This is a genomic window from Rhizobium sp. FKY42, from assembly GCF_005222835.1.
Lineage (GTDB): Bacteria > Pseudomonadota > Alphaproteobacteria > Rhizobiales > Rhizobiaceae > Neorhizobium.
Window position 1 is genome coordinate 57,672 of sequence record NZ_STGA01000003.1, and the last position, 82,158, is coordinate 139,829.

An 82,158-nucleotide genomic window follows, 5' to 3' on the forward strand; every position below is an offset into this window, starting at 1 on the left:
TCCGAAGGAGTTGGGTGGTCCGGGCGGCGAGGGTGCCAACCCCGAAAAGCTGTTTGCTCTGGGTTACTCTGCATGCTTCCTGGGTGCCCTGCGCGTCGGCGCGCAACAATTGAAGACCAAGGTTCCGGAGGGTTCGACGGTGAATGCAACTGTGGGAATTGGCCCGCGCTCTGAAGGCGGCTTTGGCGTCACGGCTGAACTGGACGTCTATCTGCCAGGACTGGCTGAAGATGAAGCCCAGAAGCTCATTGAAGTCACGCACGGCATCTGCCCTTACTCCAACGCCATCAAAGCGAGTGTGGACGTGCCGACAAAGGTACGCACCTGAACACCCTGGAATTGATATCACATTGGAGGGCCGGTCATCGCGGGATGCCCGGCCTTCCTTGTTTCAGGCGCGTTTGATAAGAAAGCTAAGCCGTTTCTATCGCGTTTGCGGCTTTAACCGACGGTATCAAGACAAGGCCGCATTCGCCCGCACACTACCATGGATTTGCTTCCGAATTCGTGCGTCAGGCGGCTTCGGAGTGACGAAGATGAGGTAAATTACCACCTCGCCACTGTCGATCATAAAGGATGTCTCGACAACGAGCCGTTCCCGCGCCAAAAGCAAGGCCCGACCGTGGTCGCAAGCCCCGGTCGCCATAACAAACTGTGTCTGAAGGAAAATGAGCCGATGAATTTCGTCCTGACCGTAACCTGCCCCACCGCCCGCGGTATCGTGGCCGCGCTTTCGGGTTATCTGGCGGAAAAGGGTTGCAACATCGTGGATTCATCGCAGTTCGATGACTTCGATACCGGGCGCTTCTTCATGCGCATCTCCTTCATCTCGGAAGAGGGCATCTTGCGGGAGGCGCTGCTGGAAGGGTTGACGCCGATTGCGAAAAAGTTCTCCATGCAGGCCGACATTCACGATTCAGCCGAGCGCATGAAAGTGCTGCTGATGGTCTCGCGTTTCGGTCACTGCCTGAACGATCTTCTCTATCGCTGGAAGATTGGCGCGCTGCCAATCGATATCGTTGGCGTGGTCTCGAACCACTTTGACTACCAGAAAGTCGTTGTGAATCACGACATTCCCTTTCATCACATCAAGGTGACGAAAGAAAACAAGCCGCAGGCCGAAGCGCAACTGATGGACCTGGTGGAGCAGACGGGCACGGAGCTTGTCGTACTGGCCCGCTACATGCAGGTTTTGTCTGATGATCTTTGCAAGAAGATGTCGGGCCGCATCATCAACATCCATCATTCCTTTCTGCCGAGCTTCAAGGGAGCCAACCCTTACAAGCAAGCCTATCAGCGCGGCGTAAAGCTGATCGGAGCAACGGCGCATTACGTGACCGCCGATCTCGACGAAGGCCCGATCATCGAGCAGGACACTGTTCGCGTGACGCATGCGCAGTCTCCGGAAGACTACGTGTCGCTGGGTCGTGATGTCGAAGCACAGGTGCTGGCGCGCGCCATCCACGCGCATATTCACCACCGCACCTTCATCAACGGCAATCGCACCATCGTGTTTCCACCGAGCCCCGGATCTTACGCTTCCGAGCGAATGGGGTGATAAAAAACGCCCCGTTCGACATCGGCGAGTGGGGCGGTATTTCCTGTTGTATTTCATGGGTTTCTACGGCTGAAAACGCGCGATCTCGGATCCGCTTTGCAGGTAATCCCCCTGCTTGGCGGTGAAGTTCAAGACGCCGCTGCGTTTCGCCAGAACCTGCGTTTCCATCTTCATCGCTTCCATGACCGCGATCAGATCGCCCTTTTGGACTGTGGCGCCATCCCCAACCTTGAAGCTTTGCAGCGTGCCGGAAATCGGCGTGACGATAGCCAGGGGATCGATGGTATCCGCGAGGAAGGCGGCTTTTGGGGAGCTACCGGCCGAAAGTCCCGCCAATCCGCCGAGCAGCGCCTGCGGGATGCCCAGCATCACGCGCTTGCCGTCAATCTCTACGGCGGTGCGGACCAGACCCTCCGTTGTCGCGGGCTCAGGTCTTGCGGCTTGTTCCAGGCGATCGGCGAAATCCGTCTCGATCCACCGTGTGTGAACCCTGAAGCCATCTTTCCCGACGAAATCGTCTTCTTTCAGCACCGCCCGGTGGAAGGGCAGCACAGTCGAGACCCCTTCAATCACGAACTCATCCAGTGCGCGCCGAGCACGCGCGATAGCCTGTTCGCGCGTTGCCCCGGTGACAATCAGTTTTGAGGTCAGCGAGTCGAAAGTTCCGGGCACGGTCGAGCCGGAAACGACACCAGTATCCAGTCGAACGCCTGGTCCAGAAGGCCCCTCGAAACGGGTGATCGTGCCCGGCGTTGGTAAAAATCCACGCCCTGGATCCTCAGCATTGATGCGAAATTCGATGGAGTGTCCACGTGGTACAGGCATTTCGGTCACTTCAAGCGGCTTGCCTTCGGCGATCCGGAACTGTTCAATCACGAGGTCGATACCCGCCGTCTCCTCCGTCACCGGATGCTCGACCTGAAGACGCGTATTGACTTCCAGAAACGAAATTGTTCCGTCGACGCCAAGAAGGAACTCGACCGTTCCTGCACCCGAGTAGCCAGCCGCAGCGCAAATGCGCTTTGCAGCATCATGGATGCTATGCCGTTGCAGATCGGTGAGGAAAGGAGCCGGAGCCTCTTCCACGAGTTTCTGGTTGCGGCGCTGGAGCGAACAATCACGTGTTCCAACGACCAGAACATTGCCGTGCTTGTCAGCGATCACCTGTGCCTCGATATGCCGTGGCCGATCCAGAAAACGTTCGAGGAAGCACTCGCCACGACCGAAAGCAGCCTTGGCTTCGCGGACAGCTGACTCGAAGGCCTCTGCCACGTCCTCCATCTTCCACACAACCTTCATGCCTCGCCCACCGCCGCCGTGAGCAGCCTTGATTGCCAGCGGCAACCCGTGCGCGCGGGCGAAAGCCAGGACTTCCGCTGCTGTTTCCACGGGACCATCGCTGCCCGCGACAAGCGGTGCGCCGACCGAGAGAGCAATGCGTCGTGCCTCTACCTTGTCGCCAAGCGCTTCTATGACGTTCGGGTCCGGCCCGATCCAGGTCAGTCCGGCATCCATCACGGCTTGGGCAAATTCCGCGCGTTCCGAAAGGAAACCGTAGCCGGGATGCACGGCATCTGCGCCGGAGCGTTGCGCGATCTCGATCAACTTGGCGATGTCGAGATAGGTGTCTGTCGGGCGTGCGCCGCCAAGCCCATAGGCCTCGTCGGCCAGACGAACAAACAATGCATCGACATCCGGATCGGCATAAACCGCAACTGATTTCAAGCCGTAATCCCGGCAGGCGCGGATGACGCGAACGGCGATCTCGCCACGATTTGCAATCAGAACCTTCTTCATGGATGTTCCCTCTTGTTCTTCTTATCGGTCTGCTGGTCAGCGAGCAGCCGGTTCAATCTCGTTGAATTGGGTGATGGGGCGAAAGCGCACCTTCGCATTCACGGGCATCTGACCGGCGAGGTCGAGGTGATATTCGGCGACCGTTGCGATGACCGGATAGCCGCCTGTCAGCGGGTGGTCTGCAAGAAACAGAACAGGCTGTCCGCTGTGCGGCACCTGAATGGCGCCTGTCGCCGTGCCTTCGCTCGGAAGTTCACGGGAATCGATGCGTTCAAGCGGGATGTCTCCGGCAAGACGAACGCCAACGCGGTTGGATTGCGGCGTTACCGTCCAGCTCTGGTTGAAGAGCGTTTCGACACCCTTTTGCGTGAACCAGTCGGTACGAGGCCCCATGACGACGTCGAGCACAACCTCTTCACCGGCGACGGTGTGTTTAAACGCTGGCTGCTCTTCAAGGCTGACTGGCAGAAGCCGCTCAACAACGCCGCCAATGCCGACCACACTTCCTGCAACAAGCGCTTCCGGCCCGACGACCGCAAGCGTATCGGTCGCGGCACTCCCGAGAACCATGGCGGCGTCGATACCGCCTCGGAAGGATAGGTAGCTGCGGGCGCCGCTGGCGGCAAAGCCGAGACGGACTTTGTCGCCTGATTCCAACGAAATTGGCTGATAGGTTTCGGCAGATATTGAGGTGCCGTCGCGTGCTTCGATCTGAAGGGGGCAAGGGGCACCCGTCAAGGCCATCACGGTTCGGCCGGTGATTTCGAAGCAGAAGCCACCCAAGGTTATTTCGAGGCAGGGCGTGTTCAGCGGATTGCCGACAATGCGGTTCGCTGTTTTGAACGCGCCCTGGTCGAGGGCGCCCGAGGAAGACACGCCCTGACCTGTCTGGCCGAAGCGACCGAGATCCTGAACGAGTGCAGGCATGGGCGCTTCCAGAACCTTGAGTGCAACACCTTCCGTGACATCCCGTGCTGGTGCCTGCATGACCTGCGGAGTTGGCGGCAGATGGTAGCTGGCGGGCGCATGCGCCAGATCGATGAAGCGCACCTGATAGCCCGGCTGGAACAGAGCGGGCGGGTTGCGATCGAGGTCCCACATCTTCGCTGGGGTTGTGCCGATGATCTGCCAGCCGCCGGGACTGTTTTGCGGATAGACGCCGGAGAATTCTCCAGCAAGCGCCACGGAACCGGCGGGTATGCGGGTGCGTGGGCTTTTTCTGCGCGGCACATACAGCTTGGGATCGCCATTGACCAGATAGCCAAAACCAGGGGCGAAGCCACAAAAGGCAACGGTGAAGATGCTTTCCGTATGACGCCGGATGACCTCCTCCATCGATAGTCCTGTCAGTGCCGCCACGTCGGCCAGATCCTCGCCATCGTAATGGACAGGGATCTCCACGCTTTGGTCGGACGCAGATATAGCCTTCGAGACATCGTGTTCGGCAATGATCGCAACCAGTTCAGGCGCGGTGATTACCTCTGGCTGAAAGCGCACCATGACCGTCCGTGCGGCAGGCACCATCTCCACAATGCCGTCGACCGGATCGGCCTGCAGGGACGCGAAGAGTGCCAGTGTCTCATCCAGATTTTGCAGTTCCACCAAAAGGGTGGTGAGGCTGACGGGCAGGAAGCGCATGGAACCTCACGCGTGGTAAGCGGAATCGGGGATATCGGTCATGAACATATGGCCAGGTGCATGGGTGATGGCAAACGGAACACCGGACGCCATGACCGCCACTTGCGGTGTTACGCCAGAAGTCCAGAAAACGGGAACCTCACCCGGTTCGATCCGGACAGGATAACCAAAATCAGGTCTGTAGATATCGGAAATCCCTAGGGCCTCCGGCTGGCCCACGGGAACCGGCGAACCGTGCACAGAAGGGAAATGCCCGGAAATGGTGGCGGCATCCGATACGCGATTTGCCCGGATCGGTCGCATCGAGACGGCCATATTGCCGTGCAGACGGCCCGCCGGCTGGCATGGCTTATTCGTGAGATACATCGGCACGTTCGACTTGTCGGTGATATGCCGGATCTCGATACCCGCGTCGGCCATGAGCGTTTCGAATGTGAAGCTGCACCCGCTAAGGAAGTTCACGAGATCTGGATGTTCGGCCCAGGCAGCGGATGCGTCCACATGCGGCAGATGTTCGAAAGAAATCATATCTTCCTCCCGGAAAAATGGGGTCAGACAAAGCAGCGAATGGTGATGCCATCGGCTTCCAAGGTCTGGCGGACGGCTTGCGCAATAGCAACGGCGCCGGGGCTGTCGCCGTGAACGCAGATGGAGTGAGCCTCGATTTTGATAATCGTGCCATCAATAGCTTCCAGCGTGCCTTCGCGCGCCAATCGCAGCATGCGTTGGCCGATGATGCTGGTGTCGTGCAGAACGGAACCGGCTTCACGACGAGATACAAGCTCTCCGCCGGGCGTATAGGCGCGGTCTGCGAAGGCTTCTGCCACGGTCTTCAGGCCCGCCTTCTCCGCCAGTTGGAGGATTGGCGTTCCTGCCAGTCCCATCAGTACGAGATTTGGATCGATTTCCCGAATACCGTCGATGACGGCTTGGCCCTGCTTCGCGTCGTGAGCGATGCGATTGTAGAGCGCTCCGTGTGGCTTGACATAGGCCACTTTGCTACCGGCTGCTGCGGCGATACCTTGTAGTGCGCCGATCTGGTAGATCACGTCGGCTGTCAGTTCCACACTTGTGGCATCCATATCGCGGCGGCCGAAGCCGACGCGATCCGGATAGGAAACGTGGGCGCCGATGACGACACCTCGCTCCACAGCGGCCTTTACCGTCTGGCGGATGCCGAGCGGATCGCCCGCATGAAAGCCGCAGGCGATGTTTGCGCTGGAAACGATGGACAGCATGGCCGTGTCATCGCCCATTTTCCATGCGCCGTAGCTTTCGCCGAGGTCACTGTTGAGATCGATGGAAGTCATGGTTTCCTCTCCCTTGTTCTGTCTTGTTTCAGCCGAGCAACGCGAAGATCGGGCCTATGGATTTGTAGCCCATATACCAAGTCAGCGCACAGATCAGCACGCCGAGCACAAGCAGCCAGCGTGGATAGCGGTAGCCACCCATCAGGCCGGATCGGGCCCATGTCGCATAGATGAAGATGGAAGGGCCGATTGGGAGGATCAGGCCGTTCAATCCGCCGACAAAGACGAGCATTTGCGCAGGAGGCGTCGTGATGATGACGTAGAAGAATAGCGAGATGGCGATGAAGATGATCGTCGCAATGTCACGCGCGCGGTCGGTAATGTCTTTCTGGAAGACCGTGATGAAGGAGACCGATGTATAGGCCGCGCCGATGACCGAGGTAATGTCGCCAAACCAGAGGACCGCGCCAAAGATGCGGAGGCCGACTTCGCCTGCCGCAGCCTGGAATGCTGGCGCTGCAGGGTTGGCGCCCTTGCCGGAGACATCGATCGCGACGCCCGCCGATACCACGCCGAGAATGGCGAGGAAGAGGACGTAGCGCATGATGCCTGTCACAGCGATGCCGGAGAGTGCTGAGCGACGTGATTTGCCAGATGCAGGATCGGCAGATGCTACTGCAGTTGGCTGTTCCATGGTTCCCACTTTTATTTGAATGAGAGCGGCCTCAATCGATCCCTGACCGCTCTCCTGATGCTAAGGGCTATTTCGTTTTACAAATTCGCCAATATTGTTCAACAATATTTCTTTAATAGCCGCACATAACATAATTAGTAAATATTGTTCGGCACGATTATTTTGGGTGCAATGCGAGTTAATTGCTACCCAGCAGAGCAAGTCATTGGATAAGCACCGAAACAAAAGCGGGGCGGAGATTGCTCTCCGCCCCGCTTGCTTCTCTAATAGGCGCTACCTAGTGTGTGAGCGCCGCTGTCGAGGGCGCGGATTCTTCATCATTGGTCGGTTTCTTGACCCGGAACCAGACGATGTAGAGGGCTGGGAGGAACAGGAGGGTAAGGACCGTACCGACAATGATACCCCCCATCATCGCATAGGCCATTGGTCCCCAGAAAATCTCCCGTGCGATCGGAATGAGCGCCAAGCTGGCGGCCGCGGCGGTCAGCATGATAGGTCGCATCCGGTGTTCCGATGCCTCAATGACCGCATCCCAGGCATGGCGTCCTGCCGTGCGGAGCGTCTCGATTTCAACCACCAGAATAACCGAGTTTCGGATTAGAATGCCGATCAGGGCAAGAACTCCGAGGATGGCGACGAAGCCGAGCGGTGCACCGCTTGGCAGCAGCGCTGCGACAACACCGATGAGGCCGAGAGGGGCAACGATGACGACCATGAACAGGCGTTGGAAGCTCTGCAACTGGAACATGAGGATGGTCGCCATGGTCAGCAGCATAAGCGGCACGACTGCGGCAATCGGCGCCTGACTTTTTGCACTGCTTTCAACCGACCCACCCGTTTCGAGCTTGTAGCCGATAGGCAACTTTTCCGCGAACTCCTTCAGTGCCGGCTTCAGCGAGGCGTTCACTGTTGCCGGCAGCGTCTTGTCGGCAATTGCCGCCGCCACTGTAATCGTGGGGAGGCGATCGCGGCGCCAGATCACCGGTTGCTCGAGTTCGTAGCGGAAGTTTGCAATCGAAGCGAGTGGAACCGATTGGCCATTATTGCCTGGCAACTGCAGGTTCCGCAGGGTCTCGATGGAACGGCGCTCATCTTCGGTCGCACGGCCCACAACATCAATCAGGTAGATGCCATCGCGGATCTGCGTGATGGTTGATCCGTTGGTAATGTTGTTAAGCGCGGTTGCGATGTCGGAAGACGTGACCCCAAGCTGCCGGGCCTTGTCCTGCAGCACATCTACCTTGACCGTACGCGAGGGCTCGTTCCAGTTGAACACTACGCGGCCGAGGCGTGGATCCTGGCCAACCAACCCTGCCAATTCCCCAGCAAGGATACGGACTTGCTGCGGATCCGGTCCACTGACGCGATATTGGATAGGACGACCGACCGGGGGTCCGAGTTCCATTTCCTTGAACAGAATGTCCGTGCCAGGGTAGTCAGTCTCAACAGCCTTCTGCAACTTGGCCTTCAGGTGTTGACGAGCTTCGATACTCTTCGTGACGATGACCATCTGCCCGAAATAGGCGGTTGATGGTTGCACATCAAAGGAAAGAACGAAACGCTTTGCACCCTGCCCAACATAGGATGTCCAGTGAAGAATGTCCTCGTCCTTGGCCAGATACTCTGCCTCGAACTTGTCCATATCGGCTTTCGTCTGGGCAAGCGTGTAGTTATGCCGCGAATTCCAGTCGACAATTAGCTCGGGACGATCGGACGACGGGAAGAACTGCTGCTGCACGAAGCCCATGCCGTACACGGACGCTCCGAACATCGCGACTGTGACGAGGATGGTGATCTTCGGAAAGTTGACGCAGAGATGCAGGATCTTCGAGAAGATGCGCGCCAGCAGGCTCTTGTGCTCCTCATGTTTCTTCATCGTTTTCGGGAGTATGACGACACCGAGCAAGGGTGCGAACAGAACCGCCACAATCCAGGACACGATTAGCGAAACGGCAATGACAACGAAGAGCGTATAGGTGAATTCACCTGCCGCACTATCATTCAGACCGACCGGGATGAAGCTGGCAACGGTGACCAGTGTGCCCGTCAGCATTGGGAAGGCAGTGGATGTATAGACAGCGGTCGCCGCCTTGGCGAGCGTTTCGCCTGCTTCCAGCTTTGACACCATCATTTCGATCGCAATCATCGCGTCATCGACAAGAAGCCCCAGCGCGATGATCAACGCGCCCAGCGAAATGCGTTGCAGCGAGATCCCGAGATATTCCATGAACACGAAGGTAATGGCCAGCACCAGCGGAATCGAAACCGCAACGACCAAGCCTGCGCGCATGCCAAGGCTGAGGAAGCTGACCACCAGAACGATAGCGATTGCTTCGAAGAGAGCCTTCGTAAACCCGCCAACGGCTTCTTCGACGACGACCGCCTGATCGGCCACGTGATGGACGCCGATGCCAACCGGCAGATCAGCAATGACGCGATCCATGGTTTTCGACAGGGCTTCACCGAATTTCAACAGATTGGCGCCTGTTTTCATGCCAATGGCGAGACCAATGGCCGGCTGACCGTTGTAGCGGAACAGTGGCTGCGCCGGATCGGAATAGCTGCGCGTGATTTTCGCCACATCGCTCAGGCGGAAAAATCGATCGTTGACACGCAGGTTGATGTTTCGAATGGCGTCTTCGGTCGCAAATTGACCGGAGACCCTGATATTGATGTTTTCGGAGCCTGTGCGCATCGTGCCAGAGGCAACCACCGCATTTTGTTGTTGCAGCGTATCGATGATCTGGCTCTGCGTAATGCCGAGCGCTGCCATCTGTCTCGTCGAGAACTCCAGATAGACGACTTCATCCTGAGCGCCGATCAGATCGACTTTGCCAACGTTCGGAACGCTAAGAATCTCTGTGCGCGCCGCTTCCAGATAGTCCCGCAATTGACGCTGGGTCAGTCCATCTGACGTGAACGCATAGATGTTGCCGTATACGTCGCCGAAGCTGTCAATGAAGCTGGGGCCCTTGACGCCCTGCGGCAGGGTTGACGAGATGTCGTTGATCATATTGCGGACCTTCACCCAGGTCGGCTTCACATCTGCCGCTTTGGTGTTCTCGCGCAAGTTCACATAAATGGTCGTCTGACCCGGTGTACTGATGCTCTTCGTGTAATCGAGGTTGTCGAGTTCCTGCAGCTTCTTTTCGATACGATCGGTAACCTGGCTGGTCATTTCGGTCACAGAAGCGCCGGGCCACTGCGCCTGGATCAGCATTGTCTTGATCGTGAAGTCTGGATCTTCTTCGCGTCCAAGGTTGATGTAGGACAGCACTCCTGCAACCGCGGAAAGGATCATGAAGTACCAGACGAGCGACTTGTGCTGAAGTGCCCATTCGGAAAGATTGAATTTCTTGTTCATTGAGGCAACTCTTCAGCAAAACGAACGGGTTGGTTATCGGCCAGCGAATTGACACCTGCGGTCACCACACGCTCACCTTCTTTGAGACCCTGTGTAATATTCACTCCGTCTGCCGTTGACGGCTCAACGGCAACAGTACGGCGAACGACTTTCTTCTCTTGTGGGTCAATGACCCAGATGAAGCTCGCGCCATCCTTCTTGCCAATGGCCGTGGACGGCAGCCATAGCGCGGCCTTGATCTGCGTCATCGGCGTTGCCGTTACCGTGCTGCCCAGGCGGTAACTTGTCGGCGTCGCTTCCAGGGCAATCTTTGTGCGACGTGTGCGCGTCGCGGCATCGGCCTGGGGGGCAGCCTCCCTAACAGTTCCCTTGATCTTCAACTCAGGATTTGCCTGCAGGGATACGATAAAGGGACTGCCGATTTTCGTCAGTTCGCCATAACTTTCCGGTACATCGATGACGGCGTCCTTGGCATCAAGACGAGAAATCGTGGCAACCGTCTGGCCTGCGGCCACAACCTGCCCGACTTCCGCCGAAAGCGAGGATACAACACCATCTGTCTGGGCAATGAGCGTGGCATAGCCTAATTGTTCCTGCGCCTTGGTCAGATCGGCCTCAAGCTGCAGAACCGAGGCATCGGAGGCGGCGAGAGACTGAACAGCCTCTTCTACGCGTTCCTTTGTGGTCGCATTGGTCGCAAGAAGCGTGCTCTGACGCTGCTCATTGGCGCGCGCAAGATCTCGTTTGGCTCGCGAGGAAGCAAGATCGGCCTCTGCTTTGGTGACGGCAAGCTGAAGTGCGTTTGCATCCAGCTTCGCGAGTTCCTGTCCCTTTTGGACCATATCGCCAATATTGATGTTACGCGCAACGATCCGACCAAGAACCTGAAAACCGAGATCAGTACTTTGTCTGGCTTCCACTGTGCCGGTAAAGCCGGCACTGGTGACTTCGCGTGGCTTCGCGACCGTGTAAAGAACCGGACGCGCCGGTGGCGGTGGCTCTTTCTCTTCGGTGCAGCCTGCCAGTGCCAGGCTTGCCGCAAGAAGGGAGAAGGAAATACCGATTTTCATCGTGCGACTCCGGCTTCAAATGAAACTTTCTGGCGCTCCCGCAGGAACTGCGCGCCTTCGACCACGATCAGCTCTCCGGGCTTCAACCCGCTTGCGAGAACAACCTTCGATGAGTCGTAACGCTGGATTTCGATGGGCTTCAACTGGCTTGTCTTCTTTTCGGGATCAATGGTCCAGACAGCCGGTTGACCGCCTTTCGACACAAGCGCCTGCCAGGGAATATCAATCCGTTCCCGACGCTCCATGTCGACATTGGCCACGATGGGTGCTCCGAGTGACATGGCGGCCGGAGGATTTTCGATTGCGAGCTTCACACGGACCGTGCCGAGCGATCGATCAATGGCCGGGCTGATTTCACGAACTGAGGCCTTTGCCTTGATCGAAGGATCGGAAAGCAGAGCGACTTCAAGGGAAAGCGGCTGCCTGTCATCGCTGAGCGCGGACTCCTGAACGTTGAACACCGCATCGCGAGCACCATCATGCGCTAGCGTGAAAACTGATGTCGAAGGCTGTACGACCTGGCCGACCTCGACATTACGAACCGTGATCGTTCCGTCAGCATCCGCCCGCAACTCGGTTTGCTTCAGGGTGTCGTTTGCCGATTCGAGACGAGCCTTGGCGGCTTCCAGATCGTTTTGGGCGGATTGATATTGCTGGGTAGCGCTATCAAGATCCTGCTGCGAGAGGGCCCCGGTCTGCGTCAAGGCCTTGCGGCGTGCGAGAACGGAGCTGGCCATCCGTAATGTTGCTTCTTGGGAAGCAACTGAGGCTTTCGCGGATTCGAGATCAGCGGCCTGCTCGGTTGAATCGAGCCGTGCCAGCACATCGCCAGCCTTCACACGATCACCGACGTTTGCGTATCGCGATATAACACGCCCACTAACCTTAAAGGACAATTCGCTTTCAATGCGTGCCTTCACGTCGCCCGTGCCGCTTGCACGAATAACATCTGGTGCGAGTGTCACCGATTGGACCCGGACGTGTGCCAAATACGGTTCGCGTGCTCTGTCTTGCTCGTCGCACGACGCAAGAACCACGCCAAGAAGGGCCAAGATAGCGACCGGAAGGGATCTTTTTCCATCCTTCGGGGCTTTGGGTGGAGGAGGGGACGTTGCCGTCATAGTTGATCCTGATTACAAACAGGGTTGAAATAATTCATCATCTGTTGAATATATGTCTTACGGGCATGGGAGTTGTCAAGATGGAAGCAGGAACGAAACCGCAGCAATTGCAAAAGGCCAGGGCAGGGCGAGGCCGACCCCGTAAGGGCGCCGAACCCGGTACCGACACGTTGTTGGACTCCGCGCTCAAGAGTTTTGCTGAAAATGGTTTCGAAAATACATCGCTCAGAACTATAGCAATGATAGCGGATGTAGATGTCGCACTTATTTCATATCGCTACGGTTCGAAATTCGGTCTCTGGTCCGCTGTTGTTTCCTCTATCGCCGAAGAATCGGTGCAAAGCATCGACAGATTCATTGCGGATTCTCTAACGCTTCCAGCCAAGCAACGAGTTGAGTACGTCGCGGAACAACTCGTGGAAATGATTGTTTCGAAGCCGCATTTTGCACGGCTGATGATAGGGGAAGTTGCTGGAACTCCTAATCTGGAGCGGCAGAGCTTTATCGCGGAAAAGCTCGGTAATCCTATTCATACCAAGCTGAGGAATTTTCTGGATGAACACAGTAAGGACGCAAAGCTGATAGATGGCGATCTTGCGGTTTTTGCTTCCATTTCACTTCTCGGCCATTTGTCGACAACGCAGTTTTTCTTGTCGGAGATGGTCGGCATCAAGTACTCCGAGAGGGAGCTTAAGTCACAAATGACGAGGATTGTGACGGGCCTTCTCACCCGATGAACCGTGTGCGGGTATCTCAGAATAATGAGCCTGGCTTCACGGTTTGTCCCGCTGTAGCTGTCTCCAGTTCCCTTTTGAACGGTGCACCCGACCATCGAGAGAAGATCAGATAGATGATCGGCGTTGTGTAAAGGGTCAGCGCCTGCGACACAATCAGGCCTCCGATGATCGTAATACCGAGCGGACGGTGAAGGTCGGCACCCGGGCCGCTTGCGAGGATCAACGGAAGCGCGCCCATGAAGGCCGCAAGGGTTGTCATCATGATGGGGCGAAACCGCTTGAGGCAAGCTTCATGAATGGCCTCAGCTGGCGTCATGCCAAGACGGCGTTCTGCATCGAGGGCAAAATCGACCAGCATTATGCCATTCTTCTTCACGATCCCGATAAGAAGAATAATGCCGATGAATGCGACAAGAGTCAGTTCCGTACCGCTGACCCACAGTGCCAGCAGAGCGCCGAGCCCGGCAGATGGCAGCGTTGAGATAATCGTCAGAGGGTGGACGAGGCTCTCATAGAGAATGCCCAGCACGATATAAACGGCTAGTAGCGCAGCGAAAATGAGAAGCGGCTGGTTGCTGGCGGAATCGCTGGCATTGGCGGCGTCGCCCGCAAATTCAGCATGAAGCGTATCGGGCAGATGCATATCCGCGACTGCGGCCTTGATAGCGTCGTTTGCCTGCGAGAGCGTTGTTTCAGGCCCGACATTGTAGGAGATCGTGACGGAGGGGAACTGATCCTCATGGTTCACGCCTATGGGTGCCAGTGTCCGCTCGACCTTGGCAAATGCGCTGAGAGGCACCTGAGTGCCGCCTGTCGCCGGAACATAGATTTTCAGGATATGCTCCGGGTCTTTCGCGAATTCCGGATAGGCCTCCAGGATGACGCGGTACTGGTTCCGCTCGCCATAGATCACTGTCACCTGTCTCTGCGCGAAGGCATTGTTCAGGGCCGTATCGACGGCGCTCATGCGTATGCCAAGCCGTGAAGCGGCCGTCCGATCAACCACCACATTCGCCTGTAGTCCATTGGGTTGCCGGTCGCTATTGACATCCGTCAGCAGCGATTCCTGCCTCAGCCTTGCCAAGATCCGTGGCGCCCAGGTGATAAGCTCTGCGTAATCAGCGCTCCAGAGCGTAAACTGGAATTCTGAATCTGAAGAACGGGCACCGATACGGATATCACTTGGCGAATGAAAGGAGGTATCGAGGCCGGGAATGACCGCCGTTGCCCGGCGCAGACGCTCGACAACCACATCGGTCGGATCTCGCTCCGCCCGCGGTTTCAACGAGATTTGCATTTGCCCGCGATTGGCGGTTCCGAGAAAGCCACCGCCGACACTTGCGCCTATGTTCTTGACAGCTGGATCCTTTTCGACGATCGCGAGCGCGCGCCGTTGAAGTTCGACCATGGCTGGATACGAGATGTCGCTGGCCGCTTGGCTGTTGCCCATCACGAAACCGGTATCGTCCCTTGGAATAAAACCCTTGGGAACCTTTGCGTAGAGATAGCCTGTCATCGCAATGCAGGCGGCAGTCGTGAAGATTGCGAGGAAGCGATGGTGCAACAGACCGCTGAGAGTTCTGTCGTAGAAGACGATCATGCCATCCATGGCGCCCTCGACCAATCGGTCGAACCAGTTCGCCCGTGCCTCCAAGCCATGCGCCTTCAGCTTGTGGCCGCAGATCATCGGCGTCAATGTGAGCGAGACGATGGTCGAAACGAGGATCGTGAAGGCCAGGGTCAGGGAGAAGGTCAGGAAGAATTTTCCGACAACACCGCCCATGAAGAACAGTGGAATGAAGGCGGCCATCAGCGATACACTGATCGCAATCACGGTGAAGCCGATCTGGCTTGCGCCTTCGAGCGCCGCTTCCAGCGGCGTTATGCCCTTTTCGAGATTTGCATAGACATTCTCGATCATGACGATGGCATCATCGACCACGAAGCCGCTGGCAACGGCCAGGGCCATCAAGGATAGATTGTCTATCGAAAGGCCCGTAAGCCACATGGCGGCAAAGGCCCCGGCAAAGGACAAGGGCACCGTAATGCCCGCCGCGAATGTCGGGACCAGTCTCCGGAGAAAAACGAAAACAACGGCCATGACGAGGCTGATAGTTGCAAAGAGCGTGAACTGCATGTCCTTCACGCTTGCATTGATAGTCGTCGTGCGGTCGTTCAAGACATCGATTTCGATACCGGCAGGGATCAACTGTTTCAACTCAGGGAACAGTGCGCGCACAGCATCGACAGTTGCCACCACATTGGCGTCCGTTGCCTTGGTGATATTCAGAAGAATGGCTGGCTTGCCGTTGAACCACGCATCGGACCGACGATTGCGCACGCCCGGTTCTACGCTGGCGATATCCGAAAGCCGGGTCGCGGTTCCATCACCAGACCGAATGATCAGGTCTCCGTAATCTTCCGGCTTGGTGAGTTGAGCGTTGAGAGAGAGCGCATAGAATGCATTCGGTCCATCAATGGCACCCACAGGAGCGAGGGCATTTCCATTGACGATGGCATTGCGCACGTCGTTTGCGGAAAGCCCGATGGCTGCCAGCCGGTCCGGGTCAAGCCGCACGCGGACCGCCGGTTGATCCGCGCCGCTGACATTGACGTCGCCCACACCCTCCACCTGGGAGATGCGCTGCACGACGACCGTATCCGCAGCATCGAAAATGGCACTTGCGGGAAGGGTGGATGAGGTGAGCGCCAGTGTGAGTATGGGTGCTGCGGCAGGGTTTGCCTTGCGCATCGACGGCAGGTTCGGCATGTCGCTCGGCAAATCGGCCACGGCAGCATTGATAGCCGCCTGCACATCCTGTGCGGCGCTATCGACGTTGCGGGAAATGTCGAACTGCAAGAAAATGTTCGTCGTGCCCAGCCCGCTGGTCGATGTCAGCTCCGTCAATCCGGCAATCGCACCGAGGTGCCGCTCAAGCGGTGCCGCCACGCTTGATGCCATGCTTTCCGGATCGGCTCCCGGACGGCTGGCTGACACACGAATCGTGGGCAGATCCACCGCTGGCAGACTGGAAACTGGCAGAAAGCGATAGGCCACAATGCCCATTATCATCAGGCCAATCGCCAGAAGCGTGGTGCCGACTGGACGCCTGATGAAGGGGGCGGACAGGTTCATGCCGTTTCCCCAGCGTTGCGTACTTCAGGTGTTTTGCTTGGCTGTTCCGACTTGCGGATCCGCAGTCGATCCAGCGCAAGATAGATGACTGGTGTCGTATAGAGCGTCAGCAACTGGCTGAGCAGCAGGCCGCCGATGATAGAAATGCCGAGCGGAATGCGCAGTTCCGCGCCGGAGCCTTGTGCCAGTGCAAGCGGAAGGGCGCCAAAGAGGGCCGCCAGCGTCGTCATCATGATGGGGCGAAAACGAAGGCTCGCCGCCTTGATGATGGCTTCACGCGGAGAGAGCTCGTCCTCCCGTTCCGCACTGAGCGCAAAGTCGATCATCATGATCGCATTCTTCTTTACGATGCCCATCAAGAGAACGATGCCGATCAGCGCGATGATCGAGAGATCCTGCCCGAATGCCATAAGCGCCAACAGCGCACCCACACCGGCCGAAGGAAGGGTTGAGAGGATCGTGATCGGGTGGATGGCGCTCTCGTAAAGCAGGCCGAGAACGATGTAGATTGTGATGATAGCCGCCAGTATCAGCCAGGGTTCACCCGCGAGGGATCGATCGAACTCTTCCGTATCGCCGCTGTAATGGCGCTGGATAGAGGCTGGAAGGCCAATCTCGGTTTCGGCGCTTTTGATCGCGGCCACGGCGTTTGACAAGGAAGCCCCTCGTGCCAGATCGAAGCTCAGGGTTACTGCGGGAAACTGTTCGCTGCGGCTGATGACCAGCGGAGCCGTGGTGAAGCGTACCGTGGCGATCGCGCCAAGCGGTATCATCGTGCCATTGGCGCCCGCCACATAAAGCTGATCCAGGGCGTTGGGGTTGCCCTGAAAGCGCTCTGCTGCCTCCAGAATAACGCGATACTGGTTGGCCTGACCATAAATCGTGCTGATCTGGCGCTGCCCGAAGGCGTCGTAGAGCGTATCGCTGATGGCCTGCATGGATACGCCAAGCCTAGCCGCCGTTTCCCGGTTGACCTGAATGGCGAGCCGCCCGCCGCCAAGCTCGACTTCGGAGGTGACATCAATCAGGAGCGGATCCTGCTGGAGGCGACGCGCGAGCCTTTCCGCCCAGTCTGCGACAGTCGCCGCGTTCGTGCCGGTCAGCGTGTATTGATAGGGCGCGCGGCTGGCCCGTGTACTGATTGAAATATCGCGAACGCTCTGGAAGGTCGCATGAATTCCGGGAATTCCGGCAACGCGCTCCCGCAGTCGATCAATCAGGTCGGTCGAGGATATATCCCTTTCGTCCTGTGGCTTCAGAACGATGCGGTAGCTTGCGGTATTCAGCGTCAGGTTCGTCGCGCTCGTGCCGATGACTGCAACCACGCTTTCAACCGCGGGATCCTGTCGCAAGCGGTCGCCGATCACCTGTTGCGTCGTCTTCATCGCGTCGAAGGAACTCGTCGGCTCCGTTTCAACGACAGCGGTTATCATGCCCGTATCCTGAACCGGCAGGAACCCCTTCGGGATGATCAGATAGAGAAAAACGGTAACGCCGAGCGTGAGCACCGTCAGGCCCAGCATCAGCCAGCCGCGATTGACTGCCCAGACAACGCTTCTATGGTAGCCTCGATTGACCCAGTCCATGAAGTGATCACTGATACCCAGAATTCCGGTGCTTCTGGCTTTCGGCGCCCGCAGAATGCGCGCGCACATCATCGGCGTGAGGGTTAGAGAAATAATGGCAGACACGACCACAGCTATGGTGAGCGTCAGCGCAAATTCCCGGAACATGCGCCCGACAATTCCTGTCATGAACAGCAGCGGAATGAAAACCGCGATCAGCGAAGCGGTCAGCGATATGATGGTGAAGCCGATTTCACCAGCACCTTTCAGTGCTGCCTTCATCGGATGTTCGCCCTCTTCGATGTGACGGGCGATGTTCTCGATCATGACAATGGCGTCGTCGACGACGAAGCCGGTTCCGATCGTCAGCGCCATCAGCGAAAGGTTGTCGAGGCTGAACCCGGCAAACCACATGATGCCGAACGTTGCGATGAGCGATAGCGGCAGGGCGACCCCGGCAATGATGGTAGCCGTGAGAGTTCGCAGGAACAGAAAGACGACGAGGATAACCAGCGCGATGGACAGCACCAAAGTCCACTGCACATCGTGAATGGAAGCCCGGATCGTCTCCGTTCGGTCGTTGACGATATCAAGCGCGACGCCAGCCGGTAGTGTCGCCTTCAGCCGGGGAAGTTGTGAGCGCACATCCTCTACCGTCTGTATGACATTCGCTCCTGGTTGGCGCATGACATCGACGATAACGGCTGCACGGCCGTTATACCATGCGCCGACACGGCTGTTCTCCAGCCCTTCCACGACATCCGCTACATCCTTCAGACGGACCGGCGCATTGTTCTTGTAGGCTATGATGGACTGTCGATAGACCTCGGGTTCGTGGATCTGGTCATTTGCAGAGAGCGTGAAAGACTGAAACGTGCCGTCCACGGCACCTTTCGCTCCCGAGACATTGGCATTGGTGATGGCTGTGCGCAGGTCCTCCAACGAAAGACCGTATGAGGCAAGCCGCGTCAGGTCTGCCTGAATGCGGATGGCTGGCCGTACCCCGCCCTCGACGCGCACATCACCCACGCCCGAGACTTCGCTCAGGCGTTGCGACATGATCGTATCGGTGAAATCGCTAAGGTCACGGATGGGATAGGTATCCGAATGCAAGGCCAGCGTGATGATCGGTGTGTCTGCCGGATTGACCTTGGCGTAGGTCGGTGGGTAGGGCAGCGTCTTGGGCAGGCTGCCGGCTGCCGCATTGATGGCAGCCTGCACATCCTGAGCCGCTCCATCGATGTCTCGATCAAGATTAAACTGCAGCGTGATCTGACTGATGCCAAAAGCGCTCGAGGACGTCATTGCCGCCACGGACGGGATTTGCCCCAGCGGCCGCTCCAGCGGCGCGGTTACCAGGGCCGTCATGGTGTCCGGATCGGCTCCAGGCAACTGTGTCGTCACCCGGATCGTTGGAAAATCCACCTGGGGCAGGGGTGCGACCGGAAGCGAGAAAAATCCTAGCAGTCCACCTAGCAAAGTGGCAATTCCGAGAAGGGAGGTTGCGACGGGTCGCGAGATGAAGGGCGTGGAAATACTCATCGCGATGCATCAGCCGACTTCTGGCCGTCAGCCTTCGGTGCCCCAGGATGGGCACCATCTTTTGGAGGCACCGCGCCGCCATCGCCCGAAGGCTTTTCTGAAGGCGCTTCCGTGCCTTTGTTGGCATTTCCATTTTCGGGGTGAGGCGGAGCTGAACCCGGTTGACCGGAATGCTCTCCTGCAGGAGGGTTGTTCTGGCCGTTGTTTCGGTTTCCGCCGCCCTTGCGACGCTGTGCGCGATTTTCATCCGAAAGCGGGACGACCATCTTGGCAGGATCCGCATCTTCAGGCGTCGAAACCTTGACCTGCGCGCCGTCCTGCAATCGCGCAAAGCCGGTTGTCACAACGCGCTCCCCCGCTTTAAGGCCATCGCTGATCACCGCGATCCGGTCATCCTGCATCTGCACCGAGACCGCCTGCATTCGGACCTTGTCGTCGCTCTCGACAACATAGGAATAGGTGCCACCCGGCCCTCGTTGCACGGCTGCGGATGGAACGGTCAACCGGTCTTTTCGCGTTTCGACCAGAAGGCGCGCATTGACGAATGCTCCCGGCCACAGCGAAAGATTCTCATTGGGAAAGTCCGCGCGCAGCTTGACCGTGCCTGTTGTGGCATCGACCTGATTGTCGACGACGGTCAGGCGCCCTTGTCCAAGCACGGTTTTGCCGTCATCCGCAAATGCATCAACACTCAGAGGGGCTTTGGAGCTTGCTGCGTTTACGCGGGCCAGTTCCTGCTGCGGCACGGAAAACACGACGGTGATCGGTCGAATTTGCGACAGTGTGACGATCCCGCTGGAATCACCACTGGAAACGATGTTGCCGACGTCGACATTGCGAATACCGGTCCGTCCGTCGATGGGTGCGCGTATGGTGGTGTAATCCAGTTGAACCTGCGCGGCCTCGATCGATGCCTGGTCTGATTGGACCTGAGCTTTGTACTGCGCCACCAGCGCCCGCTGGTTATCGACCTGTTGCTGGGTCGCCGCCGAATTTCCTGCGAGACGTTGAACGCGTTCGTATTCCACGACCGCATTGTCCAACAACGCCCCATCCTGGGCCTTCTTGGCGATAGCCTGATCGAGCTGTGCCCTGTAAAGCGCGTCATCCAGGCGGGCAATAATCTCGCCCTTCTTGATGTCCTGGCCTTCCTGAAAGCGGATCTCGGTGATGCGTCCGCTGACTTGTGCGCGCACGACGACAGAATTAGCGGGTCTTACCGTCCCCACGCCCGTGGCGTATATCGGCACATCGGCAAGTTTGGCTGGCGTTGCCACGACGGGAATGGACCGATCCCGGCCTCCTTCCCGCTCTTTCTTTTCTTTCCCAAGCCAAGACGAGGCCACCGATTTCATGTCGGGGTGCTGAACGGCGTAGGCAAGTCCTGCTCCAGCAAGCGCAAGGCCGAGCAGAACCACTTTTGTTACTGACTTCATCGATCAACCGTTCATGTCGTGTTGGCATAGTCTGCAGCATCCGAAGGTTCGAAAACCGCTCGAAGCTGTCTGACATCATCGTGATAACCCAATCACAACTTCGAGAAAATGCCACTTACAAGAACGTAATGAACCGACTTTTTCAGGTCCGTCTCTGCATCCCCAAAGATCAATCCAAAAGTTTGGCCTCCAGCGATGCCCGAATGAATGCCTCTCGTGCAAGATCCTGCGCCATTTGACGGTTGACTGCTGCCAGGCAGCTGGTTCGTGCACTTCGGTAATGACGCCCGCGCCGTGGCGGCCAACGAAACATCAGTTTCTCCAAAGCTTCTGCCGGGCCATGAACCGCTTCCGGAGATCCATCGTTAAGACGGACCCAAACTGGCGTCAGCCATCGCGGAGCGTTACGACCGTCTACCACTTCATTCGTCATCAAGCCTATCTCCCTGTCGCTCAGAGAAACGCCGAATGTAAACAATGGGTTCCAGCCGGTTATGCATCTAGCCTGCTGTCCCGGCGATAGTTACCATACGCTTAATGTCGAGAACTGACCAATCAAGGCTGTTTCACAAATCCGGCACGGTGCAGCCGCTTATGCGCTGGCTTGTCTGGAGTGCGCGTCTTTCATCTAAGTTTATCTCACATTAAGTTTATCACTATTAGTCTTTATAGTATTAGAGATGTCTATCTGTGCCCGCCCGCGTCATGATGTCGTGGAAAGAGTGTCCCTGCATCTATGCATCCTACTCGAGGCATTCATGTTCGCCTTCTTTTCCCGTTCCATCGCAGCGAAGCTCCTGTTCGTCACTGGAATATCGATCGGCCTTGTTCTCATCCTCGCCAATCTCGCTCTGATCTCGCAGACAGGAGACCGCGTGCAGGCATCGACGATGGAGCAATCCAATGCCGAAGCGATAGCGCATGAAGGAAAATCGCTCGAAAGATCGCTCAGCAGGTGATGCAGATCAACGGGCCGATCCGTCAAATCTCCGTTTCGGCCAGTAAGCAAGCGTCTGGCCTCAAGGAGGTCAATATGGCGGTCAATCAGATGGATCAGGTAACTCAGCAAAACGCTGCCATGGTCGAAGAAACAACTGCAGCCAGTATGGCCTTGCTCGGTGAGTCCAATACCCTCAAAAATCTGGTTGCCCGTTTTCGGGTTGCGGGAGTCAAGTCCGCCGCTCTGAGAGCAACGGGTGAAACAATGCGCGCTGCCACGAACACCCGCAAGACGGGCACCCTGCCGGTGCGCCAGCCAATGGTGCGTAAGGCTGCAGTCGCTGGAACTCAGTCTTTGACGGTCGCCTCTGAAAATTGGAGCAAATTCTAAATCCGGACAACCTTTGACGAACGTTTATGATTTTCGCCGGGTCGCAGGTAGAATTGCGATCCGGCTTTCAATACTTGCGTGTACTGAACCAGTGTAATGAAGCCAGCGTCGATGCCCAATCGTTGAGGTGGATGAATTGTCGTCCGTTTCAAGGAACCATTCCTGTCTTCGGTGATTGATGCTGCAATAGCCTGCGGTATGTACCAAATGATTGAGAAGGTAGTGAAAACGTCGTGAGCAAATCCTTCTCCGTGACTTCGGCAGAAATGCTGGCGAAGATGAATGATGAGCTTCAGGCTGCGGATTCCAGATTGATCGGGAATGCGGCCTTGCTGGCAGCCGTGCTAAATTGGCTGCGGTGACTGCATCAAGATCCTGGATCTCGAGGGACGTCTTCAATTCATGAGTGATGGCGGCAAGCGGGCGATGGAGGTCGAGGACTTTGGAGCCTTCCAAGGCTGCCCTTGGCCGGATTTCTGGGCTGGAGACGGTAACGTCGCCGCACGTCAGGCTGTTGAAACGGTTGCATCCGGGCAGCCGGCACAATTCTTCGGTGACGCAAAGACCGCGAAAGGAACGCCCAAGTTCTGGGAAGTCCAGGTCATTCCGGTGTTTGGTGAGGATGGATATCCCACCCATCTCCTATCCATCTCAAAAGATATCACTGAAGTTACCGACGCTTTGCGCCGCAACGAATTGCTCGCCCAGGAACTTCAGCATCGCATCAAGAATACACTCGCCATGGTCGCAGCAGTGGCCTCGTAGACCTTGAAAGGCGAGGATATCAGCGACCGCAGGATGGCGTTCCTGACGAGGATTCAGGCTTTATCGAAAGCCAATGAAATCATAACCGCGAAAACATGGCAGAATGCGCCGATGCGGGCCGTGATCGAGAAGGCTCTGGAACCGCATCTGCCAAGGCCGGAGCGATGCTCCATTCAGGGTGACGACCTTGATCTGACGGCCAAGCAGGCGCTCTCACTTGCTTTGTCTGTGCATGAACTGGCTACAAATGCCACCAAGTACGGTGCTTTGTCCGGCGAAGAAGGTACGGTGGATATCGAATGGCGCATCGATGACCATCGCATTCCCAGCGAACGGTTGCTGTTCGAGTGGCGCGAAAGTGGTGGTCCGCCGGTTACCGAACCCAGTTCACGTGGCTTCGGATCCAAGCTTGTCATGCGCGCTCTCGCATCGGATTTCCAAGGCAAAGTTACGCTTGATTATCTGCCCACGGGTGTGGTTTGCAGAATGGTCGCGCCGGCGCCAACTGTCGCCTTATGATGCTTGCCAAGGGTGCAGGGTCCATGATTGCTGCGTCTCAGGCGAAAGCTTTTCTTTGCGATTTGAACGTAATTTCCAGCTGGTTTTTGGACTGATGGGCCCTTTTCAGGAAGCCATGGAAACCTGAGAAAAAGATCCGGAGAAACCGTTCTGTTTCAAGTTCAGCCGTGCTTGGCGCTTGTTTAAAACATTGCGCGCCCAAGGCTGCATAAAGATCAAGCCTGCTCTGGCTGATTGTTTCGAAAGCCAGTTGCGAGGCTTGCCGTAGGCAGTACCAATCAAGAATAATGTCGATCAGTGGAATGTCACCAAGATCTGCTTCCGGCAAGTTTATCGTTTCCGCCAGATAACGCAGGAGGTCTGGCTGATCAATCGCCGGCCCGAGAACGCTACATGCGCTGCGAAAGTCTTGGTCTGTAAGGTTCTGCACGACGGCTCGAGGCCATTCCTTCTTGAAATAGCGATGCTGGATGAGCGAGCGAAGGTGAGCGACGAGAAACGTCCGGTAATCATTTGCTGCAAAGGCTCTATCTTCAGTCTCACCCTTACGTTTTGCCTCAAGTTTATAAGCGGCCGAAATGGCTTGCTCGACGGGCATATCGTTGAGGGAAATAGTGTCAACCATGATACCCTTTTCGGTCAACGCGACTGTCTTGAGGGCGGGCGGGAAGGCCACGAGAGAAGGGACTGCAATATTGCGAAGTTCGCCATGTTCCATGGCGGCACTTGTTACGCCCTCTACATGGAGATGGCCGCTGAAATGGACTTCCACGCCGCATTGTATGAGCTTCGCGGCAACAGCTGGTTGGGGTGTTCTGCGAACGACGTTGGTTTCGCCGAACAGGGCTGCTTCAGCGGCGCTCGTACCGTCGAATGGATCCAGCACCGGATAATGTGAAAAGGCAAGCAGTGTCTTCCCGGAAGCTTCAGCCCTGGCCGCAACACTTGCGATCCAGTCGATCAGAAACGGCTTGCATCGCAAAAGCGCATTCCATCCGGCTGCAGTGCTATCGATGAAGGCGGCTTCCTCCTCCCGTGCAAAGCTTCCGTTCCGCGGCTCGAAGATGTTGGCATCGATCATCAACAGCCAAAGGCCGGGTTCCGGTTCGACCAGATAGGACGCATCCACGAGCGAGTAAACGTTCTTGCCGTCCGGTGATGCGATCTCATATCGCCGGTCATCATCCCGGTCGGATAATCCGAAGGGCGTTTCCCAATGAAGATAAGAGGGTTGGCGATAATAGCCGAACTCGCGCATTGGCTGGAGCCCGACAGGGTAACCTTCGCAATACATGTTGTCGCTGACGATGACATCGCTACCCGTCAGGGCCTTGTCGCTGGTAATCAGGACCCCGGATCCATCGGCACTGATAAATTGCTTCGTCTGATGACGCCCGGCTGGTCCGAAAATGTCGTGATTTCCTGGTAGTGCGTAGAACTTCAGGCCATACTCTTTTTCGTAGCCCAGCAGTATTGCACGCAGCCGCTGCATGGTGGACCGTTGCCCGTCATCGGAATAGTCGCCGAGCAGCACAACGTGCCGGATTCCCCGCTCTATGACTGCCTTCAATGCCGCGTGGAGCGCTGGCGCGCTCTCGTTGAAAACGCGCGTTGACTGGCGTGTTTCGGACCATGTGCGCAGAGCCATGCGCTGGCCATCTATTGTTATCCCGGGAAAACCAAAGTCTGCGTCAAGATCATGGAAGTGGATATCGGCGATAACAGCAATGGTATTGTGATGAGGCATGGCGACAAGCTTATACTGTGTACTGAAATTCAGTCGGACCTATTCTTCGCCGATGAGACCGTCGAAGACTTCCATCATGGCATCGACAATGGCCTGACCCAGGGCGTTTGCCGTTTCGCCGACCTTTTCATCCGTGCCGTCGCGAGCCGCAAGCGCGAGGTCCGCTCCCTGATCTGCGACGATAGCCTTCGCCCGCTCGATTGCCCATTGGGCAAAGTCGCTGCGGCTGCTGATGGTCATTTCGTCGTCGTGCTGATCTGTCATTCTCGCGACTTTCTCCAGAGGAATATCGGCTAACTACGCGCAATCGCCGTGAATGACAACGAGGCGCAAGGACGATGGGCTGTATCCGCGAAAATCGTGCAGGCTCAACTCAGATAAGTTCGGGGAGGGCGGCCCAGAATGCGTCGAAACATTGTGGAGAAGGCAGCAATATTCTCGTAGCCGGCGTCCAGCGCGACGGTGGTGACACTCTGGCCTTCGGCCAGGCGGGGAAGGGAGGCGAAGACACAGGCCTGCTGACGCCACTGCGTAAAACTGATGCCTGTTTCTTCACGGAAACGGCGGGTGAAGGTGCGCCGGCTCGTCTTCAGTTCTCTGGCCCAATCGTCGATACTGGTGGCTGCGGTTGGCGCGCTTAAAAAACGGCGACATAGCTTGGCCAAGCCCGCATGGTTGGGAAAGGGAAGTCCCAGCGGCCGTTCTGGAAACTGCTCGAATTCGTCCAGCAGAAGGTCCGTGACAAGGCTGAGGCGATGATAGCGCTCAGGCCTTTTCTCGACATCGACGAGTTCGCCGATGAGGTTCTGAGCCAGAGGCGTGACTTCCACGACACGCGGATGGGCCGGACTCCCTTCCGGCAAATCCCAATAGATCGATTGCATGTGTACTTCGCTGATCATCTCCGCCGAGTGTCGGTAATTCGATGGAATGACCAGCGCATGCCCTGGCGGGATCATCCATCGCCTGCCGTCGGTATTGACCAGCACGATACCCTTGCGCGCAAACCATAACTGAGTGCGGCCGTGTGAGTGTACCGGCACCTCAAAGCCTGCCGGATAAACGCGTTCAAGCGCGATCAGCTTCTCATTCGCCTGCTCTATCCAGGCAAGGCTACGGCTGTGGTCCTGATAATCCGGTTCATCGCCCGACATTTGATCGACAATACGCATTTGGCCCATTCGCGAAATAAATAGACCGAAACACAAATGCGGGCCATCGGCAAGCTCGGTAAACCAACCTTTGCGCTGTTTCGACGCAACCAAGACATGAAATCCAAAAAGGACAGAGGAACTGGCATGGCGAGCATAGCTGCCACAGGAGGCACGGCAGAGAAGACTGCTGTTTCCATCATCTTCGCGGCAAGTTTTTGCCACATGCTCAATGATATCATGCAGTCACTGCTGACATCGCTCTATCCTCTCCTCAAGGCCAATTACGCGCTCGACTTCGTGCAGATCGGCCTTCTGACCTTTGCATTTCAGGTCACCGCTTCACTATTACAGCCAGCCGTTGGCGTTATTACCGACCGTTGGCCCATGCCCTTTTCTCTGCCGACAGCCATGCTGTCCACCTGCGCGGGTCTTATCACCCTTGCCTTTGCCCATCACTTCGTCGTGCTGGTCATCGGCGCTTGTCTCATCGGTATTGGATCGGCGATTTTTCACCCGGAGGCATCTCGTGTCGCGAGATTGGCGTCGGGTGGTCGTCACGGACTGGCTCAATCCATGTTTCAGGTGGGCGGAAATACAGGCACGGCCATCGGACCTCTTCTCGCCGCCTTCATCGTCATCCCCTATGGACAGTCGGTCCTGAGCTGGTTCTCTCTAATTGCGCTGCTTGGCTTTTGTGTCTTGTCGGGCGTCAGCGTCTGGTACATGCGCCATCGCCGCAGTAACGCGGGCCGCGCAACGCCAAGCCGCACCCTGCCGCTGCAACGTTCGCATGTGGCCTGGACACTTGCGATCCTGATCATCCTGACCGCCACCAAGAACGCCTATCTCGCCAGTATTTCGAGCTATTTCACATTCTATGCGATCCACAAGTTCAACGTCAGCGTTCAGGATGCGCAACTCATGCTCTTTCTGTTCCTAGGCGCGTCGGCGGCGGGTGTTTTCGTTGGTGGTCCGATCGGCGATCGTTTCGGTTCCCGAAGCGTGATCTGGTTCTCTATTCTCGGGGTCATTCCATTTGCGCTGCTGCTGCCCTATGCCGATCTGTTTTGGACGTCGGTGTTGTTAATTCTGATCGGGTTCATTTTCTCCTCTGCGTTTTCGGCAATCGTTGTCTTCGCGCAGGAACTGGTGCCAGGTCGCGTGGGATTGATCGCCGGACTGTTCTTTGGCTTTGCCTTCGGCTTCGGGGGGATCGGAGCTGCGGTGCTCGGCGTGTTTGCCGACCGGCAGGGCATCGAGTTCGTCTATAGCCTCTGCTCGTTCATGCCGCTCCTTGGACTGCTCACCGTCTTGCTGCCTCGGCTTCCGAGCGAGCGACGCGCCTGATAACGAAGATTGGCGAAGCCGGGAAGGCTTCGCTAGTAACTCTCAATCGTCCGATTGCAAGCGCACAAATTTAAAGCACTTGATCGTCTGAGGGCTTCGCTAGGGCTTCGTTGTTCGGCTTTGGCCGTCGCTAACGGCAGAATTTTAAACCTCTTGCATGGCATGTAAATTGCATACACTTTCGGTAATTATAGCAGCCCTGTGCCGGAGGTTTGAATGCTGCCGACTATCCTCGATCTCGAAGCCTTGAGAGCGGCCTATGCCTCTGGTCTGACGCCCCTGCAGATGATCGATGAAATCATCGCGCGCCGAGAGGCATCCGAGGATCCGGCAATCTTCATCACGCAAACCCCTCCACATCAGTTGCTTGCTGCGGCAAGAGAATTGATACAGCGAGCACCGGAGCCAAACAGCCTGCCGCTTTGGGGCGTGCCCTTTGCAGTCAAGGACAATATCGATGTGGCGGGACTCCCCACCACGGCCGGATGCCCGGCCTTCGCCTACGAGCCCGGTACGGACGCCACGGTTGTCGCGCGCCTGAAGGCCGCAGGTGCTCTGGTGATTGGGAAGACAAACCTTGATCAGTTTGCAACCGGATTGAACGGAACCCGCTCGCCCTATGGCGCGCCACGCTCCGTATTCAATCGCGATTATGTTTCAGGTGGTTCGTCTTCCGGGTCGGCCGTTGCGGTTGGTGCTGGACTGGTAAGTTTCTCGCTTGGAACCGATACTGCGGGTTCCGGTCGCGTTCCGGCAGCCTTCAATAACCTCGTGGGCATCAAGCCAACTCCAGGTCTCGTTCCGAATGTGGGCGTGGTGCCAGCCTGCCGCAGCGTTGACGTCGTGACGATCTTTGCAGCGACCGTCGGGGATGGTGTCGCTATCCGAAAAGTCATGGAGGGCTATGATGCGGGAGATCCATATTCCCGCAAGGCAACTTCGGCAACGCTTCCGCACCATGGTCTGCGCATTGGTGTGCTTGATATCTCGGAGCGCGAGTTCTTCGAGAACAATGAGGTGGAAGCTCTCTATGACGCTGCCATCGAAAGGGCACAGTCGCTCGGCGCGACGATCGTGCCCTTTGACTACGCCCCATTCCGTCAGGCAGCGGAACTGCTTTACAACGGGCCATGGGTGGCGGAGCGTCTGGCGGCGGTCAAGGATTTCCTTGCGACGAATGCGCAGGATTTCGACCCGACCGTAAGACAGATTATCGAAGGCGCTAAAGCCTATGATGCCGTCGCGGCTTTTGAGGGGCAATATAAGCTTGGCCACCTGCGTCAGAGGGCTGACGCGGAATGGTTAAAGGTGGACATATTGATGCTGCCGACCTCGCCGACCACCTACACAGTGGATGCGATGATGGCTGATCCCATCGTCAAGAACAGCCACTTCGGCCGCTACACCAATTTTGCCAATCTCTTCGGATACGCAGCGATCGCTGTGCCCGGAGGTTTCGGTGCAACCGGCCTGCCGAACGGTGTTACCCTTTTCGGCCCCGCCTTTTCCGATGATGCCTTGGCACCTTTCGCGGATGCGCTGCATCGTGCTTGCGCCCCCGGCATGGGTAAGGACCGAAGTGCCGTCTTGCCGCAAGCATCAATGGTGACAGAACCTGATGACGGGTTTGTTCCTATCCTCGTGGTTGGAGCCCATCTCACGGGTATGCCGCTGAATCACGAACTGACCGGCCCAGGCGGGCGCTTGATCAAACGCTGCCGGACGGCTGCCGACTACCGGCTTTACGTGTTGCCGAACACAACACCTCCGAAGCCGGGGCTCATCCGAGAGCCGGGTTTTTCCGGACCAGGACTGGAGGTGGAAGTCTGGAAGGTGAGTCCCCAGGCGTTCGGGCGTTTTGTCCAAAACATTCCGGCGCCGCTTGGTATCGGAAAGGTCACGCTTGACGATGGCTCACAGGTGTCTGGCTTTCTGTGCGAGCCTTATGCGCTTGAGGAAGCCAAAGAGATCACGGCACTTGGTGGTTGGCGGGCTTACATCGCGAGCGTCAGGCAGAACGGTTGAGGTCGAGAAAGCGCGGGGCAAGCAAAATTCATTTGCTGTGCCGACGCGGGTGTCTCTTTCTCGAGAAGCAGTGCAGATGTTGGCTGCTCACCTTGGCGCACGCCACAAAATCTACGCATTCAGGCTGCTGTCAGCTTCGGTTATCAGTGCTGGTCATTGAAACTGGTCGAACCTTTTGGATCAGAACCGACAACGAAAGAGCCGGAGCCTATGATGTTCAAACGCCCAATCCTGGGAAGCATCCCGCTGAGCATCATCGTCTCGGTCTATATTCTGTTGCTCCTGAACCGAACATTCTGGGCAAAGACATTTGATATCATGGCCGGGCAGAACCTGGCCATCGCAGCCTTTGCCGTTGGTATCACCTTTGCATTTGTCGCTTTGTTCGTCAGCTTCTCGGTCAAGTATCTGATGAAGCCGCTGCTGATCGTGTTCATCTGGACGGCTGCTTCGTCCGCCTGGTTCATGGAACAGTTTGGCGTCATCATTGACGACGATATGATCAGAAATGCAGCGGAGACCAACACTGCAGAAGCCAGCCATCTCATCACCGCAGGTTTCATGCTGCACATGTGTCTCTACGCGCTGTTGCCCAGTCTGTTGATCGCTTGGGTGAAGATCCGCCATCAGAACTTTTTCAGCAAAGTCGTGCGCAACCTGGCTGTTATCATTCCATCCCTGATCATATTCGCCGTTGCCGGGCTTTCCCATGCGGGGATCTACAGTTTTGCGCGGCGCCAGAACCACGATTGGTTCGAGATGCTGAATCCTATTTTCCCGATGATTAACGCCGTGACCTATGTGCGCAAGGCTACTGCCGAAAAGAACATTGTCGTAAAGCCGCTTGGCCGTGATGCGAAGGTGGCAGATGCACTCAAAGCTGCACAGAGAAAGCCACGTGTAACGATTGTCGTCGTCGGTGAAACAGCGCGTGCCTCCAGCTTCCAGCTCGGTGGTTACGAACGCCCGACGAATCCTGAGCTTTCAAAGCGGGACATTTTTTACTTTACCAAAGCCACGAGCTGCGGAACGGCGACCGCCATCTCTGTCCCTTGCATGTTTTCGAACCTGGGTCAGAACGGTTACGCGCATGCGAAAGCTCTTGCGCAAGAAAACCTGATGGATGTCCTGGTCCATGCAGGCGTGCGGACCGAGTGGCTGGATAACAATACTGGCAGCAAGGGTGTGGCTGATCGTATCCCCTACAGCGATCTCTTCAACTCTAACGACGCCCGCTTCTGTAACGGCGGCGAATGCTGGGATGACATACTCCTGGATCGTCTCGACGGCTGGCTAAAAACTGTCAACGGAGATGCGGTCCTGGTCATGCATCAGCTGGGCAGCCACGGTCCGGCCTACTACGCCCGCTATCCGGACGCGTTCAAGATCTTCCGGCCCGATTGCCGCTCTTCGGAATTCTCTAAATGCCATCGTGATGAGATCATCAACGCCTATGACAACACCATCGTTTACACGGACCATGTCCTTGCGAGCATCATCGACAAGCTGAGCGCGCAGCAGGGCCGCATCTCCCCGTCCATGATCTATATGTCGGATCACGGGGAATCGCTGGGTGAAAAGGGGCTGTTCCTCCACGGTGCGCCGTGGCTCGTCGCGCCTGAACAACAGACACATATTCCTTTTCTTCTATGGCTGGGAGAGGAAGCGAGGCGGGGGATCGAGTCGGAATGCATTGATAAGCTGGAAAAAGAGCCCGTCTCGCACGACAATCTCTTTCATACAGTGCTGGGCTTGATGCATGTGGAAACCAAGGTAAAAGATCCAAAGCTCGACATTTACGGTTCCTGCAAGGCATCGAATGCAAAATCCTGATGAGATTCCGCGCAAGGTAACGGGCATAAAGCATCTTTTCGCGGCACAGCGATATTCCGTTTCAGGTGCCAGAAGGTTGTGGCAAGAAGCGGCATTCCGTCACGAATGCCTCGCAATGCTGGCGTCCCTTGTCTTCTTCGTCGCTATAGGCGCCGGCGTTGAGCGCTTTTTGATTCTCATCGGCGTTTTCCTGATCGTCATTGCGCTGGAAGCGCTCAATACAGCCATCGAAGAGATCATCGACCGTATCTCGCCCGAATTTTCAGCCACCGGGCGTCATGCGAAGGATCTCGGCTCATTTGCCGTTTTCTGCGGGCTTCTCGCCTGGGGAATTTTGATGCTGGATACAACGGTTCGAACGATTTTTAGCTAACTGGAAATTGCTATGGTCATTCTGTCGATGCCGGACACCGCATTGTCGGCAAAGGCTAGTGCTCGATCTTTGTATCGAGGATCTCGAGGCTCTTCGGATTGAAGAAGGCGGCAACCTTCTCCCCTTCTGCATTGATTGCGAAAGCTTCGTAGCAACCATCTTCGCTTCGGATGGATCTGACTTTCCAACCATCGCTTTCCAGCTTTGCTTGCAGAACCTTGCGTGGTTGCCAATCGGCAATCGGTACGTTGCACCGTTCGCTTGCAACGGCCGCCGTCCCGACGGCCCAGGTTACAATTGCAACAGCGACGAGACGTTTCATGTGATCTGCTCCAGCCATTATTCATTTGTGACGCTGCATTCTTCAGCTGACATCCACCTGAAAACAGGAGAAATTCGTCACGGAATCGCAACGCGGGCAATTTCAGTTCGGCGACAGTTTGATAAGACAGTTGCGTGGTCGAAATGGAGACAAGTTCCCTTGCGTATTCTGCTTGTAGAAGACGATGCAACACTGGCGGATGCGGTGCGCACACACGTCACCCGGCACAACCATGCAGTGGATCTGGCGGAAGACAAGGAGAGTGCGCTTGCCTGTCTGGCTGGCGTTGATTACGCGCTGGTTCTACTCGATCTTCGCCTGCCGGATGGAAGCGGCCTTGATATTCTCAAGCACATCCGGCTGAAAAAGCAGATGATACCGGTGATCGTTCTGACCGCGCATGACCAGGTATCGGACCGGATCGCAGGGTTGAATGCAGGTGCTGACGACTATCTGGTCAAGCCCTTCGACCTGGATGAACTGGAAGCTCGGATCCATGCGGTTTCCAGGCGATACGGCGCCAGTCAGACGCCGATGGTCGAACTGGCCAGCTTTAAGGTCTATCCGTCCGAACATCGCATTGAAGGAAAAACCGGTGAGCGCCTTTCTCTTTCCGCGCGCGAATGGGCGGTGCTCGAATGTCTTCTTGCGCGACGCAATTCCATCGTATCGAAGTCCCAGATCGAAGAAGCGCTCTATGCTTTCGGTGCGGAAATCGAAAGCAACACGGTGGAGGTTTATGTGAGCCGTCTCCGGCGCAAACTAGGTAAGGAGATTGTCGAAACAGTTCGTGGTATCGGCTACCGGGTGGCTGAATGAGTGCGTCGAGGCCACGCAGCATTGCACGCGAACTGCGCATTTCGCTCGGATTGACCCTATTGGCTTTCTGGCTGCTGGCTGCAGGACTTGCCTTCTCCGTCATGCAGGAGGAAATGGGCGAGGTCTTCGACAGTGCTCTTCAGGAGACAGCAGAACGACTGGCACCTCTCGTCATCGATGACCTCTACACTCGAGAGGATACCAGCGCTCCCCGGAAGTTGACAGCGCTGCGCGAAAACGTGCCGGATGAGTATTTGACCTATCAGGTTCGGGATGGCTCCGGTCGCGTGCTGCTGCATTCGCATAATGTCAGCGCCGATCCTTACGATGCACCGCTGGTGGAAGGCTTCTGGAGTGGCGGCGAAAAACGTATATTCACGGTTGCTGCCGTCAGTGGCAGCATCTTCGTGCAAGTCGCAGATTCGCTCGAGCATCGGCGGGAGGCTTCGATTGAGGGCGGTACGGCACTGCTGCTGCCGCTCCTCCTGCTCCTGCCAGCGAGTCTGATCGCCGTCAGCTGGTTCGTTCGTCGAAACGTCAGCGAGGTGGATCGTTTGAAGCGCGTTATCGGACTGCGCGACAGCGGTAATCTTGCGCCCATCGATCTCAAGGATCTTCCCATCGAGCTCGAACCGTTCCAGCAGTCCGTCAACCTTCTGATCAAGCGGGTGGACGATGCACTGGAAGCAGAACGCTCCTTGACCGCCAACAGCGCCCACGAGTTGCGGACACCCATTGCAGGAGCACTTGCACAAAGCCAGCTTCTGCTTTCCGAGCTTGAGGATGGCCAGACCCGGGATCGGGCCAGACAGGTTGATGCGGCGCTGAGGAAGCTCTCGGTGCTGACGGAAAAGCTGCTGCAGCTTGCGCGTGCCGATGCGGGCATCGGTAAGTCTGCGGTCAGTTCGGATCTGTCGACGATCCTCGACATCGTGATGGAAGAATTCTTGCGCAACAGCCAAAGCGGCTCCGTTCTTCATTACCATCGTCCTGACAAAATGGTTCTCTCTCGCGAAGTAGATCCGGACGCCTTTGCCATTGCTGCCCGTAATCTGGTCGAAAATGCTCTTTCCTATCGGTCGCCTGACACGGATGTTGACATTTACCTGCAACCGGATGGCTTGCGCGTATCGAACCTCACGTCGCCCAAGACCTTGCTTCCAGTAGAAAAGCTGCGACAGCGATTTGTACGCGGCCATTCTCTTCATCCCGGCTCGGGTCTCGGGCTTGCCATCGTGGAACGGCTGGCAACCCAGATGGGCGCCCGACTTGAACTGACTGTCACGCCGCTTGCGCCCGACCAGTCTCGTTTCGATGCTAGCATCGTATTTCCCGGCCCGTGATTCTGTCTCACAGTTGTTTTCCCGCGAAATGACCGTGAACGGGATTGCGCTGCGCATAAAAACAGTCTTAGGCTTTATTGTGATGGTCTCGGTTGCCCCATGAAGCAACCGGTGAAAAGGGAATGTGGTGATGCAACGCAAGTTGCCAATGCCACGGCTGCCCCCGCAACTGTAGGCGAAGAGCGACATCCGTTATCCACTGGCGTCAGGGCCGGGAAGGGGGGTGAAGCTGCGAATCGCAAGCCAGGAGACCTGCCATCGAAGACGGACATTCGTCCGAGTATGACACACCAATCGACCGCGCGGTGGGCGCGGGGAGGCAGATATGCATATTGAACCGGGCGTCGTTGACGGCGCAAAAATCGTGCTCAGCTACGCGACAGCTTTGGCCGCGCTGGGACTGACAGCCAAAATGGCAACAGACAGTGTTCGTCGGGATGGCGGCGTCGCGTCATTCGCTTTGCGCAGCGCCATTACAACTGTTCTCGTCTTCGGCTTTTTCGAGGTCCTGCCGCATCATCCGGTCGGCATTTCGGAAGTTCACCTCATTCTTGGGTCGACCCTGTTCCTGATGTTCGGCGCAGGTGCTGCGTCCATCGGGCTTGCTGCCGGCCTCCTCATCCAGGGCCTGTTCTTCTCGCCGTTCGATCTTCCTCAGTATGGCATGAACGTGACTACATTGCTGGTTCCGCTATGGGCTATCAGCCAGCTCGCGGCCAAACTTATTCCGGCACGCACGGCCTATGTTGATGTGACCTATCGTCAGGCATTCACCCTGTCTACCGCCTATCAGGGTGGTATTGTTGCTTGGGTGGCCTTCTGGGCGCTCTATGGCCACGGGTTCACGGTCGAAAATCTTGTGAGCATCGGAAGTTTCGGCGTGGCCTATATGAGCGTTATCCTCATTGAGCCGTTGGTCGATCTGGCAGTGCTTGCAGCGGCGAAATCCTTGCGCAAATACAGCGAGGGCCCGATTTTCAGCCGTCGTCTGCATCAGGCGGCGTGACGCTGTGATCTTTTGGCCGGCGGCCTGATTTCAGGCCGCCGATCTTCAAGAGGTTATGGAACGTCGCGGTCTTCCGCCGCAGAATAGAGTTCGAACCAGTCTTCCCGCGATAGCTTGACTTTCATCGCATCGCCAATCTGGCGAATGCGTGCGATATTGTTCGTACCCATGACGGGCAGAATACTTGCCGGATGTGCGAGCAGCCACGCGATGGCAACGGCGGTGCGATCCACGCCTTGTTCGGCTGCGATGCGATCCAGCGTCCTGCCGAGGTCGGTATCATTTGCGAAAAGGCGACCACCACCGAGAGGTGACCATGCCATTGCCCGGACCTTGTCGCGTGTCATCGAACTCAGATCACCGTTCGTGAATGGGTCGCGCGCCAAAAGGCTCAGTTCGATCTGGTTGATCACCAGTTTCGTCTGCATGCGCGATTGCAGCGTTGCGAGATCCCAGGGGCGGAAATTCGAAACGCCAACGGCCCTAACTTTGCCGGACGAGACGGCGGCATCGAGAGCGCCGCCGGTTTCCGTAAAATCCATGAACGGATCGGGACGGTGGATCAGCAAAAGATCGATGTGATCCGTGCCCAGGAGACGCAGAGATCTGTCTACGGACGCGCTGATGTGCTGTGCTGAGGTATTATAATGCTTCAGCCTTGCCCCGGCGTAATCTCCCGTGGGTGCGACAATGCCGCATTTTGTAACAATTTCGATCTTGTCTCGAAGCCCGGTGCCTTTCAACGCTCTGCCAAAATGGCCTTCAACGGTGTATCCGCCGTAGATATCCGCATGATCCATAGTGGTAATACCCTGCTCAAGGCACGCTTCCACCTTGGCAATGATATGGTTTGCGGACACATCCTGATCATCGGCTAGTCGCCACATGCCATAGACGATTCTTGAAAAATCCAATCCGAACTGAATTTCAACGCGCTGCATCTGCTTCCTTTCTCGCAAAATCACGGGCTGCAGCCCGCCGCTGCCACGCGGTTTATCTTAACTTTGTGATATTGTCGAAGCGGTGATGGAAGAATGGCAGCGCTTACCGAAACAGTCGTTGCAGGCGTGGTCTGATGCGCAAAAAGGCACGATAAAGTAAGTCGAAAAGGGGAATCAAAGGCGCCCACCCTGCCACGAGTCCGAGTGGGCGGAGCGCGGGGATTGCACGCCACATTGCCGCAAACGCATGGGCACCGACATAAAGCTTGCCATTTTCTTCCGCATGGAACCGTGCCAGTGCCTCAGCACGATCAACCGGGCAACTGGCCGATGCATCGTAAATGTCTACGAAGCGGATCGCATTATCGCGGTCCAGCTTTCGCATCAGCGCAATTTCGCGACGGCAAAGCGGACATCCGCTGTCGAACCAAACTGTCACACGATGAGGATCCATTCCGTCGTACCTTTCACTTGTAACAAGTTACGCCCTCGGAAATCCGACGGATCAATGTGGACGCGAAGAGCGCTTTGACCCGGAAGGTTATTTGCTTTACGAGATCCCCAGACTGAGGCGGATGCGGGACAGACCGGACATGATGGCCTATCTCGGGCTGTTGGCAACAGCCTTTGTCGCGGCAACCATATTGCCAGCACAATCCGAAGCACTCCTTGCCTACCTCGTCGTCCAGGCTGAACAACCGGTTGTTATGCTCGTTGTTTTTGCCACTATCGGGAATGTCGCAGGATCCGTCGTGAACTGGGCGCTTGGTCGTGGGATCGAACGTTTTCGTACTCGGCGCTGGTTTCCGGTCTCCGAAGATGGTCTCAATCAAGCAAGCCACTGGTACGAAAAATACGGCCGATGGTCTCTGTTGGCGAGTTGGGTTCCGATCATTGGTGATCCGATCACGGTTGTCGCGGGCATACTACGAGAACCACTGGCAAGCTTTATCATCTTCGTTACGATCGCAAAGTTTGCGCGCTATTGCGTCATCGCAGCGCTAGCATCCAATGCATTTTGAAGCATGTGCCGGTCTCGACTGTTCAAGAATATTCCAGATCACCGTCTGTAGGCGGGCGATTCTTTGCGTGAAGCGAACTGGATGTCGATCAGACTTTCTCCGCGCTAATCGCCAAAGTGAAACAGATTTCTTAATAGCGGGACCTTCGTTGACTAAGTCGACCCGTTCGGTAGTCTTAAGCCATCAACTGGAGGGAAGTTGCCATGTCGAAAAATATTTGCACTCTGAGGTTTGCCATAGCCGGTGTCCTTGCATCGCTTCTAATGGCACCGGCCGTGCATGCCGACACGACACTGTTGAATGCTTCTTATGACCCGACACGCGAGTTCTATAAGGACTTCAACGCGGCCTTCGCCAAACACTATAAAGCGCAAGCGGGTGAGACCGTGACGATCCAGCAGTCTCATGGCGGCTCAGGCAAGCAGGCGCGTTCTGTTATCGATGGCCTCGAAGCCGATGTGGTGACGCTGGCTCTGGAAAGCGACATCGACGCCATTGTGCAGAATGGCGGGAAGATAAAGCCAGACTGGCGCGCTCGCCTCGGCAACAACTCTTCTCCGTATACCTCCACGATCGTTTTCCTTGTCCGGAAGGGCAATCCCAAGGGCATCAAGAACTGGGGTGATCTGGTCAAGGGTGACGTGAAGATCGTTACGCCAAACCCGAAGACTTCCGGTGGCGCGCGCTGGAACTACCTCGCGGCATGGGCTTGGGCGAACGAGGAGTTCAAGGGCGACCAGGCCAAGATCAAGGCTTACATCGCAGATCTATACAAGCGTGCTCCAGTGCTGGATAGCGGCGCCCGCGGCTCGACGGTCACCTTTGCGCAGCGCGAGATCGGCGATGTTCTGCTGGCGTGGGAAAACGAAGCCTTTCTCGCTGGTGAAGAATTCGGCAAGGATGCATTTGAAATCGTCGTGCCGCCCATCTCCATCCTTGCAGAGCCGCCGGTTGCTGTGGTTGACGCCAATGTGGATGCCAAGGGAACACGCAAGGTCGCTGAAGCTTACCTGAACTACCTGTATTCCGATGAGGGTCAGAACCTTGCGGCGAAACACTTCTATCGCCCAGCGAACCGTGCGGTCGTAAAGCCGGAACTACTGAAGGCCTTGCCAGACATCAAGCTTGTCACCATTGATGATCCGCAGTTCGGTGGTTGGAAGAAAACGCAGCCTGAGCACTTTGGTGATGGCGGTATCTTCGACCAGATCTATAAGCCGGCACGCTGAGGAGTGCACCTGATATGACATCAACCACCGCTTCGACGCGGTGGCGATTGAAGGAGCCGAGCATCATCCCAGGTTTTGGGTTGACCCTCGGCTTTTCGCTCGCCTACCTCTGCCTCATCATCCTGATACCGCTTGCCGGGCTCATATTCCGCGCCAGCTCGCTCTCGGCATCCGAATTTCTGTCCATCCTGACGGATGAGCGGACACTGGCAGCCCTCAAGATCAGCTTCGGAACTGCGCTGATCGCAGCCCTGATCAATGTCGTCTTCGGCGTTTTGATCTGTTGGGTTTTGGTTCGGTACGATTTCCCTGGCCGTCGCCTGATCGATGCGATGGTGGATCTTCCGTTCGCCTTGCCGACGGCGGTCGCAGGCATTGCACTGAGTGCGCTCTATGCGCCGAAAGGATGGATAGGCGCATGGTTCACGCCCTTCGATATCCGTATCGCCTACACACCGATTGGTATCACGATAGCACTGATCTTCATCGGTCTGCCGTTTGTGGTCCGTACGGTGCAGCCGGTGATGGAAGAGATTGATCGCGAGGTCGAGGAGGCTGCAGCCACGCTTGGTGCGAACCGTTTTCAGACCGTCTTCAAGGTCTTGTTGCCCAGCCTTCTTCCCGCGATCATGACGGGTTTCGCTCTGGCCTTTGCGCGCGGTGTCGGCGAATACGGTTCGGTCGTCTTTATTGCCGGAAACATCCCTTACGTTTCCGAGATCGCTCCATTGTTGATCGTGATCCGCTTGGAAGAGTTCAATTATGCTGGTGCGACGGCGATTGCGACAATCATGCTGGTTATCTCATTTGCCATGCTTTTGATCATCAATCTGATCCAGTCGTGGAGCAGGGGGAGGTACGGCAATGGCTGATCGCGCAACTCGCTTCGTCAATCCTGTCGACGAGAGGATCGGAACCAAGATCGTCCTGACATCGATTGGCGGACTGTATCTCGCCTTCTTTCTCTTCCTGCCGCTGGTCGCCGTGTTCATCGAGGCCTTCCGCAACGGTGCTGCCAGCTATTGGGAAGCTTTGGTGGAGCCGGATGCCGCTGCGGCCATCCGGCTGACGCTTCTCGTTGCAGCAATAGCGGTTCCTTTGAACCTCGTGTTCGGCGTTGCTGCGGCCTGGGCGATCGCAAAGTTCGAGTTCAAGGGAAAAGCTTTCCTCATAACACTCATCGATCTGCCGTTTTCGATCTCGCCGGTCATTTCGGGTCTGGTTTATGTGCTTCTTTTTGGAAGCCATAGTGTGCTGGGACCTATCTTGAAGAGCTATGGGATCGAAATCCTCTTTGCTGTTCCAGGTATTGTGCTGGCGACGGTGTTCGTGACATTCCCATTTGTCGCACGCGAACTGATACCGTTGATGCAGGACCAGGGATCGGGAGATGAGGAAGCAGCACTTTCTCTTGGCGCTTCCGGCTGGCAAACCTTCTGGTACGTTACGCTTCCAAACATCAAGTGGGGTCTGCTCTACGGCGTCCTTCTTTGTAATGCGCGCGCCATGGGGGAATTCGGTGCGGTGTCTGTTGTGTCTGGCCATATTCGCGGACTGACCAACACGATGCCTCTGCACGTGGAAATCCTCTACAATGAATACAATATGGCGGCCGCCTTTGCGGTTGCCTCCCTGCTGGCAGCGCTCGCACTCGTGACGCTCGCGCTGAAGACGCTTCTGGAAATACGATTTGGCGCTGGTAATGCCGGCGGTCGACATTAAGGGCATAATGATGGAAGTAACCGTATCAAACGTCACCAAGGAATTTGCCCGGTTTCCGGCTCTCAACGATGTTTCTCTCGATATTCGCTCCGGTGAACTGATTGCCCTGCTTGGTCCGTCAGGTTCCGGAAAGACCACGCTTTTGCGCCTCATCGCTGGACTCGATCAACCTACGAACGGGAAAATTCTGTTCGGTAGAGAGGACGCCTCCCATAAGAGCGTTCAGGAGCGCAACATCGGATTTGTCTTCCAGCATTACGCGCTGTTTCGGCATATGACGGTGGCTGATAATATCGCGTTCGGTTTGAATGTTCGTCCGTCCTCAACGCGTCCCCCAAAGGCCGAGATCCGCAAGCGTGTTGCCGACCTCCTTGAGATGGTGCAGCTTTCGGGCCTGGAAAAGCGCTATCCCAACCAGTTGTCTGGCGGTCAGCGCCAGCGCGTTGCTCTGGCGCGTGCCATGGCAATCGAGCCGCGGGTTCTTCTGCTGGACGAGCCTTTTGGCGCATTGGATGCCAAAGTTCGCAAGGAGCTGCGTAAATGGCTCCGCGAGTTCCACGATCGGACGGGCCATACGACCGTGTTCGTTACCCATGATCAGGAAGAAGCTCTGGAATTGGCCGATCGCGTCGTGGTGATGAGCCAGGGCAAGATTGAGCAAGTTGGATCAGCAGACGATGTTTACGACAAGCCCGGCTCTCCCTTCGTGCATCGCTTCATCGGTGAGGCATCGGAATTGCCGGTTCGTGTTGAAAATGGAGAGGTGTGGCTTGACGATCGCACGGTCGGCCTGAAGGCCGATGGCGCAGCCGAAGGTCCGTCATCGCTGTTTTTCCGTCCGCACGACATTGAATTCCTCAGTGGCTGTGGCGGTTGCTTTGATGGTGTCGTGGTCGGTAGCCGACGGCTTGCCGGCGCCCGCCGTCTGGAACTTGAGCTAGGCGGCAGCCAGTACCGGGTGGAAGTCGATGTGCCCGTCGATCACCCGGCTGCCTTGAGGAGCCAGATTAACTTTCGGCCCAAGCATTGGCAGCTGTTTTCCAGAAGCGTTTGAACTGGTTCGCGAGAGGCTGTGAGGCGCATTCTCTCGCAATGACCTTCGGGGCATTCGGCTTGAAACGATGAGATGAACTATCAGAAGGTGGGCGGTGTATTGACCCAGATCAGCACCGTTTCACCGTCATGGATGTTTCTCCATGAGTGTAGGCGTGTGCTTTCGAAATAAAAGCTGTCGCCCGCCGCAAGTTCAAAGAAGTTTGAACCATCCAGCATAATCTCAAGGTTTCCGCTGAGAATATGTAGAAACTCCTCACCCGGATGCCTGTAGGCCCCTTCGCTCGAGGCGCCGGGTGCTAGTACAAACCGATGGCATTCCATCTGGTTGCGTCCTTCCGCCAGGCACTGAATGGTGACTCCTGAAAAGGTCGTCGGCCAGGTCGACCATTTGCCGGATCGGATCAGTGATTCCGCGCCGCTTGATTCCTCCTGTCCACTCAGGGACGTGATTGTCGTGCCGAAATAGTTGGCGAGATCATGCATCCCTTTTAGCGACAACCCTTGCGATGTCCTCTCAAATGTCGAGAGAAGGGAAATCGGAATATCGAGATCGCGCGCCACGGCATCCAGGGTCTTGCTCGCCTCTCGTCGCATACGTCTGATTTTCTGGCCAATCGATAGATTGGAGCCTGGAGGAAGCTCTTCCTCGTTAGAGACGCTGTCAGTGTCTGCATCTACAGGATCTTGCTTCAACTGCTCTCGGATTGCCGCCGGGTTCAGTCCTTTTTCGGTTCTGAGGTAGCTGATCATTTTCAGACGGTCGATGTGTGAACTGTCAAACAGCCGCTGCCCAGACGCGGTCCGGATCGGCTCAATCAAACCTTGGCTTTCCCATAGGCGCAGGGTCGACGGTGAAACCCCCGCCATGCGCGCCGCCTCTGCAATCTTGAATAGGATTGTATCCACTTTGCCGCTGCTCAAAACTTCTGCTCCGTTCATGCTGCAATAATGTGTCGAACACCGATTGTAAAACTACAGAAAAAATGTAAGAAATTAGTCGAGAGCAATTTCTCGTTCCGGATTCTTTTCAAAGAGGGGCGCAGCATGAATAATCAGGAATTGGCGGTTCGCCGCAGCGACGCAATTTCGCGCGGTGTGGGTGTGAGCACGAGTGTATACGCAGAGCGCGCCGAGAACGCGGAAATCTGGGATGTGGAAGGCCGCCGCTATATTGACTTTGCTGCGGGTATCGCTGTCGTCAACACAGGGCATCGGCATCCGAAGGTCATGGCTGCGGTTCGTGATCAGCTCGAGCATTTTACTCATACCTGCCATCAGGTCATTCCTTACGAGAACTATATTCGTTTGGCAGAGCGTCTCAATGATGCCGTACCAGGGGACTTTCCCAAGAAGACGATCTTCGTGACGACGGGCGCGGAAGCAGTCGAGAATGCAGTAAAAATTGCCCGAGCTGCCACAAATCGGTCAGCGGTCATTGCCTTTACCGGCGCGTTCCACGGCAGGACATTCATGGGCATGACGCTCACCGGCAAAGTGGTGCCTTACAAGACGGGGTTCGGTGCCATGATGCCGGATGTCTTTCACGTACCGTTTCCGGTTGCTCTTCACGGCACAACCGTCGAAGATACGCTCGGTGTTCTCGATAAACTGTTCAAGGCTGATGTCGATCCGAACCGGGTTGCTGCTTTCATCGTGGAGCCCGTTCAGGGCGAGGGCGGATTTTACGAAGTGCCGCGCGTGTTCATGGCAAAGCTGCGCGAGCTCGCTGACAAGCACGGTATCCTTCTGATTGCAGATGAAGTGCAGACCGGGTTTGCGCGCACCGGCAAGCTATTTGCCATGGAGCATTATGGCGTTCATGCTGATCTGACGACCATGGCGAAAGGCCTGGGAGGCGGATTCCCTATCGCCGCTGTTACAGGTCGCGCCGACATCATGGACGCGCCTGGGCCGGGAGGCCTTGGTGGCACTTATGGCGGAAACCCAATCGGCATTGCCGCGGGCAATGCGGTCCTTGATGTGATAGAAGAGGAAGCGCTCTGCGAACGCGCAGACCAGCTTGGCGCGCGGCTGAAGCAGCGATTGCACTCACTGACGGAAGCCGTTCCGCAGATCGCGGATATTCGTGGACCTGGGTTCATGAATGCTGTCGAATTCAATCTCCCTCACTCGGCCACTCCGAATCCGGATTTCACGAACAAGGTGAGACTTCGGGCGCTGGAAAAGGGCTTGATCCTCTTGACCTGCGGCGTCTACGGCAATGTGATCCGCTTTCTCGCGCCGATCACCATCCAGGACGATATCTTTGCGGAAGCGCTTGATATTCTGGAAACCACGCTTCGCGAATGCGCGGCGGAGGCTTGATCCGTGTCGGTCTCTTCCGTGCTCTCATCACGGATCAAAGATCCGTCCTTGCTTGTCGATGCCGCACTGATCGGTGACTGCTGGATCGGGCGGAGCGAGACAGGCGAAACATTTGAAGTCACCAATCCGGCAACTGGGGAGGTGCTTGCTGTATTGCCCGATATGGGGCGGGCGGAAACGGCAAATGCAATAGAGGCGGCGCATAGGGCTCAGAAAGCGTGGGCCGCGAAAACGGGTAAGGAGCGCGCCGGTGTATTGCGGCGCTTCTACGATCTGATCGTGGCGCATGCTGATGATCTGGCAATCATCCTGACCTCGGAAATGGGTAAGCCCCTTGCCGAGGCCAAAGGCGAAGTTCTTTACGGCGCTTCCTATGTGGAATGGTTTGGCGAAGAGGCAAAGCGCATTTACGGCGATACCATCCCGGGGCATCAGCCAAACAAACGCATTATCGTCCTGAAGCAACCCGTTGGTGTCGTGGCGTCGATCACGCCGTGGAATTTCCCCAATGCGATGCTCGCTCGAAAGCTTGCACCTGCCTTGGCGGCTGGCTGTGCCATGGTTTCCAAACCGGCAGCGGAAACTCCGCTTTCTGCGTTGGCGCTCGCCGTTCTGGCGCAACGGGCGGGCTTGGCGCCAGGACTTTTCAACGTCGTCCTGTCCACGGATTCAGCGAGTATTGGGCAGGAGATGTGTGCGAACAACAAAGTTCGCAAACTGACCTTCACCGGGTCCACCAATGTCGGCAAAATCCTTATGCGGCAGGGGGCGGATCAGGTTTTGAAGCTTGGGCTGGAGCTTGGCGGCAACGCACCTTTCATCGTCTTTGATGATGCGGATCTCGATGCCGCAGTAGAAGGCGCGATGGTCTCCAAATTTCGAAACAACGGCCAGACCTGCGTTTGTGCGAACCGGCTCTATGTGCAATCCGGCATCTATGACGCGTTCGCAGCCCGGCTTACGGAACGTGTAGCACAGCTGAAGATTGGCAATGGTTTCGAGGAAGGCGTCCAGGCGGGCCCGCTTATTTCATCCAAGGCGCTTTCCAAGGTTGAAGAACATATCTCCGATGCTCTCGCGCAGGGAGCCACCGTGACGACCGGTGGGAAACGCGATGGTCGGGGCGATCTCTTCTTTCAGCCAACGGTGCTGACGGATGTGACATCGACGATGAAGGTCGCGCGGGAAGAGACCTTCGGCCCGGTCGCACCGCTCTTCCGCTTCGAGACCGAGGAAGAGGTGGTCGAGCTTGCAAACGATACCGAGTTCGGTTTGGCCTCCTACTTCTATGCCAAGGATCTATCCAAGGTTTTCCGTGTGGCAGAAGCCTTGGAATATGGAATGGTTGGCATCAATACCGGATTGATTTCCACAGAAGTTGCTCCTTTTGGAGGCATCAAACAGTCCGGACAGGGGCGTGAAGGCTCGAAATACGGCATCGAGGACTATCTCGAAATCAAATATCTCTGCGTCTCCATATGACCACCGGCCCTCACTGTATCTAAATTGGAAACGGTGATGGCGTAATTGTTCATCTTTTGAAGTCATCTGGCAAATGTCATCTTTCACGCAACGGAAGCAATGTCTCGCTTCCAACGTGAAAGGAAATGAAGATGACCCTGATCCACGAAAATATGAGCCGCGGTCGTACAAATACCGGTTGGCTTGACAGCTTTCACACGTTTTCCTTCGGGGGTTTTCAGGATCCGACCCGCATGGGGTTTGGCGCACTTCGTGTGATCAATGAAGATCGGATTGCGCCGGGATCCGGCTTCTCGGAACACGGGCACGCCGACATGGATATCCTGACAATCGTGCTATCTGGCCGCTTGGAACATCGCGATACGCTGGGCAATATCGCAACCATTGCTCCCGGTGAAGCTCAGTTGATGTATGCCGGTAGTGGCGTGCGCCATTCGGAGATGAATGGTTCAGCCGACGCACCTGCTCATTTCCTGCAAATCTGGTTGATCCCGGATGTTCGCAATGGTCTGCCCACGTATCAGCAGGCGCCCTTGCCGATTGGAGACGCGATGACTGGTGGATGGCAAGTTCTTGCAGCAGGCGGTGATGCGAAGGCGCCTCTGCGACTGAATTCAGATACTCGACTCTTGATTGCGAACGTCACGGAGGGGGCACGGCTTCCTGTACCATCGTCGCCCAAACGGTTGACCTTCGTGCATAACATCGAGGGTCTGGCGATGGTCGACGGTGAGCGTCTTTCGTCGGGAGAAGGGATCCAGTTGGGAGCTGGTTCGGTTCCCGACCTTGAATGGGTGACTGACGGGAAGGCGCTGCTGTTCGATATGCACCGTTAATGGTATCAGGCAGCCTGCGCAGGAAGTGGCTTGTTTCTGCGCAGGTTGAACAGGTTGCCGGCCAGGATCAGGGCTGCGCCGCAGGCGGTGAACACGTCGATCGCTTCCGCATAAAGCAGATAACCAATGACGGCGGAAAGCGGCACTCTGAGATAATCCATCGGCATCACCACGGTGGCATCTGCATAGGAAAGTGCTTTTGCCATGCAGAAATGGGCAAATGTACCGGAAAACGCGATCAGAAAGATCCAGGGCCACAGACCGACCGATGGCCAGACCCAGACATTGAGGGCTGGAGTAAAGCCGATAACCGACTGGATGATCAGCATCCAGAAAATGATCTTGGTGGCACTGTCACGCCTTGTGAGTGCTTTGGTCGTGATAAAGGATACCGCGAAGACAAAGGCTGCACCCAGGACTACGAGCTGGCCGGGATTGATGGTTGTGCCACCGGGCCTGACAATAATGATAACGCCGACGAGGCCCAGCAGAATCGCGAGCGATTTTCTCCAAGTCAGCTTTTCACCGAGAAAGGCTGCGGCCATCAGGGCGGTCCAGATCGGCGCGGTAAACTCGATTGCGATCACCTGCGCCATCGGAATCATGGTCAGCCCCATGAGCCATAAAAACTGGCCGACATAATGTGCACCATTGCGGACGATATGGCTGAACAGGATCCGCGTGCGCATGGCGCGGAAGCCACCCTCCCGATACACGAATGGCAGCAGCATAAAAAATGCGATGACAGATCGCATTTCCATGACCTGAAAAACGTTCAGCTCTTTCGTCGTCGCACGACCTGAAACTGCCATCAGGAGCAACAGGGCGATTGAAGCCAGCATCCACGCCGCTGCCTTGAGTGAGTTGGGCCGGGTCTCTGACATCGCTAATTCTTCTTTAACTGGTGCAAGCTGCCACCTCATTTTGGCTTGCGCCTGCTCCACGAGGCAAGGAGCGGCAGGACCAGATATTTGAGGCATATCTAATTCGTTCCCGTCGTTACCGGTTTTATGTGCCAGACACCAATTCAAATTTGTACATTCTGATCCAAATGCGTTGATCAATCAGTTTCTGCAATTGCTACTCAAGGCAGATGCTCACATGCATCTACCTTGAGGGGTGAAGTCAATCTCAGGGTTGTATTGGAATGCCTGGAAGGATCGACCCGTTCAAATTCCTTGGCCATGATGGCGAAATGGCCGCACTCATCCGCAAGTTTGAATGGCGCCAGACACCCCTGGGCGATGTGTCATCCTGGCCTCAATCTCTGAAAACGGCGATTGCGCTGCTGATCCAGTCTCCGGTTCCGATTGTCATGCTATGGGGGGAAGCTGGTCAGGCGCAAGCCTGAAGATGGTGATTGAAACTGCGCTAGAAGCTTTCGAAGAAAGCGGTAAACTGCGCTTCACTCTTTCAGGACTGGACCTGCGCGTCGGTCCTCATGCTGCTATGTCCGTTGCCCTTGCGATCCACGAACTTGCGACAAATGCGCTCAAATACGGAGCTCTTTCAGTGCCTGACGGATATGTCGATATTGAATGGTCTGTTGAAGATCAGAAGTTTCGATTTGTTGCAACTTAGGGATGCTTTGAAGCAGGTTGGCGTTGATAGATAGGTTCTGTGGTCGCTACATGCGTTCAAGTCTTACTTAAAAATGAACGCCAGCAGGCTGTGGATGACCGTTGCGCCGCCGATCGGCGCTATGAACAGGACCACGATGTTAAAGCAGATGACCCAGGCCAGGATTTTTTGCTCGCGTGGGCTGAGGTTTGGCTTCGATGGTGTGGGCGGCAGTGGCTCCGGCCTTGGCCCATAGCTCTTCATATCCAGAAACATCGGCGGATCCGCTCATTGGTAGTTCTGATTTGAATACGATCTCAATCGTTGCCGGATCATAGGCCCAGCCGTTCAATCAAAGCGGCTGGGGCGTCGAATATTAGAGGACGAGAATGTCTTCGATGTGGATCGGGAAATTGCGCACGCGCATGCCCGTTGCATGCCAGACGGCATTGGCAATTGCACCTACGGTTCCAGTGATGCCGATTTCGCCGACCCCCTTGACGCCGATGGAGTTGACGTATGGATCATCCTCTGCAACCAGTATGGCTTCCAGCGACGGAACATCTGCGTTCACCGGAACATGATATTCCGCCAGATCAGCGTTCATGACGCGGCCTGTGCGGTGGTCGATGAATGCGGCTTCATGCAAGGCGAACGATGTTCCCCAGATCATCCCGCCATAATACTGACTGCGGACCAGCCGGGGATTGATGACGCGTCCCGCGGCGAAGGCGCCTACCAGTCTGGTGGTGCGGATCTGCCCAAGATCGGGATCGACCTTGACCTCGGCAAACACTGCACCGTGCGAATACATGGCAAACTTTTCGGCATTCTCGGGTTCTCGCATCGACTTCGCTTCGCCGGTAACCTCGCTCTGCTTTGCCCGTATCAGGATGTCGGCAAAACGTTCGCCGCGGCTTTCATCGTCACGACGGACCAATCGTCCGCCTCTGGGAACAACACCGATGTTGCCAGCACCGAATAGTGGGGATGCGGGATCGTTGGCGGCGATTTCCGCAAGCTTTGCGAGCGCATTCAAACCAGCCTTGCTCAAGGCAAGGCCAGCACTGGCGGTGTGGCCTGATCCACCAGCGACCCCGGCATCCGGCAGCGTTGAGACGCCGGATCGGAATTCGATCTCGTGTGCTTCCAGTCCCAGTGCTTCCGCGGCAATCTGAGCCAGTGCTGTCCACGCGCCTTGGCCCATGTCTACGCCGCCGGTTTCCACGAGAACGGAGCCATCCGCCCGCACGGTGGTCCGCGCCTGCGCCGGAAACATGGGGCAGGGGAACACGGCCGTACCCATGCCCCAACCGACGAGCAGCCCATTTTCATCCTGCATCGTGCGCGGTGCGCGCGGGCGCTGTTTCCAACCGAATACCTCTGCGCCGCGCTCATAGCATTCACGCAGTGCCTTGGAAGAGAAGGGTCTGCCGGAGCCTGGCTCGCTCTCGGCGTAATTCAGCAGACGGAATTCGAGCGGATCCAGCCCGCAGGCTTCGGCTGCTTCGTCTATGGCAACTTCAAGCGCGGCGGATCCGCTTGCTTCGCCGGGTGCACGCATCGGTCCGGGAGTGCCGATATCAAGGCGCAGACCTTTGTGCTCTGCCAGCAGCGCATCTGCGGCGTATAACGGAAGCGAAGCATTGGCGGCAGGTTCCAGAAAGTCATCGAAGCTCGATGTGGCAGATATCGAACGGTGATGGATCGCTTTTAGCCTGCCATTCCCGGATAGCCCCATTCGCAACGTTTGCCATGTCTGTCCACGATGACCGACCGGTCCATACATCTGGGCACGGGTCAGCGCCAGTTTGACTGGGCGCTTCAGTTTCCGCGCAGCGGCAATCGCCAGGATCTGCGGGCCATTGAGAATTGCCTTCGAACCGAAACCACCACCGAGAAATGGAGACCGGATGACGACATTCTCGACTGGAATGTCGAAATAGCGCGCATAGGAGGCGCAACTCATGGCCAGCGCCTGATTGGGCATGTCGAGCGTGAGGTGATCGTCGGTCCACTCTGCAACAACAGCATGTGGTTCCATGGCATTGTGATATTGCGCAGGTGTTGAGTATTCCGCTTCGACGATCGTTTCTGATGCGGCGAAGGCGGCATCGAGATCACCGTGGGAGGTGGATGGCGGGCCACCTACTCCAACCGCCTTCGGGTCAAACTCAACGCCGTTGTCGAGTGTGGTGCGTGCTTCCTCTGTCTCATAGGCGGGTTTAAGCAGGCGCGCACCTTCCGTTGCCGCTTCCAGCGTTTCCGCTACCACCAGAGCAATTGGCTGTCCGGCGTAACGGACAGAATGGTTCTGCAAGAGCTCCAGTCGAAAGCCGAAAGGTGGCATCTTTTCATCCGGATCGTGCGCGAAATGCGGTGCGCTATCCGGCGTGAAGATCTCGATGACGCCGGGATGTCGGCTGGCGGCCTCCACATCCATGGCCGTAACGTGGCCGCGGGCGATGGTGGCGCCAACCATGACGGCGTAAGCGAGTTGTGCGGGATGATTGTCCGCGGCATAAGTTGCCTGTCCGGTCACCTTGAGGAGGCCGTCACGCCGGGTCAGGGCTTGGCCTGAGTTTGATCCGTAACGGGTGGTTGGTCTTGCCGAAGTGTCTGACGAATGGTCAAGCGACATGGGCATCTCCTGAGAATGTCGATAACGGCGAGCCAGGAAGTGCTGGCATCGCAGTAGGTGTTCCGGCACTGGCGGCAGACAAGGCTCTGGCGGCAAGGCGTCGCGCAAGTTCGATCTTGAAGGCATTGTTTCCGCTGGGAGAGGCCTCCCGCAAAGCGATGCCGGCGGCATGATCAAAAAGGTCCTTGGACGGCATTTGTCCGATCATCGCTGCTTCCGCCTCTCTCGAACGCCACGGTTTGGCGGCAACGGCGCCGAGGGTCAGGCGAGCCTCTAGAATGCGACCATCCTCAATCATCATGGCGGCGGCTGCCGAAACCACGGCAAAGGCATAGGAGGTACGCTCGCGAAGCTTCAGATAACGGCTATGCGCTGCAAATCGTGATGCGTCTGCCGGGATGCGGATTGCCGTAACCAGTTCGCCTTCTTCGAGTGCGTTTTCCTTGCCCGGTTGATCTCCCGGCAGAAGGTGAAAGCTTTCTATCGGTATCTCGCGGGAGCCTCCCTTGCCAGTTACCTCGACCACCGCGTCAAGCGCCGCAAGCGGGACGCAGAAATCGGAAGGATGGGTGGCGATGCAGTGATCGCTCCAGCCAAGGACCGCGTGTAGGCGATTGAGACCTTGGCGTGCATCGCAGCCAGAGCCAGCATTTCGTCGGTTACAGGCGCTGGCCACATCCTGATAGTAGGAGCAGCGTGTCTTCTGGAGAAGGTTTCCGCCCGCCGTTGCGGCATTGCGCAACTGAGCTGAGGCGCCGGATAGCAAAGCCTCTGCAACCATGGGAAACGTTTTGGCGAAGTGCGTTTCGTAAGCCAGGTCTGAATTGCGCACGAGCGATCCAATGCGCACACTGCCATCCGATAGCCAATTGATGCGCTTCAACTCCTCAAGGCGGGTGATGTCGACGAGCGTAGCCGGTTCTGCAACGCCCATCTTCATTAGATCCACAAGGTTTGTGCCACCCGCCAGAATACGCGCGCCGGGCTTTGCACCGGCGGCAACAGCTTCATCGACTGAGGATGCTCGGACATAGTCGAACAGGTTCATGCCGCATCCCTTTCCTTGGAGGTTGTTGCATCTTTTTCGATCGCGACAAGAACGGCTTCCGTGATGCCCTTATAGGCACCGCATCGACAGATATTGCCGCTCATCAGTTCTCGAACCCGCTCTGGATCACCCGCAGCTTGCCCTTCGGCGATCAGGCCGACGGCACTCATGATCTGCCCCGGCGTGCAATAACCGCACTGCAGGCCATCACACTCAAGAAACGCTGCCTGAACCGGATGAAGTTCATCGCCTGTTGCCAGGCCTTCAATCGTCGTGACGTGAGCCCCATCGACGGTCATTGCGAGCGTAAGACAGGAATTGATCCGGCGACCGTCCACGAGAACGGTACAGGCGCCGCACTGCCCTCGGTCGCAACCCTTCTTGGTTCCGGTCAGTTGCAGGCGTTCACGCAGAAGATCGAGCAGCGTCACGCGTGGATCTTCAAGAACAATCGTTCTTGCGTCTCCATTTATGGTAAGGCTGATGGAGAGTGACATGCGTACCCCATTCAGAAAGAGTGATGTTGAGATTTGAACCGCGATTGATGGTATGTCCGGCAGTTTGAATTTTTGAATTGCCATCGTGGCCGAAAAAGCAGTGCGTCAGCTTCTGCTTTACAAACTCAATATACGGAGGCACCCTCCGTTTAGAAAGAGGCTTAAGTCAGAAATTGGAAATGGTCCCTGAAGCGAAGAAGACAAGACGCAAACCGCGAGCAGACTCGGTGCGTAACCGTGAAATTCTGCTCAAGGCCGCGACGGAAATTTTCAGCGCAGGGGGACCGCAGGCCAGCCTTGAAGCGGTGGCGAAAAAAGCGGGCGTGGGGATAGGTACGCTTTATCGGCACTTCCCGTCACGGGAAGAACTCTTTGAGGCAGTTTACCGCCATGAGGTTGACCAGCTATGCGATCTGGCCTTGACTTTGGGTCATGAGACTGACGCCCTCGCGGCGCTCAGGCAATGGCTTCAGGCCAATGTGAGGCTTGTTGCTACAAAAAAAGGGATGATGCAGACCCTACAATTGGCGGTCTACGGCAACCCCCAACTCAAGGCTTCCTCGACAGCGCGCATGGTGGAAGCACTCGATATGTTGCTCAAACGTGCAATAGCCGAGGGAAGTCTACGAAACGATATCTCAGCGGAGGATCTGCTGCGGACGCTGATCGGGATCTATTACGCGCAACCCGAGGAAAATTGGCAAGCCAAGGCGCTGAAGTTGCTTGACATCTTTCTGGATGGGCTAAGAGCCAAGGCGTGAATAGGCGCCGAGAATGAAACGCTCGGCATCGAACAGATAGTCGCGCAGTATATCTGCTGCCTTAGCTGTCTGACCCGCTTCCAGTTCTGACAGTATCAGCAGGTTCTTGTCCACGTAGCGCGCGTGAAGGTATTCTGGATCGCGCAGCAGGCCGAAGACAAGTCGAAGTTCCAGAGCTATCTGTGCAAAAAACGCATTGAGACGAGGACTGTCCGCCAGCTCGACTACGGCCGCATGATAGGCGATATCGGCGGTTCCGGCCTGCAGCCATTCGCCCGCGTCCCGGTAGCGAACGGCTTCCTCGACTGCGGCCCGCATTTTCGCGACCCCCGGATGCCTGGGGTGAGCGTTGGCTATAGCCTGACATTCGATCATGCGTCGAACATTGTAGATATCAACGATGCTGGCCATGCTTGGAGTGCTGACGAACACCCCCCGATTGGCTTCGTGGCGAAGCAGGCCTTCCTTCGTCAAGAGGCGAAACACCTCTCGCAACGTATTGCGCGAAATGCCCAGTTCATCACACAGAGCAATTTCCGAGAGATGGCTGCCCGCTGTCAAACAGCCCGAAATGACACGTTCCCGAATTTTGCCAGCAATGCGTTCAGCCAGGGTTTGGACTGGCTCGCTCGCCTGTCCCGACTTGTCTGTCGGCATCGCCTTCTTCATGCGTCAGTTATTCCATCGGTGATAGTAAAGATGCGGATCGATAGCATCAAGCCTTGGCGCCGTCACGTGTAATTCAGCTTCGCATTTCCGCCGTAGCCAATGCATGGTAGGCAGATAGCCATTGGATCACGACGAGGGCGAACGGATGGTTCGACTTTTCCAAAAGACCTACGACCGGATGTTCGACCGCGTGATGAACCTGCTTCGAGATGGTGATCTGGCCGAAGTCTGGAGCTTCGATGACAGGCAAACTCGCCTTCAGATGGAGGTCGAGGCCAAAAGCCGCGGGATCGAGTTACGCGCACGTTCTGCCTACAAGCCGCTGGTGAATGCTTTTCTGGAAGAAATTGACCTGTCGGACGTGACCGCGGTCAGCGTCAGCTATCCCGTCTCGTCGTTCGCGGATGCGAAACGGTTTCGTCTCGAGGCATATCCCCTGGCGGCCCTTGTTGGATCTCGATCCCTTGAGTTGCGACCGAAGGCGGTCGGTGAGGATCTGTGCTACGATGTTGAACTTTCCGTCGGGAACGACGTCCATACCCGCGCGATCTATGCGCCAAACCGCGTTTACCGCGACCTGACGGGACAGCAGGTCTTGGCGCCGACTGGCTGGCTCAGAGTGCCAGCGCGAGGCCTCGATCAACGGATAGAGACGGATTTCGAGGAGATCTACAAGGATGCGATGGCGGTCATCGCCGCCCATGCATGGAGAAGCGAGGGGCCGTTTTTCGAGGAGTTGAACTTCTCCGTCCAACTCCCGCAGATGGATGAGCCACTGCCGTCCCTGGATGAAACCATGAGCCTGCGTGAAGCGCTACATGAGGATCTGTATTTCTCTGCCCTCGAATATTTCACGCTGAAGTCCGGCAAGATGCTCGGTGATCGCAATGTCAGGCCGGGACAGATCGTGCCCGAAATTATCTTCGCAACCGGGTGCCCCGAGCTCTCGATAGAACTCCGGCCCTATGATCGGCGCGCGCGAATAGGCGAGGCCCAGCCTCTTGACGAAGCGCAGCAGGCGCTTGGCGAGGCGCAGATCGTGACCGAACTCAATAGCCTGCCAGGAGAAACACTCACTTGCGAGACGGTTGTGGGTCGCCTGGTTCATGCGCGCTATCTGAAGGGGACAGACGCGCCTATCCTGATCAGCGGCGGGCAACATGCGAATGAGACATCCGGAATAGTGGGGGCGCTGCGTGCGGCTCGCATTCTATCAACCTCGTCTGCCGCCCATTTCACCGTCATTCCTTGCGAGAATCCTGACGGTCATGCCTTGCAAGGACGGTTGTCTGCTGGAAACCCTTCTCATATGAGCCATGCCGCACGTTACACTGCGCTCGGAGACGATCTGGAATATCGCAATGGGTCTGATGACGCGCTCATCTTCGAAAAGCGCTTGCGAATACAGGCCCAGGGACAAACAGGCGCTAGGCTGCACATTAATCTGCACGGATACCCCGCACACGAATGGACCAGACCTTTGACCGGTTATGTGCCGCGTGGCTTCCCGGCGTGGATGATCCCGAAGGGGTTCTTTCTCATCCTGCGGCATCATGAGAAAGCAATGGTTGAAGCGATGGCGTTGCTGGATAGAGTGACGCGCCGGTTGGCGAGCCAGAAAGAATTGATGGATATGAACGGTCGCCAGCGCGCACTCTTCGAAATGCATGCCGGACCGAACGGCTTTACGCTTGTGAACGGGTTTCCGTGCATGATCACAGTCAGCGATCAGGGTCTTTTCCCCGTGACCTTGATCACGGAATATCCGGATGAGACGCTCTATGGCACGCCATTTATTGCCGCGCATACAGTGCAAATGGAAACCGTTCTCGCAGCGTATCAGTCCTGGCAGGAAATTCGAAGGTCTGCATCAACGTAAGATGATTGCGCGGAAGTCATTGACGTTCGTTCCGGTCGGTCCAGTGACGAACAAGTCGCCAATTGCTTCGAAGGCTGGATAGCTGTCATTCCGACTCAGGAGTTCCCGGGCATCGATACCAGCTTCGCGCATGCGCTGCACGGTTGTGCCGTCAACAAAGGCGCCGGCATTACTCTCCGATCCGTCAATGCCGTCGGTATCCGCAGCGATCAGGCTTGCCTCCAAATCCTGAAGCCCCAAGGCGGCGGCCAGTGCAAATTCCCCATTGCGCCCACCACGCCCTCCCTGTCCCCGGATCGTCACCGTTGTCTCGCCACCTGAAATCAGAACGCAAGGCCTGCTGAATGGTCTACCACGCTGATAGATCTCGCGCGCAAGCGCTGCATGAACGTTCGCGACGTCCCGTGCTTCGCCTTCGATGGAATCCGACAGAATGTGGGGCGTGATGCCGGCTTGCGAGGCCGTCAAAGCTGCGGCTTCCAGCGAGAGACGTGCCGACGCGATGATGCTGATGGAATTGCGCGCAAACTTCGGGTCGGCCGGAAGAGGAGCATCCGCACCTGCCGACTGGAGATGTGCCATCATCCGCGGGGACAGTGAAATTGCGTATTGCTCGATGATCGCTAGTGCGTCTGCTCGCCTGGTGGAGTCGGGAACGGTTGGGCCGGAGCCGACAAAGGCCGGATTGTCACCGGGTATGTCGGACACGATGAGACTTGCGACCCGCGCCTTTGTTGCTGCCGCCAGCCGACCGCCCTTGATGCCGGAGAAATGCTTGCGTACCGTGTTCATTGCCGATATCGGCGCGCCAGACGCGAGGAGAGACTCGTTCAACGCAATCTCGTCATCCAGCGTCAGCCCGTTGGGCGGGCAGGGCAGGAGCGCAGAAGCGCCGCCGCATATTAGCGCTATGACGAGATCTTCTTCGTTAAGATTACTGATGGTGTCGAAGAGGCGTTGGGTCGCATCCAACCCTGCTGCATCTGGAACAGGATGGGCAGCCTCGACAACATCGATGAAGCGGGTGCTGCATCCATAGCCGTAGCGGGTCACGACGACGCCGGTCAAAGGTTTCGGCCAGAGCTCTTCCAGTGCTGCGGCCATCTGGGCGGCCCCTTTGCCTGCTCCGATCACCACCGTTCTTCCGGAGGTTTGCGGCTCAGGGAGATGACGCGCTAAAGCGCTCTTGGGATCTGCAGCGCTAACCGCTGCCCGAAACATTGCCGCCAATAACGTCCGGTCATGCATGCCAAGCTCCCCACAATGCGTGGCAATCAGCCTACAGTCCAGCCATCAACTGTCAATCCGCAAGGTTGCTCGGCTTGATTGAATTAGTAATATTTCACATTTTCGGGAACAGCGCGGCGATTTTCGCATTCTGTCATTCGAGTTCACGACAGGAGAGCGGCCTTGAAAACCTTAGCGAATCTTGCGCTCAATTTGACGCTCGCGGTTGTTCCGTTCGGCATTGCGATCGCCATTGCGGATGAAGCCCTGAAGGAAAACCAGCCCGTTTCGAGCCTCGATATGAGTGCGCCAGAGTTGTGGACAACGCAGCCGGTAGCAGTGAATGACACGTCCCGTTTTGAACGAGTGCCAGGCGTTCAGTATGCTGAGGTGAAGTCGGTGGAAGACCCTGCAAAGCTGATTGCAGGGTCCCGCGCGCTTCCGGCCCAATCGGATATTTTTCAGGAAGCGGTCGCAGCTTCAAAGATCGACATTGCGGGCATTGACGCCTGCAGCAATCGCTATCGATCCTATCGATTGGAGGACAATACCTATCAGCCATTTGATGGCGGCCCTCGCAGATTGTGCGCCCTACGAAATGATGGATCTGAAACGGCCAACGTGTCCGACACGCAGCTATACGCATCCGGTGCTGTCATGGACGACTCGAGGGATCCGGTAACCGCCTCAACTACACATGCAGAATGGTGCTCTGCCCGCTACCGGTCTTACGACGTTTCAACGAACAGCTATCAGCCATTTTCGGGCGGACGGCGAACCTGCGTGTCGCCCTACAATTGAGGTAACAATGCCCCGCAAATTCGTTTCAGCAATGGCCCGCTCGGACCGTCGCAATACGATTGATGTTGTCGGCAGACAGATTGCTCGACATCTCGTCTTGAAGTTGTTTAATCAGTGCGGCGCGTGCTGTATCCATGTGTTCCGCTGCAGTTTGTGATCCCAGCGTATGCGCGATCGATACAGCGTAACCTATCATGTTGATCAGCGCGAAGAATTCATCGCGACGTTCGTTGTTTTCGAAATTCATGGAAACCACGTTCATTGAGCTTGCCTCGTTCCAACTGTTGGAACCATTGCATAGCTTTGCGTTGCAGGCGCGTTGCAAAAGCGTTGCACACGTCGGGCGCGTTTCTTCAGTGATGAAATAAAGCTTTAATTGCTCATATTTCTCCGTAGAGGCGCCGCCATGTTGGCGTGGTATGGAAAGTCCATTCAGGCGGGGCCCTGCGATCGTCTTCGCAAAGCTGAAGCTCTTGGATGAGCATCAGGGCATCCTCTCGCTTCTGATCGACAGAGCAGTCGGTAAGCATTTCACGAATACGGTCCATCGAAAAAGAGCTTGCCTGTGCAATGCGTTTCCAGGTGCGCTCCTTAAAGAAGAGTGCGCGTGATGCCGAAGCCAGAGCGTCTCTCTCATGCTCATCGATGAAAGATCGCTCAAGCGCCTTGCCAAGCGTTGCGTCAATATTGACGAGCGGAATGGTAAGGGGTGGATAGTTCAGCTCGGCGGGGCCGTGCAGTAGCGCCACATCGCCATCATCAAAACGCAGGCCCTCCTGGTAATCCTCAAAGATCCGGCCAATGCCCTTCATGCCGAAGGCCGCGCATTCGCAAGCTCTAAGTGCTCCCATGCTCGCAGCACCCAATACCGTGCAACCGCAACTGAGTGCGTAGAGAATTTCCTTGTGCCACACTGGCGCGACATATTCGAAATAGCCATCAACGATGCCGATGACGGTGGCGCCGGCGGAAACGGCGTCCATGACATCTCCCTGCTTTGCAGGAGGTGCAATGATAATATTGGTACCATTGCCAGTTTGCTCGGCTGCGTCGGGAAGCGTGGGCCCTACAAAGACGATCTTCATTGCAGAGCCTTCGACAGAGCCCGCGCGCCATAGCGGGTTCGCCGCTCGCCTTCCGGGTTTTCGAGATCCGGCGCCACAACTTTAACGACTGATACTGGTAACCAGCCAGGGGTCAGATCGACGGCATAGAGTTTTCTCTGGCCTGATTTCTGCAATGCCGAAAGAACAAGATCGAGCGCCTGTTCCGGAGAGTGTGCATCGGTGAGCCCGGAATCCGATAAAGTTGCTTTGCACTGGCTCTCGAATGCGAGTTTATGGTCATCTGAGAGCGGACGCTGATACAATTCCGGAAAGAGATCGTCTCGAGCGCCAGCGATGAATGTCATTCGAGACTGTGCCGCCTCTGTAACGGCGCGTATCGCTGCAGCCTCCAGCGATAGTCCTGCACCTGCGCCGAGCGTGACATCGACATGTCGCAAGCCTCTGCCGTCAAGCTGTTGTGGTCCGAGCATGGCGCACGCGACAGGGATTCCTGTATCGTTCGTAATATCGAAAAGGGCGATCTGCATCTGCGCCTGTTGAATACGCCGGAGCAGGCCAACCATTTCTGGGCCGCCTGTGTCAGGATCGATGCGCTCTTCAAAGCGCATGGGAGAACGAGTCACTTCCCACAGGGTCAGTGCATCGCGCTCTACGCGTTCCAGCAATCCGTGCAGTATTGCTTCTGTCTGGGTGTTTCCGGATGCCAATCCGTCTGAACTTTGCCAATAACGAGGCCGCAGAATCGTTCGGTCCATGGTGACCGCCTGATGGGGCAGGCAGACTTGCGTTCCCATCAAGAGATCTTTGGCCAATGCCCAGTCGATGATCTCATCGTCTTTAAGTACGTTGGCCCCCGGCGCGAGGAGGCAGTCCAGGCAATCGAAGTTCCGCCCGATCCGGCGAAGATCTGCTGGAGAAGCGCGCATTGTTTCGCAAGCAGCCTGGGAAGCGATTGATCTTTCAATCGCTTCCATGACTGCAGAGATTTTGGCGCTGCCGTCGTCGAGGCCCTTTCCATTCGCAATTACGATGGACTTGGCGTTGGGCGTGAACGCGCACCAAACTGGAATCCCGATGCGATCGAGATCCGTCTGACGTGCGACACGCGTAATTCCAAGTCTGGAAAGAAAAGCGGCTACTTTTCCATAAGTCTCCGCAGCAGAACAGGTACGAAGAAGCAAGTCCTTCTTAGCTTTCGTGGAAGCTCGAAGCGATGGATGAAGAGGACTCAAGCGCAATCGCAGCCTTGACACCCTTGGTCACGACTGCACCTGATTGCGCAAGCGTAATCAAAGATGCAAGCTCGCCGGTTGGCTGACCGGTGACCGGCACAACCGTCCCAGCCTCGAGATCCGCTGCATATAGCTGGCTCTCACCCACGATGCTCAGAATAACCAATTTTGCCATGCTTTTCTCCTTTAAAAACCGGCTTTAATAAGCCCTTCACGATACATTTCTGTCTGCCACTTCTCCTTGTGTGGCAGCACTGCAACCCAGCGTTCCAAATCAAAATCCGGGTTGTTTCTGAGAACACGCAGCCTGTAAGTTCGAGCCTTACCGGTATCGCCTAGCATGGCCCAGCAGGCCGCTGCCAGCCGATCTGCCGGTTTGCTGTCTCGCATGCGTCCGATAAAATCAAGCGCTTTGCCGAACTCCCCTAGAAAATAGCATGCGCCCGCGGCCGCCCAGAAATAGGGATCCGGGGGCAAGGGGTTCAGTTCGATCGAACTCAAGACTTTGCGGAGTGCATCTGCCGGTTTGCTGGCATGTACCAAGCTATCCGCATGACTGAAGAGTACATCTGCATAATGCGGGCTTAAGGTTTCGGCCTTTTCAAGTGCCTCAAGACTTTCATCGATCCGTCCCATGAACAAGTGACTGACACCGACTTCCTTGAAGGCTCCTGCCGACTGGTCGTTGTTGCTGACAGCTTGATCGGCAAGCCTAACTGCCTGTTGCAACAGTTCCTGATCGCCGCGTGCTGTCAGTATCCATTCCATGCTGAAGGTCCGCGAAAGGCCAGCAAGCGACGAAGCAAAGTTCCGATCAATCTCAAGCGAGGCTTTGAAGTGTCTTCTTGCGCGCCTTATGGACGGCAGAGACATGTGCGATAGATCCTGTAATCCCCGAAGAAAGGAAACGTAGGCTTCGGGCTGGTTGCTGACGTCCAAAGCCATGGTCTGTGTCGAATGCAACTGTCTGACAAGAGACGTCTGGACTGCATCGGTTATGGTTTGTCGCTGACCCGCTATTTCGCCGGGATCAAGCTTGAAACGCGTCGCCCAGATAATTTCATCTGTCGGCAGGAATACGAGTTGAACGAACAGAGCATCCTCGGTTCGCTGCGTATCCAAGACGTAAGTTATCTTATGGCGTTCGAGAATGGCCGCCTTGTCGCGTGAACTCCGAATTCGTTCGGACGTGTAGGGTGCCACGACAGAAACCGCCCTGCTGGCACATAGCCCGATTGTCAGATCTTCGATCAGCGCGTTAGCGACTGAACCTGCCTTTTGTGCGCTGACTGCCGTATCCGGCGGAAGGAGTGCTATCCGCGGCACTAGCCAGAGATCACCGGACGGCGGAGGTGCCATGAACTTTTGTGCTTCGGACGGCTGTGCCGCAACGCGTTGCTGCTCCTGTCCCTCTGTTACAGAGATACGTCGGCGAATCTCCTCGTCGCCCGGATCGTGTTCCAACAACAGGACTGCCGCACGCCTAAGATCCGAGCGTGCTATTTTTTCAGGGTTATCGGCCGCCTTCAGGAATTGCTGGCGCAGAAAAGCAACGTGACGCTGTCTGACATCTTTCACCCAGATGGAAAGTTGCGCAGACGTGCGGCCTTCCATGGGCAGGAACACCTTGGCGACGGCATCGCTGCAAAGATTGAGATTGTCGGCAGAGATTTCGGCTGTTTCGAATTCCAGGTCACAAGTCAGAGCTTGATGATTCAGCGTAAGGTAGGCGCCGTCCGCTTCAATCACGGGCGCCCTGTTCTCGCCAATTGCTTGAGACAATCTGCGCAGGGCGGAGCGAAGATTTGTTGAAGCGGCATCGGGATTGCCCGACCATATGAGCTGCGCAGCGCTCCTGCGCGCAACCTGTGTTTCTGACGAGTACAAGTATGCAAGCAAAACCAGAGACAGGTAAGGCGCGGCAATTGTCTGCCCCGCCTCATCCCGCAATTGGCAGCCGCCCAGAGTGGTCAGCCGTAAGGACATATTGCACTCAATGCGAAGCGAATGTCAGATCGCTCACATCTGCAAGTACAGACTGTTCTTTGGAAAGACTACGAACAAGCCCCAGAATGGACTGGCGAACACGCTTGTCTTCAATGGCTGCAAAAGCGGCAGCAAGCGCAACGCATTCTTTGGAATTCATGAAATCAGCTGAGGATTCCTGCTTGCCATCGTCTTCCATGGCGCCCGGACTTCCTTCAAAGAAGAAAGGGATCGGAACATTCAGTATTTCTGCAATATGCTGGAGCCGACTTGCACCGACGCGATTTGCACCCTTTTCGTATTTCTGAACTTGCTGAAACGTAATGCCGAGACTATCGCCCAGCTTTTCTTGACTCATCCCCAACATAGTGCGGCGAAGACGAATACGAGAGCCGACATGAACATCTATCGGATTTGGAGTTTTCTTTACCATTTTAGATCCGGAAAAACATCTACCTGTACGTACATTGCGCTTATTTTGTTCCTGACGCAACTATTTTCCGTTGACTGGGAATTAGATTCTCGATCTCCTGTTGCATTCTTGCGCGAAATTGATGGAATGCGACTTGGCATTAACTTGTCAATGGAGAGGTTGTGGATCGGCTCAGGTTAGTAGTGCTTGAATGGATCCGGTAACGGGATTTATGCCGCGCATCGCCAGTATGTTCTAGCGTGGGCGCAAATGCAGAACCGGGTGTTCGCTGTTTTTGAAAAGTAGTTTCCTCCATTCGGCTGATTCTTTTGGAGCATTTAGATTAGCTAGGTGCGACGGTCGCGACGATGCGCGTCGTTCAAGTCGCTATGAATGATTTATGATTCATTAACCAGTTGCAGCACAAGAAATGTGTTAAAGACTCAGGTGAATTCATGTTGAACCGACCCCTATTCCGCCGTGCGGACGACCTGGACGATTTCGTCGATCTCAGTTCCGTCCCTCGCCATCGCTTTATCCACAATAATGCCTTCATTGCGCGGCTCCGAAAGGCTGTCGATTTTGATTACGTCATGGTCAGCGGTCTGGATATCGAGGGCTTTCACTTTGGGACCGCACAATCAATTGATACTGATTTTCCGCCGGCATTTCTGGAAGCCTATTACGAAGACAAGTTCTACCTGACTGATCCTTTTGTCATCGCCTGCAAAAAAGCACATCGCGTTGTTCTAGAGTCAGAGGTGGTCAGGGGTGCACTTCCGAACGGGCGTCTTGCCTATTTGCTTGAGACCTTCAATGTCAGAAACAGGACAGTCTTCCCCATTCGCAGAGGCGATCTTGTCTATGGGTCGGTGGGTTTTACGCGTTCGGTCCCATTTGACGCTGACGAGATTGCCTTTCTCCATGCTATTGCGCAGGCCACGCACCACGAAATTACCGGTCCATTGATGCGAAAGTTCGCAGCGATTGAACTCAAGCTTTCCCAAGGGGAAGTGACTTGTCTTCGATTGGCGTCCGGCGGTCTGACAAGCGAGCAGATAGCAAGTGAAAGCGGATACCAGGCGGATACCGTTAATACTTACATCAAAAATGCAACGAAAAAGGTCGGAGCCACAAATCGGACGCAAGCCATCGCCGAGGCAATTCGTAGAGGTTTGATTGACTGATACGCCTCCCCAGTGACGGTGACTCCTTTTGCTTTTCAAACGGCGGTGAATCTGAATCTCTGGAGCAAACCGGAGGTGAGAGCGGCGGTGCAAATTAGTCCACGGTAGCGGCGGGATAGTCCCGCCTCGGGCGGCGTAAAAGTCGGCCACCTATTTTCCTTCTGTGACGCATGCAGGAGGGCTGGGGATTTATACCGTGGAACTTTATCTGAGGGTTCGTTTGGCTTGTTCTGAAGGAATGAGCCGGCGTCAGGCTGCAAAGCATTTCAACATTTCGCGCGACAGCGTTTCCAAGATGCTGTCCTATTCGACGCCACCCGGCTATCAGCGGCAATCACCGATCCGGCGGCCCAAGCTTGATGCGTTTGTTTCGACGATCGATCACTGGCTTGATGAGGACGTGAAGCTGCCGCGCAAGCAGCGCCATACGGCCAAGCGTGTGTTCGACCGGCTACGTGACGAGTGCGGGTTCACGGGCGGTTACACGATCATCAAGGACTATATGCGTGAGCGGGATCAGCGTCGCCAGGAGGTGTTTGTGCCATTGGCTCATCCACCAGGCCATGCGCAGGCCGATTTCGGCGAAGCGATGGTGGTGATTGGCGGCGTGGAGCAGAAGGCGCATTTCTTCGTGCTCGATCTGCCTCATAGCGACGGCTGCTACGTGCGGGCCTACCCTGCAGCCGTGGCAGAGGCCTGGATCGACGGCCACGTCCATGCATTCGCCTTCTTCGGGGCCGTGCCGCAATCGATCGTCTACGACAATGACCGCTGCCTTGTTGCGAAGATCCTGCCCGATGGCGCCCGCAAGCGGGCAACACTGTTCAGCGGGTTTCTGTCCCACTACCTGATCCGGGATCGTTACGGGCGGCCAGGCAAGGGCAACGACAAGGGAAACGTCGAGGGGCTCGTTGGCTATAGCAGGCGCAACTTCATGGTTCCGATCCCGCAGTTTCCGACATGGGAAGCGTTCAATACCTTTCTGGAAGAGCAGTGCCGCAAACGCCAGCGCGACCGGCTGCGCGGCGAGAGCGAGACGATCGGAGAACGGCTGCAGCGTGATCTGGCCGCCATGCGCCCCTTGCCGGCGTCGCCGTTTGATGCCTGCGACCAGGCGAGTGCGAAAGTCACGGCCCAGTCGTTCGTTCGCTACAAGACCAACGACTATTCCGTCCCGGTCGCCTACGGCCATCAGGATGTTTGGGTCCGCGGCTATGTCGATGCAGTGGTGATCGGCTGCCACGGCGAGGTCATTGCTCGCCATCCGCGGTGCTGGGAGCGCGAAGACGTCATCTTCGACCCTGTTCATTATCTGCCGCTGATCGAGCAGAAGATCAATTCGCTGGATCAGGCGGCCCCTCTCCAGGGTTGGGACCTGCCAGAGGAATTCGCCACGCTGCGCCGTCTGATGGAGGGCCGCATGGCCAAGCATGGCCGGCGTGAGTATGTTCAGGTCCTGCGCCTGCTGGAGAGCTTTGAGCTTGCCGACCTTCACGCGGCGGTGAAGCAGGGCCTCCAACTCGGAGCCATCGGCTTTGACGCCGTCAAGCATCTGATCCTGTGCCGGGTGGAACGCCGGCCGCCGCGACTGAACCTGTCCATCTATCCCTACCTGCCGAGGGCGACGGTCGAGACGACCTCGGCGAAGGCCTACATGCGCCTCCTGTCGTCGGATGCGGGAGAAGCGGCATGAGCACCGAAGCGCCGGAGATCCTTCTCGCACACTATCTCAAGACCCTGAAGCTGCCGACATTCCAGCGTGAGTATCAGAAGCTGGCCCGGCTGTGCGCCACCGAAGGCGTCGATCATGTCGGATACCTATTCCGGCTTGCCGAGCGGGAGATGATCGAACGGGATCGCCGTAAGGTCGAACGCCGCATCAAGGCGGCCAAGTTCCCGGTCGTCAAAAGCCTCGACAGTTTCGACTTCGCAGCCATCCCCAAGCTCAACAAGATGCAGGTGCTGGAACTGGCGCGTTGCGAGTGGATCGAGCGGCGGGAGAATGTCATCGCCCTCGGGCCAAGCGGTACAGGTAAGACCCATGCGGCGCTCGGCCTCGGCCTGGCCGCATGCCAGAAGGGTCTATCCGTCGGCTTCACCACCGCCGCCGCGCTGGTCAGCGAGATGATGGAGGCCCGTGACGAGCGGCGACTGCTACGGCTCCAGAAACAGATGTCCGCCTACCAGCTTCTCATCATCGATGAACTGGGCTTTGTGCCGCTTTCCAAAACCGGCGCAGAGTTGCTCTTCGAGTTGATCTCGCAACGCTATGAACGCGGCGCCACTCTGATCACCAGCAATCTTCCGTTTGACGAATGGACCGAGACCTTGGGGTCGGAGCGTCTCACCGGCGCTCTGCTCGACCGTATCACCCACCATGTCAGCATCCTCGAGATGAACGGCGACAGCTATCGTCTCGCCCAAAGCCGCGCCCGAAAGGCCGGCTGAGACCTCTCAAAAAATCGCCGCGCGCGCATGAGACCCCCGCTCGGGCTACGCCCTCCCGCGGGTCTCATGCGCGCGCCAAGGTGGCCGACTTTTGCGCCGCCAAGTGGCCGGTTTTTACTCCGCCGTTGACAGCATGCTCGGCCATGGGCAGTCGGCGCTTCGTCATGAAAGAAGAAGCTCATGATTTGCAGAAAACAGGAATCCCTCCTGCAACCGGATTTGCTCCAGGTACAGTCTCCACGGGTTCACAAAGGAGAGTGGTCACGCCGCAACATCGCACACCGCTATCGCAGACCGTGAAATTTACAGTGCCGTCATGGCTCTACATGCCACAACGCCATCCACGCTTCGCTAAATTGACGATGCCGTCCGCCCCGCACTCACGCATACGAATGTATACAAATATTCATGCACCAAAATGTTCTAGCGGCTAATAACAATGAGAGGTCCGATGTGAGTTACCCGCACGCCAAGCGCCGTCGTGACAAAGGCGAGTGCGCTATCGGTATCTGCAATCTTGATCGTGCCGCTGACACGGCGATTGGCGAGCGCGGAATCTGCAACAACGATCTTACCTTTCAGATGACGGTTCATTTCCTCAATCACATAGGAAAGTGGCGCGTTATCCAAAGCGATCTGGCCTCTACGCCAAGCCAGCGCAAGATTGCCATCGATCGGTGAAATCACGCGCTCCTGTTTTTCATAATGATAGGCGACCTGCTGGTCTTTGTTGACATAGACGGGGTTTACGCCTTGCGCATCGAACTCGACCTGTACCGAATGTTCCGTAACGGTCACTTCTGTGTCGGCATCGCCGTAGCGCACATCGAACGCCGTGCCGAGCGCAGTGACGCGGGTTAAGCCCGCCATGACCGTGAACGGTCTGTCGGCTACCGGGGCTACCTGGAAGAAGGCCTGGCCGCGAAGCAGGCGGATATTGCGGCGCTTTTCAGTGAAATCTACGGCAATAGCGGATGAGGCGTTGAGCTGAACCTCTGAGCCGTCTTCCAAAGTCACAAGCGGCATTTCGTCTGTACCGGCAATGACATCGGCTTGCAGGCGTATCGGACCATCAAGTGCGAAGAACAGGCCGGTGGCAATTGCAAGCGCAGCGAGGGTCAGCGAAACCGGTTTTGTCCGGTTCTGTGGCTTCACCTTGATGTTTTTAAGCGCTGGGTCAGCCTCAATGACGCGGCTGGCATCGCCCAGCAGGCGCTCCGCCGCGCTGTAAGTTCGACAGTTCTCGGGGTCGCGCGCGAGCCATTTTTCGAAATGAGCGCGTTCCGTCGGCGACTGGTTTGGGTCGCTATTGCGCAAAAGCCAATCAGCCGCTTCGCGGTTGCGCTTTTTCTGACTGTCACTCGTTGCCTTGATTGGCATGGCTCACTCCAGAGGTATCCATTAACCTCTAGACGATTGACATCTGGGGTTTGGGACTACCCGTGTTGAGATGCAGAATTTAGAGCATACGGTCAAGGCAATGGGCGAGAGCGCGGCGCAAATGCCGGTCTACCATATTGCGAGAGATATTGAGTCTGAGACTGATCTGGTCTGGCGTAAAATGGTGCAGACGGTGGAGAATGAAGACAACACGACGCCGTTCAGGCAGCTCCTCAATTGCCTCGCGCAGTTGCGCAAGCCGTGCTTCCACCTCCAGCGTATAATCCGGCGCGTTGCAGTTGCTTGCCATGGAAAGAGCTTCGCGCTCCGAACCGGAAAAGAGCCGAGCTTCCTTGGCTTCGCGGCGCTGCCTATCAATGCCGAGGTTGATGGCGGCCCGGCAGAGAAAAGCCTTGATCGAGCGTTTGTTGCGAAGAATATCCGGTCGCGCGGCCAGCTTCAGGTAAAGGTCATGCACCACATCACGCGCGGTGGCACTTGGATGCCCGCGCCGCCGAACTGCACTGGTCATATCGGCGTAATGGGCTTCCATGGCGCGATTCAGCAATTCGTTGCTGTCAACGCTGTCCAAAATGCGTGCTGCAGGTGAAGAGCTCGACATTGTCACACTATTCCCAAACCAGATATGGAGTTCCGCACACGCCTGAACTCCCCTGGCAACTGGCTATCGAATCTCAAAAAAACGTTCAAGAGCAATAGCTTATAAAAATGAATGTGCGCTGACTTATCGCGAAGAAAAACAAGACTGAAAAACTCATCTTTGTGTTTGATTTCTTTGTTTGAATTCCGCTCAGGACGGATGTGCCAGGTTGTAGGGCGCGCAATGATGCGTGCAAAAACAGTGGGCAGTGTGATATTTGGGTGACTCTGTTTTGCGCCCACAGTCCACCAAGCTCGCCGCCGAGCTGGCAGACGCTTTTCCTGGTTCCGTCCATTGGTCTTATCGAAAAAAGGCGGGATTTCACCCGTATTAGGCAGTGTCTAAAGCGGGATGCACATGGGGGTTCCGGTGACAGGATCCTGAAACACGACGCTCTTGACCTTGAAGACATCCTCGATGATGTCTGGAGATAGCACATCAAGCGGTGCGCCCGCCGCACTAATTTTCCCCGCCTTCAAGAGCACAAGATGTTGCGCATAGCGCGCTGCCTGATTGATGTCGTGCAGCACTGCGACGGCGGTTTTTCCACGCTTGGCAACCAGCATCGTGATCAATTTCATCAGTTCAATCTGATGTTCGAGATCGAGATAGGTGGTTGGCTCATCAAGCAAGAGGGTATCGCCCTGCTGCGCGAGCGTCATGGCAATCCATGCACGCTGCCGCTGACCACCCGAAAGCGTATCCAGCATGCGGTTGGCCAAATCCACCGTGCCTGTCAGCACCATGGCTTCGTCGCAAGCCTGTTGATCTTCCGCAGACCATCGGCTGAACAGCGATTGGTGCGGATAACGACCCTGCCGCACCAGGTCGGACACGGTCAATCCCTCCGGCGCCACGGGGCCTTGCAGAAGCACGCCAAACTTGCGCGCCATCTCCCGTGTAGAAAGCCGAGCTACATCACGCCCATCAAGCAAAATACTGCCCGTTGAGGGCTTCAGAAGGGCAGCGAAAGTGCGCAATATGGTCGATTTACCGCTGCCATTCGGGCCAAGCAGTGCCGTAAAACGCCTTGCCGGAATAGCGAGATTGAGGTTTTCCACGATAAGGCGATGACCGTAGGCAATATCCACGTCCTTGCTGGCTAACTTTGCTGAAGGCTGCATATCATTTGCCATGGCGATGTCCCCAAAGTAGATAAGCAAAGAAGGGCGCGCCGATAAGCCCGGTGACGATTCCTGCCGGGAGCTGTGCGGGCGGCACAATGACACGGCCAATCAGATCGGCTGCAACCACGAGGCCTGCCCCTACAAGGGCTGCAACGGGCAGAAGTCGTGAATGGGAGGCCCCGACCAGTCTGCGCGCGGCATGTGGCGCCACGAGCCCGACAAAGCCAATGTTGCCAGCAACCGCGATGACTGCACCGGAAAGCAGCGTGACCAGCAGAATCATCAAGCTGCGAACGAGATCAACCGGCTGGCCCAGGCTTCGCGCTCCGTGATCGCCAAATCGAATGAGATCCAGTTCGCGTGAAGCGAGAAAGGCCAGGATGAGCGGTATGATCAACCAAAGAGCAAGCATCCGAACCTTGACCATATTGGCATCGTAGACGCTGCCCGCCAGCCAGATCAGCGCCCGCTGCACATCGCCGATATCCCCGAAGGCGGAAAGGAATGTGGTGAAAGAAGTCGCCAGTGAGGAAAGGCCAATACCGATCAGGATAATACGCAGCGACGAGGTGCCGCTGCGCCAGGCAAGCGCATAGACGGCCAGCGCCATTGCCAAGGCGCCAGCAAAGCCCGCGACCTGCAAGAGCCCTACGGGTGGATCATTCATCAAAACAATCACGCCCATGGCTGCTGCTGCTGCCCCGCTGTTAATGCCCAGAACGCCCGGTTCGGCTAGTGGGTTACGCATGACAGCCAGTGTGATGGTGCCCGCGGTCGCCAGCGCCGCGCCCACCAGCGCTGCCAGCAGAACGCGGGGCAGGCGCAGATCCCACACAATCATTTCGCTTTGCATTTGCGCCTGCCCCGTTCGCGCCAGAACCCGATAGAGTTCATCCCAGCCCAACGGCACATCGCCAAAGGCGAGACTGGCTGCGACTAAAAGCGCGAGCGCGCCGATCAGGACGACAAGCAGCCGGATCATGCGTCTCCCCTTAGCCGGGTGCGCGCGAGATAGAGGAAAAACGGTGCGCCGATCAACGCGATTGTCACGCCAACTGGAAAGCTTTGGCTTCCAAAGACAAGCCGCCCCACCATATCGGCGACTATGACCAAAAGTGCCCCGGTCACTGCCGAAAATGGCACGACCCAGCGATAATCGACGCCGATGCACATCCGCACCAAATGCGGCACTAACAGACCGACAAAGCCGATGGGACCGGCCAAAGCCACTGCGCCTCCGGCAAGCAGAATGACCAGCGCAATCGATAACCCTCGCCAGAGAACGGGGCTCTGCCCGAGGGCGCGTGATGCATCCGCACCCAGACTGAGTGTGGTGAGATGGCGGCCAAATGGCAGCGCGGTGATTAGGCCGACAAGGATATAGGGCGTGACGGTTTTCACCTGCGCCATGCTCCGCCCCGTTACCGACCCTGCCGTCCACAAGCGGACTGCATCAAGTGTACCTTGATCGAAAATCAGCACAACGGTGGTCACCGAGGTCAGAAAGGTTGTGATGATCGCACCTGCAAGAACAAGGCGCAGCGGCGAATGTCCACCGGCACCGAGCGAACCCAGTGCATACACAATACCTGCTGCTGCGGCTGCGCCCACAAAGGCCAGCCAGACGTATAAATCGCCTATGCCAGTGCCATAGGCGGACATGACGGAAACGACCGCAAACGCCGCGCCGGAATTGATGCCGAGCAGGTCTGGCGAGGCGAGCGGATTGCTGCTGACGGCCTGCATGATGGCACCCGCAACGGCCAGTGCGCTTCCTGCAAGAAGTGCTGCAAGAACACGGGGCAGGCGAATGCCGGTGATCAGGATATGATCGCGCGAGCCATCGAAAGCGAATATGGCCGAGAGGATCTTGGCAGGTGGCATCGTAGCCGCGCCAAGCGCAACAGCACCCAGTGCAGCGGCTGAAAGCAGCAACGCAAGGCAGGCGAGCGCCAGCAGGCGACCGGCACCTGTCCCAGCAAGCGGGCCTGCCTTGAGGTCACTCATGGAGTGGCGAGGATGAAGCGCTCGACATCATCCAGAATGCGGTTTGCTGAACTGATCCCGTGGAAACTCTGCCATGGCCCCCGATCCACCCGGTAGGCGCGGCCCGCCTGCACCGCTGGCAGCAGCTGCCAAAGGGGATTTTCCGTAACCTGCTTTTCCAGTGCGTCATCGGGTCCGCTATCAAAGCCACTGGCGGATACGTAAAACAGCACATCTCCATCAAGATTGGCGAGTTCCTCCCAATCGGGCCGCTTGACGATGGTGTCATCCGTCACGGTTTCATAAGCGGTCCGCTTCACGCCAGCCTCATGCAGTATTGCGAAAGGTGCGTAAGCCTTGGGGCCATCAACGAAGACGACAAAACGATCAGGAGCCAACCGAACGGAGGATACAGTTAGCTTTTTGTCCTTCATGCGTTCGCGAACGCTCGCGACCCGGCGGTTGTAGGCATCCAGAGCATTCTTCGCGACACCTTCGCGCCCGGTGACCTCAGAAAGCCGCTCCAGATAGACCTTCCAATCCATGTGTTTGAACAGCACCGTTGGCGCAATTTTAGCAGCTTGTTCGTAAATCCGGGAATGAACTTCCGCTGACCCGATGATGAGATCGGGTTTGAGTGCGGCAACCCGCTCGAGGCTCGGCTCTTTTGGATTGCCGAGATCAACCATCTTTTGTGCCTTCACCACCTCCAGAACAGCGTCCTCAGTGATTGCCATATACGGCGTGGCGATAACCGGCGCATCCAGCTCGATCAGCATTCCAAGCGTTATCAACGGGTCCAGCGTTACGATGCGTTTGGGTGCTTCGGGAATGCAAAATGGCGGATTGTAGATCTCTTCAGTCAGCGCCTTTCCCGTACAGGCGGCCTGCGCCAGCGAACCGGTAAGCAGAAATGCGAAGAGACAGAGATAGAAGCGCAAGACAAACACCATTGATTGCCGGAAACTGAAAAACGGTTGCGGTGGCAAGCCCCGCAACCGAGTTGCTAAATCACGATTTTCAGCATCTTCTTATGCAGCGCCATTTACGGCACGGCTTCAGAATTTTGCTCGTACATTGAGGCCGACGGTACGGCGCTTGCCCGCCTGCCCATAAGGAAGGGAGTAATCAGGATCGATTTGCGTGAAATACTTTTCATCCGTCAGGTTCTCCGCAAATAGGGTAACCTGCCAGTTGTCCTTCTTGAACCCGACCTGCGAGTTCACGATAAAGCGCGAGTCGATCTTGTACATGCCGTTCGTGCCAAAGCGCGAGTTGTAATCGCTTGTGAATTTCGCATCTGCGCCCACGAAAATCCCGTTTTCAAATTCGTATCGTCCACCGAAGCCAAGGCTCCACTCCGGTGCTTCCGGGAAGGCCTTGCCGTTCTGCGATTCATTGAGTGCGGCTAGGTTGAACTCGATGAACTTGGTGTTCAGATAACCAATCGAGGCGAATGCGGTGAACTGATCGGTAACTTCCATGCTGGGCTCGATTTCAAAGCCCCAAGCACGCGAGTTCGCAGCGTTTGAAATAACGCGATAGCCCCCATCATTGGGATCGGGACGGATTTCCACCTGCTGATCTTGATACTTGGTATAGAAGAGATTGGCGTTCAGTGTCATTCGACCGTCGAAAAGCGTACCCTTGTAGGAGAGTTCAACGTTCTGCGAATATTCCGGGTCGTAGCTGCCGTTGGTCCGCGCAACACGGTCGTAATACGAGCCTCCAGAGCGGAAGCCCTGGGTATAGGTAAGGCCAACAGTCTGATTGTTATCCAATTCCGTTGAAATGCCGATCTTTGGTACGAAGTTAATTTCGTTGATTGAAGATGGATCTCCGTCCAGCACAGGATTTCGGTCAATGAGACCAAAATAGTTTTTCTGGTGATCCTTGTCATTCACATAATCCAGTCGTCCCCCAGCCGTTACAAACCAGCTTGGCGAAAATTCGTAAGTCGCTTCACCAAAAACAGCGAGATTGGAAGTGCGGCGGCGCTGTGTATCACTCTGCTGATAGAAGTCGAAGGCAACAATATCCGTCGCCCCGTCCCACTTTTCGTAGCTGCCGTAAATGCCGGTGACCCACTTCCACTTGTCACCCTCGTAGTTCAGGCGGAATTCCTGAGTGAAAATGGAATTGTTATCTTCGCCTGTAATCCCATTGATGACACCCGCAGTGCCGTAATCCACGGACCGGCGGTTATTGATGCCATACTGAAAGCCCGTTTGCGAGGTGAAGCGCAAGGTATCGGAGATATCATGTGTTACTTCGAGGCCGAGATTATGGGTCTCGATCCAACGGTATTCAGTGTAGGTGACCGGGCTGTTATTGAAATCTCCACGCCCAGTATAAAGACCAACCAACGCATCGTTGGGCCTATCCTTTGCGTAAGAATACGTTAAAACTGCACGGGTATCCGGCATTTCTGCCGGTGTAAGCAGCAGCTTTCCACGCAGAACGCCGCTAAAGTCATGGATCAGATCGTCATAATTGGCGTAGCTGCTCAGGTTGGAGTAATCCGGTTGAGCGCGTGAACGCTCGAACGCGCCGGAGATACGAAGCGCAACCTGATCTTCAACGATAGGCGTATTGTACATGAAGGCGCTGCCAAGGAGACGGTCCGTGCCAACCGTGCTGGAAAGCTCCAGCTCCTTCTCGAAGGTCGGATCTTTTGACTTGACGTAAACTGCGCCGGTCATGGCGGCGCGACCGGAAAGGGTGGATTGCGGACCACGATAGACTTCGACCTGCTCTACATCCCAAAGGTTGCGTGAACCGAAGCGGGCATTGTAGCGGGTCTGCAGAATGCCATCGATATAGATAGACCCCGCAGCGTTACCGGAGGCTACCAGACCTTCTGAGCTCATACCGCGGATGACGAAACCGGAATTGACCGTTGCGCTATCCATGACGTTTGCCATGCGGCGATAGGCTTCCTGCGTGGTGCGAATTTCGCTGTTTTCAAGGTTCTGGCTATTCAGAACGGCGACACTGCTTGTGGTGCCGCTGAGTGTTGATGTGTTGCGCGCGCCGTAGATGAATACAGGCTCCAGAACCGTTCCATCCTGTGGAAGGCTGCCAGCCGCAGCGGGTGTATTCTGGAGTGTCACCTGGTTCTTGCCGGCAAAACGGGCGTCCACGCCTGTTCCGGTCAAAACGGCTCTCAAAGCCTGCTCGGGCGTGAAGGTGCCTTTGACGCCAGGCGTTGTTTTGCCTTGCGCCACAGCGGCATCGAAAAGAATCTGAAGACCGGTTTGTGCTGCCAGACTATTCAAGGCCGGGGTCAGTGGCCCAGCTGGAATGGTGATTGTCTGCTGCGCTGTTTGTGCCTGCGCCTGCGCTTTGCCAACCATGGCTGGCATAACAGGCGCAAATACCATCAACGCCGTGCCTGTCATCAGGACGGTCGTGAGGCTAGCTCGGACCCCGCGTGTGGCGGAATAGGTCTTATTCATCGAAACCCCCAAAAACGATGCGGTGTCCCCGGCCTTGCGACCCACCGCGAGGAGCAGCTACATGTGCCGCTCGGGGGTAAGACGATTGACTTTCGCGATTTGGGACTTCGGTTCCGAAAAAAATAAAAAATAAGGAGTGAGCGCGCCAGGTGATGAGCCGTAAATGGTCTGAGGCTCTTGTCTACTTGCTGACGCATTGGCATCACGAAAAAATCGGAGGCCGCTTTTCTGCTCGATGCTCTATGCCACGCCAAGGTGCTGGCGCATGGCGAAGCGCAGTTCCTCGTCGCGTTCATCCGGCTTTTTCAACACACAGGTCGGGCAGTAGTGGCCCGGTTCGATGAGATAATAACGACAGCATCCGCCGCGCTGACGAAAGGTGTAGGAAAAATCCTGCTGGTTTTTGTCGAGAACGGTTAAATCGAAATAATGAAGCTGGCGGTTGAAAAGCGGCGAGCCCGACACTTTGACAATACGCATCGCGGCAGCTTTTGCGGTTTCCACATTGCCGAAGCGGCGACCGGACTCCAGAAAACGCCCAGCAATCGCATCCGCGATCAGGCGCCATAGGGCGGCTTTAGAAAGATGTGTGCGTCGATGGATGGCTTCGATAACCGGGTGGAAATGGCTTTCGATCTCCAACCGGAGGCGCTCTGCATCCTCAGAATCATCCAGGTTGCCGGGATAGAAGGCGTCGTCAAGAAAACGAACATGGGCGCGGCGCATGCGGTTCACTACGCCTTCATGCGTATCTTCCGCCGTGTAGAAGGCAAGCGCGATGCTTCTGGCAGCAAGGCGAGGCACAAGCCCGAAGCCAGCAAACAGCGGAATACAGGCTCCGGCAAAGATGTAGCTGTAATCGGCCATCAAGAGTGCGGCTGCGGTTCTGAGGTCCGTTCCTTCATGCAGTGACTGTTCAAACGCAAGAAACTCACCAAGCGTTAGGTCGTTTGCGAAGAAGTCTTCCGCTGTCATCCAGCCCTTGCCTGCCGGGCCAGTATCGGCACGCACATCCGGCATAAAGGTGGCCTGCGCTTCCAATGCGGTACGTACCAGCGCATCTTCTGCCCTCGTTACCTCGCTTGCAACCTTCATGACGTCACACCCGGCGGCGAAGCTCGCTTTCGCCTGTCTGGAACCAAAGAGTCTCTACACGCGCGGGTAGTGTGTCCAGTGTTGCGCGTTCAAGCATATGTGGACCTGTTACGTCATGTAGCTCAGTTGCACCAGCCACGAAATCTGCCCAGGCCGCCGCTGCTTGCCTGTTCACAAAGCGATCGCCATCGGAAAGGAAGATATGGGCAGGACAGTGCAGCCTGCCGCGGGTCGCATCATGCTGGTAAGTCTCGCATATACGAAAATCATTACGTAAAATTGGCTCGAAAAGCTCCATCGCCTCGGTATTGTTGAGGATTTCGGGATCGGTGCCACCCAGATCGATCAGCGCCTGGCGAAATGCTACCGGTTGCATGCTGTGGAACGGCTCGCGCTGATGGACCATGCGGTCGGGTGCGTTGCAGCCCAGAGAGAAGAAGGCTTCCGGTGCGGGCAGGCCAGCATTCTTAAAGCGGCGGGCGATTTCATAGCCAAGCAGCGCGCCCATTGAATAGCCGAAAATCGCGTATCTGCCGCGCGTATAGAGCTCAAGCTCCATGGCCAGCTGATCTGCCAGCGCATCGATCGAGCGTGGAAGCGGTTCGCCAAAGCGTCTTTCCCGGCCCGGCAATGTCACGGCGTGAACAGTCATGGAACTTGGCGCTATACGCGTCCAGTTGCGAAACAGGCCAGCGCCTGTTCCTGCTGGAGGCAGGCAGAGAAGCACTGGGCGAGAGAGCATTCCACTCATATTTCGATCTCGATATGGCCTTCTGGAGTAACATGCGGCGCGCAGAGCCTTTCCACATGATGCGCAAGCGCCGCCAGAACCGGTTGCTCGAACAGTGCCCGCACCGGCACCGGCACACCGAATTCTGCCCGAATCCTGCTCACAACCCTTGCGGCAAGCAGCGAGTGGCCACCAAGCTCAAAGAAGTTGGCATGTCCGTCCAGCGGCCCGCACTTCAACACTTCGGCCCATATCTTTGCCAGCGCTGCTTCTGTTGCCGATGGCTGATGGCCCGACGGCAGCGGGTCAAGCGGCCTCGCGCCAATACTGACGGTTGAACCGGGATCCGCAAGGCCCGCACCTTCTATCGGCGCAGGCATCTCCTCAATAAATGCAGCGAGTGTCGGTTCGGATGCCGATAGCATGGCGGAAAGGATGCTGACCAGCCGCTCAAGAAGTGCAAAAGCCGTTTCTGGTGAAAGAATATCGCGGCTGAAGCCAGCCATAAAGGTTAGTCCGGCTGAATGCGGCATTGCCCAAAGTGTGAGCGGAAAATGGGTGCGCTCATCAAAATCAATCCCGTCCGTCTTCAGCGGCAAGGCGGCGTTCCCGGTTTTCTGCGAAGTCGCAAAATTTTCGACCACGAGAAGCGTATCGAAAAGCGAGGTGCCCGAACCCTGGATACCTGCCAACGGCACGTAATCGTGCTCGCTGGTTTGCGCATGGGCAATTTGAAGGGCCGCAAGCCATGCACTCAGGGGCTGGGCCTTTTCGATACGAATTCGTACGGGTAGCGTGTTGATGAATAGGCCGATCATTGTCGTCGCGCCGTCCAGTGTTGCCGGACGCCCCGCCGTCGTTGTGCCAAAAACGAGGTCTTGGCTGCCGGTCTGGCTTGCAATCAGCAGCGCCAGAGCGCCTTGAAGCAAGGTGTTGAGGGTCAGGCCGGATCGGGCGCTATAGGCAAGCATGGCCTGATGCACGGAAACGGGCAGTTCCAGCCGTTGCCTTTCAAAGCTCGTTGGAGCGAAACTCGCGGTGGATTGCGCGGCGAGCAGCCGCGTTGCGCTTTCAAATCCTGCAAGCCGTTCGTGCCAGAAGCGAAGCGAGCCGGATCTGTCGCGTGTTTTCAGCCAGCCGATATAGTCGCCATAAGGGCGTGCAGGCGCAAGGCTGACCGCAACAAAACCAGCGCTGCGGCGATAGAGTTGCAGCACCTCGTCAAGCAATTGCCGGATCGACCAGCCATCCAGAATGATGTGGTGGTAACAGACCACCATTATTGAGCGGTTCTCGCCCGTTTTTATCCATTGAATGCGAATGAGGGGCGGGCGGCGCAGGTCGAAAGGCTGCGCGCGGTTTGCGGAAAAAAGGTCTGACAGGCGCTGTTTTTCAGCGGCGGGATCGGCCTGCGTCCAATCCAGTGTGGTAAACGCCACCGGGATTTGGCGAAAAGCAATCTGGAACGGTTCATCCCTTTGCTCCCAGAAAAAACCGGAGCGAAGGATCGGGTGGCGATCCAGCGCATCCTGCCATGCTGCCCGCAAAGCAGTGGAATTAACCTCTCCCGTTATGCGCAGCGCCGTCTGCGGCATGTAGAGGCCATCGTCGGGCGCAGAAATCGAGTGGAACAGAAGCCCTTCCTGCATCGGCGCAAGCGGGTAGATATCGGCTATATTGTTGCGATCAAGGCGTGGACTCGGGTTCTGCATAATGGCCTCAGAGATTGCGCAGGATTGCATCGAGATCATCCTGATCCAGTGACATATGTTTGAAGTCGGCAGGGCTATAGCCGGCCTCGGTCGATGTCAGGCAAAACTCGACGAGGCGTTCCAGACGGCTATGCAGCCGTGCGGATAATGCTTCGATCGTCGCCTTATCGTGAATGGCACGGGAGTAAGCCAGCCGGATGCGCAACTGGCCACCGCTGACAATCGCGTTTATGTCGAGAAGCACGCCCCGATCATTGTTTGCGCCACGGGCATTGCCCGCCGATTCTGCTGCGCGGGCAAACAGTGCATCGCCTGCAAAAAGCGTGTCCGTCTGGCCGAGATAGTTGAACCGTATCTCAGCAATATTTTCCAGGCACGGCAGCGCCACACCTTTTAGATATTTAAGAACACCATAGCCGATGCCGTGATGCGGAATGCGGCGCAGGCTCTCCTTCACGGCCAGCAATGTCGTGCGCTCTTCCCGCCCTCCGGTATCGAACAACACGGGGTAAAGCCCGGTGAACCAGCCCAGCGTGCGGGTGAGATCAGCACCTTCGAAAAGGTCTGGCCTGCCATGGCTCTCCAGAATAAGCCGCAGCCGGTTCTGGCCGGTCCACTCGCGGGTTGCCTGATAAAGCGCGGCAAGCATTACCTCTTCCACATCGACCGGGTAGCGGGAGGGCACCTCCCGAAGCAGCCGTTCGCTGAGCTTTTCGTCGATCACAAGATCGACAAGCGCGGTATCCGCAACGCGGTTACTGCCGGATCGGTCGGTCGGCAGCGGCGCCGTTTCCGCTTCGGCAATCGCGCGCCAGCCATCAATGTCTCCGTCGAAAAGATCAGTGCCTTGCAGCTTGGACACCCACGTGTCGGTTCCCATCGTGCGTGCGGGCAACTCCATGGGTGCCCCGGCCGCACTGGCCGTCAGGCATGCTTGCAGGTCATCCAGAAGAATGCGCCAGGATACGCCGTCTATCACCAGATGATGCGCGGCAACAACCAGCCGCTGTTCTTGTCCGGCAATGGTCACGAGCGTCGCGCCCCAGACCGGCCCGGTAGAGAGAGTGAAGGAGCGTTGCAGCGCATCCGCTTCCAGGGCCAGCACATGTTCCGCCTCTGCGGCCGTGCAGGCGACAGAGCGCAAGCCGGGGGCGGCTTCTATATCTGCCACCACCTGCTTCCATACCCCGCGGCTGCGGCTAAAGCGGCTGCGCAGCACATCATGGTTTTGGTGCAGAATATCCATCGCCTGTTGGAGAGCCGCCGCATCAATCAGCCGCGCAGGCCGCAACATCAAGGATTGGTTCCAGTGGTCTGGCTCGGCGTAGTTCTGCTCGAAGAACCATTGCTGTGCCGCTCCCAGAGGTATCTCCCCCGTTATCGGACCGGCTGCCGGCAGATCATGTGTCAGATCGTAAACCGAGGCCGCAAGAGCAGCGAGCGTTCCATATTGGAAAATGTCACGCGCAGTAATGGCCATGCCGCTGCGGCGCGCTGCGGCCACCATCTGCATGGCAAGAATTGAATCTCCCCCCAGGGCAAAGAAGTTATCGTTGCGTCCAATGGTATCCCGGCCCAACAGCTTCGACCAGATTGCCGCAATTTTGGCTTCAAACCCTTGCAGCGGAGTCTGGTCCTGCTCCGTCACCGTCGATTGGCCGGATGGATCGGGCAGGGCCTTGCGGTTCAGCTTGCCATTGGGCAGGCGTGGAAGCTTGTCCAGCACTGCAAACAATGTCGGTACCAGATGTCGCGGCAGTTCCTTGCCGAGATGGGCCAAAAGCTGCGCCTTTCCGATGGGGGCCGTGACCTCCACCCAGGCAGCAAGGCGCGCATAGCCGGTCTCGTCTTTCCACGCGTCTACCGCCGCGCCCGCCACACCCGGATAGCGCATCAGTACCGCCTCGACCTCGCCCGGTTCAATGCGGAAACCGTTGATCTTCATCTGCCGATCGGCACGGCCGAGATAATCGAGGTTTCCGTCCGTCAAGCGGCGCACACGGTCGCCGGTTTTGTAGAGAACGGGCGCTTGGCCGGAGGTATCGAACGGGTTCGGCAGGAAGCGCTCGGCAGTGAGATCTGCTCGGTTGTTGTAGCCGCGCGCAATCCCGTGGCCCGCCAGATAAAGCTCACCCGGCATGCCAATCGGCACTTCGTTCAGAGCGGCGTCAAGCACGTGCGCCGTGGTATTGCTGATCGGCTTGCCGATATGCACCGGCATATCGGCATTTTCGATCCGGTAGCCGGTGGAATAAGTCGTATCTTCCGACGGGCCATAGAGGTTATAAAGGGCATCAACCTGGCCGCTTCCAAGAATTGAGCGCACAAGGCTCGGCGGCAGGGGTTCGCCCGCAAGGCACACGGTTTTTGCCTTGGCGGGCAAAGGCCCGAAGCGCAGAAGCTCCGTCATCGGCGTCGGCACAGTGTTGATGAGGGTGATCTCATCGGCAAACGGTGCGTCTGGCAGTTCGAACAGGTCTTCGACAATGTACAGGCGACCGCCAGCGGCGAGGGTGACGAAGATTTCGAAGATGGAAAGATCGAAGCACACGGAGGTCGATGCCAGCATTCCGGCAAAGTTCTCTGGCGCAAAGGTTTCCAGCGCCCAATGGGTGAAGGCTACGGCATTGCGATGTTCAATCGCCACGCCTTTGGGCAGGCCTGTGGAGCCGGATGTGTAGATAAGGTAGGCGAGGTCGCTCCCTTCAGTTTCATCGGGAAGGGTGGTGGAAACGGTTGTCTCGCCGGTCCAGATCTCGTGGGGGTCGAGCGTGTCGATCGCGCCGAAATCGTCGCGGTTCTCTTGTGTCAGCAGCAGGGCAAGGTTTGCATCCTGTGCAACAAAGGCAATCCGCTCCTGCGGATATCTGGGATCGAGCGGCACATAGGTTGCTCCGGTTTCCAGCACGGCCAGCATGCAGGCGATCAGATCGACATTGCGGTCAAGGCATATGCCCACAGCTTTCCCTCGCTTGATGCCGCGTGCGGAAAGCTCGCCCGCAAGCACATCTGCCCGGTGGCTCAGTTCCGCATAGGTGAGGCTTCGCTGCCTGTCGGTCACGGCAATGGCGTCCGGCATGCGCTTTGCAGAGCAGGTGAAAAAGCCATGCAGGCTTTTTGGTTCTGCGTCATAGGTTTTGGTGGTTGCGTTCCACTGCGCAATTTGTTGGCGCTGCCTCTCGGGAAGGCAGGCTATTTCGGCTTGAATTTGCTCCGGTGCGCAGAGAAGCGCCTCAACCAGCGTGGTGAAGGCTTCGGCCATATGATGAATCGTTTCCGGGCGGAAGAGATCGCTGCGATAGATGAAGGTGCAGGCGAACCGATCGCCACGATGGCGCAGATCCAGGGTCAGATCGACTTTCGAGGTTTCCTGCGCCAGCACCACAGGTGTGCTTGTCAGCCCTTCGGGGCAAGGACCATGCTGTTCGTCGGCCTGCCAGGTGAACATGGCCTGAAACACCGGGTTGTGGCTCCAGTTGCGTTCGACTGAAAGCGCATCGACCACGCATTCAAACGGTGCGTCCTTGTGGCGGAAAGCGTCTAGAACCATTGCGCGGGTTGACGCCACCTGCTGCGTGAAGCTCGTGGAAGGTTCATGCGTCAGTCTCAGCGCCAGCGTGTTGACGAAAAGGCCGATGACATCTTCCAGCGCCCGGCTGGGCCGTTCGGAAACCGGCGTTCCGATCACCACGTCGCACGCGCCGGAATAGCGCGAAAGGAGTGCGGCGAAAGCAGAGAGAAGCACCATGAAGGGCGTCGCATCCCGTTCCCGCGCAAAGTGCATGACGCGTGCCGTGACCGTGGCGTCAAGTTCGAAGCGAACGCTGTCCCCCTTGAATTCCTGTCGTGCGCCGCGTGGAAAATCTGTCGGCAACTCCAGCAGGGGTGGCGCGTCTGCCAACAGGTTTCGCCAATATTCGATCTGCTCTTCCAGTGATTGTTGCCGCTGCCACGCGGCAAAATCGGCGTAGGAAAGCGTCAGCGGCGGAAGATCCACAGCCCTGCCTTGGCGGTTTGCATCGTAGATGCGCGTCAGATCGCGAAGGATCAGCTGAAGCGATTGCGCATCCGAAACAATATGATGGATGACGACGAGAACGACATGCACATCTGCCGCCAGACGGAAAACGCGCGCGCGCAAAAGCGGTCCTTGGGCCATATCGAATGGCTGCATGCTGGCTGTTGCCAGCGCTTGCGGCAAGGCTGTTTCATCAAGATCGATAATGGCAAAGTCCAAGGTCCCGGTGGCATCGATTTCGATAGCCGGTTGGCCGTCGCGATTGATAATTCGTGTGCGCAGGGCCGGATGGCGGGCCATCAAAGCGCGCAAGGCCTGTTCCAGCACACCCAGATCGAGCGTTCCGTGAAAACGCACTGCGGCTGGCACATTATAGGCCGCGCTTTCCGGATCCAGTTCGGCCGGCTCTGTTGCGAAAATTCCGATTGGTTGTGAAGAGGCATTGCTACGCGTCAGTCACGCGGATTTGGCA

At 56.7% G+C, this 82,158-nt stretch carries 71 protein-coding genes, 3 pseudogenes and 1 riboswitch (1 of these 75 cut by a window edge); of the genes and pseudogenes, 31 read left to right on the plus strand and 43 right to left on the minus strand.

Annotation, left to right across the window (positions count from 1 at the left end; genetic code table 11):
• Window positions 1-328: the 3' portion of an organic hydroperoxide resistance protein gene (locus tag E8M78_RS01330; protein WP_137133349.1), read on the plus strand. Its footprint begins 104 nt before the window's first position; the window shows 328 of its 432 coding nt (coding positions 105-432); its start codon lies beyond the left edge, outside the window; the stop codon is at window positions 326-328.
• Between the two features lie 348 nt (window positions 329-676).
• Window positions 677-1,558, plus strand: a complete 882-nt coding sequence (gene purU / locus E8M78_RS01335; protein WP_137133350.1) for a formyltetrahydrofolate deformylase — start codon at window positions 677-679, stop codon at window positions 1,556-1,558.
• Between the two features lie 63 nt (window positions 1,559-1,621).
• On the opposite strand, the gene E8M78_RS01340 is transcribed toward purU, so the two are convergent.
• From E8M78_RS01340 to E8M78_RS01375, 8 genes and pseudogenes are all read right to left on the minus strand, one after another.
• Entirely contained in the window at window positions 1,622-3,355 is a 1,734-nt protein-coding gene (locus tag E8M78_RS01340) for a biotin carboxylase N-terminal domain-containing protein (protein WP_137133351.1), read from the minus strand.
• Between the two features lie 36 nt (window positions 3,356-3,391).
• Window positions 3,392-4,993 (minus strand): 5-oxoprolinase subunit PxpB, encoded by a 1,602-nt coding sequence (gene pxpB, locus E8M78_RS01345; RefSeq protein ID WP_137133352.1) that lies wholly within the window; start codon window positions 4,991-4,993, stop codon window positions 3,392-3,394.
• Between the two features lie 6 nt (window positions 4,994-4,999).
• Window positions 5,000-5,491, minus strand: a pseudogene (locus tag E8M78_RS01350) (DUF1445 domain-containing protein); the annotation flags it as partial.
• A gap of 53 nt (window positions 5,492-5,544) precedes the next feature.
• On the minus strand, window positions 5,545-6,303 hold the full coding sequence (locus E8M78_RS01355) for a 5-oxoprolinase subunit PxpA (RefSeq protein WP_137133353.1): 759 nt from the start codon (window positions 6,301-6,303) through the stop codon (window positions 5,545-5,547).
• Between the two features lie 28 nt (window positions 6,304-6,331).
• Window positions 6,332-6,883: pseudogene (locus E8M78_RS01360) on the minus strand (hypothetical protein); the annotation flags it as partial.
• Between the two features lie 331 nt (window positions 6,884-7,214).
• Window positions 7,215-10,301, minus strand: coding sequence for an efflux RND transporter permease subunit (locus E8M78_RS01365; protein ID WP_137133354.1), 3,087 nt, complete (start codon window positions 10,299-10,301; stop codon window positions 7,215-7,217).
• Complete coding sequence (locus E8M78_RS01370; RefSeq protein ID WP_137133355.1) at window positions 10,298-11,371, minus strand: efflux RND transporter periplasmic adaptor subunit; 1,074 nt, start codon at window positions 11,369-11,371, stop codon at window positions 10,298-10,300. The genes E8M78_RS01365 and E8M78_RS01370 overlap by 4 nt, the downstream gene beginning before the upstream one ends.
• Complete coding sequence (locus E8M78_RS01375; protein WP_170973286.1) at window positions 11,368-12,336, minus strand: efflux RND transporter periplasmic adaptor subunit; 969 nt, start codon at window positions 12,334-12,336, stop codon at window positions 11,368-11,370. Before E8M78_RS01375 ends, E8M78_RS01370 begins: the two co-directional genes overlap by 4 nt.
• A 236-nt stretch (window positions 12,337-12,572) precedes the next feature.
• Here E8M78_RS01375 and E8M78_RS01380 point away from each other — a divergent pair, with 236 nt between their 5' ends.
• Window positions 12,573-13,229: a TetR family transcriptional regulator gene (locus tag E8M78_RS01380; protein WP_170973287.1), complete on the plus strand. Its 657-nt coding sequence runs from the start codon at window positions 12,573-12,575 to the stop codon at window positions 13,227-13,229.
• Between the two features lie 16 nt (window positions 13,230-13,245).
• On the opposite strand, the gene E8M78_RS01385 is transcribed toward E8M78_RS01380, so the two are convergent.
• The 4 genes from E8M78_RS01385 to E8M78_RS01400 all read right to left on the minus strand — a co-directional run bounded on the left by E8M78_RS01385 (window position 13,246) and on the right by E8M78_RS01400 (window position 21,341).
• Complete coding sequence (locus tag E8M78_RS01385; protein ID WP_137133358.1) at window positions 13,246-16,365, minus strand: efflux RND transporter permease subunit; 3,120 nt, start codon at window positions 16,363-16,365, stop codon at window positions 13,246-13,248.
• Window positions 16,362-19,472 (minus strand): efflux RND transporter permease subunit, encoded by a 3,111-nt coding sequence (locus E8M78_RS01390; protein WP_137133359.1) that lies wholly within the window; start codon window positions 19,470-19,472, stop codon window positions 16,362-16,364. Before E8M78_RS01390 ends, E8M78_RS01385 begins: the two co-directional genes overlap by 4 nt.
• Window positions 19,469-20,908 carry an efflux RND transporter periplasmic adaptor subunit gene (locus E8M78_RS01395; RefSeq protein WP_137133360.1) on the minus strand — a complete coding sequence of 480 codons (1,440 nt, stop codon included), beginning with the start codon at window positions 20,906-20,908 and terminating at the stop codon, window positions 19,469-19,471. The genes E8M78_RS01390 and E8M78_RS01395 overlap by 4 nt, the downstream gene beginning before the upstream one ends.
• 169 nt (window positions 20,909-21,077) lie before the next feature.
• Window positions 21,078-21,341 (minus strand): DUF982 domain-containing protein, encoded by a 264-nt coding sequence (locus E8M78_RS01400; RefSeq protein ID WP_062556376.1) that lies wholly within the window; start codon window positions 21,339-21,341, stop codon window positions 21,078-21,080.
• A 325-nt stretch (window positions 21,342-21,666) separates the two neighbouring features.
• Between E8M78_RS01400 and E8M78_RS01405 the strand changes: the two genes are divergently transcribed.
• The 5 genes and pseudogenes from E8M78_RS01405 to E8M78_RS01420 all read left to right on the plus strand — a co-directional run bounded on the left by E8M78_RS01405 (window position 21,667) and on the right by E8M78_RS01420 (window position 23,522).
• Window positions 21,667-21,867 (plus strand): hypothetical protein, encoded by a 201-nt coding sequence (locus E8M78_RS01405; RefSeq protein WP_137133361.1) that lies wholly within the window; start codon window positions 21,667-21,669, stop codon window positions 21,865-21,867.
• Window positions 21,849-22,121 (plus strand): annotated as a pseudogene (locus tag E8M78_RS01410) (methyl-accepting chemotaxis protein); the annotation flags it as partial. The gene E8M78_RS01405 and the pseudogene E8M78_RS01410, both read left to right, overlap by 19 nt.
• A gap of 350 nt (window positions 22,122-22,471) precedes the next feature.
• Window positions 22,472-22,600 (plus strand): hypothetical protein, encoded by a 129-nt coding sequence (locus tag E8M78_RS24015; RefSeq protein WP_281405043.1) that lies wholly within the window; start codon window positions 22,472-22,474, stop codon window positions 22,598-22,600.
• A 10-nt stretch (window positions 22,601-22,610) separates the two neighbouring features.
• Entirely contained in the window at window positions 22,611-23,003 is a 393-nt protein-coding gene (locus tag E8M78_RS01415) for a PAS domain-containing protein (protein ID WP_281405045.1), read from the plus strand.
• 3 nt (window positions 23,004-23,006) lie between these two features.
• Entirely contained in the window at window positions 23,007-23,522 is a 516-nt protein-coding gene (locus tag E8M78_RS01420; protein WP_281405044.1) for a sensor histidine kinase, read from the plus strand.
• A 37-nt stretch (window positions 23,523-23,559) separates the two neighbouring features.
• On the opposite strand, the gene E8M78_RS01425 is transcribed toward E8M78_RS01420, so the two are convergent.
• The 3 genes from E8M78_RS01425 to E8M78_RS01435 form a co-directional block, all read right to left on the minus strand.
• Complete coding sequence (locus tag E8M78_RS01425; RefSeq protein ID WP_137133364.1) at window positions 23,560-25,269, minus strand: metallophosphoesterase; 1,710 nt, start codon at window positions 25,267-25,269, stop codon at window positions 23,560-23,562.
• A gap of 39 nt (window positions 25,270-25,308) precedes the next feature.
• A complete protein-coding gene (locus E8M78_RS01430; RefSeq protein ID WP_137133365.1) occupies window positions 25,309-25,533 on the minus strand; it encodes a hypothetical protein in 225 nt (74 codons plus the stop codon).
• A 104-nt stretch (window positions 25,534-25,637) separates the two neighbouring features.
• Window positions 25,638-26,441, minus strand: a complete 804-nt coding sequence (locus E8M78_RS01435; protein ID WP_137133366.1) for a helix-turn-helix transcriptional regulator — start codon at window positions 26,439-26,441, stop codon at window positions 25,638-25,640.
• 126 nt (window positions 26,442-26,567) lie between these two features.
• Here E8M78_RS01435 and E8M78_RS01440 point away from each other — a divergent pair, with 126 nt between their 5' ends.
• From E8M78_RS01440 to E8M78_RS01455, 4 genes are all read left to right on the plus strand, one after another.
• The gene (locus E8M78_RS01440; RefSeq protein ID WP_137133367.1) at window positions 26,568-27,770 is read left to right on the plus strand and encodes an MFS transporter; all 1,203 of its coding nucleotides are present in this window, start codon (window positions 26,568-26,570) and stop codon (window positions 27,768-27,770) included.
• Between the two features lie 216 nt (window positions 27,771-27,986).
• The gene (atzF, locus tag E8M78_RS01445) at window positions 27,987-29,795 is read left to right on the plus strand and encodes an allophanate hydrolase (protein WP_137133368.1); all 1,809 of its coding nucleotides are present in this window, start codon (window positions 27,987-27,989) and stop codon (window positions 29,793-29,795) included.
• A gap of 213 nt (window positions 29,796-30,008) precedes the next feature.
• A complete protein-coding gene (locus tag E8M78_RS01450; RefSeq protein WP_137133369.1) occupies window positions 30,009-31,628 on the plus strand; it encodes a phosphoethanolamine--lipid A transferase in 1,620 nt (539 codons plus the stop codon).
• On the plus strand, window positions 31,615-32,001 hold the full coding sequence (locus E8M78_RS01455; RefSeq protein WP_137133370.1) for a diacylglycerol kinase: 387 nt from the start codon (window positions 31,615-31,617) through the stop codon (window positions 31,999-32,001). The genes E8M78_RS01450 and E8M78_RS01455 overlap by 14 nt, the downstream gene beginning before the upstream one ends.
• Before the next feature lie 55 nt (window positions 32,002-32,056).
• Here the strand turns inward: E8M78_RS01455 and E8M78_RS01460 are convergent, their stop codons facing one another.
• Window positions 32,057-32,323 carry a PepSY domain-containing protein gene (locus tag E8M78_RS01460; protein WP_137133371.1) on the minus strand — a complete coding sequence of 89 codons (267 nt, stop codon included), beginning with the start codon at window positions 32,321-32,323 and terminating at the stop codon, window positions 32,057-32,059.
• A gap of 159 nt (window positions 32,324-32,482) precedes the next feature.
• Here E8M78_RS01460 and E8M78_RS01465 point away from each other — a divergent pair, with 159 nt between their 5' ends.
• The 3 genes from E8M78_RS01465 to E8M78_RS01475 all read left to right on the plus strand — a co-directional run bounded on the left by E8M78_RS01465 (window position 32,483) and on the right by E8M78_RS01475 (window position 35,491).
• A complete protein-coding gene (locus tag E8M78_RS01465) occupies window positions 32,483-33,142 on the plus strand; it encodes a response regulator transcription factor (protein WP_137133372.1) in 660 nt (219 codons plus the stop codon).
• Window positions 33,139-34,485: a histidine kinase dimerization/phospho-acceptor domain-containing protein gene (locus E8M78_RS01470; protein WP_137133373.1), complete on the plus strand. Its 1,347-nt coding sequence runs from the start codon at window positions 33,139-33,141 to the stop codon at window positions 34,483-34,485. The genes E8M78_RS01465 and E8M78_RS01470 overlap by 4 nt, the downstream gene beginning before the upstream one ends.
• Window positions 34,486-34,554: 69 nt before the next feature.
• A riboswitch (cobalamin riboswitch) is annotated at window positions 34,555-34,760 on the plus strand.
• Between the two features lie 50 nt (window positions 34,761-34,810).
• Window positions 34,811-35,491 (plus strand): energy-coupling factor ABC transporter permease, encoded by a 681-nt coding sequence (locus tag E8M78_RS01475; protein WP_137133374.1) that lies wholly within the window; start codon window positions 34,811-34,813, stop codon window positions 35,489-35,491.
• Window positions 35,492-35,544: 53 nt separating this feature from the next.
• On the opposite strand, the gene E8M78_RS01480 is transcribed toward E8M78_RS01475, so the two are convergent.
• Entirely contained in the window at window positions 35,545-36,432 is an 888-nt protein-coding gene (locus tag E8M78_RS01480; RefSeq protein WP_137133375.1) for an aldo/keto reductase, read from the minus strand.
• A 103-nt stretch (window positions 36,433-36,535) separates the two neighbouring features.
• A complete protein-coding gene (locus E8M78_RS01485; protein ID WP_137133376.1) occupies window positions 36,536-36,886 on the minus strand; it encodes a DUF393 domain-containing protein in 351 nt (116 codons plus the stop codon).
• Between the two features lie 121 nt (window positions 36,887-37,007).
• Here E8M78_RS01485 and E8M78_RS01490 point away from each other — a divergent pair, with 121 nt between their 5' ends.
• The 5 genes from E8M78_RS01490 (at window position 37,008) to E8M78_RS01510 (ending at window position 41,459) form a co-directional block, all read left to right on the plus strand.
• Window positions 37,008-37,454, plus strand: coding sequence for a YqaA family protein (locus tag E8M78_RS01490; RefSeq protein ID WP_246658188.1), 447 nt, complete (start codon window positions 37,008-37,010; stop codon window positions 37,452-37,454).
• 203 nt (window positions 37,455-37,657) lie between these two features.
• Window positions 37,658-38,683 carry a sulfate ABC transporter substrate-binding protein gene (locus tag E8M78_RS01495; RefSeq protein ID WP_137133377.1) on the plus strand — a complete coding sequence of 342 codons (1,026 nt, stop codon included), beginning with the start codon at window positions 37,658-37,660 and terminating at the stop codon, window positions 38,681-38,683.
• Between the two features lie 14 nt (window positions 38,684-38,697).
• Window positions 38,698-39,555, plus strand: coding sequence for a sulfate ABC transporter permease subunit CysT (gene cysT / locus E8M78_RS01500; RefSeq protein WP_137133378.1), 858 nt, complete (start codon window positions 38,698-38,700; stop codon window positions 39,553-39,555).
• On the plus strand, window positions 39,548-40,405 hold the full coding sequence (gene cysW, locus E8M78_RS01505) for a sulfate ABC transporter permease subunit CysW (protein ID WP_062556393.1): 858 nt from the start codon (window positions 39,548-39,550) through the stop codon (window positions 40,403-40,405). The genes cysT and cysW overlap by 8 nt, the downstream gene beginning before the upstream one ends.
• Before the next feature lie 10 nt (window positions 40,406-40,415).
• Window positions 40,416-41,459: a sulfate/molybdate ABC transporter ATP-binding protein gene (locus E8M78_RS01510; protein WP_137133412.1), complete on the plus strand. Its 1,044-nt coding sequence runs from the start codon at window positions 40,416-40,418 to the stop codon at window positions 41,457-41,459.
• 80 nt (window positions 41,460-41,539) lie between these two features.
• Here the strand turns inward: E8M78_RS01510 and E8M78_RS01515 are convergent, their stop codons facing one another.
• Window positions 41,540-42,400: a MerR family transcriptional regulator gene (locus tag E8M78_RS01515; RefSeq protein ID WP_137133379.1), complete on the minus strand. Its 861-nt coding sequence runs from the start codon at window positions 42,398-42,400 to the stop codon at window positions 41,540-41,542.
• Between the two features lie 105 nt (window positions 42,401-42,505).
• Between E8M78_RS01515 and E8M78_RS01520 the strand changes: the two genes are divergently transcribed.
• From E8M78_RS01520 to E8M78_RS01530, 3 genes are all read left to right on the plus strand, one after another.
• A complete protein-coding gene (locus E8M78_RS01520) occupies window positions 42,506-43,786 on the plus strand; it encodes a 4-aminobutyrate--2-oxoglutarate transaminase (RefSeq protein ID WP_137133380.1) in 1,281 nt (426 codons plus the stop codon).
• Window positions 43,787-43,789: 3 nt separating this feature from the next.
• A complete protein-coding gene (locus E8M78_RS01525) occupies window positions 43,790-45,268 on the plus strand; it encodes an NAD-dependent succinate-semialdehyde dehydrogenase (RefSeq protein WP_137133381.1) in 1,479 nt (492 codons plus the stop codon).
• 131 nt (window positions 45,269-45,399) lie between these two features.
• Window positions 45,400-46,104 (plus strand): pirin-like bicupin family protein, encoded by a 705-nt coding sequence (locus tag E8M78_RS01530; RefSeq protein ID WP_170973288.1) that lies wholly within the window; start codon window positions 45,400-45,402, stop codon window positions 46,102-46,104.
• Window positions 46,105-46,109: 5 nt separating this feature from the next.
• Here E8M78_RS01530 and E8M78_RS01535 read toward each other — a convergent pair whose 3' ends face one another.
• A complete protein-coding gene (locus E8M78_RS01535) occupies window positions 46,110-46,988 on the minus strand; it encodes a DMT family transporter (protein WP_170973289.1) in 879 nt (292 codons plus the stop codon).
• A 263-nt stretch (window positions 46,989-47,251) separates the two neighbouring features.
• Between E8M78_RS01535 and E8M78_RS01540 the strand changes: the two genes are divergently transcribed.
• On the plus strand, window positions 47,252-47,455 hold the full coding sequence (locus E8M78_RS01540) for a hypothetical protein (protein ID WP_137133383.1): 204 nt from the start codon (window positions 47,252-47,254) through the stop codon (window positions 47,453-47,455).
• Between the two features lie 2 nt (window positions 47,456-47,457).
• Complete coding sequence (locus E8M78_RS01545) at window positions 47,458-47,685, plus strand: sensor histidine kinase (RefSeq protein WP_137133384.1); 228 nt, start codon at window positions 47,458-47,460, stop codon at window positions 47,683-47,685.
• A gap of 63 nt (window positions 47,686-47,748) precedes the next feature.
• On the opposite strand, the gene E8M78_RS01550 is transcribed toward E8M78_RS01545, so the two are convergent.
• The 4 genes from E8M78_RS01550 to E8M78_RS01565 form a co-directional block, all read right to left on the minus strand.
• The gene (locus tag E8M78_RS01550; RefSeq protein ID WP_137133385.1) at window positions 47,749-47,940 is read right to left on the minus strand and encodes a hypothetical protein; all 192 of its coding nucleotides are present in this window, start codon (window positions 47,938-47,940) and stop codon (window positions 47,749-47,751) included.
• 100 nt (window positions 47,941-48,040) lie between these two features.
• Entirely contained in the window at window positions 48,041-50,305 is a 2,265-nt protein-coding gene (locus tag E8M78_RS01555) for a xanthine dehydrogenase family protein molybdopterin-binding subunit (RefSeq protein ID WP_137133386.1), read from the minus strand.
• Window positions 50,295-51,353: a xanthine dehydrogenase family protein subunit M gene (locus E8M78_RS01560; RefSeq protein ID WP_137133387.1), complete on the minus strand. Its 1,059-nt coding sequence runs from the start codon at window positions 51,351-51,353 to the stop codon at window positions 50,295-50,297. Before E8M78_RS01560 ends, E8M78_RS01555 begins: the two co-directional genes overlap by 11 nt.
• Entirely contained in the window at window positions 51,350-51,850 is a 501-nt protein-coding gene (locus E8M78_RS01565; protein WP_137133388.1) for a (2Fe-2S)-binding protein, read from the minus strand. The genes E8M78_RS01560 and E8M78_RS01565 overlap by 4 nt, the downstream gene beginning before the upstream one ends.
• Window positions 51,851-52,029: 179 nt before the next feature.
• On the opposite strand from E8M78_RS01565, the gene E8M78_RS01570 reads away from it, so the two are divergent.
• On the plus strand, window positions 52,030-52,611 hold the full coding sequence (locus tag E8M78_RS01570; RefSeq protein ID WP_137133389.1) for a TetR/AcrR family transcriptional regulator: 582 nt from the start codon (window positions 52,030-52,032) through the stop codon (window positions 52,609-52,611).
• Here E8M78_RS01570 and E8M78_RS01575 read toward each other — a convergent pair.
• Window positions 52,594-53,280 (minus strand): GntR family transcriptional regulator, encoded by a 687-nt coding sequence (locus E8M78_RS01575; protein ID WP_137133390.1) that lies wholly within the window; start codon window positions 53,278-53,280, stop codon window positions 52,594-52,596. The genes E8M78_RS01570 and E8M78_RS01575 overlap by 18 nt on opposite strands.
• A gap of 145 nt (window positions 53,281-53,425) precedes the next feature.
• Between E8M78_RS01575 and E8M78_RS01580 the strand changes: the two genes are divergently transcribed.
• Window positions 53,426-55,159: a peptidase M14 gene (locus E8M78_RS01580; RefSeq protein WP_137133391.1), complete on the plus strand. Its 1,734-nt coding sequence runs from the start codon at window positions 53,426-53,428 to the stop codon at window positions 55,157-55,159.
• Here the strand turns inward: E8M78_RS01580 and E8M78_RS01585 are convergent.
• On the minus strand, window positions 55,151-56,407 hold the full coding sequence (locus tag E8M78_RS01585) for a glycerate kinase (protein WP_137133392.1): 1,257 nt from the start codon (window positions 56,405-56,407) through the stop codon (window positions 55,151-55,153). The genes E8M78_RS01580 and E8M78_RS01585 overlap by 9 nt on opposite strands.
• A gap of 162 nt (window positions 56,408-56,569) precedes the next feature.
• Here E8M78_RS01585 and E8M78_RS01590 point away from each other — a divergent pair, with 162 nt between their 5' ends.
• Window positions 56,570-57,187: a BA14K family protein gene (locus E8M78_RS01590; RefSeq protein ID WP_137133393.1), complete on the plus strand. Its 618-nt coding sequence runs from the start codon at window positions 56,570-56,572 to the stop codon at window positions 57,185-57,187.
• Between the two features lie 25 nt (window positions 57,188-57,212).
• On the opposite strand, the gene E8M78_RS01595 is transcribed toward E8M78_RS01590, so the two are convergent.
• The 6 genes from E8M78_RS01595 to E8M78_RS01620 all read right to left on the minus strand — a co-directional run bounded on the left by E8M78_RS01595 (window position 57,213) and on the right by E8M78_RS01620 (window position 61,905).
• Window positions 57,213-57,449 (minus strand): hypothetical protein, encoded by a 237-nt coding sequence (locus E8M78_RS01595; protein WP_137133394.1) that lies wholly within the window; start codon window positions 57,447-57,449, stop codon window positions 57,213-57,215.
• 118 nt (window positions 57,450-57,567) lie between these two features.
• Window positions 57,568-58,272, minus strand: coding sequence for a TfuA-like protein (locus tag E8M78_RS01600; RefSeq protein ID WP_137133395.1), 705 nt, complete (start codon window positions 58,270-58,272; stop codon window positions 57,568-57,570).
• A complete protein-coding gene (locus E8M78_RS01605) occupies window positions 58,269-59,507 on the minus strand; it encodes a YcaO-like family protein (protein ID WP_246658181.1) in 1,239 nt (412 codons plus the stop codon). The genes E8M78_RS01600 and E8M78_RS01605 overlap by 4 nt, the downstream gene beginning before the upstream one ends.
• Window positions 59,443-59,661, minus strand: coding sequence for a hypothetical protein (locus E8M78_RS01610; protein ID WP_137133397.1), 219 nt, complete (start codon window positions 59,659-59,661; stop codon window positions 59,443-59,445). Before E8M78_RS01610 ends, E8M78_RS01605 begins: the two co-directional genes overlap by 65 nt.
• Window positions 59,662-59,672: 11 nt before the next feature.
• Window positions 59,673-61,472, minus strand: a complete 1,800-nt coding sequence (locus E8M78_RS01615; protein ID WP_246658182.1) for a hypothetical protein — start codon at window positions 61,470-61,472, stop codon at window positions 59,673-59,675.
• 7 nt (window positions 61,473-61,479) lie between these two features.
• The gene (locus tag E8M78_RS01620) at window positions 61,480-61,905 is read right to left on the minus strand and encodes a helix-turn-helix transcriptional regulator (protein ID WP_137133398.1); all 426 of its coding nucleotides are present in this window, start codon (window positions 61,903-61,905) and stop codon (window positions 61,480-61,482) included.
• Between the two features lie 395 nt (window positions 61,906-62,300).
• Here E8M78_RS01620 and E8M78_RS01625 point away from each other — a divergent pair, with 395 nt between their 5' ends.
• The 3 genes from E8M78_RS01625 (at window position 62,301) to istB (ending at window position 65,519) form a co-directional block, all read left to right on the plus strand.
• A complete protein-coding gene (locus E8M78_RS01625; protein WP_246658183.1) occupies window positions 62,301-63,071 on the plus strand; it encodes a LuxR C-terminal-related transcriptional regulator in 771 nt (256 codons plus the stop codon).
• 196 nt (window positions 63,072-63,267) lie between these two features.
• Window positions 63,268-64,764: an IS21 family transposase gene (istA, locus tag E8M78_RS01630; protein ID WP_137133399.1), complete on the plus strand. Its 1,497-nt coding sequence runs from the start codon at window positions 63,268-63,270 to the stop codon at window positions 64,762-64,764.
• On the plus strand, window positions 64,761-65,519 hold the full coding sequence (gene istB / locus E8M78_RS01635) for an IS21-like element helper ATPase IstB (RefSeq protein WP_137133400.1): 759 nt from the start codon (window positions 64,761-64,763) through the stop codon (window positions 65,517-65,519). The genes istA and istB overlap by 4 nt, the downstream gene beginning before the upstream one ends.
• A gap of 423 nt (window positions 65,520-65,942) precedes the next feature.
• Here istB and E8M78_RS01640 read toward each other — a convergent pair whose 3' ends face one another.
• The 11 genes from E8M78_RS01640 to E8M78_RS01690 all read right to left on the minus strand — a co-directional run bounded on the left by E8M78_RS01640 (window position 65,943) and on the right by E8M78_RS01690 (window position 82,142).
• Window positions 65,943-66,899, minus strand: a complete 957-nt coding sequence (locus tag E8M78_RS01640) for a FecR family protein (RefSeq protein ID WP_137133401.1) — start codon at window positions 66,897-66,899, stop codon at window positions 65,943-65,945.
• 79 nt (window positions 66,900-66,978) lie between these two features.
• The gene (locus tag E8M78_RS01645) at window positions 66,979-67,521 is read right to left on the minus strand and encodes an RNA polymerase sigma factor (RefSeq protein ID WP_137133402.1); all 543 of its coding nucleotides are present in this window, start codon (window positions 67,519-67,521) and stop codon (window positions 66,979-66,981) included.
• Between the two features lie 380 nt (window positions 67,522-67,901).
• The gene (locus tag E8M78_RS01650; protein WP_246658184.1) at window positions 67,902-68,696 is read right to left on the minus strand and encodes an ABC transporter ATP-binding protein; all 795 of its coding nucleotides are present in this window, start codon (window positions 68,694-68,696) and stop codon (window positions 67,902-67,904) included.
• Complete coding sequence (locus E8M78_RS01655) at window positions 68,686-69,669, minus strand: iron ABC transporter permease (protein WP_137133403.1); 984 nt, start codon at window positions 69,667-69,669, stop codon at window positions 68,686-68,688. Before E8M78_RS01655 ends, E8M78_RS01650 begins: the two co-directional genes overlap by 11 nt.
• Window positions 69,666-70,694, minus strand: a complete 1,029-nt coding sequence (locus E8M78_RS01660) for an iron ABC transporter permease (protein WP_137133404.1) — start codon at window positions 70,692-70,694, stop codon at window positions 69,666-69,668. Before E8M78_RS01660 ends, E8M78_RS01655 begins: the two co-directional genes overlap by 4 nt.
• Entirely contained in the window at window positions 70,691-71,623 is a 933-nt protein-coding gene (locus E8M78_RS01665) for an iron-siderophore ABC transporter substrate-binding protein (RefSeq protein WP_246658191.1), read from the minus strand. The genes E8M78_RS01660 and E8M78_RS01665 overlap by 4 nt, the downstream gene beginning before the upstream one ends.
• 108 nt (window positions 71,624-71,731) lie before the next feature.
• The gene (locus tag E8M78_RS01670; protein WP_137133406.1) at window positions 71,732-74,131 is read right to left on the minus strand and encodes a TonB-dependent receptor; all 2,400 of its coding nucleotides are present in this window, start codon (window positions 74,129-74,131) and stop codon (window positions 71,732-71,734) included.
• Window positions 74,132-74,371: 240 nt separating this feature from the next.
• Complete coding sequence (locus tag E8M78_RS01675) at window positions 74,372-75,226, minus strand: ferric iron reductase (RefSeq protein WP_137133407.1); 855 nt, start codon at window positions 75,224-75,226, stop codon at window positions 74,372-74,374.
• Window positions 75,227-75,230: 4 nt separating this feature from the next.
• Window positions 75,231-75,977 (minus strand): alpha/beta fold hydrolase, encoded by a 747-nt coding sequence (locus tag E8M78_RS01680; protein ID WP_137133408.1) that lies wholly within the window; start codon window positions 75,975-75,977, stop codon window positions 75,231-75,233.
• The gene (locus E8M78_RS01685) at window positions 75,974-77,698 is read right to left on the minus strand and encodes a condensation domain-containing protein (protein WP_246658185.1); all 1,725 of its coding nucleotides are present in this window, start codon (window positions 77,696-77,698) and stop codon (window positions 75,974-75,976) included. Before E8M78_RS01685 ends, E8M78_RS01680 begins: the two co-directional genes overlap by 4 nt.
• Window positions 77,676-82,142: a non-ribosomal peptide synthetase gene (locus E8M78_RS01690; RefSeq protein ID WP_137133409.1), complete on the minus strand. Its 4,467-nt coding sequence runs from the start codon at window positions 82,140-82,142 to the stop codon at window positions 77,676-77,678. Before E8M78_RS01690 ends, E8M78_RS01685 begins: the two co-directional genes overlap by 23 nt.
• Window positions 82,143-82,158: the final 16 nt, after the last annotated feature.

Excerpts from the sequence above, each read along its gene's own strand:
- E8M78_RS01555 (WP_137133386.1), bottom strand. The coding sequence starts at position 50,305 with ATGTCGCTTGACCATTCGTCAGACACTTCGGCAAGACCAACCACCCGT.
- E8M78_RS01560 (WP_137133387.1), bottom strand. The coding sequence starts at position 51,353 with ATGAACCTGTTCGACTATGTCCGAGCATCCTCAGTCGATGAAGCTGTT.
- E8M78_RS01515 (WP_137133379.1), bottom strand. The coding sequence starts at position 42,400 with ATGAACGGAGCAGAAGTTTTGAGCAGCGGCAAAGTGGATACAATCCTA.
- E8M78_RS01390 (WP_137133359.1), bottom strand. The coding sequence starts at position 19,472 with ATGAGTATTTCCACGCCCTTCATCTCGCGACCCGTCGCAACCTCCCTT.
- E8M78_RS01490 (WP_246658188.1), top strand. The coding sequence starts at position 37,008 with ATGCGGGACAGACCGGACATGATGGCCTATCTCGGGCTGTTGGCAACA.
- E8M78_RS01455 (WP_137133370.1), top strand. The coding sequence starts at position 31,615 with ATGCAAAATCCTGATGAGATTCCGCGCAAGGTAACGGGCATAAAGCAT.
- E8M78_RS01425 (WP_137133364.1), bottom strand. The coding sequence starts at position 25,269 with ATGCCTCATCACAATACCATTGCTGTTATCGCCGATATCCACTTCCAT.
- E8M78_RS01585 (WP_137133392.1), bottom strand. The coding sequence starts at position 56,407 with ATGCATGACCGGACGTTATTGGCGGCAATGTTTCGGGCAGCGGTTAGC.
- E8M78_RS01470 (WP_137133373.1), top strand. The coding sequence starts at position 33,139 with ATGAGTGCGTCGAGGCCACGCAGCATTGCACGCGAACTGCGCATTTCG.
- E8M78_RS01540 (WP_137133383.1), top strand. The coding sequence starts at position 47,252 with ATGCCTGGAAGGATCGACCCGTTCAAATTCCTTGGCCATGATGGCGAA.
- E8M78_RS01575 (WP_137133390.1), bottom strand. The coding sequence starts at position 53,280 with ATGAAGAAGGCGATGCCGACAGACAAGTCGGGACAGGCGAGCGAGCCA.
- E8M78_RS01595 (WP_137133394.1), bottom strand. The coding sequence starts at position 57,449 with ATGAACGTGGTTTCCATGAATTTCGAAAACAACGAACGTCGCGATGAA.
- E8M78_RS01530 (WP_170973288.1), top strand. The coding sequence starts at position 45,400 with ATGACCCTGATCCACGAAAATATGAGCCGCGGTCGTACAAATACCGGT.
- cysT (WP_137133378.1), top strand. The coding sequence starts at position 38,698 with ATGACATCAACCACCGCTTCGACGCGGTGGCGATTGAAGGAGCCGAGC.
- E8M78_RS01435 (WP_137133366.1), bottom strand. The coding sequence starts at position 26,441 with ATGCGTATTGTCGATCAAATGTCGGGCGATGAACCGGATTATCAGGAC.
- E8M78_RS01380 (WP_170973287.1), top strand. The coding sequence starts at position 12,573 with ATGGAAGCAGGAACGAAACCGCAGCAATTGCAAAAGGCCAGGGCAGGG.
- E8M78_RS01430 (WP_137133365.1), bottom strand. The coding sequence starts at position 25,533 with ATGACAGATCAGCACGACGACGAAATGACCATCAGCAGCCGCAGCGAC.
- E8M78_RS01675 (WP_137133407.1), bottom strand. The coding sequence starts at position 75,226 with ATGAAGGTTGCAAGCGAGGTAACGAGGGCAGAAGATGCGCTGGTACGT.
- E8M78_RS01615 (WP_246658182.1), bottom strand. The coding sequence starts at position 61,472 with ATGTCCTTACGGCTGACCACTCTGGGCGGCTGCCAATTGCGGGATGAG.
- cysW (WP_062556393.1), top strand. The coding sequence starts at position 39,548 with ATGGCTGATCGCGCAACTCGCTTCGTCAATCCTGTCGACGAGAGGATC.
- E8M78_RS01640 (WP_137133401.1), bottom strand. The coding sequence starts at position 66,899 with ATGCCAATCAAGGCAACGAGTGACAGTCAGAAAAAGCGCAACCGCGAA.
- E8M78_RS01655 (WP_137133403.1), bottom strand. The coding sequence starts at position 69,669 with ATGATCCGGCTGCTTGTCGTCCTGATCGGCGCGCTCGCGCTTTTAGTC.
- E8M78_RS01385 (WP_137133358.1), bottom strand. The coding sequence starts at position 16,365 with ATGAACCTGTCCGCCCCCTTCATCAGGCGTCCAGTCGGCACCACGCTT.
- E8M78_RS01570 (WP_137133389.1), top strand. The coding sequence starts at position 52,030 with ATGGTCCCTGAAGCGAAGAAGACAAGACGCAAACCGCGAGCAGACTCG.
- E8M78_RS01440 (WP_137133367.1), top strand. The coding sequence starts at position 26,568 with ATGGCGAGCATAGCTGCCACAGGAGGCACGGCAGAGAAGACTGCTGTT.
- purU (WP_137133350.1), top strand. The coding sequence starts at position 677 with ATGAATTTCGTCCTGACCGTAACCTGCCCCACCGCCCGCGGTATCGTG.
- pxpB (WP_137133352.1), bottom strand. The coding sequence starts at position 4,993 with ATGCGCTTCCTGCCCGTCAGCCTCACCACCCTTTTGGTGGAACTGCAA.
- E8M78_RS01395 (WP_137133360.1), bottom strand. The coding sequence starts at position 20,908 with ATGAAGTCAGTAACAAAAGTGGTTCTGCTCGGCCTTGCGCTTGCTGGA.
- E8M78_RS01550 (WP_137133385.1), bottom strand. The coding sequence starts at position 47,940 with ATGTTTCTGGATATGAAGAGCTATGGGCCAAGGCCGGAGCCACTGCCG.
- E8M78_RS01610 (WP_137133397.1), bottom strand. The coding sequence starts at position 59,661 with ATGGCAAAATTGGTTATTCTGAGCATCGTGGGTGAGAGCCAGCTATAT.
- E8M78_RS01365 (WP_137133354.1), bottom strand. The coding sequence starts at position 10,301 with ATGAACAAGAAATTCAATCTTTCCGAATGGGCACTTCAGCACAAGTCG.
- E8M78_RS01475 (WP_137133374.1), top strand. The coding sequence starts at position 34,811 with ATGCATATTGAACCGGGCGTCGTTGACGGCGCAAAAATCGTGCTCAGC.
- E8M78_RS01450 (WP_137133369.1), top strand. The coding sequence starts at position 30,009 with ATGTTCAAACGCCCAATCCTGGGAAGCATCCCGCTGAGCATCATCGTC.
- E8M78_RS01620 (WP_137133398.1), bottom strand. The coding sequence starts at position 61,905 with ATGGTAAAGAAAACTCCAAATCCGATAGATGTTCATGTCGGCTCTCGT.
- E8M78_RS01685 (WP_246658185.1), bottom strand. The coding sequence starts at position 77,698 with ATGCAATCCTGCGCAATCTCTGAGGCCATTATGCAGAACCCGAGTCCA.
- E8M78_RS01670 (WP_137133406.1), bottom strand. The coding sequence starts at position 74,131 with ATGAATAAGACCTATTCCGCCACACGCGGGGTCCGAGCTAGCCTCACG.
- E8M78_RS01520 (WP_137133380.1), top strand. The coding sequence starts at position 42,506 with ATGAATAATCAGGAATTGGCGGTTCGCCGCAGCGACGCAATTTCGCGC.
- E8M78_RS01660 (WP_137133404.1), bottom strand. The coding sequence starts at position 70,694 with ATGAGTGACCTCAAGGCAGGCCCGCTTGCTGGGACAGGTGCCGGTCGC.
- E8M78_RS01370 (WP_137133355.1), bottom strand. The coding sequence starts at position 11,371 with ATGAAAATCGGTATTTCCTTCTCCCTTCTTGCGGCAAGCCTGGCACTG.
- E8M78_RS01460 (WP_137133371.1), bottom strand. The coding sequence starts at position 32,323 with ATGAAACGTCTCGTCGCTGTTGCAATTGTAACCTGGGCCGTCGGGACG.
- E8M78_RS01340 (WP_137133351.1), bottom strand. The coding sequence starts at position 3,355 with ATGAAGAAGGTTCTGATTGCAAATCGTGGCGAGATCGCCGTTCGCGTC.
- E8M78_RS01405 (WP_137133361.1), top strand. The coding sequence starts at position 21,667 with ATGTTCGCCTTCTTTTCCCGTTCCATCGCAGCGAAGCTCCTGTTCGTC.
- E8M78_RS01355 (WP_137133353.1), bottom strand. The coding sequence starts at position 6,303 with ATGACTTCCATCGATCTCAACAGTGACCTCGGCGAAAGCTACGGCGCA.
- E8M78_RS01485 (WP_137133376.1), bottom strand. The coding sequence starts at position 36,886 with ATGGATCCTCATCGTGTGACAGTTTGGTTCGACAGCGGATGTCCGCTT.
- E8M78_RS01495 (WP_137133377.1), top strand. The coding sequence starts at position 37,658 with ATGTCGAAAAATATTTGCACTCTGAGGTTTGCCATAGCCGGTGTCCTT.
- istB (WP_137133400.1), top strand. The coding sequence starts at position 64,761 with ATGAGCACCGAAGCGCCGGAGATCCTTCTCGCACACTATCTCAAGACC.
- E8M78_RS01510 (WP_137133412.1), top strand. The coding sequence starts at position 40,416 with ATGGAAGTAACCGTATCAAACGTCACCAAGGAATTTGCCCGGTTTCCG.
- E8M78_RS01600 (WP_137133395.1), bottom strand. The coding sequence starts at position 58,272 with ATGAAGATCGTCTTTGTAGGGCCCACGCTTCCCGACGCAGCCGAGCAA.
- E8M78_RS01580 (WP_137133391.1), top strand. The coding sequence starts at position 53,426 with ATGGTTCGACTTTTCCAAAAGACCTACGACCGGATGTTCGACCGCGTG.
- E8M78_RS01480 (WP_137133375.1), bottom strand. The coding sequence starts at position 36,432 with ATGCAGCGCGTTGAAATTCAGTTCGGATTGGATTTTTCAAGAATCGTC.
- E8M78_RS01680 (WP_137133408.1), bottom strand. The coding sequence starts at position 75,977 with ATGAGTGGAATGCTCTCTCGCCCAGTGCTTCTCTGCCTGCCTCCAGCA.
- E8M78_RS01645 (WP_137133402.1), bottom strand. The coding sequence starts at position 67,521 with ATGTCGAGCTCTTCACCTGCAGCACGCATTTTGGACAGCGTTGACAGC.
- atzF (WP_137133368.1), top strand. The coding sequence starts at position 27,987 with ATGCTGCCGACTATCCTCGATCTCGAAGCCTTGAGAGCGGCCTATGCC.
- E8M78_RS01650 (WP_246658184.1), bottom strand. The coding sequence starts at position 68,696 with ATGGCAAATGATATGCAGCCTTCAGCAAAGTTAGCCAGCAAGGACGTG.
- E8M78_RS01535 (WP_170973289.1), bottom strand. The coding sequence starts at position 46,988 with ATGTCAGAGACCCGGCCCAACTCACTCAAGGCAGCGGCGTGGATGCTG.
- E8M78_RS01400 (WP_062556376.1), bottom strand. The coding sequence starts at position 21,341 with ATGACGAATGAAGTGGTAGACGGTCGTAACGCTCCGCGATGGCTGACG.
- E8M78_RS01545 (WP_137133384.1), top strand. The coding sequence starts at position 47,458 with ATGGTGATTGAAACTGCGCTAGAAGCTTTCGAAGAAAGCGGTAAACTG.
- E8M78_RS01565 (WP_137133388.1), bottom strand. The coding sequence starts at position 51,850 with ATGTCACTCTCCATCAGCCTTACCATAAATGGAGACGCAAGAACGATT.